99 protein-coding genes (1 of these 99 running past the window's edge) are annotated in these 113,096 nt (G+C 72.5%); 44 read left to right on the plus strand and 55 right to left on the minus strand.

The window, feature by feature from the left end; all coding sequences use genetic code 11:
* Positions 1-2,508, minus strand: a 2,508-nt coding sequence (locus ACIP9H_RS22080) for a phosphodiester glycosidase family protein (RefSeq protein ID WP_401960291.1), incomplete at its 3' end; no start/stop codon positions are given.
* Between the two features lie 215 nt (positions 2,509-2,723).
* Entirely contained in the window at positions 2,724-3,593 is an 870-nt protein-coding gene (locus ACIP9H_RS22085; protein ID WP_401960293.1) for an alpha/beta fold hydrolase, read from the minus strand.
* A 91-nt stretch (positions 3,594-3,684) separates the two neighbouring features.
* Here ACIP9H_RS22085 and ACIP9H_RS22090 point away from each other — a divergent pair, with 91 nt between their 5' ends.
* Positions 3,685-4,521, plus strand: coding sequence for a phospholipid scramblase-related protein (locus ACIP9H_RS22090; protein ID WP_401960296.1), 837 nt, complete (start codon positions 3,685-3,687; stop codon positions 4,519-4,521).
* A 128-nt stretch (positions 4,522-4,649) separates the two neighbouring features.
* Positions 4,650-5,525, plus strand: coding sequence for a sirohydrochlorin chelatase (locus ACIP9H_RS22095; RefSeq protein ID WP_401586495.1), 876 nt, complete (start codon positions 4,650-4,652; stop codon positions 5,523-5,525).
* Positions 5,526-5,676: 151 nt separating this feature from the next.
* On the opposite strand, the gene ACIP9H_RS22100 is transcribed toward ACIP9H_RS22095, so the two are convergent.
* The 3 genes from ACIP9H_RS22100 to ACIP9H_RS22110 form a co-directional block, all read right to left on the minus strand.
* Positions 5,677-6,714 carry a lactonase family protein gene (locus ACIP9H_RS22100; RefSeq protein WP_401590157.1) on the minus strand — a complete coding sequence of 346 codons (1,038 nt, stop codon included), beginning with the start codon at positions 6,712-6,714 and terminating at the stop codon, positions 5,677-5,679.
* A 78-nt stretch (positions 6,715-6,792) separates the two neighbouring features.
* Complete coding sequence (locus ACIP9H_RS22105; protein WP_401590160.1) at positions 6,793-8,022, minus strand: nitric oxide synthase oxygenase; 1,230 nt, start codon at positions 8,020-8,022, stop codon at positions 6,793-6,795.
* Positions 8,023-8,336: 314 nt separating this feature from the next.
* The gene (locus tag ACIP9H_RS22110; protein WP_401590163.1) at positions 8,337-9,848 is read right to left on the minus strand and encodes an FUSC family protein; all 1,512 of its coding nucleotides are present in this window, start codon (positions 9,846-9,848) and stop codon (positions 8,337-8,339) included.
* Positions 9,849-10,215: 367 nt separating this feature from the next.
* On the opposite strand from ACIP9H_RS22110, the gene ACIP9H_RS22115 reads away from it, so the two are divergent.
* From ACIP9H_RS22115 to ACIP9H_RS22150, 8 genes are all read left to right on the plus strand, one after another.
* Complete coding sequence (locus ACIP9H_RS22115; protein ID WP_401590166.1) at positions 10,216-10,746, plus strand: (2Fe-2S)-binding protein; 531 nt, start codon at positions 10,216-10,218, stop codon at positions 10,744-10,746.
* Complete coding sequence (locus ACIP9H_RS22120; protein WP_401590168.1) at positions 10,733-11,722, plus strand: FAD binding domain-containing protein; 990 nt, start codon at positions 10,733-10,735, stop codon at positions 11,720-11,722. Before ACIP9H_RS22115 ends, ACIP9H_RS22120 begins: the two co-directional genes overlap by 14 nt.
* Positions 11,719-13,926 carry a xanthine dehydrogenase family protein molybdopterin-binding subunit gene (locus tag ACIP9H_RS22125; protein WP_401590171.1) on the plus strand — a complete coding sequence of 736 codons (2,208 nt, stop codon included), beginning with the start codon at positions 11,719-11,721 and terminating at the stop codon, positions 13,924-13,926. Before ACIP9H_RS22120 ends, ACIP9H_RS22125 begins: the two co-directional genes overlap by 4 nt.
* An 8-nt stretch (positions 13,927-13,934) precedes the next feature.
* Positions 13,935-14,420, plus strand: coding sequence for an Lrp/AsnC family transcriptional regulator (locus ACIP9H_RS22130; RefSeq protein WP_401590174.1), 486 nt, complete (start codon positions 13,935-13,937; stop codon positions 14,418-14,420).
* 25 nt (positions 14,421-14,445) lie between these two features.
* The gene (locus ACIP9H_RS22135) at positions 14,446-15,117 is read left to right on the plus strand and encodes an HAD family hydrolase (protein WP_401590177.1); all 672 of its coding nucleotides are present in this window, start codon (positions 14,446-14,448) and stop codon (positions 15,115-15,117) included.
* Positions 15,118-15,276: 159 nt separating this feature from the next.
* On the plus strand, positions 15,277-15,501 hold the full coding sequence (locus ACIP9H_RS22140) for a ferredoxin (RefSeq protein ID WP_401590180.1): 225 nt from the start codon (positions 15,277-15,279) through the stop codon (positions 15,499-15,501).
* On the plus strand, positions 15,494-16,921 hold the full coding sequence (locus ACIP9H_RS22145) for an NAD(P)/FAD-dependent oxidoreductase (protein WP_401590183.1): 1,428 nt from the start codon (positions 15,494-15,496) through the stop codon (positions 16,919-16,921). Before ACIP9H_RS22140 ends, ACIP9H_RS22145 begins: the two co-directional genes overlap by 8 nt.
* Positions 16,918-18,147, plus strand: coding sequence for a cytochrome P450 (locus ACIP9H_RS22150; protein WP_401590185.1), 1,230 nt, complete (start codon positions 16,918-16,920; stop codon positions 18,145-18,147). The genes ACIP9H_RS22145 and ACIP9H_RS22150 overlap by 4 nt, the downstream gene beginning before the upstream one ends.
* Before the next feature lie 115 nt (positions 18,148-18,262).
* Here the strand turns inward: ACIP9H_RS22150 and ACIP9H_RS22155 are convergent, their stop codons facing one another.
* The gene (locus ACIP9H_RS22155; RefSeq protein WP_401590187.1) at positions 18,263-21,259 is read right to left on the minus strand and encodes a DEAD/DEAH box helicase; all 2,997 of its coding nucleotides are present in this window, start codon (positions 21,257-21,259) and stop codon (positions 18,263-18,265) included.
* A gap of 158 nt (positions 21,260-21,417) precedes the next feature.
* Here ACIP9H_RS22155 and ACIP9H_RS22160 point away from each other — a divergent pair, with 158 nt between their 5' ends.
* Positions 21,418-24,006 carry a DEAD/DEAH box helicase gene (locus ACIP9H_RS22160; RefSeq protein WP_401590189.1) on the plus strand — a complete coding sequence of 863 codons (2,589 nt, stop codon included), beginning with the start codon at positions 21,418-21,420 and terminating at the stop codon, positions 24,004-24,006.
* 48 nt (positions 24,007-24,054) lie between these two features.
* On the opposite strand, the gene ACIP9H_RS22165 is transcribed toward ACIP9H_RS22160, so the two are convergent.
* Entirely contained in the window at positions 24,055-24,477 is a 423-nt protein-coding gene (locus ACIP9H_RS22165) for a YjbQ family protein (RefSeq protein WP_401590190.1), read from the minus strand.
* A gap of 252 nt (positions 24,478-24,729) precedes the next feature.
* On the opposite strand from ACIP9H_RS22165, the gene ACIP9H_RS22170 reads away from it, so the two are divergent.
* Both ACIP9H_RS22170 and ACIP9H_RS22175 read left to right on the plus strand, forming a co-directional pair.
* On the plus strand, positions 24,730-25,197 hold the full coding sequence (locus ACIP9H_RS22170) for a hypothetical protein (RefSeq protein WP_401590193.1): 468 nt from the start codon (positions 24,730-24,732) through the stop codon (positions 25,195-25,197).
* A gap of 11 nt (positions 25,198-25,208) precedes the next feature.
* On the plus strand, positions 25,209-26,339 hold the full coding sequence (locus tag ACIP9H_RS22175) for an NAD(P)-binding domain-containing protein (RefSeq protein ID WP_401590195.1): 1,131 nt from the start codon (positions 25,209-25,211) through the stop codon (positions 26,337-26,339).
* 11 nt (positions 26,340-26,350) lie between these two features.
* Here ACIP9H_RS22175 and ACIP9H_RS22180 read toward each other — a convergent pair whose 3' ends face one another.
* Positions 26,351-27,373 carry a LacI family DNA-binding transcriptional regulator gene (locus ACIP9H_RS22180; RefSeq protein WP_360900227.1) on the minus strand — a complete coding sequence of 341 codons (1,023 nt, stop codon included), beginning with the start codon at positions 27,371-27,373 and terminating at the stop codon, positions 26,351-26,353.
* A gap of 198 nt (positions 27,374-27,571) precedes the next feature.
* A complete protein-coding gene (locus ACIP9H_RS22185) occupies positions 27,572-27,892 on the minus strand; it encodes an L-rhamnose mutarotase (RefSeq protein WP_401590198.1) in 321 nt (106 codons plus the stop codon).
* 192 nt (positions 27,893-28,084) lie between these two features.
* On the opposite strand from ACIP9H_RS22185, the gene ACIP9H_RS22190 reads away from it, so the two are divergent.
* From ACIP9H_RS22190 to ACIP9H_RS22200, 3 genes are read left to right on the plus strand one after another with little or no spacing between them, the layout of a single operon-like run.
* The gene (locus ACIP9H_RS22190; RefSeq protein WP_401590200.1) at positions 28,085-28,849 is read left to right on the plus strand and encodes a (Fe-S)-binding protein; all 765 of its coding nucleotides are present in this window, start codon (positions 28,085-28,087) and stop codon (positions 28,847-28,849) included.
* The gene (locus ACIP9H_RS22195) at positions 28,846-30,330 is read left to right on the plus strand and encodes a LutB/LldF family L-lactate oxidation iron-sulfur protein (protein WP_401960306.1); all 1,485 of its coding nucleotides are present in this window, start codon (positions 28,846-28,848) and stop codon (positions 30,328-30,330) included. Before ACIP9H_RS22190 ends, ACIP9H_RS22195 begins: the two co-directional genes overlap by 4 nt.
* Positions 30,327-30,974 carry a lactate utilization protein C gene (locus ACIP9H_RS22200; protein ID WP_401960308.1) on the plus strand — a complete coding sequence of 216 codons (648 nt, stop codon included), beginning with the start codon at positions 30,327-30,329 and terminating at the stop codon, positions 30,972-30,974. The genes ACIP9H_RS22195 and ACIP9H_RS22200 overlap by 4 nt, the downstream gene beginning before the upstream one ends.
* A 33-nt stretch (positions 30,975-31,007) precedes the next feature.
* Here ACIP9H_RS22200 and ACIP9H_RS22205 read toward each other — a convergent pair whose 3' ends face one another.
* The 4 genes from ACIP9H_RS22205 to ACIP9H_RS22220 form a co-directional block, all read right to left on the minus strand.
* Positions 31,008-32,660, minus strand: a complete 1,653-nt coding sequence (locus ACIP9H_RS22205) for a bifunctional 3'-5' exonuclease/DNA polymerase (protein ID WP_401960310.1) — start codon at positions 32,658-32,660, stop codon at positions 31,008-31,010.
* A gap of 45 nt (positions 32,661-32,705) precedes the next feature.
* Complete coding sequence (locus ACIP9H_RS22210; protein ID WP_401960311.1) at positions 32,706-33,107, minus strand: hypothetical protein; 402 nt, start codon at positions 33,105-33,107, stop codon at positions 32,706-32,708.
* Between the two features lie 94 nt (positions 33,108-33,201).
* Complete coding sequence (locus tag ACIP9H_RS22215) at positions 33,202-33,822, minus strand: hypothetical protein (protein WP_401960314.1); 621 nt, start codon at positions 33,820-33,822, stop codon at positions 33,202-33,204.
* A 9-nt stretch (positions 33,823-33,831) separates the two neighbouring features.
* Positions 33,832-35,637 carry an ABC transporter ATP-binding protein gene (locus tag ACIP9H_RS22220; RefSeq protein ID WP_401960317.1) on the minus strand — a complete coding sequence of 602 codons (1,806 nt, stop codon included), beginning with the start codon at positions 35,635-35,637 and terminating at the stop codon, positions 33,832-33,834.
* A 166-nt stretch (positions 35,638-35,803) separates the two neighbouring features.
* On the opposite strand from ACIP9H_RS22220, the gene ACIP9H_RS22225 reads away from it, so the two are divergent.
* On the plus strand, positions 35,804-36,259 hold the full coding sequence (locus ACIP9H_RS22225) for a MarR family winged helix-turn-helix transcriptional regulator (RefSeq protein WP_401960319.1): 456 nt from the start codon (positions 35,804-35,806) through the stop codon (positions 36,257-36,259).
* 61 nt (positions 36,260-36,320) lie between these two features.
* Here ACIP9H_RS22225 and ACIP9H_RS22230 read toward each other — a convergent pair whose 3' ends face one another.
* Complete coding sequence (locus ACIP9H_RS22230) at positions 36,321-38,021, minus strand: carbohydrate-binding module family 20 domain-containing protein (protein WP_401960321.1); 1,701 nt, start codon at positions 38,019-38,021, stop codon at positions 36,321-36,323.
* A gap of 391 nt (positions 38,022-38,412) precedes the next feature.
* Between ACIP9H_RS22230 and ACIP9H_RS22235 the strand changes: the two genes are divergently transcribed.
* Positions 38,413-40,245, plus strand: coding sequence for an ABC transporter transmembrane domain-containing protein (locus tag ACIP9H_RS22235; protein WP_401960324.1), 1,833 nt, complete (start codon positions 38,413-38,415; stop codon positions 40,243-40,245).
* On the plus strand, positions 40,242-42,023 hold the full coding sequence (locus ACIP9H_RS22240) for an ABC transporter ATP-binding protein (RefSeq protein ID WP_401960327.1): 1,782 nt from the start codon (positions 40,242-40,244) through the stop codon (positions 42,021-42,023). Before ACIP9H_RS22235 ends, ACIP9H_RS22240 begins: the two co-directional genes overlap by 4 nt.
* A 43-nt stretch (positions 42,024-42,066) precedes the next feature.
* Here the strand turns inward: ACIP9H_RS22240 and ACIP9H_RS22245 are convergent, their stop codons facing one another.
* Complete coding sequence (locus ACIP9H_RS22245; RefSeq protein WP_360900089.1) at positions 42,067-42,861, minus strand: metal-dependent hydrolase; 795 nt, start codon at positions 42,859-42,861, stop codon at positions 42,067-42,069.
* A 132-nt stretch (positions 42,862-42,993) separates the two neighbouring features.
* Between ACIP9H_RS22245 and ACIP9H_RS22250 the strand changes: the two genes are divergently transcribed.
* The 3 genes from ACIP9H_RS22250 (at position 42,994) to ACIP9H_RS22260 (ending at position 47,319) form a co-directional block, all read left to right on the plus strand.
* Positions 42,994-45,507 (plus strand): DEAD/DEAH box helicase, encoded by a 2,514-nt coding sequence (locus tag ACIP9H_RS22250; RefSeq protein WP_401590229.1) that lies wholly within the window; start codon positions 42,994-42,996, stop codon positions 45,505-45,507.
* Positions 45,508-45,607: 100 nt separating this feature from the next.
* Entirely contained in the window at positions 45,608-46,474 is an 867-nt protein-coding gene (locus ACIP9H_RS22255; protein WP_401960330.1) for an acyl-CoA thioesterase, read from the plus strand.
* 326 nt (positions 46,475-46,800) lie between these two features.
* Entirely contained in the window at positions 46,801-47,319 is a 519-nt protein-coding gene (locus ACIP9H_RS22260; RefSeq protein WP_360900081.1) for a DNA starvation/stationary phase protection protein, read from the plus strand.
* Between the two features lie 34 nt (positions 47,320-47,353).
* Here the strand turns inward: ACIP9H_RS22260 and ACIP9H_RS22265 are convergent, their stop codons facing one another.
* The 5 genes from ACIP9H_RS22265 to ACIP9H_RS22285 form a co-directional block, all read right to left on the minus strand.
* Positions 47,354-48,262 (minus strand): DUF6397 family protein, encoded by a 909-nt coding sequence (locus tag ACIP9H_RS22265; RefSeq protein WP_401960333.1) that lies wholly within the window; start codon positions 48,260-48,262, stop codon positions 47,354-47,356.
* Positions 48,263-48,356: 94 nt separating this feature from the next.
* On the minus strand, positions 48,357-48,836 hold the full coding sequence (locus ACIP9H_RS22270; RefSeq protein ID WP_401590237.1) for a macro domain-containing protein: 480 nt from the start codon (positions 48,834-48,836) through the stop codon (positions 48,357-48,359).
* 48 nt (positions 48,837-48,884) lie between these two features.
* Positions 48,885-49,304: a DUF742 domain-containing protein gene (locus ACIP9H_RS22275; RefSeq protein ID WP_401590240.1), complete on the minus strand. Its 420-nt coding sequence runs from the start codon at positions 49,302-49,304 to the stop codon at positions 48,885-48,887.
* Between the two features lie 6 nt (positions 49,305-49,310).
* The gene (locus ACIP9H_RS22280) at positions 49,311-49,721 is read right to left on the minus strand and encodes a roadblock/LC7 domain-containing protein (RefSeq protein ID WP_360900069.1); all 411 of its coding nucleotides are present in this window, start codon (positions 49,719-49,721) and stop codon (positions 49,311-49,313) included.
* A complete protein-coding gene (locus ACIP9H_RS22285; RefSeq protein WP_401590243.1) occupies positions 49,718-51,985 on the minus strand; it encodes a nitrate- and nitrite sensing domain-containing protein in 2,268 nt (755 codons plus the stop codon). The genes ACIP9H_RS22280 and ACIP9H_RS22285 overlap by 4 nt, the downstream gene beginning before the upstream one ends.
* Positions 51,986-52,293: 308 nt before the next feature.
* Between ACIP9H_RS22285 and ACIP9H_RS22290 the strand changes: the two genes are divergently transcribed.
* A complete protein-coding gene (locus tag ACIP9H_RS22290) occupies positions 52,294-52,722 on the plus strand; it encodes a PPOX class F420-dependent oxidoreductase (RefSeq protein WP_401590246.1) in 429 nt (142 codons plus the stop codon).
* A gap of 27 nt (positions 52,723-52,749) precedes the next feature.
* Here ACIP9H_RS22290 and ACIP9H_RS22295 read toward each other — a convergent pair whose 3' ends face one another.
* The 7 genes from ACIP9H_RS22295 to ACIP9H_RS22325 all read right to left on the minus strand — a co-directional run bounded on the left by ACIP9H_RS22295 (position 52,750) and on the right by ACIP9H_RS22325 (position 58,781).
* Entirely contained in the window at positions 52,750-53,418 is a 669-nt protein-coding gene (locus ACIP9H_RS22295) for a hypothetical protein (RefSeq protein WP_401960338.1), read from the minus strand.
* Positions 53,419-53,563: 145 nt separating this feature from the next.
* Complete coding sequence (locus ACIP9H_RS22300) at positions 53,564-54,154, minus strand: GTP-binding protein (RefSeq protein WP_401590252.1); 591 nt, start codon at positions 54,152-54,154, stop codon at positions 53,564-53,566.
* Positions 54,135-54,530, minus strand: a complete 396-nt coding sequence (locus ACIP9H_RS22305) for a DUF742 domain-containing protein (RefSeq protein WP_401960341.1) — start codon at positions 54,528-54,530, stop codon at positions 54,135-54,137. The genes ACIP9H_RS22300 and ACIP9H_RS22305 overlap by 20 nt, the downstream gene beginning before the upstream one ends.
* A 15-nt stretch (positions 54,531-54,545) precedes the next feature.
* Positions 54,546-54,968: a roadblock/LC7 domain-containing protein gene (locus ACIP9H_RS22310; protein ID WP_401960344.1), complete on the minus strand. Its 423-nt coding sequence runs from the start codon at positions 54,966-54,968 to the stop codon at positions 54,546-54,548.
* Positions 54,965-57,424 carry a nitrate- and nitrite sensing domain-containing protein gene (locus ACIP9H_RS22315; protein WP_401960512.1) on the minus strand — a complete coding sequence of 820 codons (2,460 nt, stop codon included), beginning with the start codon at positions 57,422-57,424 and terminating at the stop codon, positions 54,965-54,967. Before ACIP9H_RS22315 ends, ACIP9H_RS22310 begins: the two co-directional genes overlap by 4 nt.
* A 116-nt stretch (positions 57,425-57,540) precedes the next feature.
* Complete coding sequence (locus ACIP9H_RS22320) at positions 57,541-58,311, minus strand: MHYT domain-containing protein (RefSeq protein ID WP_401960346.1); 771 nt, start codon at positions 58,309-58,311, stop codon at positions 57,541-57,543.
* A 134-nt stretch (positions 58,312-58,445) separates the two neighbouring features.
* On the minus strand, positions 58,446-58,781 hold the full coding sequence (locus ACIP9H_RS22325; protein ID WP_401590263.1) for a YnfA family protein: 336 nt from the start codon (positions 58,779-58,781) through the stop codon (positions 58,446-58,448).
* A gap of 60 nt (positions 58,782-58,841) precedes the next feature.
* Between ACIP9H_RS22325 and ACIP9H_RS22330 the strand changes: the two genes are divergently transcribed.
* The 3 genes from ACIP9H_RS22330 to ACIP9H_RS22340 all read left to right on the plus strand — a co-directional run bounded on the left by ACIP9H_RS22330 (position 58,842) and on the right by ACIP9H_RS22340 (position 61,434).
* Positions 58,842-59,441, plus strand: a complete 600-nt coding sequence (locus ACIP9H_RS22330) for a class I SAM-dependent methyltransferase (RefSeq protein ID WP_401590265.1) — start codon at positions 58,842-58,844, stop codon at positions 59,439-59,441.
* Positions 59,442-59,673: 232 nt separating this feature from the next.
* Positions 59,674-60,477: a hypothetical protein gene (locus ACIP9H_RS22335; RefSeq protein ID WP_401590268.1), complete on the plus strand. Its 804-nt coding sequence runs from the start codon at positions 59,674-59,676 to the stop codon at positions 60,475-60,477.
* Between the two features lie 210 nt (positions 60,478-60,687).
* The gene (locus ACIP9H_RS22340) at positions 60,688-61,434 is read left to right on the plus strand and encodes an SDR family oxidoreductase (protein ID WP_360900036.1); all 747 of its coding nucleotides are present in this window, start codon (positions 60,688-60,690) and stop codon (positions 61,432-61,434) included.
* A gap of 63 nt (positions 61,435-61,497) precedes the next feature.
* On the opposite strand, the gene ACIP9H_RS22345 is transcribed toward ACIP9H_RS22340, so the two are convergent.
* Positions 61,498-62,889 (minus strand): FAD-dependent oxidoreductase, encoded by a 1,392-nt coding sequence (locus ACIP9H_RS22345; protein WP_401960350.1) that lies wholly within the window; start codon positions 62,887-62,889, stop codon positions 61,498-61,500.
* A gap of 68 nt (positions 62,890-62,957) precedes the next feature.
* On the opposite strand from ACIP9H_RS22345, the gene ACIP9H_RS22350 reads away from it, so the two are divergent.
* Positions 62,958-64,196: a DUF4032 domain-containing protein gene (locus ACIP9H_RS22350; protein ID WP_401590276.1), complete on the plus strand. Its 1,239-nt coding sequence runs from the start codon at positions 62,958-62,960 to the stop codon at positions 64,194-64,196.
* On the opposite strand, the gene ACIP9H_RS22355 is transcribed toward ACIP9H_RS22350, so the two are convergent.
* Entirely contained in the window at positions 64,193-67,396 is a 3,204-nt protein-coding gene (locus tag ACIP9H_RS22355; RefSeq protein ID WP_401960353.1) for a hypothetical protein, read from the minus strand. The two genes, ACIP9H_RS22350 and ACIP9H_RS22355, sit on opposite strands and share 4 nt — an antisense overlap.
* Before the next feature lie 377 nt (positions 67,397-67,773).
* Between ACIP9H_RS22355 and ACIP9H_RS22360 the strand changes: the two genes are divergently transcribed.
* Together ACIP9H_RS22360 and ACIP9H_RS22365 are read left to right on the plus strand one after the other, a co-directional pair.
* Positions 67,774-68,238, plus strand: coding sequence for an SAM-dependent methyltransferase (locus ACIP9H_RS22360; protein WP_401590283.1), 465 nt, complete (start codon positions 67,774-67,776; stop codon positions 68,236-68,238).
* Between the two features lie 218 nt (positions 68,239-68,456).
* The gene (locus ACIP9H_RS22365; protein WP_401590286.1) at positions 68,457-69,287 is read left to right on the plus strand and encodes a peptidoglycan recognition protein; all 831 of its coding nucleotides are present in this window, start codon (positions 68,457-68,459) and stop codon (positions 69,285-69,287) included.
* A 33-nt stretch (positions 69,288-69,320) separates the two neighbouring features.
* Here the strand turns inward: ACIP9H_RS22365 and ACIP9H_RS22370 are convergent, their stop codons facing one another.
* Both ACIP9H_RS22370 and ACIP9H_RS22375 read right to left on the minus strand, forming a co-directional pair.
* Complete coding sequence (locus ACIP9H_RS22370) at positions 69,321-70,415, minus strand: PP2C family protein-serine/threonine phosphatase (protein WP_401590289.1); 1,095 nt, start codon at positions 70,413-70,415, stop codon at positions 69,321-69,323.
* A 37-nt stretch (positions 70,416-70,452) separates the two neighbouring features.
* Positions 70,453-71,472: an isopenicillin N synthase family dioxygenase gene (locus ACIP9H_RS22375; RefSeq protein WP_401590292.1), complete on the minus strand. Its 1,020-nt coding sequence runs from the start codon at positions 71,470-71,472 to the stop codon at positions 70,453-70,455.
* 355 nt (positions 71,473-71,827) lie between these two features.
* Here ACIP9H_RS22375 and ACIP9H_RS22380 point away from each other — a divergent pair, with 355 nt between their 5' ends.
* Positions 71,828-73,219, plus strand: a complete 1,392-nt coding sequence (locus ACIP9H_RS22380) for a tannase/feruloyl esterase family alpha/beta hydrolase (protein ID WP_401590295.1) — start codon at positions 71,828-71,830, stop codon at positions 73,217-73,219.
* On the opposite strand, the gene ACIP9H_RS22385 is transcribed toward ACIP9H_RS22380, so the two are convergent.
* Positions 73,220-73,774, minus strand: coding sequence for an MOSC domain-containing protein (locus tag ACIP9H_RS22385; protein ID WP_401590298.1), 555 nt, complete (start codon positions 73,772-73,774; stop codon positions 73,220-73,222). It lies immediately after the preceding gene.
* A 90-nt stretch (positions 73,775-73,864) separates the two neighbouring features.
* Between ACIP9H_RS22385 and ACIP9H_RS22390 the strand changes: the two genes are divergently transcribed.
* On the plus strand, positions 73,865-74,365 hold the full coding sequence (locus tag ACIP9H_RS22390) for a VOC family protein (RefSeq protein WP_401590301.1): 501 nt from the start codon (positions 73,865-73,867) through the stop codon (positions 74,363-74,365).
* Between the two features lie 10 nt (positions 74,366-74,375).
* Here ACIP9H_RS22390 and ACIP9H_RS22395 read toward each other — a convergent pair whose 3' ends face one another.
* The 4 genes from ACIP9H_RS22395 to ACIP9H_RS22410 all read right to left on the minus strand — a co-directional run bounded on the left by ACIP9H_RS22395 (position 74,376) and on the right by ACIP9H_RS22410 (position 76,583).
* Positions 74,376-75,542 carry a barstar family protein gene (locus ACIP9H_RS22395; RefSeq protein ID WP_401590304.1) on the minus strand — a complete coding sequence of 389 codons (1,167 nt, stop codon included), beginning with the start codon at positions 75,540-75,542 and terminating at the stop codon, positions 74,376-74,378.
* Between the two features lie 42 nt (positions 75,543-75,584).
* A complete protein-coding gene (locus ACIP9H_RS22400; protein ID WP_360900006.1) occupies positions 75,585-75,779 on the minus strand; it encodes a hypothetical protein in 195 nt (64 codons plus the stop codon).
* Positions 75,780-75,923: 144 nt separating this feature from the next.
* A complete protein-coding gene (locus tag ACIP9H_RS22405; RefSeq protein WP_401590307.1) occupies positions 75,924-76,106 on the minus strand; it encodes a hypothetical protein in 183 nt (60 codons plus the stop codon).
* Positions 76,107-76,199: 93 nt separating this feature from the next.
* On the minus strand, positions 76,200-76,583 hold the full coding sequence (locus tag ACIP9H_RS22410; protein WP_401590309.1) for a hypothetical protein: 384 nt from the start codon (positions 76,581-76,583) through the stop codon (positions 76,200-76,202).
* A gap of 125 nt (positions 76,584-76,708) precedes the next feature.
* Between ACIP9H_RS22410 and ACIP9H_RS22415 the strand changes: the two genes are divergently transcribed.
* Positions 76,709-77,842 (plus strand): CaiB/BaiF CoA transferase family protein, encoded by a 1,134-nt coding sequence (locus ACIP9H_RS22415; RefSeq protein WP_401590312.1) that lies wholly within the window; start codon positions 76,709-76,711, stop codon positions 77,840-77,842.
* Positions 77,843-78,043: 201 nt separating this feature from the next.
* On the opposite strand, the gene ACIP9H_RS22420 is transcribed toward ACIP9H_RS22415, so the two are convergent.
* Together ACIP9H_RS22420 and ACIP9H_RS22425 are read right to left on the minus strand one after the other, a co-directional pair.
* Entirely contained in the window at positions 78,044-79,375 is a 1,332-nt protein-coding gene (locus tag ACIP9H_RS22420) for an MFS transporter (RefSeq protein WP_401960359.1), read from the minus strand.
* A gap of 60 nt (positions 79,376-79,435) precedes the next feature.
* Positions 79,436-81,331, minus strand: a complete 1,896-nt coding sequence (locus ACIP9H_RS22425; RefSeq protein ID WP_401590318.1) for a Xaa-Pro dipeptidyl-peptidase — start codon at positions 81,329-81,331, stop codon at positions 79,436-79,438.
* A gap of 344 nt (positions 81,332-81,675) precedes the next feature.
* Between ACIP9H_RS22425 and ACIP9H_RS22430 the strand changes: the two genes are divergently transcribed.
* On the plus strand, positions 81,676-83,277 hold the full coding sequence (locus ACIP9H_RS22430; RefSeq protein ID WP_401590321.1) for an alpha/beta hydrolase: 1,602 nt from the start codon (positions 81,676-81,678) through the stop codon (positions 83,275-83,277).
* Between the two features lie 66 nt (positions 83,278-83,343).
* Here ACIP9H_RS22430 and ACIP9H_RS22435 read toward each other — a convergent pair whose 3' ends face one another.
* Both ACIP9H_RS22435 and ACIP9H_RS22440 read right to left on the minus strand, forming a co-directional pair.
* Complete coding sequence (locus ACIP9H_RS22435; RefSeq protein ID WP_401590323.1) at positions 83,344-85,743, minus strand: Tex family protein; 2,400 nt, start codon at positions 85,741-85,743, stop codon at positions 83,344-83,346.
* A 37-nt stretch (positions 85,744-85,780) separates the two neighbouring features.
* Complete coding sequence (locus tag ACIP9H_RS22440) at positions 85,781-86,362, minus strand: GNAT family N-acetyltransferase (protein WP_401590325.1); 582 nt, start codon at positions 86,360-86,362, stop codon at positions 85,781-85,783.
* A 67-nt stretch (positions 86,363-86,429) separates the two neighbouring features.
* On the opposite strand from ACIP9H_RS22440, the gene ACIP9H_RS22445 reads away from it, so the two are divergent.
* Positions 86,430-87,293, plus strand: a complete 864-nt coding sequence (locus ACIP9H_RS22445; RefSeq protein ID WP_401590328.1) for a DUF6528 family protein — start codon at positions 86,430-86,432, stop codon at positions 87,291-87,293.
* Positions 87,294-87,439: 146 nt separating this feature from the next.
* The gene (locus ACIP9H_RS22450; RefSeq protein WP_401590331.1) at positions 87,440-88,444 is read left to right on the plus strand and encodes an aldo/keto reductase family protein; all 1,005 of its coding nucleotides are present in this window, start codon (positions 87,440-87,442) and stop codon (positions 88,442-88,444) included.
* Positions 88,445-88,488: 44 nt separating this feature from the next.
* On the opposite strand, the gene ACIP9H_RS22455 is transcribed toward ACIP9H_RS22450, so the two are convergent.
* From ACIP9H_RS22455 to ACIP9H_RS22465, 3 genes are all read right to left on the minus strand, one after another.
* Complete coding sequence (locus ACIP9H_RS22455) at positions 88,489-90,450, minus strand: primary-amine oxidase (RefSeq protein WP_401590333.1); 1,962 nt, start codon at positions 90,448-90,450, stop codon at positions 88,489-88,491.
* Positions 90,451-90,551: 101 nt separating this feature from the next.
* On the minus strand, positions 90,552-92,105 hold the full coding sequence (locus ACIP9H_RS22460; RefSeq protein ID WP_401590335.1) for an APC family permease: 1,554 nt from the start codon (positions 92,103-92,105) through the stop codon (positions 90,552-90,554).
* 53 nt (positions 92,106-92,158) lie between these two features.
* On the minus strand, positions 92,159-93,112 hold the full coding sequence (locus ACIP9H_RS22465; protein ID WP_401590338.1) for a hypothetical protein: 954 nt from the start codon (positions 93,110-93,112) through the stop codon (positions 92,159-92,161).
* Between the two features lie 287 nt (positions 93,113-93,399).
* On the opposite strand from ACIP9H_RS22465, the gene ACIP9H_RS22470 reads away from it, so the two are divergent.
* Both ACIP9H_RS22470 and ACIP9H_RS22475 read left to right on the plus strand, forming a co-directional pair.
* On the plus strand, positions 93,400-94,752 hold the full coding sequence (locus tag ACIP9H_RS22470; protein WP_401590341.1) for a hypothetical protein: 1,353 nt from the start codon (positions 93,400-93,402) through the stop codon (positions 94,750-94,752).
* Between the two features lie 52 nt (positions 94,753-94,804).
* Complete coding sequence (locus ACIP9H_RS22475; protein WP_401590344.1) at positions 94,805-95,218, plus strand: ankyrin repeat domain-containing protein; 414 nt, start codon at positions 94,805-94,807, stop codon at positions 95,216-95,218.
* A 78-nt stretch (positions 95,219-95,296) separates the two neighbouring features.
* On the opposite strand, the gene ACIP9H_RS22480 is transcribed toward ACIP9H_RS22475, so the two are convergent.
* The 3 genes from ACIP9H_RS22480 to ACIP9H_RS22490 are packed head-to-tail and all read right to left on the minus strand — an operon-like array spanning position 95,297 to position 97,881.
* Positions 95,297-96,181, minus strand: coding sequence for a hypothetical protein (locus tag ACIP9H_RS22480; RefSeq protein ID WP_401590347.1), 885 nt, complete (start codon positions 96,179-96,181; stop codon positions 95,297-95,299).
* Positions 96,181-97,464 carry a VWA domain-containing protein gene (locus ACIP9H_RS22485; RefSeq protein WP_401590349.1) on the minus strand — a complete coding sequence of 428 codons (1,284 nt, stop codon included), beginning with the start codon at positions 97,462-97,464 and terminating at the stop codon, positions 96,181-96,183. Before ACIP9H_RS22485 ends, ACIP9H_RS22480 begins: the two co-directional genes overlap by 1 nt.
* A gap of 9 nt (positions 97,465-97,473) precedes the next feature.
* Positions 97,474-97,881, minus strand: coding sequence for an ATP-binding protein (locus ACIP9H_RS22490; protein ID WP_360899958.1), 408 nt, complete (start codon positions 97,879-97,881; stop codon positions 97,474-97,476).
* 134 nt (positions 97,882-98,015) lie between these two features.
* Between ACIP9H_RS22490 and ACIP9H_RS22495 the strand changes: the two genes are divergently transcribed.
* Both ACIP9H_RS22495 and ACIP9H_RS22500 read left to right on the plus strand, forming a co-directional pair.
* Positions 98,016-98,882: a helix-turn-helix domain-containing protein gene (locus tag ACIP9H_RS22495; protein WP_401960367.1), complete on the plus strand. Its 867-nt coding sequence runs from the start codon at positions 98,016-98,018 to the stop codon at positions 98,880-98,882.
* Between the two features lie 86 nt (positions 98,883-98,968).
* Positions 98,969-99,571 (plus strand): TetR/AcrR family transcriptional regulator, encoded by a 603-nt coding sequence (locus ACIP9H_RS22500; RefSeq protein WP_401590354.1) that lies wholly within the window; start codon positions 98,969-98,971, stop codon positions 99,569-99,571.
* Positions 99,572-99,592: 21 nt separating this feature from the next.
* Here the strand turns inward: ACIP9H_RS22500 and ACIP9H_RS22505 are convergent, their stop codons facing one another.
* The 4 genes from ACIP9H_RS22505 to ACIP9H_RS22520 form a co-directional block, all read right to left on the minus strand.
* The gene (locus ACIP9H_RS22505) at positions 99,593-100,600 is read right to left on the minus strand and encodes a hypothetical protein (protein WP_401960370.1); all 1,008 of its coding nucleotides are present in this window, start codon (positions 100,598-100,600) and stop codon (positions 99,593-99,595) included.
* Between the two features lie 211 nt (positions 100,601-100,811).
* A complete protein-coding gene (locus ACIP9H_RS22510; protein WP_401960373.1) occupies positions 100,812-102,338 on the minus strand; it encodes a fatty acyl-CoA synthetase in 1,527 nt (508 codons plus the stop codon).
* A 4-nt stretch (positions 102,339-102,342) separates the two neighbouring features.
* Positions 102,343-103,224, minus strand: coding sequence for an SRPBCC family protein (locus ACIP9H_RS22515; protein WP_401590362.1), 882 nt, complete (start codon positions 103,222-103,224; stop codon positions 102,343-102,345).
* A complete protein-coding gene (locus tag ACIP9H_RS22520) occupies positions 103,221-103,547 on the minus strand; it encodes a metalloregulator ArsR/SmtB family transcription factor (RefSeq protein WP_360899945.1) in 327 nt (108 codons plus the stop codon). The genes ACIP9H_RS22515 and ACIP9H_RS22520 overlap by 4 nt, the downstream gene beginning before the upstream one ends.
* 153 nt (positions 103,548-103,700) lie before the next feature.
* Here ACIP9H_RS22520 and ACIP9H_RS22525 point away from each other — a divergent pair, with 153 nt between their 5' ends.
* Both ACIP9H_RS22525 and ACIP9H_RS22530 read left to right on the plus strand, forming a co-directional pair.
* Positions 103,701-104,114: a PaaI family thioesterase gene (locus ACIP9H_RS22525; RefSeq protein WP_401590365.1), complete on the plus strand. Its 414-nt coding sequence runs from the start codon at positions 103,701-103,703 to the stop codon at positions 104,112-104,114.
* A gap of 161 nt (positions 104,115-104,275) precedes the next feature.
* The gene (locus ACIP9H_RS22530) at positions 104,276-105,532 is read left to right on the plus strand and encodes a phosphodiester glycosidase family protein (RefSeq protein ID WP_401590367.1); all 1,257 of its coding nucleotides are present in this window, start codon (positions 104,276-104,278) and stop codon (positions 105,530-105,532) included.
* 9 nt (positions 105,533-105,541) lie between these two features.
* On the opposite strand, the gene ACIP9H_RS22535 is transcribed toward ACIP9H_RS22530, so the two are convergent.
* The 3 genes from ACIP9H_RS22535 to ACIP9H_RS22545 form a co-directional block, all read right to left on the minus strand.
* Positions 105,542-106,129 carry a hypothetical protein gene (locus ACIP9H_RS22535; protein WP_360899936.1) on the minus strand — a complete coding sequence of 196 codons (588 nt, stop codon included), beginning with the start codon at positions 106,127-106,129 and terminating at the stop codon, positions 105,542-105,544.
* Entirely contained in the window at positions 106,129-107,031 is a 903-nt protein-coding gene (gene htpX / locus ACIP9H_RS22540) for a zinc metalloprotease HtpX (protein WP_401590370.1), read from the minus strand. The genes ACIP9H_RS22535 and htpX overlap by 1 nt, the downstream gene beginning before the upstream one ends.
* A gap of 110 nt (positions 107,032-107,141) precedes the next feature.
* A complete protein-coding gene (locus ACIP9H_RS22545; RefSeq protein ID WP_401590373.1) occupies positions 107,142-108,095 on the minus strand; it encodes a zinc-binding alcohol dehydrogenase family protein in 954 nt (317 codons plus the stop codon).
* Between the two features lie 251 nt (positions 108,096-108,346).
* Between ACIP9H_RS22545 and paaK the strand changes: the two genes are divergently transcribed.
* The 3 genes from paaK (at position 108,347) to ACIP9H_RS22560 (ending at position 111,876) form a co-directional block, all read left to right on the plus strand.
* Positions 108,347-109,648: a phenylacetate--CoA ligase PaaK gene (paaK, locus tag ACIP9H_RS22550; RefSeq protein WP_401960378.1), complete on the plus strand. Its 1,302-nt coding sequence runs from the start codon at positions 108,347-108,349 to the stop codon at positions 109,646-109,648.
* 160 nt (positions 109,649-109,808) lie between these two features.
* A complete protein-coding gene (locus tag ACIP9H_RS22555) occupies positions 109,809-110,750 on the plus strand; it encodes a lysylphosphatidylglycerol synthase domain-containing protein (protein WP_401590378.1) in 942 nt (313 codons plus the stop codon).
* A gap of 22 nt (positions 110,751-110,772) precedes the next feature.
* Positions 110,773-111,876: a hypothetical protein gene (locus tag ACIP9H_RS22560; RefSeq protein ID WP_401590381.1), complete on the plus strand. Its 1,104-nt coding sequence runs from the start codon at positions 110,773-110,775 to the stop codon at positions 111,874-111,876.
* Positions 111,877-111,879: 3 nt separating this feature from the next.
* Here the strand turns inward: ACIP9H_RS22560 and ACIP9H_RS22565 are convergent, their stop codons facing one another.
* On the minus strand, positions 111,880-112,305 hold the full coding sequence (locus ACIP9H_RS22565; protein WP_401590383.1) for a molybdopterin-binding protein: 426 nt from the start codon (positions 112,303-112,305) through the stop codon (positions 111,880-111,882).
* A 138-nt stretch (positions 112,306-112,443) separates the two neighbouring features.
* Positions 112,444-113,096, minus strand: the 3' portion of a protein-coding gene (locus ACIP9H_RS22570) for a citrate synthase (RefSeq protein WP_401590625.1). The gene runs 502 nt beyond the window's last position; the window shows 653 of its 1,155 coding nt (coding positions 503-1,155); the start codon falls outside the window, past its right edge; it ends in the stop codon at positions 112,444-112,446.

The raw sequence follows: 113,096 nt of genomic DNA on the forward strand, positions 1-113,096 counted from the left end.
GTCCGGGGTGCTGTCCGCGGCGGGCTCCTGGCCGACCGGGATCAGGTCGCAGCCGGCGTCGGTGAGGACCTGGTGGGCCAGCTTGAGGTCCTGCGCCAGACCGCGGTCGGTGATGTCGCCGTTGAGGACCAGCAGGTCCGGGTGGGTCGCGCGGATCTTGTGGATCGCGGCGGTGGCCACCTGCGTCAGCGCCGGGCTGTCGGCGGTGAACTGCACATCGGACAGGGTCGCGAACTGCCAGGTGCTGCTGCCCTTGAGGAGCGAACCGTCGTCCGAGACCAGCGGGTCCGGCTTCAGGTCCGGCTGCGCCGGCAGATCCATCGAGGTCGGGACGTCCGCCTCGATCCGGTCCAGGACGAACGAGCCCGCCTTCTGCTGCGCCACGCTGGTGTTGATGCCCTGGAAGCTCGAGATGGAGATCGGGAACTTCGTACCGGCCGGAACATCGAAGTTCGCGTACTGCCAGTTGTCACTCGCGGTCAGACCCGTGCCGTAGACACCGACGCTCTTGCCCGACGAGTCCGTGTACGCGACGTAGGTCAGACCGCTCGGCACGCTGATGCTGGACTTGATCCGCACCCGCAGACGCAGCGGCTGACCCGGCACGGCGACGCGCGTCGTGGTGCTGATGCCCACGTTGCGCATGGCGTTGAAGTCGATCCGCAGACCCTCGGGGGCCTTCGAGAACGTCGTGGCCGCGGTGCTGTTGTTGCGCCAGCGGGCCAGCACGTCGTCGTCGAAGTCGTAGACCGTCTTCGTCTGCACACCGATCGTGATCGGCAGCTGCGCCGTCTGGCCGGCGACCGAGATCTTCAGGATCGTGCTGGCGTTGGCCAGCGGAGTGATCCGCAGCTTGCCGTCCACGGCCTTGATGTCCACGACATCGTGGTCGTAGTCGAGCGAGAGGTCCTGCGGGGCGATCGGGGCCGTGTAGCCCTCCACGTCACGACCCGTCACGGAGACGGACGTCGCGTCGCTGGGAGTGGCGGAGGCGATCGACAGCAGCTGCGAGGAGGGCTCCACGCTCGCCAGCGGGCCGAGGACGGAGACCGTCCCGTGCCCCGTCACACTGCCCGACTTCGCGTCAACGGTGACCGGGCCGTGCGCCTGGGGCGCGGTGAGAGTGGCGCCGTCGACGGACGCCTCACGTGCCGACCACTGCACGGACGACGGGTCGACCGTCACCGGCGTCTGGTGGTTGTCGACGCCGACCGCGGTGAGCGTGCGGTGCAGGCCGGGGAAGACCTTCACCTCACCGTCGGCCGCGGTCTGGCCGGGCGCGGGCTTGACGAGCAGCTGGCGCAGCTTGCCGTCGCCCTTCGTCACGAACACGCCGACACCATTGGGGTCGTTGCGCTCGTGGCCGTCGGACGGGACGTTGCGGACGGTCGCGGAGTCGTCGCCGAGACCGCGGGCGACCATGGTGGACGAGCCGCCGCCGTCGAGGTTGACCGCCGTCTCCACGCCCATCGCGGCGAGGTCGCGCGCTTCCTTGTCGATGCCGACGCCGCCCTTGCCGGTGCCGCCCGGGCCGTCCCAGGTGGCGAGGACGAGGGTCTTGCCGCCGTCCTTGAAACCGAGCGCGGTGCGCGGGGCAATCGAGGTGTCGAGGCCCTTGACGACCTGGCCGCCGGCGACGATGGTGCCGCCGTGGCCGATCGCGAACTGCATGGTCTTTGCGGCGTTGTCGGCGAGCGCGTAGCTGAGGGTCGCCGGGTCGCCGGGCTGGAGCGCGCGGATCGCGGTCGCCGCGGCGCCGCGGCCGACGAGCACGAAGCTGCCGTCCGGGATCGCCCCGGAACCGGCCGGACCGCTCGGGGTGACCGACACGACCGAGCCGTTGGTGACCAGGGCCTCGGCGATCTGGTCGTTCGCCACGCCCGTCAGGCCGTTGTTGCGGCTGTAGGTGCCCCACGCGGGCGTGAACGCGACCATGCCGTCGGCAGGGATGCCGCCGCCGTTCGCGGCGTTGATCGACAGGACCTTGTGGTCCGCGTCCGCGAACTTCGCCGTCGTGTTGACCGTGAGGTCCACGAGCTGGGCGATGCCGTCCTTGCTGACGCCGACGTGCTTGCGGCCGCCGGAGATGTCGGCGGTCTTGACGAGCTGCCCGTTCTGGACCTCGCCGCCGAGCGCCGCGTTGGAGTTGCCGATGTCGAAGAAGTCGCCGTTCACGCCCGCGACGGCACCCGCCTTGTTGACGGCGTCGCTGAGCGGCCCGCCGGACGCGACCGGTCCGGAGCTCAGCAGGTCCGTGCCGACCGAGCTGTTGGACAGGTCGACGGTGAGGAACTGGGCGTCGTACCAGCCCTTCTGGTCGACGGCCTTGACGTGCTGGAGGCCGATGCCCGGGCCGATCTTCTCTGAGGTGTTGACCAGGGGGATGCCGCCGGTGACGGGCGCGGGCCGGCTGCTGTCCGCGTACGCCACGGCAGGTGCGGCCGCCAGCGCGGTCGCCGTGGCGAGCACCACGAGCAGTGGCCTTGCCCGCCGATGGTTCACGACCATCAATTTCATGGAAACCTCGGATCGGAAGGGACACGGAGGCACGCCTCCGCCGCACCCGTTTCGATCATGGGTGCGGATCCGATTAGAGAGATCCTGTGAAGAGCGCACATGACGTCTTCACCATCAAGCAATGAACCCTGGCTGTGGCCTTGTGTGTACGGCCCACGGGTTTCGCACCGTCAGGATCCCGGTCACCCCGCGCCGCTCGGCGCCTCTCAGTCCGCGGAGGGACCGGAGAGAAACGCCTCCAAGGCCTCCAGCCAGGCGCGGGGTTGGTCGATGTGGGCCATGTGGCCCGCTTCCTCGACGACCGAGGCCCGTGCGCCCGGGATCAGTTCGAGCGTGGGCGCCACGAGACCGACGGGGAAGGTCATGTCCTGCCGCCCGTGCAGCAGGAGGAGCGGAATGCCGGAGTCCGCGAGGCGCCGGGGCGCGTCCGGAAGGCGGGGGCCGGGCAGCGTGCCGGCCTGCCAGGGCCGCATCCACTCCCCGGAGAACCGGACGCCCGCGAGGACGTCGAGGTAGCCGGGCAGGGCGTCCGGGCGCCAGACGTTCGCCGGCGCGGCGGCCAGAGCCGCTGCCCGGGTGAGTTCAGGACCCGACAGCGACGGGTCGGACCACACCTCTGCCTCGGCCGCCATGCGCTCGGTGCGTTCGCGCCAGCCGTCGAACGCGTCCTCGGGCACGGGCAGGACGCTGCTGGACGCGACCACCAGGCGTCGGACGCGTTCCGGCGCGGCCAGTGCGAGCCGCTGGGCGATCAGCCCTCCGTACGAGAAGCCGAGGACGTCCGCCCGCTCGATCCCCAGCGCGTCCAGAAGACGCACGAGGTCGGTGGTGGCCACCGCGGGGGTGTACGCGCCGTCCGCCAGTCCGCGGGTGGAACGCCCGCAGCCGCGCAGGTCCGGCAGGACGATCCGGCGGTGACCGGCGAGCCGGGCGAGGGGTTCCCGCAGGTAGCTGTGGTCCCAGTCGGGGCCTCCGTGGACCACCAGCAACGGCCGCTCGGCGCAGCGGGCGCTCTGCGCCACGAACAGTTCCACGACCGGGTCGTCCGACACCGGCACCAGCGATTCGGCGAACATCCGCCCAGTGTGCCCGCGCCGCCCGGCCGCGAGCGGCCCGGTGCGGCGCACCGGCAACGGCGGTGTCGGTGGCAGCCGTTACCCTGCCCGGGTGACGACGCAATCGAACACCCCGGCGGGCTGGTACGCGGACCCGCACGGCACTCAGAATCTGCTGCGCTACTGGGACGGGTCCCAGTGGACGGAGCACACCCACGCGGGCCAGCAGCCCCCGGCCCCCACCAAGGAGAACCCCTGGGAGCTGGGCGTGGACGGCGGCCACGACCCCTCGCGCATCCAGCGGCAGGTGCAGCAGCAGGCGGGCCTCGCCCCCGGGGCGCAGGGCGGCGGCACGCTGTTCAGCGAGCCGGTCCTCGTGGTCAACCAGAAGGCCAAGCTCATCGAGCTGAACAACGAGTACAGCGTGTTCGACCAGAACGGCGCCCAACTGGGCTCGGTGATCCAGGTCGGCCAGAGCACCGCCCGCAAGGTGCTGCGCTTCGTCTCCAGCGTCGACCAGTTCCTGTCGGTCCGCCTGGAGGTCCGCGATGCGCACGGGCAGCCGCAGCTGCTGCTCACCCGTCCCGCGAAGTTCATCAAGTCGAAGGTCGTCGTACAGCGCCCGGACGGCACGACGCTCGGTGAGATCGTCCAGCAGAACGCGATCGGCAAGATCAACTTCGCGTTCGAGGTGAACGGCCAGAAGATCGGCGCCATCAAGGCGGAGAACTGGCGGGCCTGGAACTTCGCGATCGTCGACCACGCCGGCACCGAGGTGGCCCGTATCACCAAGACGTGGGAGGGCCTGGCGAAGACGATGTTCACCACGGCCGACAACTACGTGCTGCAGATCCACCGTCCGCTGGCGGATCCGCTGCTCAGCATGGTCGTCGCCTCGGCGCTCACCGTCGACACGGCCCTGAAGCAGGACTCGCGCGGACTGGGCTGACCGGCCCCCGCGACACGGTGCCGGGCCCTGCCGGACCCGGCACCGTATCCGGACAGAACCGGACAGGTAACCCCTGGGAAGGACCCGCCCGAACAACAGCGCGCGCAAAGGCACTAGCATGCCTCGCCATGAGCACTGCCGAAGGCCCCGCACCCGGCCTGCCCGTTCGAATGCCGCGCCCCCGCCAGCCCGGGCGCCACCGGCGACCGGAAACGCTGACCACGCCCGAGGGCGCGCCCGCGCTGGTCCTTGCCGTGCCCGGTACGCCTTCCCCCGCGATACGCAGCCTGGCGGAGGAGATCGTCAGCATCGCGCGTATCGAGCTGGCCGGTCTCGACCCCCGCGTCGGCTATGTCGACGGTGACGGCGACGAGTACCCCTCGCTGGAGTCCGTGCTGACCCAGGCGGCCGCCGAGCGCGGCGAGGAGTCCCCCGCGGCGATCGTGGTGCCGCTGCTGGCCGGGCCCGAGGCGTCGGTCATGCGCCGGTTGCGGCAGGCCGTGATGGACAGCCGCTCCGCGGCCGAGGTCACCGATGTGCTGGGTCCGCACCCGCTGCTCGCCGAGGCGCTGCACGTGCGGCTGTCGGAGGCCGGTCTGGCGCGTGCCGACCGCGCCCGGCTGTTCACGGTCGCCACGGCGGCCGACGGCATCATCCTGGCCACCGTGGGCGGCGAGGAGGCGGTCCAGGCGGCCGGCGTGACCGGTCTGCTGCTGGCCGCGCGGCTCGCCGTGCCGGTGCTGCCCGCCGCGCTGGACATCGAGGGCTCCATCGCCGAGGCCGCCGACCAGCTGCGTTCCTCCGGTTCGCTGACGCTGGCCCTGGCCCCGTACGTGGTCGGCCCGGAGGTCGCCCCCGAGGTGCTGCACGACGCGGGCAAGGAGGCCGGCTGCTCGGCCGCCGACGCCCTCGGCCCCTACCCGGCGATCGGCAAGCTCGTGGTGGCCAAGTACACGACGGCCCTGGGCATCCCCCAGTCGCCGGAGGGTGCGCCCATGCCCTGACGGGCCGCCCGCCCGTACGACGACGGCGTGGTGGGGGGGGCCCCCCCCCCCCCCCCCCCCCCCCCCCCCCCCCGGGGGGGGGGGGCCCCCCCCCCCCCCCCCGGGGGCCCCCCCCACCACGCCGTTGTTCGTGGTGCGGTGGGCCCGGACGTCAGCCGAACACGACGCAGGAGGCGGCCGGAACGGTCAGCGAGCCGGCGAGCTCGGGCGTGCCGGTCGCGGGGTCCACGTCGAACCAGCTGACGTCGCCGGAGCGCTCGTTGGCGGCGTACAGCCTGGTGCCCGACGGGTCGAGGGTCAGGTGGCGGGGCCAGTCGCCGCCGCAGTCCACGGTCTCCAGCAGTTCGAGCGTGTCGCCGTCGGCGTCGACGGAGAGCACGGCGATGCTGTTGTGGCCCCGGTTGGCGACCCAGGCGAACCGCCCGTCGGGCGAGACGACCAGCTCGGACGGGTAGTTGGGGCCCGTGGCGCCCTCGGGCAGCACGGACACCTCGGCGACCGGCTTCAGCCGTCCCACTTCGGCGTCCCAGTGGCAGACGGTGACGACCGAGGCCAGCTCGTTCATGATGTACGCGCGGTCGCCGCGCGGGTGGAACGTCAGGTGGCGCGGGCCGCTGCCGGACCGCAGGCCCATCTCCCGCTCGATCTCCAGCTCGCCGGTGGCGGCGTCGAGTTCGCACACACGCACCGAGTCGGTGCCGAGGTCCACGGTGAGCACCCAGCGGCCCGCCGGGTCCGGCAGCACCATGTGGGCGTGCGGGCCGGTCTGCCGGTCCGGGTCGGGGCCGTCGCCCTCGTGCTCCATCACGTGCCGGGTGGCGCCCGGCTTCCCCTCGCCGTCGACGGGCAGCACGCTGATGGTGCCGGTGCCGTAGTTGGCGGTCAGCAGGTGTCCCTGGTGCAGGCACAGGTGGGTCGGGGAGCCGCCTCCCACCGGCACGACCGCGCCGAGGAGTTCGGGGCGCGCGGGGTCGCTCAGCGAGAACGCGGCGGCGCCGCCGTTCTCCTGCTGCTCCGACACCGCGTAGAGGCGCGTGCGGTCCTCCGAGAGGACGAGGAAGGACGGGTCGTCCACCGCGGCGTCGGCGTGCAGCGCCGTCAGCGCCCCCGAGTCGGGGTCGACGGCCGCGGTGGTCAGCCCTTTGCCGCCCGCCGAGGTGAACGACCCGATGTAAACGTGCCCGGCCACTGCCGTACCTCTTCCACTGGTTGTACGTACGGCGGCTGAGAGTAACGCAGTGGCCGGAATCCGCTCCCGCTGCCCCCGTCACACCATCGTTTCGCCGCGGGCGAGGGCGAGCGCCTGCGGATGGTGCACGTACGCCGGGGTCCGCTCCCCGGTCTCGTAGTAGCGGTGGAACACCCCGGTCGCGGAGCCCGACATGGGCGGCACGATCCACGACCAGTCGGCGGGCACGGTACGGCCCCTGCGCTCCTCGCGGTCGATGTGGGCGAGGAAGCGGCGGGACTCGGTGTGGTGGTCGGTGACGGTGGCGCCCACCTGGTCGAAGGAGTGCAGCACGGCCCGGTTGAGCTCGACCAGGGCGCGGTCGCGCCAGAGCGTCCGGTCCTTGGCCGTGTCCAGGCCGAGTGCCTCGGCGACGCGCGGGAGGAGGTCGTAGCGGTCGGTGTCGGCGAAGTTGCGGGCGCCGATCTCGGTGCCCATGTACCACCCGTTGAAGGGGGCGGCGGGGTAGCAGACCCCGCCGATCTCCAGGCACATGCAGGAGATCGCCGGGACGGCGTGCCAGCGCAGGCCCCACTCCGCGAGCCAGTCGAACTCCGGGTGCACGATCGGGACCTCGAGCACGGCCTCGTCGGGCAACCGGAAGCAGCGCGGCTGCCCGCCGCCCGCCCCCTGGACGATGAGCGGCAGTACGTCGAAGGGCGTACCGGCACCGCCCGACCAGCCGAGGCGCACGGCCGCCTCGGTGATACCGGTGTTGACCGGGTCGCCGACCACGGTGCCGTCCGGCGCGCGGTGGCCCGCGTAGCGGATCAGCTGCTCGTTCCATATCCGCGGGCCCTGCCGCTCCGGGGTGTCCGGGGCGAAGACGGTGATGACCGGGCGGATCCGGCCCTCGTTGGTGGCGGCCCGCAGATGGGCCACGGACTCCAGCGCGACGCCCTCGGCGGTGGTGATGTGCCGGCGGTCGCGCACCTGAAGGGAGTTCCAGTACAGCCGGCCGATGCAGCGGGTGTTGTTCCGCCAGGCGACGCGGGCTCCAAAGACGAGTTCCTCGCGCGTGTGCCGGTACGTGCCCGTCGCCTCGATCTCGGCGAGGACCGCGGCCAGTCGGCGCCCCGGGTCGCCCGCGGCGGGGAACTCCGTGTGGAACTGCCGCACGAAGTCCGCCGCCAGGGCCCGTATGCCGGGTTCCCGGTCCGCGTCGCCGGCCTGGTCGCGGCCGTCCGCCGGCCGCTCCCCCGCCGCCGGCTCCTCCTGCGGCGCGGGGTGCCCGGCCGGGCACCTCGTCACCGGTTCCGGATCCTCCATCCGTATGTGCTGGACGTCGGCGGGGGCGCGGCCTGCCCCCGCCGACGTCCGCTGATTCGTTCCTCCTGCACGGCGCAGAAACCTCAGCACGCCACGTACCCCCAAGACGGTTCCGCGCGGGCCGTGTCCCGTGACGGCCCGCGTGTCGGACGCGAGATGGAACCGGTCTACTGCGCGGAAGGAACGATCCATCCGGTCTTCCAGGGGTGAATACGACCCAAAACCGCGCCGGGTGTCTATGCGCCGTGCCGCCGGTGATTGCTTTGCGTCACGCTTCGACAGCAGTGCGTGTCGATGCGGCTGCGGCTGACGGGTCAGACCGGGACGGTGGTGCGCGGCCCGGTGCCCAGCGGGACGGCCAGACCGGTCAGGGCGGCTTCGAGGCCGTGGAGATGGGCGAGGGCGCGCTCGGCGTGCGGGTGGCCGCCGCGGGCGCCGGAGACGGCCGGGGGCGGGGGCTCGGGCGCCGGCGGTGCCAGGAGCCGCCGCAGGGCGGTCTCCACGCGCCGGCAGGCGGCGGTGAGGCGTTCGTCGTGGCAGGCCCGCGGGTCGGCGGCGGCCTCGGCGAGACCGGCGGCCTGGCGGGCGCACTCGTCCAGGAGGGCGAGGACGGCCCGGGCGCGCGCCTTGCGGGCCCGCAGGGGGCTCAGGGGGTGCACCAGCGGTGCCACGGACAGCCGCACCCGCACGAGCAGCGCGTCCAGTTCGGCAACGTGACGGGCGAGATCCCCGGAGGCCGACCCGCCCGCCAGGTGCCGTGCGGCCTCGCCGGTGACGTCGCGCACGGCGTGCAGCGCGCGCCGGATCCACGCGTCCGTGGCCGCGTGCGTCGTCACGGGCAGCACCGCCAGGACCGCCACGGCCGCGGCCAGCGCGCCGACGGCGGTCTCCCCCAGCCGGAGCGCGAGCAGCCCCGGACGGAGGATGCCGAACAGTCCGTAGAGCAGCCCCGCCATGACGGTGACGAAGAACATCATCCAGCTGTACGAGACCGGGGCGCTCCAGAAGATCCCGAAGACGCACACGGCGACCAGCGCGGCGGTCGGCGCGGGCGCCCCGTGCAGGGGCAGCGCGACCGCCAGGCCTCCTGCGATGCCCGCGACGGTGCCGAGCACCCGGCGGAAGCCGCGGACCAGCGTCTCGCCGCGCGACGCCGTGTTCACGAAGATCCACCAGGCGGTGCCGACCGCCCAGTACCAGCGGTCCTGCGACAGCGCCTGACCGGCCGCCACGGCGATCGCCGCGGCGAGCAGCGCCTGGAAGGCCTGCCGGGTTGTCGCACGGCGCAGCCCGCGCTCCTGCGGCAGGACGGGCACCGGGGCGGGGGCGGTGCCGCGCTCGTAGCACCACACGCCGAAGCGGACGGCGGCGGCGCAGCCCAGTCCGAGCCCCACGGCCGCGCAGAGCTGCGGCAGCAGCCCGGGACCGGCGCGCAGGAACTGGGCGGCGAAGAACATCATGAAGGCGAAGACGCCCAGGGCGTGGCCGCGCGGCCCCCAGCGGCGCGCGTAGACGCCGGCGAAGACCACGGCCAGGAAGGCCGCGTCCCGGGCGCCGGGGGCGGCGTGCAGGCAGACGGCCAGTGCCAGCACCGGGAAGCCGACGACCGGCAGGAGCGCGGTCGTCACGGCCTGGCGGGCCGGTCCCGGGTCCGCCACGACGAACAGCGCGAGCAGCGCCGCGAGGCCGCCCGCGACGACGGCGGGCAGCGGCAGCCCCACCGCGGCGACCGAGGCGACGCCGGCGCCGATGCCGAGGACGGCGCGGGTGGCGGCGCGCAGCCGGGCCCGCCCCGGGTCCGGTGCGTGGAAGATGTGCCTGACCACGGATGCCGTCCCGCCCCCTGCTCTGTCCGTGCTGTGCCGTGCCGTGCATGGCGAAGGCGCTGCGGGGACCAGGACACCGGCCTCCCGCAACGCCATCGTCCGCTCCAGACAAGCATCACCCGGGCCCCTGGCTCAACCGGCGCCCGATGTCCTGGGCCATTGGCACAGCCGCCCGGGACGCCCGTCGTCCCGGCGCCGGACCAGTGGCCCATGCCGGACCACCCATACGGCGTATATTGGTGCCAAAGGCGGGCATACCGACACCTAACGGTTGGTTCCCGCCTTTCACGGCTCCTGACGAACCAACGCACCGGATCCGCCCCGGAAGGGGCTCCAGTCGTATCCGGCCCGTCCGGAGGAGGACGCGATGAGGGACGTGGCGAGCGAGCGGGACGTGGACGACCGTCCCGCGATCATCGAGCGGGTCGTGACGCTCGACGTGAACGGCCGGTCGTACACCCTGCGCCTGGACACCCGGGTGACGCTGCTGGACGCCCTGCGGGACCGGTTGGGGCTGGTCGGCACGAAGAAGGGCTGCGACCAGGGCGCCTGCGGTGCGTGCACGGTGCACCTGGACGGCCACAGGGTGCTGGCCTGCCTGACCCTGGCCGCCCAGGCGGAGGGCCGGGCCGTCACCACCGTCGAGGGCCTGTCCGGCAGCGAGGGGGCGCATCCGGTGCAGCGGGCTTTCATGGAGCACGACGGCTTCCAGTGCGGCTTCTGCACCCCCGGGCAGATCATGTCCGCCGTGGCGCTGACGGCGGAGGGCCGGGCCGGCTCCGACGAGGAGATCCGGGAGTTCATGAGCGGCAACCTGTGCCGCTGCGGCGCCTATCCGAACATCGTCGCCGCGATACGCGAGGCGGCGTCCGAGGGAGGTCGCGATGCGCATCTTTGAGTACGTGCGGGCCACGGCCACCCAGGAAGCGGTGCGGATGCTGGCGGACGACCCGGAGGCGTCCTGCCTGGCGGGCGGCACGACACAGCTCGACCTGATGAAGGACGGGGTGCTGGAGCCGCCGCGGCTGATCGACATCACGCGGCTCCCGCTGCACGGCATCGAGCGCCGCGGCGAGACCCTGCACGTGGGGGCGCTGGCCACCATGGAGGAGCTGGCCGCCGACGCCACGGTGGCCGAACGACTGCCCGTGGTGCGCGAGGCGCTGCTGCTCGGCGCGTCGGTCCAGTTGCGGAACATGGCCACCATCGGCGGCAACCTGCTGCAGCGCACACGCTGCCGCTACTTCCGCGATCCCGGTGTCTTCGAGTGCAACAAGCGCTCTCCGGGCTCGGGTTGCGCGGCAGTCCTGGGCGCGGCACGCATGCACGCCGTGCTCGGGGTGAGCGAGCGGTGCGTGGCGCTGCACGCCTCGGACCTCGCCGTCGCCCTGGTGGCGCTCGACGCCGTCGTGCACATCCAGGGGCCGTCGGGCCGCCGCAGTGTGCCGCTGACGGAGTTCTACTTCACCGCCGACGAGAGCCCCGAGCGCGAGAACGTGCTGGAGCACGCCGAACTGATCACCGAGGTCGAGATCCCGCTGCCGCCGCCGGCCGCCTTGTCGGGCTACCTCAAGGTGCGCGACCGGATGTCGTACGAGTTCGCCCTCACCTCTGCCGCGGTGCTGCTCGTCCTCGACGGCGGAACGATCCGCCAGGCCCGCGTCGGGCTCGGCGGAGTGGGGTCGAAGCCCTGGCGGGCCTACGAGGCCGAGCACGTGCTGACCGGCGCGCCCGCCACGACGGCCGCGTTCATGGACGCGGCCCAGGCGACGATGGGCGACGCGTGGACCCTCCCGGGCACGGCGTTCAAGGTGCCGCTCGCCCGGCGCACCCTTGTGCGCGAACTGCAGACAGTGTCAGGAGTGTCGGCATGAGCACCGTCGAAAGCAGGCCCCTGGTCGGTACGGGCATCAACCGGGTCGACGGTCCGCGCAAGGTCACCGGCACCGCTCCCTACCCGATGGACTTCAGCGTCCCGGGGCAGGTCTACGGCGCCCTGGTGCAGAGCACGATCGCCGCGGGGCGGATCGTCCGCATGCACACCGAGGCGGCCGAGACCGCCCCCGGCGTGATCAGCGTGCTCACGCACGAGAACGCCCCCGAGGTCGGGACGGGACCGGTGACGGCGCTCGGCCCCTCCCCGGCCGCGCCGCTGCGCAACGACCGGATCATCCACCAGGGCCAGCACATCGCCTTCGTGGTGGCCGAGACCCCGGAGCAGGCCACCGCGGCGGCGCGCCTGGTCCGCGCCGACTACGAGACGGCCGAGCCGCTGCTCGACCTCCAGGACCCGCGTGCCGAGCACGTGACCGACCCCTGGGGGATGGACACCTCGCGCGGCGACGCCGCCGCGGCCCTGGAGAGCGCCGAGGTGACCGTGCGCGCCACGTACACCACCCCGGACAACACCAACAACCCGCTCGGGCTGTTCGCCACGCTGGCCGCGTGGGAGGGCGACACGCTCACCGTGCACGACACCAGCCAGTGGCCCTCCATGGTGCGCACCACGCTCGCCATGGTCTTCGGCATTCCCGAGAGCTCGGTACGGGTCCTGGTGCCCTACGTCGGCGGCGGCTTCGGCGCCGGGCTGCGCGCGTGGCCGCACGTCGTCCTCACCGCGATGGCCGCCCGGGTGCTCAAGCGCCCGGTCAAACTGGTCCTGACGCGGCCGCAGATGTTCACCTCCGTCGGGCACCGCCCCCACGGCGTGCAGTGGCTCAGCCTCGGCGCCACGCGGGACGGCGTGCTGACCGCCCTCGACCACCGCAGCCTTACCTCCTTGAGCATGGAGGACAACGACTTTGAGCCCTTCACCCACGGAACCGCCTTCGCCTACCGGTGCCCCAATGTGATCACCCAGGACCGGCAGGCCAGGATGAACGTCTCCGTGCCGACGTCCATGCGCGCCCCTGCCGAGGCGCAGGGCAACTTCGCCCTGGAATGCGCCCTCGACGAACTGGCGTACACCTTGGGCATGGACCCGGTGGAACTGCGGGTGCGCAACCACACCGACGTCGACCCGCGCAACGGGCTGCCCTGGACCGGCAAGGCGATCCTGGAGTGCTACGAGGAAGGCGCGCGCCGCTTCGGCTGGTCCGAGCGGAATCCCGAGCCGCGCTCCATGCGCGAGGGGAACTGGCTCATCGGCTACGGCATGGCCAGCGCGATGTTCCCGTACTTCGCGACGCCGTGCATGGCCGAGGCGACCGTCCACCGCGACGGCAGCGCCTTTGTGCGCAGCGCGGCAACGGACATCGGCACCGGCACGTACACCGTGATGGCCCAGCTGTCCGCCGAGGAACTGGGACTGCCCCTGGAGAAGGTCCGGTTCGACCTCGGCGACTCCGACATGCCCGACTCGATGATGGCGGGCGGGTCCGGGCTGACCGGCGCGCTCGGCAACGCGGTGCACGACGCCTGCCGGCGGCTGCTGCGCTCGTTCGCGGAACTCGCGCGCGAGGACGACGAGTCGCCCCTGAAGGGCGTGAACCCCGACGACGTGGAGTGCGGAGACGGCCGGGTCTTCCCCGCCGGCCGGCCGGACCGCGGGGAGTCCTACGTCGACATCCTCGCCCGTCACGGCCTGCCCCAGCTCACGGCGACCGGGGGCAGTACCCCGCCCGTCGCCGAGGAACTCGGCATGTCCCCGGCCGGCGCCTACGGCGCGAAGTTCGTGGAGGTCCGGGTCGACGCCGACCTCGGCCTCGTCCGGGTCGCACGGGTGGTGTCCGCGATCGACGGCGGCCGCATCCTGAACGCGAAGACGGCCAGGAGCCAGATCATCGGCGGCACGGTCGGCGGTATCGGCATGGCGCTGTTCGAGGACACCGTCACCGACCCGCGCACCGGGCGCATCGCCAACGGCACCTTCGCGGACTACCTGGTGGCCGTGAACGCCGACATCCCTGACCTGGACGTGGTCTTCGTGGGCGAGCCGGACCGCGGCACCCCGACCGGCACCAAGGGTGTGGGCGAGGTCGGCCTGGTCGGCATCGCGGCCGCGATCGCCAACGCCGTGCACCATGCCACCGGAAAGCGCCTCAACCGACTCCCGATCACGCTCGACGCCCTGCTCTGAGCCGGCCCGTGCCCGCCGACGAGCTGGACGCCCGCATCCTGGTGCTGCTGCTGGAACGGCCGCGGACCAGTGTGCGCGAGTGCGCGCGGATCCTGGGGATCGCGCGCGGGACGCTGCAGGCCCGGCTGGACCGGATGGAACGGGACGGGGTGATCACGGACTACCGGCCGCACCTGTCGCCCGAGGCCCTGGGCTACCGCATGCTCGCTTTCGTGCACCTGGAGGTGACCCAGGGGCATCTGGACGACACGGGGAAGGCGCTGGCCGCCGTGCCCGAGATCATCGAGGCCTTTTCCATCACCGGGGGCGGCGACCTGCTGACGCGTGTCGTGGCACGCGACGCCGCGCACCTGGAGGACGTCATCCAGCGGCTGATCCAGTTGCCGGGCGTCGTGCGGACCCGCACCGAAGTGGCGCTGCGGGAGCGGGTGCCGCAGCGCATGCTCCCCCTGGTGGAGGAGGTCGGCAGGGCGGCGGCCACTCGTACGCCCTGATCGCGGGCTTGGCATGCTGGAGGGCATGACTCTCCCCGCGGTGATCTTCGACCTGGACGGCACGCTGGTCGACAGCGAGCCCAACTACTTCGAGGCCGGCCGCCGGCTGCTGGCCGGCCACGGCGTCGACGACTTCACCTGGGAGCAGCACGCGCGCTTCATCGGCATCGGCACCCGCGAGACGCTGGAGACCCTGCGCGCCGAGTACGGGCTCAGCGCCTCCGTCCAGGAACTGCTGGACGCGAAGAACCGGCTCTATCTGCGGCTGGCGCGCGAGGCGACCCATGTCTTCCCCGGGATGCGCGCGTTCGTCGACCTCCTGCACTCCGAGGGGCACCCGATGGCGGTCGCCTCGGGGTCCTCGCGGGAGGCGATCGCCGCGGTCCTGGCCGGCACCGGGCTGGGTGCGGTGCTGACCACCGTCGTGTCGGCGGAGGAGGTCCCGCGCGGCAAGCCGGAGCCCGACGTCTTCCTGGAGGCGGCGGCGCGCCTCGGGGTCGACCCGGCCGACTGCGTCGTCGTCGAGGACGCCCCGCCGGGCGCGGAGGCGGCGCACCGCGCGGGCATGCGGTGCGTCGCGGTCCCGTACCTGCCGTCCCAGGCGGACGACCCCGCCTTCGCGACGGCGGGGCTGCTGGTCCGCGGCGGACAGCACTCCTTCGACGCGCGCGCCGTGCACGCCTGGCTGACCTCCTGAGCGCACGGCCGGGGAGGGTTCCCCGGGCTCGGAGCTGAGGGGGACTTCGGCGGCACCGCTCGAATGGCGCGCGTGGCCCCCCGGCCTTATTGGTGGTGTGGGGACCGCGCTCGTCGCCGTCCCCGCCCGCCACGGCCCGCAGCAGGAGGAGGCGGAACGGTGAAGATTGTCGTCGACCTCAACCGGTGCCAGGGGTACGCGCAGTGTGCGTTCCTCGCGCCCGGCGTGTTCGAGCTCCACGGCGAGGAGGCGCTGCTCTACGACGCCGGCGCCTCGGACGAGGAGTACGACCGGGTGTCCCGCGCCGCGTCCGCCTGCCCCGTTCAGGCGATCCTCGTCGAAGGTCCGGCCGGAGTGGCCGCGGGGGTGGGCTCCGATGACTGACCAGCGCACGGAAAGGCGGGCGGACCAGCGGGGGGACTGGCTCACGGCGCCCGAGCGCATCGTGATCGTCGGCGCCTCGCTCGCCGGGCTGCGGGCCGCCGAGGTGCTGCGCGACGAGGGCTTCACCGGGTCGCTGACCATCATCGGCGAGGAGACCGAACGGCCCTACGACCGTCCGCCGATGTCCAAGGCCGTGCTGCTCGGCCGCATGCCCCCCGAGCACGCCGCGCTGCCCGCCCGGCGCGAGGTGGACGCCCACTGGCGCCTCGGGGTGCCGGCCACCGGCCTGGACCTGGCCGCACGGCGGGTGCTGCTGCGCGACGGCAGCCATGTGGAGTACGACCGCGTACTGATCGCGACGGGCGTCCGCGCCAGGCCCTGGCCGGACGCCGCGCAGGCCTCCCTGGAGGGGGTGTTCACGCTGCGCACCATGGAGGACGCCCGGCAGCTCGTGGCCCGCCTGGACGCCGGGCCGCGCCGGGTACTGGTGATCGGCGCCGGATTCACCGGCTCGGAGATCGCCTCGGTGTGCCGGGAACGCGGCCTCCAGGTGACGGTCGCGGAACGCGGCCCCGCGCCCCTGGTCGGCGCGCTCGGCGGGGTGATCGCCGCCGTCGCCGCCGACCTGCAGCGCGAGCACGGCGTCGACCTGCGGTGCGGGATCACCGTCACCGAGCTGGTGGGCGACGAGGACGGCCGGCTGCGCTCGGCGCGCCTGTCGGACGGCTCCACCCTCGACTGCGACGTGGCGGTCGTGGCGCTGGGCGCGGTCCGCAACACCGAGTGGCTGCACGACTCGGGCCTCGGCGCCGGGCCGCGGGGGCTGGCGAGCGACGCGGGCTGCCGGGCGTTCGACATCAACGGGGTCGTGACCGACGACGTGTTCGTGGCCGGCGATGTGGCGCGCACCCCCCACCCGCTCTACGAGTACCAGCTGCTGGCCCTGGAGCACTGGGGCAACGCGGTGGCGCAGGCCGAGGTGGCGGCGCACAACATGGTCAGCTGCGGGCCCAGGCGCCGCCCGCACCTGGCCGTCCCCGCGTTCTGGTCCAGCCAGTTCGGGGTGAACATCAAGTCGGTCGGGGTGCCGTCGTTCTCCGACGAGGTCGCGATCGTCCAGGGGTCGATGGAAAAACGTTCCTTCGTGGCCGTCTACGGCTACCGGGGCCGCCTCACCGCCGCGGTCTCCTTCAACCAGAGCCGCTGGCTGGACTATTACTGCACGCTGATCGAGGCCGCCGCGCCCTTCCCGCCCGACCCCGGCACCTTCGACCGGCCGGAGGACGTCGTGGTGCAGGCCGCCGACGTGCCCGACCCGTCCCAGCTCTCGCACGGCCCCACGGTCGCGGTCACGGGGCACCTGCCCGACGAGCGCCGCGTGGTCCGCGTCCCCCCGACCGTCCAGGAGGCCCGCGCATGACCAACGAGACGATGCTGAAGCGGATCAACGACTTCGCCCACCGCGGCGACCCGTACCCGCTCTACGCCGAGCTGCGCCGCACCCCCGTGGTACGCCAGGACGACGGCGCGTACCTGGTCAGCACGTACCGCGAGATCAAGGCGCTGCTGCACGACCCGCGCATCAGTTCCGACCTGAGCCACCGTCTGCCCGGCGACCCGCAGGCCGCGCAGGCCGAGGGGCAGCCCCCGTCCTTCATCCGGATGGACCCGCCGGACCACGACCGGGTGCGCCGGCAGGCCATGCGCCCCTTCGGGCCGCCGCACACCCCTGACCGCATCGCGGGTCTGCACGACGAGATCGCGCGGGTGACCGACGGACTGATCAACTCCCTTGAAGGGCACGGCCGCATCGACGTCGTCGAGGACTTCGCCTACCCGCTGCCGGTCAGCGTCATCTGCCGCCTGCTGGGCGTCCCGCGCGAGGACGAGCACCGGTTCCGCGCCTGGGCGGACCGCATCGTGTCCTCCACCGGTGTGCGCACCCGCGGCAGCACCTTCAGCGAGGACGACGAACAGGCCCGCAAAGAGGCGATCACGGAGATGGGCGTCTACATGGCGGGGCTGCTGGAGGAACGCCGCGACAGCCCCACCGAGGACCTGATGTCCGGCCTGGTCCACGACGACGGCCCGGACGGGCGGATGGCGCCGATGGAGCTGATCGGCAGCATGGTGCTGCTGTTCATCGCGGGACACGAGACCACCGTCAACCTCATCACCAATGGGATGCTCACGCTGCTGCGCTACCCGGAGGCGATGGAACGGCTTCGGCAGGAGCCGGAGTTGATGCCCTCGGCGGTGGAGGAGCTGCTGCGCTTCGAGCCGCCCGTGCACATGCTGCCGCAGCGCACACCGCTCACCGACATCGAGATCGCCGGCGTCACGGTGCCCAAGGGCTCGCCGCTGATCCTCGTCCTCGCCGCGGGCAACCGGGACCCGGGCCGCTTCGCCGACCCCGACCACTTCGACCCGGCCCGCACCGACAACCAGCACTTCGGCTTCGGCAGCGGCATCCACAGCTGCTTCGGCGCGCCACTGGCCCGTCTGGAGACACAGATCGCGCTCACCGCGATGATCCGCCGCCTGGACAACCCGCGCCTCGCCGAGGACCCGCCGCCGTACCGGCCCAGCCCGGTGCTGCGCGGGCCGCGCCACCTGCGGATCGAGTGCGACGGAGTGCGTGCCTGAGCGCGGCGGTGAAACATGCCCGGCCACAGGTAGAGCGCGGGAGCGGATCCTCGACCTATTGACGATCAGCCCGGCCGAGGCCGCGCTTCGCGCACCTCCCACACCAAGGCGGCGGTCACCCGCACGAGCGTAGATCGGAAGCGCTGAGTACAAGCGCCGCAGTCAGGATCTGTGGTGGCTTCGTGGACATCAGCTGCTGCTTGTCGAGCAGAGCGAGACGTTTCTTGAGCCTTACGTGGAGCTCGTCAGCCTTTCGACGCAGGCTCTCGGCGGACTCCTTGGGCCTCTCGCCCTTCCGCTCCTTCTCAGAAGCCGCTGCGGCATCGACGAGCAGCCGCTCGCTCTCCGAAAGCAAACGCTTGGTCACCAGTTCCCGAGTCTTGATCAACTCAGCCAGGCGACGAGGCTGGACCTCGGCGAGGTATGCGGGCAACTGGTTGGCAATGATCCAACTCGTTGCCTTGTCTTCTGCGTCCGCGAGCCAGGGCATTCTGCCTGCGATGTCCGTCGCCGCGCCCTTGGGCGCCTCAACGCAGTCGAGATAGGGCGCGGGACCAGCAGGGTGCACTGTGCCGTGGCTGTCGACATAGGCATAGGCGAACCGTCGGGCCACCGACTCACCGGTGCCGTCCGCAACCTCTTCGACGACCCCGACAAGGAGATGCGGTTCTTCGAGGGCAGCCGAGACAAGGACGGTGCCTTGGTTGAGGGCACCCCCAAAGTTCCGCATGGTTTCGTTCATGACAGCGTCGTGCAGGGGGTGGCCGGGGGCGAGCAGGTCGGCCCGGGCGCGGCCGTCAGTCTGGACGTGGCCCAGGTCGAAGGTGACACGGTCGTACTTCGTGGCAATCGGCCCGTTACCGGCTGAGCGAATGTGCTGGGGTACGTTGACGATCTCGTAGCGGCCTTGTTCACGTCTGACGATCCGGCCGCCGAGCCGGGTGAATGCGTCCTTGAAGGTCGATTCGATGTGATGCGGCTCAAGACGTCGAGCGCGGGCTTCGTCCATCTCAGTGAGCAAGGCGCACAGATCGGCATCCGAGATGTGCTCGGAAGCGAGTGCCCGCTCGCCGAGAAGCTCTCTGAGGCCGTCTCCGACGGTACTGTCGATGACTTCGCGCATCCTGTTCTTTACATCTGGCCGCTCACCGTACTGGATGGCGTTGAGAAGCAACTCCCGCAGCGGGGTTTCGGCGAACGCCTCTCCCAGTACGTCAAAAACCTTGCCGCCGTACGTCTCGCGCATTTGGTCGAGCTTCTCCAGCAGACGCGCAAAGACCTCACCCTCGCGAGTATTGACAGCTACAAGGTTCCACAGGCGGCAGACCTCCTCCTGGCCGATGCGATGGATGCGGCCGAAGCGCTGCTCGATACGGTTGGGGTTCCAGGGCAGGTCATAGTTGACCATCAGGTGCGCGACGTGCAGGTTGAGTCCCTCGCCGGCTGCGTCCGTGGCCACCAAAATCTGCACGTCACGGTTCTTGGTGAACTCCTCCGTGATGTTCCGCCGCTCGGCCCGGCGTACACCGCCGTGAATGGCTCGGACGGCATCGGGATTTCCCAGGAGCGAGCCGATCTTTCCTCGCAGATATTGGAGGGTGTCACGGTGCTCCGTGAAGATGATGAACTTCCTGGGCCAGCCATGGGGATCTGTCGACAGCGCGTGGTCCCGGAGGAGAGCGGACAGCTCGGTCCACTTTCGGTCTGTACCTGATTCCCGGACTTTCTGCGCCGTCTTCACCAGCGCCCTCAGTTCAACGAGCTCGACGTTGAGCTCATCAACCGTCTGCGCCGCCGTCGCGGCATCGAGCAGTTCCTCCTCGATCTCCTCGATCTCCTCGGCATTGAGGTCGCCATTGTCCAGGCCGGCGAAATCAACGGTGGCCGTGTGCTCACGAACGGTTCCGTTGAGTATCTCGCGCTTTTTTCGCTCCAGGCGTTCGGTACGCCGCACGAGGCTCTTGTAGATCGCCTCGGGGCTCGAAGCCAGGCGTCGCTGCAGGACGGTCAGTGCGAAACCCACGGTATTTTTGCGCTTGCCGCCGATGCGATCGGCGCGGTTCATGCCCTCCCGGACGTAGTGGGTCACATCCTCGTAAAGATCGTACTCGAGTGCCGTCAGTTGGTAGGGGACAGTCTGCGCGATGCGCTCGGGGAAGAGATTCTTGCCCTCGAACGTCAGCAGGTCTTCCTTGATCATGCGTCGCATGACGCCACTGACGTCGGCATTCCTCTTCTGCTTGCCCTCGAACCGGTCACGGTCCAGCAAGGTAAGGAAGAGTTGGAAGTCCTCCTCCTTGCCGGAGTGCGGGGTCGCAGTCATCAGGAGCAGGTGGCGTGTGATCTCCCCGAGCATCTCGCCGAGCTGAAACCGTTTAGTCTTCTCCACCTTGCCACCGAAGTAATGACCGCCCATGCGGTGCGCCTCGTCAACGACGATCAGGTCCCACTCCGACTCCTGAAGCTGCGCCTTCAGATGCTCGTTACGAGAGAGCTGGTCCATGCGCGCGATCAGAAGTGGATAGGACTCAAATACGTTGACATTGATCTGGGCGTCGATGAGCTGGTTCGTGAGCAGGTCGAAACGGAGGCCGAACTTGAAGAAGAGCTCGTCCTGCCACTGATCGACCAGGCTTCCCGGAGCCACGATCAGACATTGCTTGACGTCGTCACGCAGCAGGAGCTCCTTGATGTAGAGCCCGGCCATGACTGTTTTGCCGGCGCCCGGATCATCCGCGAGCAGGAAGCGCAGCGGCGTACGGGGCACAAGCTCGTCGTACACGGCGCGGATCTGATGCGGGAGGGGCTGAACATCGCTGGTCGCCACGGCAAGCATCGAGTCGAACAGCCCTGCCAGTGAGATCCGCTGGGCCTCGGCGACCAGCTTGAAGTCACGTGCGTTCGCGTCGAACGCCCGGCTGCCGTTGCGGGCTGCGCTCAGCTTATCCTCGTCCTTCCGGAAGACAACCCGCTGGTCAAGGCCACCTGCGGCTGTCTTGAAGGTCAACTCCAGGGCGTTCGCACCGTGCCACTGCGCGGCGATGATCGTGACGACCTCCGCCGGCACGAGTCCGTCCACCCGCAGGCCAGGCTTGAGCTCCTCGAGCAACACGTACAGAACCTCCTGGGCGTCAGCCTGCGAACCGCCCCCGGACGTTCCGGCGGTTCCGCGGTCCCGTCGACTTCGCCAACCGGGATCGATAATCTTCGCAGAGGCCAGACGAGTCGGCGGGGGCAATGGAGCGAGAAGAACGTAAGCACCTTCGTCGTGTGGCGGAGGAAGTCAGCGGGTGGCGCAGGCTCGCGGTGGGGATCACCGAAGAGCGTGAGCGCGTCGAAGCGGCGGCGGAAGATGCCACCAGGCAGCTTCTCGACCGTGTGACGCCTCTCAACGCCCCGGCCACCACCGCGTGGCGCGCCCTGCAGGTCTCGCCGTCCGATGTCGATCTGGTGACCTCCATGGTCCGGCGTCGTGCTCTTCCGACGCTCACGGCCAACGCCCAGCAGGGCATCGCGCAATTGACCCAAGAGGTCGACGAGGCGCTGACTGCCGTCCGCGCACTCTTCGGTGCCCGCCGGATATGGTCGGGCAGGAGCCGCAAAGACGACGCAGCACAAGCCGCAACGTACCTGACCTTCCTTCACGGGTGGGCCGCGAGTGCCCAACTCGTCGCGGAATTGGAAAGCCTGACAGCGTGGGACAAGAAGACTGTCCCCGCACCCGCGATCTCGGCAATCCTCGATGACACTGTCGGCCTCGCCCAACGCCTCGGCGGGCGGGCGGAACTCCTCCAACGGCATGAACTTGACGTCGCCAAAACAGCACTCAGTGCGATCGATCAGGCCTTGCAGCGCGAGGACCAATTCCGAACGGCAGTCAATTCCGCGGGCAATGCAGTCCGACAGGACGAGGCGCGCAAATTGGTCGCCAACATGCCCGTTGAGCGACTCAAAGAGGCAACGAGCGGCCAACTGCGCATCACAGCATTGACCGATGCCGGAATCAGCAACGTGCAGCAAGTCCTCGACCAGAAATCACGGATTCGATCTCTCCCTGGAGTCGGCGAGACGACGGGCAACCGGATGGTCGGCGCCGCGAGGACCATCTGGCAGACCACGCTGGACGAAATGCCGGTCCGGATCGACATCAAGAATCGATCCCACACCACCACGAAACTCCTCACAGCGATGCGTGCTTGGGACGCAGCGCGCTCGATCCGCAGCGCGACAGCCGATCTCGCCGCGGCCGACATGGTTCGACCGCTCCTCCAGGGCCTCGGTTCCAGGACATCCCATGTGGTCCTCATCCCTCGACAGCGCTCCGTTGCCGAGTTGCGCACCGCACTGGCGGCCGTCGCCCGTCGCGGATCGATGCTCAACGGCGGGAACGACGCGGCGGGCGGTGACCCATGGGAGGATTTCATCGCCCGCCCTGCCGACTACTACGCGATGCTCGCGGAGCTCGGATTCCTGGCCGACGACGCCGAGAAGAGTCACGGCGACCTGCCGGCCGAAATCGTCGAGGCGGTCAGAGGACTCACACTCGACACCAGCCATCTGAAGGCCTCACTGCGCGGGTACCAGTCATTCGGTGCCCGATTCGCGATCGTGCAACGGAAGGTCATCATCGGCGACGAGATGGGACTGGGGAAGACGGTCGAATCGCTCGCCGTACTCGCCCACTTGCGAGCCAAGGGATCTTCTCATTTCCTCGTTGTGTGCCCCGCCGCAGTCGTGACCAACTGGGTGCGTGAAGTCCAAGCCAAGTCCGGTCTCCATGCGTACCGCATGCACGGGCCGGCTCGCGAGGACGCTCTGAAATCCTGGATCCGCAACGGTGGAGTCGCGGTCACCACCTACGACATCCTCGGTTGGCTGGAAGGCAGGATCCCCCACCGCGCCGAGCCTGCGTGCCTGGTGTTCGATGAGGCGCACTACATCAAGAACCCGGAGGCCCAGCGAACTCGGCGCTCAACGGCCTTGATCAACCGTTCTGAGCGAACGATCCTTTTGACCGGAACCCCACTGGAAAACCGAATCGAGGAATTCCGAAATCTCGTCGGTTACCTACGCCCGGACTTGACGATCAGTGCTTCGGAGCTCGCTCCTCGTCAGTTTCGAAAGCAGGTGGCACCCGCTTACTTGCGGCGCAACCAGGAAGACGTCCTCACCGAACTTCCGGAGCGCTTCGAGGTCGACGAGTGGATGCCGATGTCCAACGCCGACAAACAGCTGTACAGAGCGGCTGTCATCGAAGGAAATTTCATGGCCATGCGCCAGGCCGCACTACGCGCAGGAGCCAAGTCCGAGAAGATGCAGCGCCTCATCGACATAGTTCAGGAGGCCGAGGACAACGAGCGCAAGGTGCTGGTCTTCTCATACTTCCGTGACGTCCTCGATGAAGTGGCGTCGGTGCTTCCGGGAAAGGTATTCGGGCCCCTCACCGGCTCTGTGCCCGCCGCGAAGCGACAAGCCATGGTTGACGAGTTCTCCCAAGCCCACCATGGCGCTGTCTTGGTCGCGCAGATCGTGGCAGGCGGCGTCGGCCTGAACATCCAGTCGGCATCGGTCGTAGTGATCTGCGAGCCGCAGCTCAAACCGACGACCGAATGGCAAGCCATCGGTCGTTCCCACAGGATGGGGCAGTTGGAGACAGTACAGGTACATCGTCTGCTGTCCGAAGACAGTGTCGACCAGCGCATCATTGAGATGCTGGCACGTAAGAACCAACTCTTCGCGGATTTTGCCCGCGTCTCCGAAACCGCCGACAGCGCACCGGAAGCGTTCGACATCACGGACGCCGAACTGGCACGGGAAATCGTGGCGGCCGAGCGTGAGCGCCTGCTCACGGACGGCTGAACGGCACGTCCGCTGAGCCGACGACAGAAAACGCCTGGAGCACGTCGTTCAGCCCAGGAAGCTCAACCGTACCTGGCGGTAGGGGTTGTCCTTGTTCGTGTCGACCAGCACCACGGACTGCCAGGTGCCGAGTTCCAGCGAGCCGCCGACCACCGGGAGCGTCGCGTGCGGCGGGACCAGGGCGGGCAGCACATGGTCGCGGCCGTGGCCGGGGCTGCCGTGGCGGTGCCGCCAGCGGTCGTCGGCCGGCAGGAGGTCGTGGAGCACGGCGAGCAGGTCGTCGTCGCTGCCGGAACCGGTCTCGATGACGGCGACACCGGCGGTGGCGTGCGGGACGAAGACGTTGAGCAGGCCGTCCCGGCCGCGCGCCACCTCGCGCAGGAAGTGGGCGCAGGCGGCGGTCAGATCGTGGACGGTCTCGGTGCCGCCGGTGGTCACATCGACGAGACGGGTGGTGAAAGCGTCGGCCATGCGTCCATGGTGGCGCAGGCGGCCCGGACACGCGTTCCGGGGGCCGGGCGCACCGGGGCCGTCCCGTCCCGGGGCGTTCACGGCAAGGGGTATTCCGGCCTGAACTCGCCGCGCACGGGGCGCTGGTGGAGCCGCACGCGAGGGTGGCCCGGTACGGCTCCCCGCCAGGCGGTCGTAACCTATTGGTCTGGACCACTTCCCCGAACCGGGATAGTGTCCCGTTGCCCGTCCGCGCGCCGAAGGGGAAACCACGTGTACGCATCGCGCCGCGTCGCCGCCCTCGTCGACGCCTGCCTGCTGCCCGTCCCGCGCACCCGGCGGCCACCGGAGTGGCTCCGCCGCGGACTCGAGCTCGCGGGCGCCGTCACCATCGCCGTCCCCGCGGCGCTCAGCGGCGGACCCGTCGTGACGGAACTCCTCCGGGACGAGACCGGGCAGGGCGCCGTCGTGATCAGCGAGCCGCTGGACACCGCCGAGGTCGTCGAGGGCTGGGGCGTGCCGGGCGCCGCCGTACTGGCCTGGCTCTCCGGAGTGGACCTGCTCCAGCTCGGCCCCGGCTGCGACGCGGGCGTCCAGGAGGCCATCCGCACCGCCGCGGCACGCGCCGTGGCCGACGGCGACCTGCCCCTGTCCCGGCTGGAGGAGGCGGCGGCACGGGTCGCGCGGCTGCGGCGCGAGGCGGCGCCGGAGGCACCGGGAAGCTTCCCGGCATCGCCGTAGTTGGTGGAAACGTGAACCACACGGACGCCACGGGCGTCAGGCACGTCGAAGCAGCCGTCATCGGAGCCGGTCAGGCCGGACTGTCGGGGGCGTACTTCCTGCGCCGCTCCGGCATGCTCCCGGACGAGGACTTCGTCGTCCTGGACCACTCCCCCGGGCCCGGCGGCGCCTGGCAGTTCCGCTGGCCCACCCTCACCTACGGCAGGGCGCACGGCGTGCACTCCCTGCCCGGGATGGAGCTCGAGGGCGCCGATCCCGCGCGGCCCTCCTCCGAGGTCGTCGCGGAGTACTTCGACCGCTACGAGCGCACCTTCGACCTCCGCGTTCACCGCCCGGTCGACGTCTCGACGGTGCGGGACGCGGGCGACGGCCGGCTCCTGGTCGAGACCGACGCGGGCACCTGGTCCACCCGCGCCCTGATCAACGCCACCGGCACCTGGGACCGGCCCTTCGTCCCCCGCTACCCGGGCCAGGAGACCTTCCGCGGGCGCCAGCTGCACACCGCGAACTACCGCGGCCGCGAGGAGTTCGCCGGCCGGCATGTGATCGTGGTCGGCGGCGGGACCTCCGCGGTGCAGCTGCTGATGGAACTGCGCGAGCCGGGCGGCGCGGCCGGCACGACCTGGGTGACCCGACGACCGCCGGTCTTCCGCTCGGGTCCCTTCGGCGAGGACCAGGGCCGGGAGGCCGTCGCGCTCGTCGAGGAGCGCGTCAAGCAGGGCCTGCCGCCGCAGAGCGTCGTCAGCGTGACCGGGCTGCCCATGACGGAGGCGATGCAACGCGCCCAGGAGCGCGGCATCCTCGTCCGGCAGCCCATGTTCGACCGCGTCACCCCGGACGGCGTCACCTGGGCCGACGGACACCATGTGCGGGCGGACGCAATCCTGTGGGCCACCGGCTTCCGGGCGGCGCTGGACCACCTCGCCCCGCTGCACCTGCGAGAGCCGGGCGGCGGCATCCGCCTCCAGGGGCTCACCCAGGCGGCCCTCGACCCGCGGGTGCACCTCATCGGCTACGGCCCCTCCGCGAGCACCATCGGCGCCAACCGTGCGGGCCGCAGCGCCGTCCGCGAGATCCGAGCCTATCTGCGCGCCGGCGCCGCCGAGGCGGCCGAAACGACTGAGGTGGCTGTCGCGGGCTGACCCCTCCCGGGTCAGCGCCCCGCGCGCCCCTTGCCCAGCGTGGAGCCACGCACGACCAGCTCCGGCTGGAAGACGATGCGCCGGTGCTCGTGCTCCTCCGCGAGGTCGCCGGTCTCCTCTATCAGCAGGTCGGCGGCCGCCCGGCCCATCCGGTACGCGGGCTGCCGCACGGAGGTCAGCGGCACCGCGGCCGCGGCGGCGAACTCGATGTCGTCGTACCCGACGAGCGCGATCTCCTCGGGCACCGCGATCCCCGCCGCGTACAGCGACTGGAGGACCCCGAGCGCCAGCAGGTCGTTCGCGCAGAAGACCGCCGTGGGCCGCTTGGCCATGCCCAGCAGCCGCGCGCCCGCGTCCCGCCCCGAGGCGACGTCGAGCCGGTCGGCCTCGATGTGGGCGAGCGCGTCCGCCGGCAGCCCCGCCGCGCCGAGCGCCGCCAGCGCGCCCGTGCGCCGGTCCTGGCACTGGGCCAGGTGCATCGGGCCGCTCACGTAGACGATGCGCTCGTGGCCGCGCTCGATGAGGTGGTCGACGGCCAGCCGGCCGCCCTCGATGTCGTCGACGGACACCGAGCACGCCTCCGCGCTCGGCACGACGCGGTCCACGAACACGAAGGGGATGCCGTGCCGCCGGAACGACTCGATGTTCCGGCCGCTGGTGTCCGCGGGCGTCACGAGCACCCCGCGGACCCGCTGCTCCGCGAACAGCCCCAGGTACTCGGACTCCTCCGCCGGGCTCTCCGCGCTGTTGCAGAGCATCACCCCGAGCCCGGTCTCGCGCGCGGCGCGCTCCGCGCCGGAGGCGACGTCCACGAAGAAGGGGTTGGCCATGTCCAGGACGAGCAGGGCGATGATGCGGCTGTGCCCGGCGCGCAGCTGACGGGCGGACTCACTGCGGACGTAGCCGAGTTGCTCGATGACCGACAGCACCCGCGCGCGCGTGTCCTCGGAGACCATGCCGGGCCGGTTGATGACGTTCGACACCGTGCCGACCGAGACGCCCGCCTGCCGGGCGACATCCTTGATCCCCACCATGCGTGTCACGGGTTCCGCCCCACCGCCTTCCGCGACCCGCCGCAGGCCGCGGGTTCATGCTACGCACTGGTGACGACATCGGCGCCCGCCGTCGTCATACACCTGTCGTCCGGGTTACGCGCCGTCTTCTCCTCCGTGTCCAGAAGCCGCCCCAAGGTGGCGGCGGCGCACCGTGCCGGAGCGCACCCCTGCGCCCTGTCACGCCAGGTGGAAGACCTCCGTCAGGGGGCGCATCGCCTCGTCGGGCCGGGCACCGTCCAGCGCCTCGAAGAACTCCCCCATCTCCGCCTGCCAGCGCGCGTTGACGTCGGTCTCCGCCATGGCCGCCTGCGCGGCCCCGAAGTCCTCCGTCTCGAGGTAGCCCACGAGCAGCCCGTCCTCCCGGAGGAAAAGGGAGTAGTTGTGCCAACCGGTGGCGGACAACGCCTCGAGCATCTCGGGCCAGACGGAGGCGTGCCGCTCCTTGTACTCGTCCAGCCGGTCCGCGCGGACCTTCAAGAGAAAACAGACGCGCTCCATGCTCGGTCCCGGCCTTCCCGAATCTGATATGAAAGGTTTCAATGAGATGCCGGGGACGTTAGGACACTCCGGCATGGCACGTCAATGCGCTGCGCCGGCATGCGCAGACATCCGATCTCTGCTTCACAGCGATCGACAGCTGCGGCAGTATGAGGGGCCTGCGGGCGGCCGCATGCACCGGGAGGAGGCCAGATGCGCGTAGCGCTCTTCGTGACCTGTGTGAACGACACGCTGTACCCGGAGACGGGCAAGGCGGTCGTCACACTGCTGGAGCGGCTGGGGGTGACCGTGGACTTCCCCGCCGCACAGACCTGCTGCGGCCAGCCGCAGTTCAACACCGGCTACCGGCACGAGACGGAACCGCTGATGAGGCGCTACGCGAGCGCCTTCGAGGGGTACGACCACATCGTCACCCCCTCAGGTTCCTGCGCCGCCATGGTGCGGGACAACTACCCGCGCATGGGCGACCGGGCGCGCGCCGAGGGACGCGGCGGCGAACTCGCCGCGCTGGCCGAGTCGGTCGTGCCGCGCACGTACGAACTGACCGAATTCCTCACCGACGTTCTCAAGGTGACCGATGTGGGGGCATACTTCCCGCACAAGGTCACCTATCATCCGACCTGTCACGGCCTGCGCATGCTCGGCCTGGGCCGCCGCCCCCTGGAGCTGCTGAGCCACGTGAAGGGCCTGGAGCTGGCAGAGCTGCCGGGCGCCGAGGAGTGCTGCGGCTTCGGCGGCACCTTCGCGGTGAAGAACGCCGCCGTCTCCTCCGCCATGGGCGCCGACAAGGCCCGCCACATCACCGGCACCGGCGCGTCGGCCGTGTGCACGGTCGACAACTCGTGCCTGATGCACATAGGCGGCACACTGGCGCGGCTCGGCTCCACAGTGCGTCCGGTCCACCTCGCCGAGATCCTGGCCTCCACCGAGGACCGTCCCTACGGAGGCATCCGATGAGCGGCACCTATCTGGGCATGCCCGCCTTCCCGGTGGCCGCCGGGGAGGCCGTGCAGAACGAGACCCTGCGCGGCAATCTGCGGCACGCCACGCACACGATCCGCGACAAGCGCGCCAAGGCGGTGGCCGAACTCTCCGACTGGCAGCAGCTGCGCACGGCGGGCAAGCGCATCAAGGACGACGTCCTGCGCCACCTCGACCACTACCTGGAGCGCCTGGAGCAGGCGGTCACCGCCGCCGGGGGCATCGTGCACTGGGCCGCCGACGCAGACGAGGCCAACCGGATCGTGACGGAACTGGTCAAGGCGACCGGCGAGACCGAGGTCGTCAAGGTCAAGTCCATGGCCACGCAGGAGATCGGGCTCAACGAGGCCCTCGCCGAAGCGGGGATCGCCGCCTACGAGACGGACCTGGCCGAACTCATCGTGCAGCTCGGCGACGACCGGCCCAGCCACATCCTGGTGCCGGCCATCCACCGCAACCGCAGCGAGATCCGCGACATCTTCAACGACGCGATGGCGCGCTGGGGCCGCCCGGCGCCCGAGGACCTGACCGACACCCCGGCCGAACTGGCCGAGGCGGCGCGGCTGCACCTCAGGGAGAAGTTCCTGCGCGCCAAGGTCGGCATCTCGGGTGCCAACTTCATGATCGCCGAGACCGGGACGCTGGTCGTGGTGGAGTCCGAGGGCAACGGCCGGATGTGCCTGACGCTGCCCGAGACGCTGATCTCGGTGGTCGGCATCGAAAAGGTGCTGCCGGCCTGGCAGGACCTCGAAGTCTTCCTCCAGTTGCTGCCGCGCTCCTCGACGGCCGAGCGCATGAACCCGTACACCAGCACCTGGACGGGCACGACCGACGAGGACGGTCCCCGCGTCTTCCACCTGGTGCTGGTCGACAACGGCCGTAGCGACACCCTGGCCGACGAGGTCGGCCGCCAGGCGCTGCGCTGCATCCGCTGCTCGGCCTGCCTCAACGTCTGCCCGGTGTACGAACGGGCCGGCGGCCATGCCTACGGTTCGGCCTATCCCGGCCCGATCGGGGCCATCCTCACCCCGCAACTGCGCGGCACGGACACCGCGCTGGACGCCTCGCTCCCGTACGCCTCGTCCCTGTGCGGGGCCTGCTACGAGGTCTGCCCGGTCGCGATCGACATTCCCGAGGTGCTGGTCCATCTGCGCGAGCGGGTCGTCCAGGGCGGCGAGGTGACGCGCGGCGGCAACAAGGTCGTCCTGAAGCCCGCCAAGGGGCACGCCGCCGAGCGCGCCGCCATGCGCGCCGCGCGCTGGGCGCTGGACCGTCCCAGGGCGCTCCGCGCCGGGCAGCGGCTGGCGTCCCGCACACGGAGCCTGCACCCGCGCAGGCTGCCCGGGGCGGGCCGTGCCTGGACGGACACACGTGACATCCCGGCCGTGCCGGCGGAGTCCTTCCGCGACTGGTGGCGGCGCACCCGGGGCACCGAGGGCTCGGAGGGCCGCAAGTGAGCACCCGCGAACAGATCCTGGGCCGCATCCGCCGCGCCCTGGCCGACGTCCCGCGCGACGAGGCGCCGGGCGGGGGGCCGGACGGGCCCGGCTACCTGCGCGTGCACGGCGAACGGGACCCCGGTCAGAGCGCGGATCTGCTCGCCGAGAACCTCGCCGACTACCGCGCCGTCGTGCACCGTACGACCGCCGCCGAGTTGCCCCTGCGGCTCGCGGCCCTGCTGGCCGCCCGCGGGGCACGCAGCGTGGTGGTCCCCGCCGGGCTGCCCGGCGGCTGGCTCGCCGAGGCGAAGGACGTCGAACAAGTCGCGGACACGGCGGAGTTGACCGCCTACGCGCTCGATGCCGTGGACAGTGTCGTCACGGGCTGCGCCGTGGCGATCGCCGAGACGGGCACCATCGTGCTGGACGCCGGGCCGGACCAGGGGCGGCGCAGGATCACGCTGGTGCCGGACCACCATGTGGTGGTGGTGCGGGTGCCGGAGCAGGTCGTCGACTCGGTGCCGCAGGCGCTGGAGCGGCTGGACCCGGCGCGTCCGCTGACGTGGATATCCGGGCCCTCGGCGACGAGCGACATCGAGCTGGACCGGGTGGAGGGCGTGCACGGCCCGCGCACCCTGGAGGTCGTGCTCGTCACGCAGTGACCGTCCCGCGATCCTGTGGTCCTGCGCGGGGGCTCACTTCGCCTCCGCGTAGGACCGCACGATGTGCGTCTCCAGCGGGAAGGAGACCGACGTCCGGCCGAACAGCAGACGGCGGGCCTCGTCCGCGGCCTCCGCGACCGCCTTCCCCGCCTCGGGGGCGAGGTCCTCGGGGGTGTGCACGATGACCTCGTCGTGCAGGAAGAACACCAGTCGGGGGCCGTCGAGCGCGGCCAGGCGCCGGCGCAGCGAGGCCAGCACCGCGAGCGCCCATTCCGCGGCGGTGGCCTGGATGACGAAGTTGCGTGTGAAGCGGCCCCAGGCCCGTGCCTGCGCGTCGCTGAGGTCCTGGCGGTCGGCGGCGGGCGGCGGTGACGTACGGCCGAGGTGGGAGCGGACCACGCCGCCGCCCTCGCCGGTTCGTGCGGCGGACTCCACCAGCCCCATGGCGTCGGGGAAGCGGCGCCGCAGCACCTCCAGCAGGGGTCCCACCTCGCCGGTGGTCTGCCCGTACATGGCGCCCAGGAGGCCGAGTTTGGCCCGGGCGCGGTCGCCGCCGAAGGCCGTACGGGCCAGGGCCGCGTAGAGGTCGCCCTCGGCCGCGGCGGCCGCAAGTCCGGGATCACCGGAGAGGGCGGCGAGCACCCGCGGCTCCAGCTGGCCCGCGTCGGCCACGACCAGGCGGTGCCCGGGGTCGGCGACCACGGCCGCCCGCAGCTGTCGCGGGATCTGCAGCGCACCGCCCCCGCGGGTGGCCCAGCGGCCGGAGACAACACCGCCGACAACGTACTCGGGGCGGAACCGCCCGGCGGGCGCCCAGTGTTCACGCCACGCCCAGCCGTGGGCGCTGTGGATGCGGGAGAGCTCCTTGTAGCGCAGCAGAAGGCCGGCGGCGGGGTGCTCCACCTTCCGCAGGACATGGGAGCGGGTCGAGGTGATGTGCACGCCCACCCGCTCGAACGCGGGCAGCAGCTGGGCGGGAGAGTCAGGGTTGACCGGGCGGCCCAGCGCCTCCTGGACGGCGGTGGACAGTTCGCTGAGCACCTTGGGCCGGGTACTCCCGGGCGGGCGCGGGCCGAGCAGCCCGATCAGCACCTCGTCGTGGGCGGCGGCACTCCAGGGCAGGCCGTCATGGGACATCTCCGCCGCGGCGAGCGCACCGGCGGACTCGGCGGCGCACAGCAGGCGCATCCGGTCGGGGTGTTCCGACAGGGCGATCCGGCGCTGCTGTTCGGTGTGGACGGCGATCACGGCGTCCAGGGGATCGGTGCCGGGCGGCAGGTGATGGCGGTCGGCGGCGAAGAGCACCGGCTGGTCGTCGGCCCCGCCCTCGGGCGCGTCCGCGGGCACCGGCAGCCCGCGCAGGCGTGCCCAGGCGGCGCCCAGGGAGCGGGGCAGGCCGAAGCGCTCCTCCGAACCGAGCAGCAGGGCCTCGACGAGCTTGAGGTCGTGGCACCGCGCGGGGCGGACCGGCAGCCGTTCCAGCAGAGGCGGGTAGATCTCGTCCGTGGCGGCCCACACCCAGCGGGGCGCCTGGTGCCGCTCGCGGTCGGCGACGGCCGCGGCGAGATCGGGGACGCTCTCCGGGGGGCCTGCCGGGGTGCCGTCCTCGCGCAGCGCCCGGAGCCGCCCGCCGGTCCCCAGGGGATCGGCGACGACGGCGACGGACAGACTCCTCGGCGAGGTCACACACCGAGCGTAGGACGGGGCACCGACAATGCCCCGGGACGGCCGTCAGCCGTCGGTGTCGCGGCTCACCTTCAGCGCCCACAGCACTAGCGGCAGCTGCAGCGGCAGCCGCGCGTAGGCGGCCTTGCGCAGCGGCGCGGGGCGGTCGCGCCAGTCGCGGGCCATCTTCACGTTCGCCGGGAACACCCCGGCGAAGAAGGCGGCCGCCAGCAGCGCCCCGGCACGGCGGGTGCGCGGCAGGGCGATACCGGCGGCGAGGACGAGTTCCACCGCGCCGCTGGCATAGGTCCAGGTGCGGGCGTCGCCGGGCAGGACCTTCGGGACGATCGCGTCGAAGGGCCCGGGCACCACGAAGTGCGCGGTGCCCGAGGTGGCGAGCAGCCGGGCCAGCAGCGCGGCGGAACGGTCGGATCGGCCGGAGCGAACGGAGCGGCCTGGCTCTGCCATCGGGGACCTCCTGCAAATGTCGGCGCCACGGCTCACGTTAGCGGCGGCCCCCGGTACCGCGCGGCGGATCACCGGTCCCGGCGTGTGCGCTTGCTCACCCGTCCCAAGAAGCCGCGGCGGGCAGGCCCGGTGAACGGCGGGAGCTCCCCGAAGCCGGGTTCGGCGCCCAGGGTCCCGGCAAGCCGCGCGAGCGCCGTCCGCACCCGGGCGAGCGGGTGGCCGGGGAAGCGCGCGTCGTACTCCTCGGCGTCGGCGCGGTGGAAGGACAGCCCCCGCGCAGCCCGGGCGCGTAGGGATGCTCCAGGAAGTACTGCTCGGGCCCGAGTTCGGCGAGCACCATGGCCTCGCGCATCCCTGTGACGCCGTCTTCAAAGGCCTGCACCTTGGCCACCGCGCTGCAGCCCGCCCGCGGCAGGGTGTAACTGCCCAGGAACGCCTGGCCTCTCGGCCGGTCCGGCAGCGGCACTTTGAGCACCTGACGCAGCGCCGGCAGTCCGGCGACCCGGACGACGTCGGCCTGGATGAGGCCGCCGCCCGCGTCGGCCGTGACGCGGGCGAGTGCCTGCCGCAGCCGGTCCGGCTCCTCCAGGGGCGCCGGTATGTCCGGCGGCAGGTCGAAGAAGTGCAGGCTGATCACATCGCCGTGGTCATCGGTCCAGGCGTGCTCGGCGACCTGCCGGTAGCCCGGCAGGTCGGCACCGTGGAGTGGTCCCATGGGCAACGATCATCCCGTAGGGGCGAGTTCGGTGTCACGGCGCACCAGGCCCGCGTACCGGCCGTCGAGGGCGAGCAGTTGGTCGTGCGTGCCGCGTTCGGTGATCCGCCCGTGGTCCAGCACGACGATCTGGTCGGCGTCGCGGACCGTGGACAGGCGGTGCGCGATGGTGATGGTGGTCCGGCCCGCGGAGAGGGCGTCGATGGCCTCCTGGACGGCGTGCTCGGTGCGGGTGTCCAGGGCGCTGGTGGCCTCGTCGAGGATGAGGACCGGTGGATCGCGCAGAATGGTGCGGGCTATGGCCAGGCGCTGCTTCTCGCCGCCGGAGAAGCGGTAGCCGCGTTCGCCGACGACGGTGTCGTACCCGTCGGGCAGGCCCGCGATGTGGTCGTGGATCTGAGCGGCGCGCGCCGCGGCGGCGATCTCCTCGTCGGTGGCGTCCGGCTTGGCGAAGCGCAGGTTCTCCGCGACGGAGGCGTGGAAGAGGTACGTCTCCTGCGAGACGACGCCCACGGACGCGGCGAGGGTGTCGAAGGCGAGGTCCCGCACATCGGTGCCGTCGAGCGTGACGCGACCCTCGGTGACGTCGTACAGGCGGGGCACGAGATAGCTCAGCGTGCTCTTGCCGGAGCCGGTGGCGCCGACGATCGCGAGACTCGTGCCGGTCGGCACCTCCAGGTCGATGCCGTCCAGGGTCCGCTCGGGCGAGGCGGGGTCGTAGGAGAAGCCGACGCCTTCGAAGCGCACGTCGCCGCGGGCGCGTTCGAGCCGTACGGGATCGGGCCGCTCGGTGATGTCGACCGGCAGGTCGAGGTATTCGAAGATGCGCTGGAACAGTGCCAGCGAGGTCTGCACCTGCACACCGGTCGCCAGCAGGCTCACCGTGGGCCGGAACAGCCCCTGTTGCAGCGAGACGAAGGCGACCAGGGTGCCGATGGACACCAGGGTGCCCGAGCCCTGGACGACGACACCGGCCGCCCAGTAGATCAGGGCGGGCATGGCGGCCATCACGATGCCGATGGTGGACATCCGCCACCGCCCGGCCATGTTGGAGCGCACTTCGAGGTCGACCAGACGCTCGGACTCGTCGGCGAAGGAGCGGGTCAGGGACGCGGAGCGCCCCATGGTGCGGCCGAGCAGGATGCCGCTGACCGACAGGGACTCGGTCACGATGGCGGACATGGCGGCCATCTGCCGCTGCCGCTGGGTGGTGATCTTCTTCCGTTCCGTGCCCACGCGGCGGCTGATCCACACGAAGACCGGGAGCAGCACCAGGGAGACGAGCGTGAGGCGCCAGTCCAGGGCGAGCATGGCGACGACGCCGGCGACGACGCTGGTGGCGTTGGAGACGAGCGAGGTCGCGGTGGACGTGACGGTGGCCTGCATGCCGCCGATGTCGTTGGCGATGCGGGACTGCACCTCGCCGGTGCGGGTCCGGGTGAAGAAGGCGAGCGACATGCGCTGCAGCCGCTCGTAGACGGCGGTGCGCAGGTCGTGCATGACGCGCTGGCCGACCGTGGTGGATATGAGCGTCTGGAGGACGCCGAAGACGCTGTTGAGGACGGCGGTGGCGATCATGCCGAGGGCCAGCAGGCTCAGCAGCCCGGTGCGGCCCTGCGGGATCGCGGTGTCGAGGATCGCGCGCAACAGGAAGGGCGAGGCGACCGAGACCAGGGATGCGGCGCCGACCAGGAGCCCGACGAGGGCGAGGCGGCTGCGGTAGGGACTGAACAGGCCCAGGACACGTCGTACGTCGGTGTGCCGGGCGGGGTTCTTGGGCGGTGGGGTCCACTGCGGGGAGTCACCGGGATGCAAAGGGCCTCCGAGGGCGGGGAAGGAACTGCGGCAGGACAGGCACGTTCAGCCGGACAGCGGTACAGCGGTACAGCGGTACAGCGGTACAGCGGTACAGCAGGACGATGCGAGTGTAGTTCATTGTTACCTATACTCACAATGAACCGCATCCTGATAATCTTGGCCCATGGAATCGCGTATCTCCGCCGCGGACGCCGACGGGTCGAGCAGCCTCGCCGAACAACTGCTGCGGCTGACCCGCCGGCTGCACCGCGTCCAGCGACGTCACCTGGAGCCGCTCGGCATCACACCGGCCCAGTCGCGCATGCTGCGCAGCGTCGCCCACAGCGAGGAGCCGCCCCGGATGGCCGACCTCGCCCAGCACCTGGAGGTCGTGCCGCGCGCGGTGACCACGCTCACCGACGCCCTGGAGGAGCGGGGCTTCGTGCGCCGCGTGCCGGACCCGGCCAACCGCCGAGTGGTGCGCATCGAGATGACGGCGGAGGGCCAGGGCGCGCTGCGGCGGCTGCGGCAGGCCCGGCGGGATGCCGCGGAGGAGATGCTGGCACCACTGGACGCGGCCCAGCGCGATGCCCTGACGGCGCTGCTCGCCGTCCTGGACACCGCGCCGGGCCACTGCTGAGCCGTTCGGTCCCGCCGGGCCTTGTCGCGCCGCGCTCGGCGCAGGGCCCCAGGACGCGGGGTCAGGCGCGCCAGGTGTCGCCGAGCGTCACCTTGCCACTGGCGGGCACGGTCGCCGTGCGGTTGGCGCCGGACTCCCACGTGACGTTCCCGTTCGCGTCCTTCTTGATGTACTTGTACTCGAAGGACGTGCCCGCCCCCATGGCGACGTCCAGCTTCCACACCGGGTAGGCCGACGAGGACAGCAGCAGCGCCCCTGCGGTGTTCCAGTTGCCGAGCGCGGCGTTGCCGCCCACCACGTAGACGTTCTGGCCCCACACAGTGGTGGCGTTCACCGAGAAGGACGCGCCGCTCGCCGGGGCCGAGCCACCACCGCCGCAGGGAGCGCCTGCGTACAGCGCGACCGCGTCGTTGGCGCCGACGGTGGCGGTGAAGGTGCCGTTCGACGCGACGGTGTAGGTGGCGCCGCTGTGCTGGACGTCGCAGTAAGTGCCGGCGGGCAGCGAGGTGGTGAAGGTCTGGCTGATCGGGCCGCTCTCGTGGTTGATCGCCACGAAGCCCTTGCTGCCGCGACCGAAAGCGATGGCGTTGTTGCCGTTGGACCACCAGTTGGTCACGGCCGTCCCGGCGACGGCGTTGTGGAAGCCGACCATGCCCGCGATCTGGGGCCAGGCGTGCTGGCACTTCCAGCCGTCGCTGTAGCAGGCGTTGACGGTGCCGCCGTTGGGCGGGCCGGAGTCGTTGTCGGAGAACTCGTAGCCCGAGTACACATTGGGCGAGCCGTAGGGCCACGCGAGCATGTAGACGTTGGCCAGCGTGTAGGTCGCCCCGGCCTTGTAGTTGAGGGTCGAGCCGTTGCGCTCGGTGTCCCAGTTGTCCACAAAGGTGCGTGCCTGCCCGCTCGGCAGGTACCCGGCGCCCCAGGAGGCGCCCCAGTTGCTCAGGTAGGCCAGCTTCTCGTTGCTGAAGATCCGCTTGAGGTCGTAGGCGCCCTGGAAGGCGTCGACGTCGCCGGTCCCGGTGTACTCGCCGGGCTGGACCGCCTCGCCGGAACCGTAGATGACCTCCTGCGCCCAGAAGACCGAGGGCTTGCTGAGCTTCGCCTTGACGGCGGCGAGATCGCCGGAGGCGATGTGTTTGGCCGCGTCGATCCGGAATCCGTCGACACCGAGGGAGATCAGGCTGTTCAGGTAGGCGGCGATGGTGGAACGGACGTAGTCGCTTCCGGTGTTCAGGTCCGCGAGACCGACGAGTTCGCAGTTCTGCACATTGTCGCGGTTGGTGTAGTCCACGATGCTGGACCGGCAGGAGTGGAAGTCCTGGTCCTGGTAGTAACCGGGGTAGTTGTACTTCGTGTACGACGTCCCGCCGGTGCCCGTTCCCGAACCCGCGCTCATGTGGTTGACGACCGCGTCCGCGATCACCTTGACGCCCGCCGCGTGGCAGGTGTCGACCATGTTCTTGAAGGCCGTGCTGTCCCCGAGCCGGCCGGCGATGCGATAGCTGACGGGCTGGTACGAGGTCCACCACTGCGAGCCCTGGATGTGCTCCTGGGGCGGGGATACCTCCACGTAGCCGTAGCCCGCGGGGCCGAGGGTGCTGGTGCACTCCTTGGCGACGGAGGCGAATTTCCATTCGAAGAGCGTCGCGGTGACGTCCTTGCTCCCGGGGGGTGCGGCCTGGGCCGGCTCCTGCGACACGACGGCGAGGCCTGCCGTGGCGAGCAGCGCCGCCAGTCCCGCGCGCACGAAACGCGATCTCATGGTGCGGCTCCTTCGTTTTCGGGCACAAAGGTGCCCCGAAGACAGCCACGCGCCAGGCCATCGAGTGGGGGGCGGAGTTCCCGCCCGTGGGAACTCCGGACAGGAGACTGGCCCCGCGGGGGGACACCGTCAATACGTCGCGTGGAAAAACTTTCAACATCTTGCAGAAACAACCCGCGTGACGGTTCCGGAAGAACAACTCAGAGGGCGTGAGAGCACTCTGAGTCGCCGTCAGCCACCTGTGTCACCCGCCTCCGCCGCGGCCCTCAGTCGTGCGGGATCACGAACGTGGCGCCTTCCCCGCACCGAGGAAAAAACCGGTTGAATTCACCCCGTCGGCGAGCGACCCTGGCACGTCCTCACTCACCCCCATCTCCGATGCCGGGACGCCATGTCGCTACGTTCTCTCCCCCATGCCGATCCGGGTGTCCCCGACACCCGGTCCGGCTTCCGACTTCTGCTCTGGCTCGAGAAACGCCAGATCCGAGCCCAGGCGACGGCCACGTTCTGGGGCACGCTCAACATGGCGGCGTTCGCGGGCGTGCCCGCGGCGGTCGGCCTGGCCGTCCAGGCGGCCGTGGACCGCTCGGGCGGCAGGCTCGCGCTCGCGGGCGGCCTCATCCTCGCTCTGGGTGTGGTCTCGGCGGTGGGCGACGTCATGCTGCACCGCACCGCCGTCACCAACTGGATCACCGCCGCCGCCCGGGTCCAGCAGCTACTGGCCCGCAAGACAGCCGAACTGGGCTCGGTGCTCACCCGGCGGGTCGCGGCCGGTGAGGTCGTCGCCGTCAGTACCGGTGACGTCGAGAAGATCGGCTGGTTCGTGGAGGCGCTGGCCCGCTTCGCGTCCAGCCTTCTGGCGACCGTCGGCGTGACGGTCGCCCTCGTCGTCTACCGCCCCGAACTCGGTCTGATCGTGGCGGCCTGCGTCCCCGTCCTGGCGCTCGCGGTGCTCCCGCTCCTGCCGCACGCGACCCGGCGGGCGGACGAGCAGCGCACCAAGGCCGGCAAGGCCACCGCACTCGCCTCGGACACGGTGGCCGGACTGCGGGTGCTGCGCGGCATCGGCGGCGAGGAGCAGTTCCTCACCCGCTACCGGCGCGCGTCCCAGGAGGTCCGGCAGGCCGCGGTGCGCAGCGCCCGGATGTGGTCCCTGATCAGCGCGCTCCAGGTGGCACTGCCCGGACTGCTGCTGCTTGCGGTGACCTGGTACGGAGCGCGCCTCGCGCTGGACGGCCGGATCTCGGTCGGCGAACTGGTCACCGTCTACGGCGCCGTGGTCTTCCTGCTCTTCCCGCTGCGGGGCTTCGAGGAGATCGCGATGGCGTACTCCTTCTCCAAGCCCTCCGCCAAGCGCGCGGCGCGGGTCCTGTCGCTGCGGCGGGACACGGTGGGGCGGCCGGACACGGGCGCCTCCGCCGCCTCGCCGTCGAAGGCACTGAATGTCTCGAATGTTTCGAATGCGCCGGGAGACCTGTACGACCCCGCCACAGGCCTGCTGGCGCCCGCCGGAAAGCTGACCGCCGTCGTGTGCGGCGATCCGGACGCGGCGGGCGCGCTGGCCGACCGGCTCGGCGGCCACAGCCCGGAACGCACCGAGGAGGACCCCTCGGTGCTGCTGGGCGACACGGCGCTCGACGGGCTCCCGCTGGCCGCCGCACGGGCCCTGGTGCTCGTGCAGGACAAGGACCCCGTGCTGCTGTCGGGGACGCTGGCCGAGTTGCTGGACGTGCCGCGGTCGGGCGCCGTCGCGCCCGCGGACGCCTTGGCCGCGGCCCAGTGCGACGACGTGCTGGAGGCGCTGGCCCAAGCCTCCGTGGACGCGTCGGGCGACCCGATGCGCACCCGGATCACCGAGCGGGGACGGTCGCTCTCCGGAGGGCAGCGGCAGCGCCTGGCGCTGGCCCGCTCGCTGATGGTCGACCCGGAGGTGCTGGTGCTCGACGAACCGACCAGCGCCGTCGACACGCACACCGAGGCCAGGATCGCGCGCGGCCTACGAGCGCTGCGCGCCGAGCGGACCACGGTGGTCCTCACCTCCAGCCCGCTGCTGCTGGACCTGGCGGACCGGGTCGTCTTCGTCGAGGAGGGCTCGGTACGGGGCGCGGGGACGCACCGCGAACTGCTCCTCACCGAGCCCGGCTACCGCGCCGTGGTCACCCGGGAGACCGAAACCGAACTCCACCCCTTCGAGTCACTACGGAAAGCCGAGGAACCCGCATGATCGGCGTGCCACCGCCGGACTACGACCCGGCCGCGCCGCAGCAGGCCAGCACCCTGCCGGTGGGGTCGCCCACCACGGTGCGCGGTTACGTCAAGGAACTCGTCGGCCGCCACCGGCGCGCCTTCGCCGCCGTCATCGCGCTGAACGCGGTGGGTGTCCTCGCCTCGATGGTCGGCCCCTACCTGCTGGGACACCTGGTCGAGCGCCTGTCGGCGGGCGACAGGGACCTGCACCTCGGGCGCACGATGGCGTTCTTCGCCGCCGCCCTCGCCGTGCAGACGTACTTCGTGCGCGAGGTACGGCTGCGCGGGGCCGTCCTGGGCGAACGGATGCTCGCCGACCTCCGCGAGGACTTCCTCGTACGGTCGGTCGCGCTGCCGCCGGGCGTCCTCGAACGAGCGGGCACCGGCGACCTGCTGTCCCGGATCACCACGGACATCGACCGGCTGGCCAACGCGATGCGCGAGGCGGTGCCCCAGCTGGCGATCGCCGTGGTCTGGGGCGGGCTGCTCCTCGGCGCCCTGACCGTCACCTCGCCCCCGCTGGCACTCGCCGTGCTCGTGGCGCTGCCGGTCCTCCTGCTGGGCTGCCGCTGGTACTTCCGCCGGGCGCCGCACGGCTACCGCTCCGAAGCGGCCGGCTACGCGGCCGTCTCGGCCGTCCTCGCCGAGTCGGTGGACGCCGGGCGCACCATCGAGGCCCACCGGCTGGAGGAACGGCGCGAGGAGCTCTCCCGCCTGCGCATCCGGCAATGGGTGGCCTGGGAGCGCTACACGATGTGGCTGCGCAGCGTGCTCTTTCCGGTGATCAACGCGACGTACACCCTGATCCTGGCGGCGGTGCTGCTCATCGGCGGCACGCTGGTCCTGCACGGCTGGGTCTCGGTCGGCGAACTCACCACCGGCGCGCTGTACGCGCAGATGCTGGTCGACCCGATCAATCTCATCCTGCGCTGGTACGACGAACTGCAGGTGGCCCAGGTCTCCCTGGCGCGTCTGGTGGGCGTACGGGAGATCGAGCCGGGCGCCGGCGACACCGAGGTGACGCCGGACGGGCGTGACGTCCACGCCGACGAGGTGCGCTTCGGCTACCGCGCCGGCAGCGACGTGCTCCACGGCGTCACGCTGCGGGTGCGCCCCGGCACCCGGGTCGCTCTCGTCGGGCCCTCCGGCGCCGGGAAGTCGACCCTGGGTCGGCTGCTGGCGGGGATCTACGCACCCCGTACGGGTGAGATCACCCTCGGCGGCGCCCAGTTGGCACGGATGCCCGCGGAGCGGGTCCGCGAGCACGTGGCCCTGGTCAACCAGGAGCACCACGTCTTCGTCGGGACGCTGCGCGACAATCTGCTGCTCGCCCGCGCCGGGGCGGACGACACCGAGCTGTGGGCGGCGCTGACGGCGGTCGACGCCGAGGGCTGGGCGCGGGCGCTGGAGTCGGGCCTGGACACCGAGGTGGGTTCGGGTGGGGCCGCGCTCACCCCGGCCCAGGCGCAGCAGGTGGCGCTCGCCCGCCTGGTCCTGGCCGACCCGCACACCCTGGTGCTGGACGAGGCCACGTCGCTGCTCGACCCGCGGGCGGCACGGCACCTGGAGCGGTCGCTGGCCCGTGTCCTGGACGGCCGGACGGTGGTGGCCATCGCGCACCGGCTGCACACCGCGCACGACGCGGACCTGATCGCGGTCGTCGAGGGCGGCCGGATCAGCGAGCTGGGCAGCCACCACCAGCTCGTGGACGCGGACGGCGCCTACGCGGCGCTGTGGCGGTCCTGGCACGGATAAGCCGGCCGCCACGGCGCCGCGCGCCGAGCCGCGGTGGGGGTGCTCAGGCGCCGAAGACCAGCGCCCCCACCGCACCCACGCCGCCGATCACGAAGAAGATCGGGGTCAGCACCTTGATCTCGACCTTGCTGCCCGCACGGAACCGCATGGGCTTGGGGGTGCCCAGCGGGTACCAGCGCCGGCGCCCGATGGGGATGGGCCACAGCACCGGGCAGCCCGAGACGGTCAGCGCGTCGCCGAGGCAGTGCACGATGGAGCCGAGCACGATCGGGATGCCGATCCACAGGTACTGCTGACCGGGCTCGGTCAGCAGCCAGCCCTTGCCGCTCTGCGTGCTGTCCAGGGTGTCGGCGAGCACCCAGGCGCTGGTGGCACCGAGCAGCCAGACCAGGATGTCGCTGGACATCCGGGCCTGCCGCCACAACAGCCCTTCGACCGCCAGCACGGCGTGCACGAAGAGGATGAAGACCACGGCCCACCGGCCGCCGACCCATGCCAGGCCGGAGGCGGCGGCGCCCATCATGACCGCCCAGAGCCACGTGTGGGTCAGAGTGCGGTGCCCGCCCTGGCGTATCGGGTCACCGGGCTTGCGGGTCTTTCGGTAGGCGGCGAAGGACAGCTTGTCGATGACCTCGCACAGCCATCGGGAAATCGGGCCGAATGCCCGGGAAATCGTGGCCGCCTTGTGATCCAGATCAGGAGCGAGAGCCGCACCGGCACAGATCAGCGCACCGACCACGAGGGTCGGCCAGGGCATCGGATGATTGAGCCCCGCGGCGACCGCACCCACTGCCAGCCAAGCTGCCGCTCCGGAGACAGAATGTGCCGGTCCCATCATGGCGTGTCCCGCCCCTTTCGACCCGCCCTGAAGCGGAGTTGACGTCCAATCGACGGCACACCATACCGTCGGCCGATCTTCGTTCGTACCGCCGGTTCATCCCCCGGACCCCGCGGCAGGCAAGATGGGGGTGTGACCCTTATCGATCAGCTCCCTGCCGAGGCCGACCCCGACGCCCTTTTCGAAGCTTTCGCCACCTGGGCGGAGGGCCGGGGCATCTCGCTCTATCCCGCCCAGGAGGAGGCGCTGATCGAGGTGGTCTCGGGGGCGAACGTCATCCTGTCGACGCCCACCGGCTCGGGAAAAAGCCTGGTCGCGGCTGGCGCGCACTTCGCCGCCCTGGCGCGTGACGAGGTCACCTTCTACACCGCGCCGATCAAGGCGCTGGTCTCGGAGAAGTTCTTCGACCTGTGCAAGCTCTTCGGCACCGAGAACGTCGGCATGCTCACCGGTGACGCCTCCGTCAACCCGGACGCGCCCGTCATCTGCTGCACGGCGGAGGTGCTCGCGTCGATAGCGCTGCGCGACGGCAAGGACGCGGACATCGGCCAGGTCGTCATGGACGAGTTCCACTTCTATGCCGAGGCGGACCGCGGCTGGGCGTGGCAGATCCCGCTGCTGGAGCTGCCCCAGGCACAGTTCCTGCTGATGTCGGCGACCCTCGGCGACGTCAGCCGCTTCGAGAAGGACCTGACCCGCCGTACCGGTCGGCCCACATCGGTCGTGCGCTCGGCGACCCGTCCGGTACCCCTGTCGTACGAGTACAGGCTGACACCGCTCACCGAGACCCTGACGGAGCTGCTGGAGACCCGGCAGGCTCCGGTGTACATCGTGCACTTCACGCAGGCGGCCGCCGTGGAGCGGGCGCAGGCGCTCATGAGCATCAACATGTGCACCCGGGCCGAGAAGGACGCCATCGCCGAGCTCATCGGGAACTTCCGCTTCACCACCAAGTTCGGGCGCAATCTCTCCCGTTACGTCCGGCACGGAATCGGCGTGCACCACGCGGGCATGCTGCCCAAGTACCGGCGCCTGGTGGAGAAGCTCGCCCAGGCGGGCCTGCTGAAGGTCATCTGCGGCACCGACACCCTCGGTGTCGGGGTGAACGTGCCGATCCGCACGGTGCTGTTCACCGCGCTCACCAAGTACGACGGCAGCCGCGTGCGGGTGCTGCGCTCCCGGGAGTTCCACCAGATCGCCGGGCGGGCCGGCCGCGCCGGCTTCGACACCGCCGGGCTGGTCGTAGCCCAGGCCCCCGAGCACGTCATCGAGAACGAGAAGTCGCTGGCCAAGGCCGGGGACGACCCGAAGAAGCGCCGCAAGGTCGTCCGCAAGAAGGCGCCCGAGGGCTTTGTCGGCTGGTCCGATACCACCTTCGAGAAGCTGATCGCCTCCGACCCCGAGCCCCTGACCTCCCGCTTCCGGGTGACCCACGCGATGCTGCTGTCGGTGATCGCCCGCCCCGGCAATGCCTTCGAGGCCATGCGCAGGCTGCTGGAGGACAACCACGAGGACCGCAGGTCGCAGCTGCGCCACATCCGGCGGGCCATCGCGATCTACCGCTCGCTGCTCGCGGGCGGAGTGGTGGAGCGCCTGGACGAGCCGGACGAGGAAGGCCGCATCGTCCGGCTCACCGTGGACCTCCAGCAGCACTTCGCGCTCAACCAGCCGCTGTCCACGTTCGCGCTCGCCGCCTTCGAGCTGCTGGAGCCCGAATCGCCCTCCTACGCGCTCGACATGGTGTCGGTCGTCGAGTCGACCCTCGACGACCCGCGCCAGATCCTGGCCGCCCAGGAGAACAAGGCGCGCGGCGCTGCGGTGGCCGCGATGAAGGCCGACGGGATCGAGTACGAGGAGCGGATGGAGCGGCTGCAGGAGATCTCCTACGACAAGCCGCTGGAGGAGGTGCTCTCCCACGCCTACGGCGTCTACCGCAAGAGCCACCCCTGGGTCGGCGACCACCCGCTCTCGCCGAAGTCCGTGGTGCGCGACATGTACGAACGCGCCATGACCTTCAGCGAGTTCGTGTCGCACTACGAGCTGGCCAGGACCGAGGGCATCGTGCTGCGCTACCTGGCGAGCGCCTACAAGGCGCTGGAGCACACCGTCCCCGACGACTTGAAGTCCGAGGACCTCCAGGACCTCATCGCCTGGCTGGGCGAACTGGTCCGCCAGGTCGACTCCAGCCTGCTCGACGAGTGGGAGCAGCTGGCGAACCCCGCGGAGATGACCGCCGAGGAGGCGCAGGAGCGCGCCGACCAGGTCAAGCCGGTCACGGCCAACGCCCGGGCCTTCCGGGTGCTGGTGCGCAACGCGATGTTCCGCCGGGTGGAGCTGGCCGCCCTGGAGCACTACTCCGAGCTGGCCGAACTCGACGCCGAGTCCGGCTGGGACGCGGACGCGTGGGCGGACGCCATGGACGCCTACTGGGACGAGTACGAGGACCTGGGGACCGGGCCGGATGCCCGCGGCCCCAAGCTGCTGCAGATCGAGGAGCGCCCCGAGGACGCCCTGTGGAAGGTGCGGCAGACCTTCGCGGACCCGGCCGGCGACCACGACTGGGGCATCTCGGCCGACATCGACCTGACCGCTTCCGACGAGGAGGGACGCGCGGTGGTCAAGGTGACGGCGGTGGGCACTCTGTGACCGCCGCACCCGCGATACGCACGGCTGCGGACGCCCGCGCCCTCGCCGCCGAGGCACGGCAGGCAACCGAAGCGGAGCAGGAACGGAAGGGGCACGCCTGATGACCAACCCCGCCGAGCGGCTGGTGGACCTGCTGAACCTCGAGAAGATCGAGGAGAACATCTTCCGGGGGCAGAGCCCCGACGAGCGGATCCAGCGGGTCTTCGGCGGGCAGGTCGCGGGCCAGGCGCTGGTCGCCGCCGGCCGCACCACGGACGGGACCCGGCCGGTGCACTCCCTGCACGCGTACTTCCTGCGGCCGGGCCGTCCGGGCGTGCCCATCGTGTACGAGGTGGAACGCGTACGCGACGGGAAGTCGTTCACCACACGCCGTGTGGTCGCGGTGCAGCAGGGCAGGACGATCTTCACGTTGACTGCCTCCTTCCATCTGCCGGAACCCGGCTTCGAGCACCAGCTGCCGATGCGGGAGGTCCCGGGCCCGGAGACCCTGCCGAGCCTCGCGGACGAGATCCGCGAGCATCTGGGCGGCCTGCCGGAGCAGTTGGAGCGCATGGCGCGCCGGCAGCCGTTCGACATCCGCTATGTGGAGCGGCTGCGCTGGACCCCGGAGGAGGTCGCGGGCGCGGAGCCGCGCAGCGCGGTCTGGATGCGCGCCGTGGGCCCCCTCGGCGACGACCCGCTCGTGCACACCTGCGCGCTCACGTACGCCAGCGACATGATGCTGCTGGACGCCGTTCGGGTGCCGATCGAGCCGCTGTGGGGGCCGCGCGGCTTCGACATGGCCTCGCTGGACCACGCGATGTGGTTCCACCGGCCGTTCCGCACCGACGAGTGGTTCCTCTACGACCAGGAGTCCCCGGTCGCCACCGGCGCCCGCGGGCTGGCCCGTGGACGCATCTACGACCGCGAGGGCAGGCTGCTCGTCTCGGTGGTCCAGGAGGGGCTGTTCCGGAAGCACGAGGACTGACAGCCGTCCCGCTGCCCCGTGCAGCGGCCCGCGGCGATACGCCACTCCCTCGAATGGCGTATCCCCGTGTGCCGTGCACATGATGGTCGTGTGAGGGCGATGTCGAGCTGCGCCTCCTCCCAGGGGTGCCTGTCACCAGGACGGCCTGCGGGGCCTGTCCAACGGCGGCGAGGACGACGGACCGTCCATCGCTGAGGCGCACGAGGCCGCCGGCGCTTGAGCGGACGAGCAGTCGGGCGACCGCTCACGGCGCATCGATCGCGAGACCCCGCGTCCCCTCGGTTCTCGATGTCCGGGAAAGACCTTTCTACCCAAGGAGCAGAGACATGACGTCGCACACTGTCCCCTCGACTGCGCGTCTCTCCGAGCACGAGGCGGCCGTGGGGTTCACGGCTTCCCGGCAGCTGTCCGAGGCCCTTCAGGCGATTCTCGTCGAGCTGGTCGAACTGCACCTCCAGGGCAAGCAGGCCCACTGGAACCTGGTCGGCCACAACTTCCGTGACCTGCACAAGCAGCTGGACCACATCGTCGACGACGCCCGCGAGGCCAGCGACACGATCGCCGAGCGCATGAGGAGCCTCCACGCCGTCCCGGACGGGCGCTCCGACACGGTCACGGCCACCACGACCCTGCCCAAGTTCCCCGAGGGGGAGCAGAGCGTCGCGGACGTGGTGGACCTCATCACAACGCGCCTGCACGCGGCAACGGCGACCATGCGGCGTCTGCACGACGGTGTGGACGCGGAGGACCCGTCCACCGCGGACATCCTCCACTCCGTCATCGACACCCTCGAAGAGCACGCCTGGATGGTGAGCGCCGAGAACCGCCAGGTGGGTCGCGTGTGACGCCACGGGTCCCCGCCGCCTGAAGCCCCTCACCTCACCCCGCCCCGAGGCCCAGGAGCCGCCGCCAGCGGCCCCCCGCGGTCCGTCGGGGCGGTCGAGGCGACCGGGCGGCACTCGAAGAAGCTGCAGCCCCTTTCGGCGGCGCGAGATCGGCGGGTCCTGGTTGCCGTTCGTCCCCCGACCCGGGCGCCGGCCGGACGGCGCGCGCCCGCAGCAGCGCGTCCGCCAGCGAGACCTGGGCGAAGGCGACTTCGTCGGGGTGGTCCGCCACGATGTGGGCGTCGATCACCTCGCGCACGGCGTACGAACCGGTGTTCCCGGGCGGCAGTCCCGGTCGAAGGCGACGCAAATAGGCCCGCTCGTGCGGATCCGGCACGGCCTCCGCCGCAGCTTCCGGTCCCAGCAGCGCGGCCCAGGCGGCCGCCTCGCCCCAGGCGTCGGCGGCATCCCGCACCATCTCCTCCACACGCCGGGCCCGCCAGCCGCGGGGACGGTGGTCCTCCCCCTCGTCCAGCGCGTCACGCAATGCGGCCGGAAGGCGGCCCGTGAGCAAGGCCGGGTGGTCGACGGCCAGTTGCCGCACCTCGACGGCCAGATAGAGCCAGACGACCGTCCGGTACCGGTTCACGTACCACCGCACGGGGCGGATGAGACCTCCCTTGGCAAATCTGGTGAACCGGTCGCGGGTGATGCCGATGAGCTCACCGCCCTCGACGCTCCCCACCAGCCTCAGCCGCTCCCTGAGGGTGTCCGGGAAGCCCTCCTCGGCCCGCAGCCGTTCCACGTCCTTGCGCACCACGCGCCGCCGCCCTCCGGCCGCGGGTGTCGTGCGGATCTCTCCCGTCCGCAGCGCGACATCGAACTCGTCCGCCTCCAGACCCAGTTCCTCACGCGCCCGCAGCACACCGAGCGCTTCCGCGCCGACCAGCTCCTGCACACCCATGTCGATCCCCCGTCGTTCCGTGACCGTCCATCACTGACAGTCACGAATGTAGAACACGGGACCGACACCTCGCCCGGGCCTGTGGATAACTCCGTCACCCGCCGTAGTCGTAGACGGTCACGGCTGTCCCCCGGCGCACCAGCCGCTCCTCGATCATCGGCTCCACGCGCTGCCAACTCCCGCCCGCCAGACCGCAACCGATGCGCGGCATGTGAACGGATGCCCCGAGGGCGGCGGCCCGGTCCGCCACGGCGGCCAGCCCCGCGTCGATCGCCTCGTACCGGACCGGCACGCCCTTGCTGCCCCGTCGGATCCCGTGCTGACCGATCATGTTGGCCACGCAGAGCGCCGGCCCGACCTCGACGAACTGGACCGCACCCAGCCCGAAGTCGTTCGTCGCGCGTTCGCGGTGCCAGCGCCGGTAGGCCGCCTCGGGCTCCGGCCAGCGCGCGGACACCGCGAGCACGAAGCCCTTGCCCCACCCGCCGAGGTCGTTGCACACGTGCGCGATCAGCTTCACGCCCCCGCCCAGCGGGGCGGTGGCGTCGCCCCGGACATACGTGATCCCGGTCATGGCATCACCGTACGTCCGGGCACCGACATCATGCCGCGGACGACCGCCTCACAAGGCCCGCAGCCCGTTGATGACGTCCTGCAGCACCCCGACGTCCGGCAGTTCGGCCGGGGGCACGGGGCGGATCGCCCTCAGGTGGCCCTCGCGCAGCAGGTCACCGAGGAGCACGCGGACCACGCCCAGGGCGAGGTCGGCCTCCGACGCGAGGTCGGCGACCGACAACGGCCCGTCGCGGCACAGGTCGAGCAGGGTGAGGTGCTCGTCGTCGAGGCCGTCCTCGGAGACGGCGGCAGCGGTGGTGGGGGAGGTGCGGGCGGTGTTGGCAGCGATCATGACGGCTATCAGGTCGACATCGCCGTCCGAGTCCGGCCGGGTGCGGCCACCGGTGATGGTGTAGGCGCGCACCATCGGACCGGCCTCGTCGTCATACCAGAGCGCGCCCTCGTCCTCCGGCGGGCTCGGCGTCATGCTGCATCACTCCCCGGGGGCCGCCGCGTCGTGCCGGCGCGGTGCGACACCGAGGTGCTCACCGACCCGGTGAACCATGAGGGTCATCTCGTAGGCGATCTGGCCGACGTCCGCCTGGACCCCGCTCAGCACCGAAAGGCAGCTGCCCTCGCCGGCGGCCGTGACGAAGAGGAAGCCGTCGTCGAACTCGACCATCGTCTGCCGTACGCCGCCTGCCTCGAAGTGCCGCCCGGCTCCCTTGGCGAGACTGTGGAACCCGGACGAGACAGCGGCCAGGTGCTCCGCCGTCGCGCGGTCCAGACTGGTGCTCGCGCCGGTCACCAGACCGTCGCCGGACAGCACGAGCGCGTGCCGGACGTGCGGCACCCGTTCCGTCAGGTCGTCCATCAGCCAGGTGAGTCCGTTGCTCACGGTCATCCCCCGTTGCCCCCGTTCTCCGCAGTCCCGTGCGGTGTCGCAGCGTCCCGTCCGCGGGCGAGGCCGCGCGTGAACGCCGTCATCGTGGAACGAGCCTCTTCCGGAGATCGTTCCCTTTCCTGTCCGCCGGCCGGCGGCTCGGCCGGGCTGTCGTGCACGGCGTCCTCCCTGAGCTGCGCTACGAGACTGGCCTGCCGCACCCGCTTGGGCAAGCCCGCCCCGGTGCGCCCGTCCTCCTTGGGCCGCGAGGGTCCGCGGCGGGTGCGAGGTGTGCGCGGGGCCTTGTCGGCGCGGTCGCCACTGGGCGGCTCCGCCACGGACCGGGGCCGCAGCACGTGCTCCCCGGTCTCGGCGTCGTCCGACGATCCGTCGACCAGCACGGCCTGAGGGATCATCACCACGGCCACCGTGCCGTCGTACCGGCCGCGGCGCAGTGCGACCCGTACACCTTGGCGGGCCGCGAGCCGCCCGACGGTGAACAGCCCGAGGCGGTCGGTCTCCGGCAGGTCGGTGCCGGCGGCGGCCTCGCCCATCTCGCTGTTCGCCTCGGCGAGTCGTTCGGCGCTCATGCCGAGTCCGCGGTCCTCGATCTCCAGGACGTAGCCGCCGCCGACCACCTCGCCGCGCACTTCGACCCTGCTCTCGGGCGGGGAGAACGCGGTGGCGTTGTCGATGAGTTCGGCGAGCAGGTGGAGCACGTCGGCGACCGCGGAGCCGACGAGCGCCACCCTGGGCATGCGCCGTACGACCACGCGCTGGTAGTCCTCCACCTCGCCGACCGCCGCCCTGACCACCTCCGCGAGCCGGACCGGGCGTCGCCAGGCGCGGCCCGGGGCGTTGCCGGAGAGGATCAGCAGGCCTTCGGCGTGCCGCCGCATGCGGACGGCGATGTGGTCGACGCGGAACAGGTCGTCGAGCTCCGCAGGGTCCTGCGAGCGGCGTTCCATCCCGTCGAGGAGGGTGAGCTGGCGGTGCAGCAGCACCTGGCTGCGGCGGGCGAGCGTGGTGAAGACCGCCGACACCCCGCGGCGCATCCGCTCCTGGTCGACGGCCGCCCGCACCGCGGCGCGCTGCGCGGTGTTGAAGGCCCTTCCCACCTGCCCGATCTCGTCGGCGCCCAGGTGCAGTTCGGGGGCGGCGCGGGCCACGGCGTCGTCGTCGAGCTCCTCACCGGACCGCAGCCGGTGCAGCACCTCGGGAAGCCGGCTCCCCGACAGCTCCAGCGCCTCGTTGCGCAGCAGTGTGAGCCGCCGGGCGATGCTGCGGCCGATCAGGAGGGAGACCACGACGGTCAGGACGACCGCGAGCAGGCCGGCGAGGCTGACCGCACCGGTCCTGAGAAGGACGCTCATGCCGTCCTCGCGCGCCTGGTCGCCGATTTCGCGGGCGGCCTCCAGGTTGATGGTGCTGAGCTGCGCGAGGGCACGGTCGGCATTGAGCCGCCAGTCGTGCGAGACGACGCTGCCGACGTCCGCCGCTCCGGCGGAGCGCACGGCGGACTCCATGGAGTCCAGTGACCAGGCGACGCTGCCGCCGCCGAACTGGTCGAGGCGTTCCTTGGCCGACTTGCTCAGTTCCGGGTCGACGATCGAGTGCAGCAGCTTCCGGCCGTCCACGGTGCTGACGAACTCGCGGTACTGGCTCACGGACATGGGCTGTCCCGCCAGCACGGCGCTGATCATCGCGTCCTCGCGGGACAGCAGCTCCCGGGCGCGTACGAGCTCGATGACCAGACCGCCCTGGTGGGCCACCTCACCGCTCTGCAGGGAGGCGAGTGCGCCGCGCAGGCGGAAGGTGGGGTCGATCACAGACGAGTAGCGGTGCAGCGCCATGGACCAGCCGAAGTCGGGCCGACGCAACTCGGCGCGCAGCGGCCGCAGATCCTCGGCAGCGGTGAGGATCTCGGTCAGCCGCTGCTTCTGCACCAGGTCGAGCGGTGCACCGCGGGCCTGGTCGCGCGCGTGGTCGCGCAGGACCGCCAGCAGATGGTCGGTGTCCTTCTCGCTCCGGGCGAGTTCGGTGCCGCCCTGTGCGCCCTCGGAGGCGACATAGGTGACGGCGAGGCGTCGTTCCACCTGCAGCGCGCGGGCCAGATCGTCGGCCGGGGTGCCGTAGTAGCGGTAGGTCTCGGCGATCCCGATGAGGGCGAAGGCTCCGCGTACCGAGGTGTAGGTGCTGTACGTCCACAGACCCGCCAGCGACAGGAGCGGCACCAGGATCAGTGCCACGAGTTGCGTGCGGATGGTGCGGGGGCGCAGGCGCATGCGTCAGGTCCTCGGTCGACCATGGGTTCGATACGGAAGGGCACAGTCTGGCCGAAGAAGGCCCCCTGACAAGCGGCGACTGTGACAAGTCACAGCCCGGGGCGGCCGCCGGCCGTCGAATCCCGTCGAATCGGCCGGATGCGCGTTCACACCACGCCAACGATCCGGCGACGTCGCGGAAACGCCCGCGTCGCACACTCGACGGTCGGAACGCACACGCACAGGAAAACGGGTGGTGCGCCGCGCATCGCACCCGTCCAGCGGCCCCCGGACACCCCTTCGGCGCCCTCTCGGGGCAGGATGGGGGTATGGGACACAGGATGACCGAGGAAGAGTGGCGGGCCTTTGTGTCCGCCGGGACGCGGACGGGCAAGCTGGCGACGGTCCGCACGGACGGGCGGCCGCACCTCGCCCCCATCTGGTTCTTGCTGGACGGGGACGATCTGGTCTTCAACACCGGCGCGGGAACCGCCAAGGGGCGGAACATCGCACGCGACGGCCGGGTCGCCCTGTGTGTGGACGACGACCGGCCGCCGTTCTCGTTCGTGGTCATGGAGGGTCGTGCCGAGGTGAGCGATGATCCCGGCCCGCTGCTGGAGTGGGCCACCAGGATCGCGGCCCGCTACATGGGGGAAGAGCGGGCGGTGGAGTACGGGAAGCGCAATGGTGTGCCCGGCGAGCTGCTGGTGCGCGTGCGGATCGACAAGGTGCTCGCCGAGGCCGACGTGGCCGGATGACGCCAGGGGCCGGCCGGCCACGCCGGCTCAGCTGACCGGCTTGCCGCCGTTGGCCTTCTTGCCGTTCGCGGCGACCGCCCACCAAGTGCCGCCGACGCCGTGACCGTTGGTGTCGCCGGCCTTGGTGTCGCCGGTGTACCAGTAGACCGGCCAGCAGTTGTACGACAGCTGCTTGGTGCCGTCCGACCGCGTGTAGGTGCTGACGAGCTTGGGGTTGAGGCCCGCGGCCTCGGCCTCCGCCTTGGAGACGGGCTTGGCCGGCGGCCACTTCTTCAGGCAGTCGCCCGTGCAGTTCGACACCATCGGCCAGTCGGTGTCCTTGTCGAACCGGTAGAGCGTGCGTCCCTTGGAGTCGACCAGGATGTCGCCGAGTTTGGCGTCGTTGACGACCGACAGGATCGGCCACTTCTTGTCCGAGACATCTTCCGCGGTGTCCCCGGAGCCGTTGCTGTCGTCGCCGTAGCCGTAACCGTCGTCGGAACTCGCGGAAGGACTCGCCACCGACGGGTCGTCGTAACCGTAGGCGCCGGAGGAGTCGGCACCGGGCTGGGCCGACTGGGCCGCGTTCTGCTGCTGGGCCGCGGGGGCCACGTTGCTCGCCTGGTCGTAACCGGACGACGCCCCGCTGCCGCAGGCGGTGACGAGGAGGAGGGCAGCGGCCGTTCCGGCGACTGCGGCACCGATCCGCTTGTGCATCTGAACTCCTAGCGCGATAGAGGCTCGGGGGCCGTACGCCCCGCCTGTCCACCTGTACGCACCCGGCTCGGAAGCCCCTCAATGCACGCTGTTATTCATTTTCGGCCGCGCCGTTCTGCTAGGGTGCCCGCCTGCCGACGGACCGTCAGCTCACGGAGTCCAGCAGACGGGCGGCATGCATCCTCCCCGCGTGCTCCACCAGAGCGATCAGCACGTCCCTGCTCGACGCCCGCTCCCGCGCGTCGCACGTCAGCACAGGGGTGCCGTCGTCCAGGTCGAGCGCCCTGGCGATGTCCTTGGGACCGTGGTCGCGCGCTCCGGGGAAACGGTTGACGGCCACCGCGAAGGGGATGCGCCGGTGCTCGAAGAAGTCCACCGCGGGGAAGCAGTCCTCCAGGCGGCGTGTGTCCGCCAGCACCACGGCGCCGAGCGCACCTTGTGCCAGCTCGTCCCAGAGGAACCAGAAGCGGTCCTGCCCGGGTGTGCCGAACAGGTACAGCGACAGGTCCGCCCTGATGCTGATGCGGCCGAAGTCCATCGCCACGGTGGTGGTTGTCTTGCGCTCCACCCCATCTGTGTCGTCGACCCCCCGCCCGGCCTCGGTGAGCTGCTCCTCGGTGCGCAGCGGCCGGATCTCGCTCACCGCCCCCACCAGCGTGGTCTTGCCCACCCCGAAGCCGCCGGCGATGAGGATCTTCAGCGCCATGGGCGGTGTGTCAGAGTGCCCGGAGTCCATTGATCACCTCTCGCAGAATGCTCACGTCAGGGAGTTGCGCCGGCGGCACAGGGCCGCGGACCCGTACACAGCCGAGCGCCAGCAGGTCGCCGAGCAGGACGCGCACGACGCCCACCGGCAGGTCGGACTCGGCCGCGAGCTCCGCGACGGACTGGGCGGTGCGCCGGCACAGCCCCAGCAGGGCGGCGTGCTCATGGGTGAGCGACGGGTCGTCGGCCGCACCGGGCTCGGCGATCACCTGGGCGATCAGGTCCAGTCCGGCACCGGCCGTCCCGGGGCGGGTCCGGCCGCCCGTCAGGGCGTACGGCCGCACCATGGGCCCGGCTTCGTCGTCGTACCAGTGGTCGCCCGTACGGCGCGGGTGCCCGCCGTTCATCACCCCTCGGCCCGGTCAGCCGGCGACGGGGCCGGCGGCCCCGAGGCGCGGCGGTGTTTGCAGATGTTCGCCGACGCGCTTGACGAGCCTGGCCATCTCGTAGGCGATCAGGCCGACATCGGCGCCCGCCGTGGTGAACACGGCGAGGCACGAGCCCTCGCCCGCGGCGGCCACGAACAGGAAGCCGTGGTCGAGTTCGACCATGGTCTGCCGGACCGCACCCGCGTCGAAGTGCCGGCCGGCGCCCTTGGCGAGGCTGTGGAATCCCGAGGCGACGGCCGCCAAGTGCTCGGCGTCCTCGCGGCTGAGTCCGCGCGAGGCGCCCACCGCCAGTCCGTCGCCGGACAACACCACGGCGTGGCGGACCTGGGCGACCCGCTCGGTGAGGTCGTCCAGGAGCCAGTCCAGCTCACCGGACCGGTTCGATGCGTCGATCATCCGTGCTCTCCTTCGCGGGATGCCCTGCCGGGGGTACGGCCGGTGTCGGTGTCGCCGTTCTCCGGGGCCGTACGCGGGCCGCCGTGGCCGCGGGCACCGTTGTGGCCGTGCTCGGACGGCGGAGCGGCCCGCAGCGGACGGCGGGCGGCACTGTCCGTGTCGCCGTCGCCTTCGCGCGGCAGAGCGCCCCCGCCGCGGATCCAGCCGCTGCGGTAGGCCGCCAGGGTCGCGCGTGCCTGCTCGGGGGAGCGCTCCGGCACCTCCCGCTCCGGCCCGGTGGCCGACACGCCGTCGACGGCGGGCCGTTCGAGCAGTTGCGGGGCGAGGCTCGCCCGCCGTACCCGGCGCGGGAGCGGGCCGTCCGCCGCGGTCGCCTCTTCGCGTTCGGCGGAGGCCGGTACGGGGGCGACGGACACAGGGGTCGGAGCCGGGGCGGGTCCGGTCGAGGGCATCGGCGTGGCGGCCGGTTCGCGTTCCGGTACCGGGCCGGGTGCAGCGGTCCGCGCTCCTTCACCGGGCCGGCGCGGGGACGCCGCCACCGCGTGCACGGGCTCCTCGGCCAGGGTGCCGCTCCCGTGGACCGTGGGCGCCACGCTCCTGGTCACGGGCGCCTTGGCGGCGTCGGGCTCCTGAGCGCCGGTCTGCAGCAGGGCGCTGGGGAGCAGGACGACAGCGGTCGTGCCCCCGTAGGGCGAGGGGCGCAGCGCGACCTTGACGTCGTGCCGGGCGGCGAGCCTGCTCACGACGAACAGGCCGAGCCGGTCGCTGTCGAACAGGTCGAGCGCCTGGGACTGGCCGATACGGCGGTTGGCCTCCGCCATGGCTCCCGCGCCCATGCCGAGCCCGCGGTCCTCCACTTCGAGGACGAAGCCGTTGCCGACCTGCTCGCCGTAGACGCGCACCTTGGTGTGCGGCGGCGAGAACTGGGTCGCGTTCTCGACCAGTTCGGCCACCAAGTGCGTGAGGTCGGCGACCGCGGCGCCGACCACGGCCGTCCTGGGCAACCGCCGGACCTCGACGCGCGCGTAGTCCTCGACCTCGGCGACCGCGGCGCGCACCACATTGGCGAGCGGTACGGGCTTGCGCCAGGCGCGACCTGGTGCCGCCCCGGAGAGGATGATCAGGCCCTCCGCGTGGCGCCGCATCCTGGTGCTGAGGTGGTCGAGCCGGAACAGGTCCTCCAGCTCCTCGGGGTCCTCGGTGCGCCGCTCCATGGAGTCGAGCAGGGCGAGCTGACGGTGCACCAGCACCTGACTGCGGCGGGCGAGGTTGACGAAAACCCCGGAGACGCCGCTCAGGAGTTCCGCGCGCTCCGCGGCGGCCCGCAGGGCGGAGCGCTGCACGGTGGCCAGTGCCTCGGCGACCTGTCCGATCTCGTCGCTTCCGTGGCGCCCGAGCGGGGCCTCGGCCTCCAGGTCGAGCGACTCCCCCGCGCGCAGGCGCCGCATGGCGCGCGGCAGTCTGCGCCGGGCGAGGTCGAAGGCGGTGTTGCGCAGTTCGACGAGTTCGACCACCAGACCGCGCCCGATGCGCACGGAGATGAGCAGCGAGGCGACGACGGCGATCAGTCCGAGGAGCACGGCCGTGCCGGATCGGCTGAGGAGGCTGTGAAGAACGGGCTGCTGGGCGGGGGCCGTGCCCACCGCGATCGCCGCCAGGCCACTCGACACGCGGCTGGCGGCCGGTTCCCAGGCGGCGGCGGGAGCCGCGTCGGCCGCGGCCTTGCCGGGGCCCGCTGCCAGGACTGCGTCCTCCACCACCGCAAGGTCCGCGTACTCCTCGGACCCGCTGAGCCGCTCCCAGGCACGGCGGTTGTCGCCGGTCAGCCCTGGCACGGCGGCGGCAAGGAGGAGCCGGCGGGCGCGGATGGCCCCGCTGACGTCGCCGTAGCGCGCGGTGGGCAGGTCGTGCTCCAGGGCGGCGGTGGACAGCAGGGCGTCCTCGCATGCCAGTTGCTCGGCCGCGCGTCCGATGTCCAGGGCGACGCGGGACTGGGGCGATTCGGCGATCGCGTCGGCAATGGCGAAGGCGTCCGTGATCGCGTCCGTGTAGGCCTGGTAGACCCGGCCCCACTCGGCGGGTGCCCCGCTGTCGCCGGGGCGCAGTGCGTCGAGGCCGTCCACGGCGCCGACAAAGGCGCGCACGCGGTCGGCGACTTCACTGGGCAGTCCGGTTCCGTCGGCCACGGTGTGGTCCTTGCCGAGGCGGAGTTCGGCGACGGCGCGGCCGGTCGCCGCGGCCCGGCGCCGAAGCTCGGCGGCGGCGGCCGTGGACGTCGGCTCCGCCATGGAGTGCCCCGCGGCGCGGCGTTCGGCCTCCAGCGCGGTGATGGTGGTGACGACCGGTTCGCGGATCGTTTCTGCAATGCGCTGCGCCCGGATCTGACCGGATATGTCCTGCGCGGTGGTGACGGCGGCGAAGGCCCACAGCGCCATCAGGGAGACGACGGGCACCATCAGCAGGCAGACGATCTTCGCGCGGACGGTTCTGGGCCGAAGGCCCGGCAGGGACGTCCGCGGCGGCCGCTCGTCGGCGGGAAGACCGGCGTGCGCCCGGCGGCCGCGCTGCGGCGTCACGCGGCACCCTCCCCGAGCCGCGCGGCGGCCGCCGAGGCCCCGCGTTCCCTCGCCGTCGGGGACAGCGCGACGAAGGCCGAGGTGAGGAAGAGGTACGAACCGAGACCGACGATGAGCGGGAAGAGGAAGGCGGTCGCACCGGCCCCGCCCAGCTCGGCGGCCGAGGGCCGCACGTCCACCCGTACGGCGAGCATCCCCGTGTAGTGCATGCTGCTCACCGCGGCGCCCATGAGGAGCGACGCCCCCGCGACGACCACGGGCCGGTGCACGGTGAGCACCGCCCACAGGGCGACGGTCGCGGCGGCCACCGCGACGGACACGGACAGGGCCACCTCCCAGGGGTCGTAGGAGACCTCGCCGTGCAGGCGCATCGCCGCCATCCCGAGATAGTGCATGCTCGCGACGCCCAGGCCGGTGGTGAGCCCGCCGGCCGCCAGCGCCAGGAAGCGCCCCTTGCCGTAGCCGACGGCGAAGACGCCGAGACCGACGACGACGAGGGCGACCAGCAGGCTCAGCACCGTGAGCGGCACGTTGTAGCGGATCTCGGTACCGCTGACGCGGAAACCGAGCATCGCGACGAAGTGCATCGTCCAGATGCCGGTGGCGAGCGCGCTCGTGGCCGTGAGCAGCCAGTTGCGGCGGGAGCGGCCGGTGGCGGCGAGGGCGCGGCCGGTGCAGCGCAGTCCGAGGGCCGTCCCGACGCACGCCATGGCGTACGAGAGCAGCGGCGTCAGCCAGCCGAAGGCGGCGTGGTCCATGTGTCCCATGGCCACCGGACGCTAGTGCGGGCGCGGCACCCGGCTTCGGCCATGACGGAACCCTGCGTTAATTGACAGGGTGCTTTCCCCGTGCGCTGCCGAACGATCGCGCAGAGCCCGAACCTGCACAGGCCAGCGGTGTTTCAGGAGCCACGGGGCGCATACATGATGACCCCGACGCCCACGAGGCACACCAGTGCCCCGATGACGTCGAATCGGTCGGGCCGGTAACCGTCCGCAACCACTCCCCAGGCGAGCGAGCCCACGATGAACACGCCGCCATAGGCGGCCAGAATGCGGCCGAATTGGGCGTCCGGCTGCAGGGAGGCCACACATCCGTACAGGCCCAGCGCGACCACACCGGTGCCGATCCAGGCCCAGCCGCGGTGTTCGCGCAGGCCCTGCCACACCAGCCAGGCGCCGCCGATCTCAAGGAGCGCGGCAAGCACGAAGAGGGCGATCGAACGGAGCGTGAGCATGCGACCATGATGCCCCGCGCCCCCGCTGCGCCGACCGCGGCCCCACCAGAGGTGTCCGACATGCATTCCGACCCCGCTCATGTGCGTGAGTTCTTCGCTGCCCGGGCCGCCGACTGGGACACCCGGTTCCCCAACGACGGTCCCGCCTACAGGGCGGCCGTGGCCGAACTCGGCCTGCGTCCCGGACAGACCGTGCTCGACGCCGGCTGCGGCACCGGTCGCGCGCTGCCGTTCCTCCGGCACGCGGTGGGCCCGTCGGGGGCGGTCGTGGGCGCCGACCTGACCCCCGAGATGCTGACCGCAGCGGTCCGGGCGGGTCGTGGGGCGGACGGCGCCCTGGTGCTGGCCGACTGCGCACGCCTGCCGCTGCGCGACGACGTCGTGGACGCCGTCTTCGCGGCCGGGCTCATCGGCCACCTGCCGGACCCCGCTGCGTGCCTGCGCGAACTGGCCCGGGTGACCCGGCCCGGCGGGTTGCTGGCCCTCTTCCACCCCATCGGGCGGGCCGCACTCGCCGCCCGGCAGGGCCGCCGGCTCACCCCCGACGACCTGCGCGCCGAGCCCAACCTGCGGCCCCTGCTCGACGGGGCGGGCTGGACGATGACCGGCTACGCGGACACCGGCGACCGGTTCCTGGCGACGGCCGCGATGAAGGCATAGGCCTTGCCGACCGCGATGCCGTTCACCGCTCCCGCACGGCCGCGAAGCGGAGGCACCCGTACCGCATCCGCGCAGGCAGCCGCCTTGCGGGGTGCGGAAGTTGGCCGCCGCGGCGGTTCCCGGGAGCGCTTCCGGGCTGGTGAAGGGTTTTCCACAGGCGTGGCTCCGCTCTCGACGCGGGTCTCACCGGCTGGTTAGGGTGCGCGCACCACGGAGTACCACTCGGAAGGGGATGCCCGTGTCCGCGACGGACGACGACGCGCTGTTCGTGCTCACGGCGGCGATGCTGACGCCCGCGCAGTTCCCGAGCGTCCTCGCCGACGACTACCCGGCGGCCTGCGCCGAGCTCGGCCTCGAAGCGGTCACCGGCGGCTACGGCCTGATCTTCGGGCAGGACGGTGCCGGCGCCCGGTGGACCGTGGCGGTCAACGACACCGCCCTTGTGGCGTGCGCCCTGGCCGCCTGGGACTGCGGGCTGGAGTACGACCTGTCCCCCGACGAGCACTCGGTGATCGCCGCCCTGCCCGGCTGGCCGCTGCCGGTGGCCGTCGCCGCCCCGGGGGTCGCCGCACCCCACGACCCCGACGAGAAGGACGCGGGACACCCGCTCTCGCCACCGGACAGCGAGCAGTGGGGGCCGGCCCAGCGGCGCATGGGCGCCGACGAGATCGCCCTCCAGTGGCGCACCTGGCGTGAACAGCTGGGCGAACCGGCCGGGTCCGGCGAGGACGGGGAAGCAGAGCCGGACACGCACACGGGGAGCGGCCTCCACCCGGGCGTGCGCCGCGCGTTGACCGCCGCCCAGGAGTACGTCAACACCCCTCCGCCGCCCGGCCGCATACGGTCGACGGCGGCCGGGGAGGGTGTCCGCACGCTGCGCGTGGACGGGACGGACTGGAGCCTGGTGGCCCGCACCGACGACGTCGCCTTCGTGCTGCTCGACGAGGAGCCGGGCGAAGTACTCCCGGTCGGCCGCGGCCCCGAACTGCCGGGACTGCTGGAAGCCCTGGACAAGCTGGCCGCCCGGCCCAGCTGAGCCGGCCCGCCAGGGCCCCCGTGCGGGCCCGTCGCCCCCGGACGGCGCACCGTCGGCGAACAAGCGCCGCCGTGCATCTGCCATCAGGATGAGTAGACACTGGATGGGGTTTCGGCGGCGCACGCAGTGGTGCTCCCCACCGGTTCGCCGCTGTGCTCGACCCCACGGGGCCGTCGTCGGACTCACAACAGGACGAGAGGTAGGCAGATCATGAGCGAGGCAGAGCAAGGCGCGGGGCGCGTGGTTGTTGTTACCGGCGGTACGCGCGGCATGGGCCGGGAGACGGCGGGCTATCTCGCCCGGCTCGGCTACCAGGTCGTGGTGAACTACTCGGGGAACGAGGCCCAGGCGAACGACACCGTCAAGGAGATTGCCGCCAGTGGCGGGGCGGTCGTGGCAAAACGCGCGGACGTGGCGGACGAGGTCGCGGTCGCGGCCATGTTCGACGAGGTGGAGACCGAGTTCGGCGGGGTCGACGTCCTGGTCCACGCGGCTGGGATCATGCCCGTCGGCCCGATGGTCGACTTCGACCTCGACCAGCTCGACCGGCTGCTGCGCGTCAACGTCCGCGGCACCTACGTGGTGAACCAGCAGGCCGCGAAGCGGCTCCGCTCCGGCGGCGCCATCATCAACTTCTCCAGTTCCATCACCAAGTTCAGCCGGCCCGGCTACACCGCGTACGCGGCGACCAAGGGCGCGATCCAGGCCATGGCCCTGATCCTCGCCCGCGAACTGCGGGGGCGGGACATCACCGTCAACGTCGTGGCCCCCGGCCCCATCGCCACGCCCCTGTTCTTCGAAGGGAAGAGCCAGGAGGTGATCGACCGCATCTCCGCCGAGCCGCCGCTCGGGCGACTCGGCGAGCCGGACGACGTCTCAGGGACGGTCGCCTTTCTCGCGGGCCCCGGCCGCTGGATCAACGGCCAGACCCTCTTCATCAACGGCGGAGCCATCTGACGGCCGGCGCCGCCAGTTGTCGCAGGACAGCGCACCAGCAGCACCCTGGCCGGCACTCCCGGCTCAGCCCGCCTGGGGGTCCTCGCGCAGGTCCTGGTGCACCTTTTCGGCGACCTTGCGGGCCGCCACCAGCACCGGGTCCCACACCGGCGAGAACGGCGGGGCGTAGCCGAGGTCGAGGGCGGTCACCTGCTCGGCCGTCATGCCCGCCGTCAGGGCCACCGCGCCGATGTCGACCCGCTTGGCAGCGCCCTCGCGTCCGACGATCTGCAGCCCGAGCAGCCGCCCGGTGCCGCGTTCGGCGATCGCCTTGACCGTCATGGGCGCCGAGCCCGGGTAGTAGCGGGCCCGGCTGGTGGACTCCACCACGGCGGTCACGTACTGCAGGCCGGCCGCGTCGGCCTGCGAGGCCTTGAGGCCCGTGCGGGCGATCTCCAGGTCGCAGACCTTGCTGACCGCCGTGCCGACGACCCCGGGGAAGGTGGCGTAGCCGCCGCCGATGTTCGTGCCGACGACCCGGCCCTGCTTGTTCGCGTGGGTGCCGAGGGGGATGTGCTGCATCCCGCCGGACACCAGGTTGAGGACCTCCACGCAGTCGCCCGCCGCCCAGATGCCGTCGGCGCCCCGCACCCGCATGGCGCGGTCGGTGAGCAGCCCGCCGTGCTCGCCGAGCGGGAGTCCGGCCTCCCGCGCCAGTCCGGTGTTGGGAGCCACGCCGAGGCCGAGCACGACGACGTCGGCCGGGTACTCGCCCGCATCGGTGGCCACCGCGCGGACCCGGCCGTCGGCGCCGGTCAGCACCTCGCGCACGGCGGAACCGGTGACGACGGTGACCCCGAGCCCCTCCATGGCCTTGCGCACCAGGTGTCCCATGTCCGGGTCGAGGGTGGACATGGGCTCGTCGGCCCGTTCGATCAGCGTGACGCGCAGCCCGTGCCGCAGCATGGCCTCGGCCATCTCGACGCCGATGTACCCGCCGCCGACCACGACCGCGTTCCGCGCCGGGGTGCCGTCGAGCGCATTGAGGATCTCCTCCCCGTCGTCGAGGATCTGCACCCCGTGGACCCCGGCGGCGTCGATCCCCGGGATGCCGGGGCGCTTGGGGACGGCCCCGGTGGCGATCACGAGCTGGTCGAACCCGGTCCAGTCCTCGGCACCGGAGGAGTCGCGGGTGCGCACCCGGCGCGCGTCCGGGTCGATTCCGACCACCTCGGTGCCGAGCCGCACGTCGATGTGGCGGGCCCGGTGCTCCTCGGGCGAGCGGGCGATCAGCTCGTCGGGGCCCTCGGCGTCCCCGGCGATCCAGTAGGGGATGCCGCAGGCCGAGTAGGACGTACGGCGGCCGCGTTCGAAGGCGATGATCTCCAGATCCTCCGGGCCCCTGCGTCGGCGTGCCTGGGACGCGGCCGACATGCCCGCCGCGTCGCCCCCGATGACCACCAGCCGTTCCGTCATGGACGCAGCGTATGCGCCCGCCCCCCGGTATCGTGCGCGGCCACCCCCGTGCCGCACACTTGTGCGTCATGGACCTCCAGATCACCGCGACCTCCCCGGAGCATCCGGCCGCCCTCCTCGACCTGCCGTGGAACGTGCCGCTGGAGGAGTGGCCCGAGGAGTACCTGGTGGCCCTGCCCCGCGGTATCTCCCGGCACGTGGTGCGCTTCGCGCTCGCCGGGGACGAGGTGGTGGCGGTCAAGGAGGTCGGCGAGTGGGCCGCCGTCCGCGAGTACGGGCTGCTGCGGGACCTGGACCGGATCGGCATCCCCGCGGTCGACCCGCTGGCCGTGGTCACCGGCCGCAAGGACGACCGCGGTACGCCGCTCGAGCCCGTGCTGATCACCCGGCACCTGGGCGGCTCTCAGCCCTACCGCTCGATGTTCGAGACGACGATGCGGCCGGGCACCGTCAACCGCCTTCTCGACGCGCTTGCCGTCCTCCTGGTCCGGCTGCACCTTGCGGGCTTCGCCTGGGGTGACTGCTCGCTGTCCAACACCCTGTTCCGGCGCGACGCGGGTGCGTACGCGGCCTACCTGGTGGACGCCGAGACCGGCCAGATCCAGGCCAACCTCTCCCGCGGCCAGCGCGAGTACGACATCGAGGTGGCTCGGGTCAACATCGCGGGCGAGCTGATGGACCTGGAGGCGGGCGGTTCCCTGCACCCCTCCGTGGACCCGATCACCTTCGGCCAGGCCATCGCCGATCGCTACGACGAGCTGTGGCACGAGCTCACCCGCGAGTCGGTCTACCCGGTGGCCAAGCGGCACTACATCGACCGGCGCATCCGGCGGCTCAACGAACTCGGCTTCGACGTGGCCGAGATGCAGATCCAGAAGTCGCCGGACGGCGACCAGGTCACGTTCCTGCCCAAGGTCGTCGACGCCGGCCACCACCAGCGCCAGCTGCTCCGGCTCACCGGCCTCGACGCAGAGGAGAACCAGGCCCGCAGCCTCCTCAACGACCTGGAGACCTGGATGGCCACCCAGGACGACTACGCCCCCGGCGACCCCCTCGGTGCCCGTCCCGAGGTGCTGGCCCACCGCTGGGTCCGCGACGTCTTCCGCCCGACCGTCCGCGCCGTCCCGCGCGAGCTGCGCCGCGGCATGGACACGGCGCAGGTCTACCACGAGCTGCTGGAGCACCGCTGGTTCATGTCGGAGCAGGCGCAGCACGATGTCGGGCTGGACGCCACGGTCGAGGACTACGTGCACAATGTGCTGCTCCAGGCACCGCAGGCACCGGCGGTGCCCCTGACTGAGGACTAGCCCGCAGCGCCCGGGGCGAGCGGGCGTCTCAGGTCGGCGGTCAGGGCGGCCTCCGCCACGTCGGGGTCGGGGTGCGCCGTGAGGGAGTCCAGTTCGGCCGCCCAGGGGTCCGTCCATCCCGTGGCATCCCCGCCCGCGCGGACGAGGAGCACCGCGAGCAGGCCGGCCGGCGTGCCGGGGCGCCTGCTCAAGGCGCGGGCCAGATCAAGGAGACCCGGGGACGTCCGGCCGTCGCGGGCACCGACGACCACGGAACGCTGGTCGTCCAAGGGCAGGACGTACGGGTGCCCCTCGAGAAGCCGAAGGCAGTACTCCCACCGCTCCTCGCCGGTGTCGCCCTCGCGCAGCGCCGCGAATGCGGCGCCGAAGGCCGCGCGGGCGGCGGCGCGTCCCAGCCCCGCACGTTCCAGGGCTTTCGCGTAAGCGTCCAGCGCCGGGGCGGCGTACCGGTAGTGGCTCGTGGACAGACGGTCGAGCAGGCGCAGCCCCTCCCGGCCCGACCCCAGGGCGCGGAGCGCGCCGTCCAGCGCGGTGGTCGCCGCCTCGGAGCGCGAAGCCGCACTGGCGAGCGCGTACCCGGCGGTGTACCGCTCGCCGTGCGGGCGTGCGGGGTCGGACAGTGCGGCGGCCAGCGCTCCGGCCACCACCTCGTCCGCGCCGTGGTCGCGGGCGACCGCGCCCAGCGCACCGCAGGCGGCCGCCACGACGTCCGCGTCGCCTCCCTCGCGCACCAGGGCGGCCAGGAAGTGCGTGTGGGCCTTCGCAGCGGCCGGGGCCGCGTCCCGGCGGCTGTCGATGACGGCCTTGCGGACCGCCGGCTGCCCCATCCGGGCCCGCAGGCAGGCGGCGATGCCGGGCCGGTCCAGGGCGGCGGTCAGCGGCACGGCCAGAACGGCGAGCACGTCGTGGTGCTGGCCCGGCACGTCCCACGCGGCCAGCAGGGCGAGGAACGCCTGCTCGCCGGAGCGTTCGCCCAGGGCCCGCGCAGCCTCCTTCCGCGAGCCGACCGGTGCCCTCGGGTCGGCTGCGATGGCACCGAGCCGTTCGATCGCCTCCGTGTCGGGAATCGCGTCGAGGAGACGGCGCAGCGCGGCCATCGCTGCCCGGCCGCGCACGCCACCCGTGCCGGCGTGCTCCAGCAGCGGACCGAGCGCGGCGGGGTCGGCCATCCGGCCGAGCGAGGCCAGGGCGGCAGCCACAACGGGCTGCGGGACCTCTCCCCCGGTGAGCCGCCGCAGGGCCGATGCGTCGCGCAAATGGGCAGCGGCCTTGGTGCGTTGCCTCAGCGGCAGGTCTTCGTCGGCGGCGATGCCCGCCAAGTGCCGGGCGATCAGCGCCCGCTGCACCGGCAGCCAGCGCCCCTCGGCGGTCCCGGGCAGCCCCGGCAGCCACGGCTGCGGGACCGCGGCGGGCAGACGCTCCAGCAGGTCGGTACGGCGCCGCGTCACCGTCTCCTCAAGGCGCGGCACCGCGGCGAACCGCCTGCCGGACGCCAGGAGTTCCGCCGCACGGGCCTCCCGTGTCGCGGGGTCGGCGAGCCAGGCCCCGGCGGCGTGTGCGGCGGCGTCGGGATCGTCACTCCCCAGGGCGGTACGGACGAGCAGGTCGTCACAGCCCGGCAGGGCGGCGGCGTGGCGCTCCAGGAGTGCGGCCATGCCGAGGGCGTTCCGCGCGCTTCCGCCCCCGGTGCCCGCCGCCCAGATCGCGCGGGCCGCCGACCGGTCGACGTCCAGCGGCCTCGCGCGACCCGGGAACCGGGCGTCGGTGACGACCTGGGCGAGCAACGGCACGACAGCCGCGGCGCGTTCGTGGTCACCGCGCGTGGCGGCCGCCACGGTCACCCGGCGCAGGAGCCGTTCGGCGGCTTGGAGGGTGCAGGCGGTCGAGTCGTAGGACTGGACGGTGGTCAGGGCCGCGTCCCGCAACGCCGTGTACGGGACGGCCGCGAGCAGCCGGGCCGGTGCGAGCGCCGCCTGCTCCAATGCCGCCTGACGTACGGTGCACTGGTCGTGCCAGGCGCGTTCACACGTGACGAAGATGCGGGCGTACTCCGCGAGGTCGCCGTGCCGGGCCGCGGCGGCGAGGAGTCCCGGCCAGGCGGAGCGTCTCCGATGGACGGTGAAGTCGTCGGCCAGGCCGCGGAAGAGGGGTTCGGCCTCCGCAAGCGGAAGGAGCACGCCGAAGCGCAGCCGGACGTCGCGCTCGGGCCCCGGGACGACGGACAGGTCCTGGAGGAACTCGGCGCGGGCCGCGGGCTCCAACGCGGCGACCGCGCTGACCGGCGCCTTGTGCCGGTTTCCGCCTGGCACGCGTTCGCGCACCAGGCGGACGCGCTCGACGGGCGGAAGAAGCGCCAGGAGGGGATCCTCGGTGACGGGTTCGGTCAGTTCCCGGTGCTCGTCGTCCTGGGGGCGGCACACCGCTGTCAGGGCCGCGAGTTCCTCGGGGGCCAGTTCGCGCAGCGCACGACGGACGCTCCTGGGCAACGGTCCGTCGGCCAGCGGCAGTTCTGTGACGCCCGCGCGGCCGACGGCGGCAAGCAGGTCGCGCGGGCGGCGCAGGACGGCGACCACGGCCTCGCCGGACAGGAGGCGCGGCGCCTTCTCGGCGAGGCTCAGCGCGGCTCCGGGGTCCCGCCGGGCCACGCTCTCCGCCAGGTCCGCGTAACGGCGGACGAACCGGTACCACCCGCCGGTGCCCTCGGCCCGCTCGCCGGCCTGGACGAGGTGTTCCGCGACCGCCCGCGGTGCCGTACGGACCAGCGATGCCAGCACGCCGAAGGGAGCGCCGAGCCGGGGCAGCCATTCCTCGACCGTGCCGGCAGGGCAGGCCGGCAGCAGTTGTGCCGCCTCGGCCTCCCCGTACCGCTCGTGGACCTCCGGCAGCAGCCGTGCCGCGAGTTCACGGCGCCGGGACAGCCGCAGGATGCGGTAGGCGTCGCGTCGTACGCCACGAGTGCCGCTCAGCGCGAGCCGCGCCAGGGCGGCGTCGGGAACGGGCAGGCGGATGGCGGCCGCCAGGGCGCGGCGGCGCAACCGGGGGTCGTCGAGCGCGACGGCCACGGCGTCGATGTCGCGGCGGACGACGGCGAGGAAGAGCGCGAGGTGCCGCTCGTCCGGGCTCCCCTTTGCGAGCGCCGCGTGGGCGGCTCGATAGCCGTCCTCATCGAGGGAACGGCCGTGCTCGGCGACGGCCCGCATCCGGGCCGGGAAGGGAAGGTGATCGAAGTGCTCGAAGTGCGTGTACAGAGTGCGGACTTCTCTTCGGGAGTGTTCCTGGACCCCGGCGGTGGCCGGGGGCGTGGGCGCCTGGGGCGGCGCGGTAGTGATCGTCCGCCACCGGTGTCCTGCGCCGCAAGTGCATTGCGCGACAGGGCACCGGAGCAGTCCTGTGTCGTACAGGTGAAACCGACCTCGGCCAGGCGCAGTTCGGTCGCGGCCGGCCGCGCACCGGTCCGGCGCAGTCAGTGGCGTGCACGGGGGTAGCGTCGAGCAGGCGGAGGTGCGGCACCGGCGACGTCGAATGCCCACCAAATGATACCCAACGTCTCACATAGTGGACGAGAAGGAGAGTGGGCATGTCCGTGATCGAGGCGCGTCCCGTCGGCCGGGTGGCCGGAGGCCGCACCGCAGTCGAGGACGACGACTGGGGCGCGGTGGAGGCGGTGATCCGGCTGGACGCCGCCCGGTTCGGACCCGAGGCGCTGTTGGGACTCGACGCCTTCTCGCACCTGGAGGTGGTCTACCGCTTCGACCGTGTGCCGGAGGAGCGGGAGCAGACCGCGGCACGCCATCCGCGCGGCAACAGCGCCTGGCCGCTCGTGGGCATCTTCGCGCAGCGCGGCAAGGAACGGCCCAACCGGCTGGGCGTCTCACGATGCGAGCTGCTGCGCGTCGAGGGGCTGGACGTCCACGTGCGGGGCCTCGACGCGGTGGACGGCACTCCGGTGCTCGACATCAAGCCGTGGATGACCGGTTTCGGCCCGCGGGGCGAGGTCGTGGAACCGGGATGGGCCGGGGAGTTGATGCGCCGCTATTACTGACGGCCCGGGACGGCCGAGACGCCGCCGGGTCCACGGGCGGCGCATCCGGGTGAGGCGGTGGCGGTGCGCGGCGTGTCCTCTCCTGCCCGTTAAGGCATATGAGCTGATGTTCCTTTATGCAGTCAAGGCATGCGGCCGCGGGCTCGCACCACGGAACCCGCGGCTCGCGCCAGGGGTCGGACGGGCCGCACCGCCACCCCAAGGGGGCGCACCGGGCCGTGCGGCGGTCACGCCGCACGCTGACCGTCCTGGTCGTCGGCACCGGAGCGGTGGGCTTCGTCGCCCTGACGGCGTGGGGCGTGCACAGTGCCGTCGTCCACTCCCCCTCCCCCGTCCTGTACGCCCGCCCGGCACCGACCCCGCAGGAACAGCCGTTCCCCAACCTCGCCGACCGCGTCACCATGCACCGGGTCCCGGCCTACCCGGCCGCGGAGCCGCGGATCGTCACCCGCGCCTCGTGGGGGGCGGACGAATCGCTGCGCCATGAGGCACCCCACTACGGTCACGTGGTGGAGGCGGTCTTCCTGCACCACACGGACAGCGGCAACGGCTACGCCTGCAAGGACGTGCCGCGCATCATCCGCAACATCTACACCGGCCATGTGCGCGGCAAGCACTGGGACGACGTGGCCTACAACTTCTTCGTCGACAAGTGCGGCACGATCTACGAGGGACGGGCCGGCGGCCTGGCCAAGCCGGTGACCGGCGCGCACGCGGTCGGCTTCAACCAGGACACCATCGGCGTCGCCGCGGTCGGCACCTTCGACGCCCCCGGCAGCGTGACGCACGCGCTGGAGGAGGGAATCGCCCGGCTCGCGGCCTGGAAACTCGGGATCTCCGGCATCGACCCCCGCTCCAAGGTCACCCTGGTGTCCAGCAACGACCAGAGCCGCTTCCACAAGGGGCAGCACGCGGTCTTCCACGTGATCGCGGGCCACCGGGACGCCTTCATGACCGACTGCCCCGGCAACGCCCTGTACGCCGCCCTGCCCGCCATCCGCGCCGAGGCCGCCCGGCTGCAGGGGCGGCCGCAGGCGCGCAAGGGCTGACGGGCGAGAACGGGGGCCGGAGCCGCCCCGTCGTCACTTCTCCGGCCGGAGCCGTGCGGACGTCAGCGCCAGCAGCGCGACGTCGTCACCGACCGCGCCCGCGTACCGGCTCAGGTCCTCCCAGACCGCGTCGACCACCTCGCGCGGCGAGGGGTTCGCGGCCCGGGCCAGCAGCACGGCCAGCCGGCCGGCGAGCGGATAGAAGACCCCGGACGCGTTCCTGGCCTCCGTCACGCCGTCGGTGTAGGCCAGGATCATGTCGCCCCGCAGCAACTCCACTTCCGCGATCACCGGCAGCGGCAGGCCCGGCAGTCCGGTGCCCAGCGGCGGCGCGGGGTCGGCCGCCAGCTCCAGCACCGCGCCGTCGCGCAGCAGCAGGGCCGGCGGGTGCCCGTGACAGGCCACCCGCACCACCGAGCCGCCCTGGGGGAACTCCAGCAGCAGCGCCGTCGCGAACAGCTCGCCATTGGCGTCCGCGTCCAGCAGCAGGCGCCGCTCCAGGCGTCCGGCGACGCTTCTCAGATCCGGCTGGTCGAGCGCCGCCTCACGGAAGGCGCCGAGAAGGGACGCGACGGTCGACACCGCGGCGAGACCGTGGCCCTGCACATCGGCGATCAGCGCCCGCACGCCGTGGGGTCCGTCCCGTACGTCGAACAGGTCGCCGCCCACCAGGGTGCCGCGCTGCGCCGCGCGATACAGCGCACCGCACCGGACCGCGCCGACCCGGGGCGGCACGGGCGCCAGTACCGCGTGCTGGGCGGCCTCGGCCACCGAACCGGCCTCCACCAGACGGCCCCGGGACCGCTGGCCCACCGCCGCGATCACCACGCTGAGAACACCGATCAGCACAACGGCGCCCACTTCCTCGCCGGCGAGACTGCCCGAGCCGACAACGGGGAGCATCATCACGACGACCACGGCGACCGCGATGACCGCCGTGCCCAGCACCCCGTAGGTGAGGGCGGCCAGCGGTGAGACCGCCGCATAGTACGCGCCCAGTTCGACGTCACCAGGTGTGACGCCCTGCGCGACGATCAGGGCGGCCAGGAGGGCGACCGGCAGCAGGCGCAGCCACCCGGGCAGCGGGGAGATCTGCAGTGTGCCGTCCTCGGCGGGAACCGTCCCCATAGAGGCACGGTAACCGCGGTCGGCCGGTGCCGCCGGGTCAGCGGGCGGCCGCCCTCGTGGCCGCGACGAGTTCCGGGTGATGACGCCGGGCGACCTCGGGATGGGCGCGCAGCCACCCCTTGAGCTCATTGCGTCCGTACTCGGCGAACAAGGGGTTGGCGGGGTCCTTGGTGGCGCCCGGGGCGTGGTGGGCGTGCGCGAAGGGCAGCGGGGCGATCCGTGCGTCGAGCCGCGGGTTGTAGAAGAAGGGGACGGAGAAGCGCGCGCGTGCGCCGGGCGGGCTGACGACGCGGTGGTTGGTGGCCTTGAGCCAGCCGTCGGTGGCGACCTCCAGGAGCTCGCCGAGATTGACCACAAAGGCGCCGGGCAGCGGCGGGACGTCGTGGAAGCGGCCGTCAGCGCGCTCCACCTGGAGGCCGCCGACCTCGTCCTGGAGCAGCAGGGTCAGGAAACCGTAGTCCTTGTGCGCGCCGACGCCCTGGCCGTCTCCTGTGGGGGCGGTGCCGGGGTAGCGGACCAGCTTCAGGTGCAGATGCGGTTCGTCGGCGAAGGCGCCGTCGTAGAAGTCCTCGGGGGCGCCGATGGAGGCCAGCAGTTCGTGCAGCAGGCGGTGCGCGACACCGCTGAGCCGGTCGATCCAGCGCAGCGAGCGCTCGCGCAGCTCGGGGAGGCCGGCGGGCCACTGGTTGGGGCCTTCGAGCCACCAGTACGGGGGTTCGCCCGCGGCGGGGACGTGCCGGGGCCGCTCGGCGCCGATGTCGAGCTGGTCGCGCCAGTCCTGGCTGCCGCCGGTGCGCTCGTCGCCGATGCGTGTGTAGCCGCGGAAGTGCGGGGAGTTGAGGTTGCCGAGGGCGAGGCGTTCCGCCTCGGGGAGCGCGAAGAACGCGCGGATCACGCGCATCAGGCCGGCGGTCTCCTCGGCGGTGACGCCGTGGCCGGTCAGCTGGAAGAAGCCGACGTCGTGGGCGGCGGCGTGCAGGTCTCGGTGGAGCCGGGCGCGGGCCTCGGGGCCGCGGTCGGCGGCCGACAGGTCGATCACGGGGAGCTGGAGCGTCATGTGTCTTTCCGCAGGGTGTGTCCCGGCAGCGGCGGCGACGGCCGGACGCTCCGCGCGGGGCCCTGTTGGGGCGGCGGCGCGGGCCGGGTGAAGGGAGGGGGGGAAGAAGGCGAGGTGCCGGGGGTCAGCCGCTGCGGCGACAGGACATGCTCGTGACGCGGACGAAGTCCACGTGTCGGCGGCGCACGAGCAGAAGCATGGGCCAAGGGTACTGCCGGGGACGGCGACACTCCGTGACCCATGTCACCCCGGCCCATGAACCGGGGTCCGCGAACGTGGGGCGGCGCCATGGTCCGAGCGCGCGGCGGCGGACACGATGTGGCGGCAACCGACCCCGACGTGCCCTGGAGGCACCATGCGCCCCTGGAGAGGCCTCACCAGAGGTGTCCCGAAGAGCGTCCCCCTGCTCGCCGCCGCGGCCCTTGTGCTGGGTGCCGCCGCGGTGCCCGCGGAGGCGCGGACCGCGACCGCGGGCCACTGCGCCCGGCTGGACCGGGTGGTGGTGCCCGGCGCCGCCCTCGCGCAGCGCGCGTGCCTGCCGGACCTGACAACCACGGGCCTGGCCGGCACCCCGTACACCGACACGGCCGACCAGGCGGGGCTGTCCGCCGCGGGCACGGTGCGCCCCTCCGGTGTGCCCGGCGTCCAGGTCGACGGCTACTTCCCGGACAGCTCCGGCTTCAACACCACGCACGGCTGGAACCACGACGCGCAGTTCGTGCTGCGCATGCCGGACCGCTGGAACGGCGGCCTGATCGTCACCGGCGCCCCGGGCACCCGCAAGCAGTACTCGCTGGACGTGCTCATCTCCGACTGGGCGGTCGCGCAGGGCTATGCCTTCGCCGCGACCGACAAGGGCAACAACGGCCCGGACTTCTGGACCGACGGCAGCCGCCCCGGGGACGCGATCGCCGAGTGGAACCGGCGGACGACCCAGCTCACCGTCGCCGCGAAGGCCGCCGTCGCCGGCCGCTACGGCCACGCGCCACGTCGCACCTACATGACGGGGATCTCCAACGGCGGCTACCTCACCCGCTGGCAGCTGGAGAACCACCCGGCGCTCTACGACGGCGGGGTGGACTGGGAGGGCACCCTCTGGACGGCGGACGGACCCAATCTGCTGACCTCGCTCCCCGTCACGGTGGCCCGCGCCCAGGGCCGGGCGACCGACGCGGACCTCATCGCGGCCGGGTTCGCGCCGGGCTCGGAATTCCTGTGGCCGTACCACCAGCAGGCGTACTGGGGAATCACGCAGAAGACCTACCGGGCACTGTTCGACCCCGCCTACGACCCGGCCTGCCCCGGAACGAGCGCCGGCACGACCGTCCCCGAGATCCTGGCGCCCTGCGCCTCGGACGCGGACTACGACTACGCCGCCCGGCCCGCCTCGGTGCACCGCGCCGTCGCCCGGGTCGCGCTCACCGGCCGGATCGGCAAACCGATGATCACCCTGCACGGCACCCTGGACTCGCTCCTGCCGATCGCGGCCGACTCCGACGTCTACGACCGCATGGTCGACGGCGCGGGCCGCGGCCGGCTGCACCGCTACTACCGCGTGGCGGGCGGCAACCACGTGGACGGCCTGTACGACACCTACCCGGACCGGCTGCGCCCGGTCCTGCCCTGCTACCGGGAGGCGCTGGGCGCGCTGACGGCCTGGGTGGAGCACGGGCGTACGCCGCCCGGCGACCGCACGGTCCCGCGTCCGGCGGACGGCGACGTGGTCAACTCCTGCACGCTCGGCTGATCAGACCCGTTCCAGCCGGCGGTGCGGCTCCTGGGGCAGTTCGACACCGACACCGTCCCCGGGCCGCACCTCGCCGCCGGTCAGCACGACGCCCATGATGCCGCCCTTGCGGACGACCGCGCCGTGCTCGTCGCGGCCGACGACCTGCTTGAGCAGCCCGCTGCGGAACGCGTCGATCTGCAGGCACGGATTGCGCAGCCCGGTCACCTCGACGACCGCCTCGGCCCCCAGCCGCAGCCGGGTGCCGACGGGCAGGCCCAGCAGGTCCACGCCGCGGGTGGTGACGTTCTCGCCGAGTTCGCCCGGGGCGACCTCGTATCCCGCCGCGAGCAGTTCGTCGAGCAGTTCGCCGTGGATCAGGTGGACCTGACGCAGGTTCGGCTGCGTCGGGTCCTGCGCCACCCGCGATCGGTGCTGCACCGTCACTCCGAGATGCGCGTCCCCCTCGACGCCGAGGCCGGCGAGCAGACGGATGCACGGGTGCGCCGGTTTGCTGAAGTGGTGGCCCTCGTCGCGGCTGACGGAGACGACGGTGCCGGTCGCGGCAACAGTCATGGAACGCGCTCCCCTCGTCCAGGCTGCACGATCGTCAGCCTAGCCGAATCAATTGTTGAGACTTCAAGAAGTTTTCCCTACGCTGGGGCCATGCCTGTACGCCGCCTCAATCACGCCGTGCTCTACATCCGCGACGTCGCCCGGTCCGTCGCGTTCTACCGCGAGGTGTTCGGCTTCACGGTCGACGTGGAGATCCCCGGACGCGCCGCCTTCCTGAGCGCCAAGGACACCCTCAACGACCACGACCTGGGGCTGTTCGCCATCGGCCCGGACGCGCCGGGCCCCGAGCAGGGCCGGGTCGGCCTCTACCACCTCGCCTGGGAAGTGGGCACGCTCGGCGAACTCGCCGACACCGCCCGCGCGCTCACCGAACGGGGCGCGCTCGTCGGCACCAGCGACCACGTGGTGTCCAAGTCCCTGTACGCGAAGGACCCCGACGGCAACGAGTTCGAGGTCATGTGGCGCGTCCCCCGCGAGGACTGGCCGACCACCCAGGAGGTCATCGGCCCCCGTCCCCTCGACCTCCAGGCCGCCCTCGACCGCTGGGGCCCCGACCTCGCCACGGGCGCCGCGGCCGGCTCGGTGACCTGACGCCGGGGCGTCAGTCGAGGACGACGGTCACCCCGCGCTTGTGCAGGAGCCGCACGATCTCCTCGAAGTAGCCGAGCCCTGCGCCGGACACGACGTCCGCCAGCGCCTCCCGGGCGCCGGCGGCGTCGTGCCAGACCAGCGTGAACGGTGGCTTCACACCGAAACCGCCGATCAGGCAGTCGTCGAAGGCGTCTCCTCCCCAGCCGTAGTACCGGCCCGGTCCGACGATCGCCTCCGCCATCGCGCAGTGCAGCCCGGGAACGTCGGTCGCATACCGTCCGTCCATGTGATGGACCCCGCCCGAGCGGTCCGGCCCGCGCCGGCCGACGTAGCCGCCGAGGGTGAGCCGCAGCCAGGCGTCCCTGCCCTCGCTGCCGTGGCGGGCCCACGGGTTGGGGGTTGCCGGCATGCCGCGGTACCAGGTCTCCCACACCGGGCGCGCGAGCAGCGGAGGACGGTCGGTGCCCCCGTCGGCCAGCGTGATGTCGACGAGGGCGCCGCCCAGGACCGACGGCCGTGTGCCGGCGACGTCCAGTGGCAGCGGATGGCGGTGCATCCTGCGGCCGGTGCGGTCCAGCGCCCAGAGCTCGACCCACGTCCACCGGCACTTCTCCGGCCGGCGCAGCACGGCGAGCAGCGGCTCGGCGGGCTCGCACCCGAGGAGTTGCATCGGCACGCTCGGGGGACCGTCGCGCTCGTCGAACAGGCCGTCCACACCGAGGCAGGTCCCGAGGGAGCCCTTCGCGTACAGCTCGAAACGCGGGGACTTCGGCACCTCGCGGCTTTCCGCGGGGTCCTGCTCGACCGAGGCCCCGACAACGACGTCCACCGACGAAGGCCCGGTGCTGCAGGGCAGCCGGGCGATGACCACGGCGTCGCGTAGGGTCAGCCACTGGACCGGTCGCCGGTCGTCCCAGACCTCGATCAGCAGGTCCCCGAACGTCCGCCCGCCGTGGCCGTCGTCGGCCAGTTCCTCGATCGCGTCACGCAGCAGGCCCTCGGGACGGCACCCCCGCAGCGTCAGGATCTCCCGGGGCGGCGCCACCCGGTCGGCGAAGAATCCGTCGGCACCGGCACACCGCGCCCACAGGCGATCGACGCCGTCCTCGTCCTCCTTGACCAGCAGATACGCGACCGGGAAGTCCCTGCCCCACCCGGTGTGGTCCTCGGCCCGCATGCCGTCCCTTCGCCGGGCGTACGCCCGACCGTGCTGCGTGGTCTAGCGGCCGATCTGCTTGCGGCCCGCGCGGCGCAGGCGGCGGCGCTGGGAGGGGTCGAGGGTGAGGTAGGCCGCCGTGGGGACGCCGAGGACGATCAGCAGGGCGATCCAGTTGGGGAGGAACGCCGCAAGGACCCAGAACGCCACGAGGCCGACCGCGAGGCCGCCGATGACGTACTTCGCGCGATTGGACATCTTCCCTGCCTCCGTCCGCGGCACGCGCCGCGCTCACATGGGTAAACGCGGCACGCGCCGTGGCGGTTCCCGGCCGGCGCCCGGCCGGGCGGTGCTGCGGACCCGGCTATCGGGTGCGGCAGGCGAACGGGGTCCGGGACGGGATCAGTCGTCCTTCACGGCGGAGTCCTCACGGGGCTGCTGCGCTCCCGCGTCGGCCGTCCGGGGGCCTTCCGGCGCGTCCCCGGGGGCCGGGGCCGCGGCGGAGGCGGCGGCCCGCCGTTCGAGGGCGCGGGTGGCCTCGGCGCGCACGAGCGCGCTCAGGGCGGCGTAGATGTCCACGGGCATGGTGCTTCTCCTGCGGTGTTCGTCCTGGTGCGGGGCATGACGGCGGGCCGCACGGCGCAGTGCCTCGGCGATGCGGTGGGCGGCCGGGCGCTGTCAGCAGCGCAGGACGGCGTGCAGGTGGCCGGGGGGCCCGGCGGGGGACGTGTGCCGGGCCGGGCCGGACACGGCGGCGGCCACGGGGTCAGCGGCGGCCGTGTCGTGGGCGGCGTCCGAGGCGTGGTTCTGGGCAGCGGCGCCGCGGTGCTGGGGGCCGGCGTGCGGGGCGGCGCGCCGGGCGACGTGCGCCGGGTGGTGGTGCGTCTCCGCGCCCGCGCCCTCGGTGACGGCGGCCACCGCCGCCGTCCGCTCGGGCAGCGGTTCGGCAACCGGTCCCCACAGGACGCACAGTGCGTGCAACAGGCATGCCAGGGCCACGAACAGCACCGGCCGGCCCGCAGGCCGGAACAGGCCCGGAGGTCGCCCTGCGTTGTGCGGCATGCGCTGCTCCTCCGGATGGGTACTCCTCCCTCCTTACCGGGCCGGGCGCGCAACCCCGCTGCTCACTAGGCTGATCGACGCACGCGTTCACCCTGCCGACCCAACGCCCGCGGAAGGAACCGCGCATGCAGCCTCTGGAGGGCATCACGGTGGTGGCCCTGGAGCAGGCCGTCGCCGCGCCGTACGCGACCCGGCACCTGGCCGACCTGGGGGCCCGCGTCATCAAGGTGGAGCGGCCCGGCGGCGACTTCGCGCGCCACTACGACCGCACGGTCCGGGGCCTGTCGGCGTACTTCGTGTGGTGCAACCGGGGCAAGGAGAGCGTCGTGCTCGACCTCAAGCGGCCCGGGGACCGCGCGCTGCTGGACCGGATCGTCGCCCGCGCGGACGTCTTCGTGCAGAACCTCGCGCCGGGCGCGGCCGGGCGCCTCGGGCTCTCCGCGGAGGCGCTGCGCGCCCGTGACCCCCGGCTCATCACGTGCGACATCTCCGGCTACGGGCCGGACGGGCCCTACCGCGACAAGAAGGCGTACGACCTGCTGGTCCAGTGCGAGGCGGGGCTGGTGTCGATCACCGGCGGCCCGGAGGCCCCCGCGCGGCCGGGCATCTCCGTCGCCGACATCGCCGGTGGCATGTACGCCTACGCGGGGATCCTGTCCGCCCTGTACGAGCGGGTGCGGACCGGCGCGGGCACGGCCCTGGAGGTGTCCCTGCTCGACGCGCTCGCCGAGTGGATGGGCCACCCGTTCTACGCGCAGGCCTACGGCGGCGAGCCGGTCGCGCGCAGCGGCGCCCGGCATCCGTCGATCTCGCCGTACGGGCCCTACCGCTGCGGCGACGGCGCGGTGGTCTTCCTCAGTGTCCAGAACGACCGGGAGTGGGTGGCGCTGTGCGAACAGGTCCTGCGCCGCCCGGAGCTGACCCGCGACCCGCGCTTCGCCGACAACCCGCTGCGCAGCGCGCACGACGGGGAGCTCACCGGGGAGCTGGAGAAGTGCCTGGCCGGGCACACGGCGGACGGCGCCATGGCGCTGCTGGACCGTGCCGGGATCGCCAATGCCCGGCTGCGCACGGTCCCGGAGTTCGCCGGCCATCCGCAGCTCGCGGCACGCGCGCGCTGGCGGGAGTTCGGCTCCCCCGTGGGACCGCTGCGCGGGCTGCTGCCGCCGGTGGGCGTCGCGGGCAGGGAGGCCCCGATGCGGGAGGTGCCGGCCCTCGGCGCTCATACGGAGGCCGTACGCGGGGAGTTCTCCGGTTGACGGATCCCGCCGCCATCCGGGTGCCGTGCCGGTCCCGCCGCCGGATAGCACGGGGCCACCCGGTAGCCTCGGGACCGGCACGCTGCCGACCACGCTCGCAGTGGTGCACCGCCCCCGTGGTCCTGACCCGGACGGGGCGGGCGGCCGGGTCGCCGCCGGGGTCCGCCACAGCGGGACCGGGGCACTCGGCAACTCCGGGTCTCACGCCCCCCGGTAGCGGGTGAACACCGGGAACGCGGCCGCGAGGCCCAGCATCGCCACGACGACCAGCACACCGCCCGCGGTGACCGCCGTCCGCGTCCCGAGCGCCGAGCCGGCCGTGCCGTGCAGCAGGTCCGCGACGCGCGGCCCGCCCGCGACGACGACGGTGAAGACGCCCTGCATGCGGCCGCGCATGTCGTCGGTGGCCACCGACTGCAGGATCGCGCTGCGGAAGACCATCGACACCATGTCGGCGAAGCCGGCGAGCGCCAGGAACGCCGTCGCCCACCACAGGCTGCTGCTGAGTCCGAGGCCCGCGATCGCCACGCCCCAGCCGGCGACGGCGAAGACGACCATCAGGCCGTGCCGTTTGGCCCGCGAGAAGGTGCCCGAGAACAGACCGCCGGCGACCGCGCCGATGGGGATCGCCGCGAAGAGCAGGCCGAGGGACAGCCCTTCTCCCCAGGGCGCGTACGTGGTGGCGGCGAGCTGCGGGAACAGGGCGCGCGGCATGCCGAAGACCATCGCGATGATGTCGGCGACGAACGACAGGAGCAGGATGCGCTGGGCGGTGATGTAGCGGAAGCCGGCCCCGACCTCGCGCCATCCGCCGCGCCGGGCGACCGCGGCGCCGCTCTGGTCCATCGGGGGCAGGGCGGGCAGCCGGAAGACCGCCCAGACGGTCGCGGTGAGCGCGACGGCGTCGAGGAGGTAGAGGGTGGACAGTCCGAGGACGGGGATGAGGGCGCCGGCGAGGAGCGGGCCCACGACGAGACCGGTCTGCATGACGGTCGAGCCGAGCGCGACCGCGGCGGGAAGTTCCTGCGGGGGCACGAGCCGCGCGACGGCGGCGCTGCGCGCGGGGGCGTTCATGCCGGCGCAGGCCTGCTGTGCGGCGAGCAGCAGCATGAGCAGCCATACCGAGCCGGCGCCGAGGAAGGCCTGCACCCAGAACAGCAGTGAGGTGACGGCGACGCCGATGTTGGTCACGAGCATCAGCTTGCGGCGGTCCATGCTGTCGGCCACGGCGCCGCCCCACAGGGCGAAGACGACGAGCGGGACGAGTCCGGCGATGCTGGAGTAGCCGACCCACGCGGACGAGCCCGTGATGTCGTAGATCTGCTTGGGCACGGCGACCGCGGTGAGCTGACTGCCCACGGCGGTCACGGTGGTCGAGGTCCACAGGCGGCGGTAGGCGGGGTGCCGCAGGGGGCGGGTGTCCATCAGCCAGCGCCGCACACCGGTGCGGCGCTCGGGTTCGCAGGGCTCGTCGTCGGCGGCGCGCGCCGCGTCCTCTATCGGGGTGCCGGCGGTGTTCTTGGTGCTGTCCACGGGGCCTTTTGCTTCCTTGTACAACTATCGCTGACCCGCCGACCCTACCCGCCCCGGTCACTACCGGGAATGCGCTGCCCCCGGCAGGGTTCCGGCGAGCGGCAGGAGGGCGGACGAGCGGGCGAGATCGATCGTCACCGCCGGGGTGCTGCCGGGCGGCTCCAGGAGGCCGGCGTCGGTGCCGGCGACGATCAGCGCGAGCCGGTGCCCGGGCGGGACGACGTGGTCGGTGGCGGCGAGGGTGATGGTGGCGGTGTAGGCGCGTCCCGGGACGAGGGGGCGGCCGTGCCGGGCGGAGGCCGCGTGCCCAAGGTCGGCCCAGCCGCGGCTGACGACGGTATGGGTGACGTCCGCGGCGTCCGCCGCGGTGTCGAAGAAGCAGGCGCTGTCACCGGGGGCGCTCGCGCCCCAGCAGGAGCGGGTGGTGAGGTCGGTGATGCCCTCCTTGGGGCCGAGGAAGTCCCTGATACGGGCGGGGCCGAGGTCCACCACGACCGCCGACAGGTGCGCGCTCGTGGTGGAGGCCGACGCGGTCACGGTGACGGTGCCGCTGCCGGACAGGCGCAGCGGGGCGGTGAGGGTGCCGGTACTGAAGACCGTCTTGTCGGGGCCCGCGGTGTCCGCGGCGGCGGCCCAGTCCTCCTCGCCGCGGCCCGGCGCGTCGGTGAAGACCTCGGTGCTGCCCGGCGCGGCCGGTGTGCGGCCGAGGACCCCGAGCCCGGGCGTGGCTCCGGGGCGCAGGCTCAGCCGGGTCCGCGCGGTACCGGCCGGCGGCCAGGCACGGTCGGTCGTCCAGTGGCCGGGGGCGCGTTCGATGTCGGCGGCGGGCTCGTGGTCGATGCCGTTGCGGACGCCCAGCAGGTAGTGGTCGAACCAGCGGTGCAGCGTCGCGACCCAGGCGTCGCGGCGGTAGTCGAACGGGTCGACGTGGCCGGTCTGCGACAGCCACACCTTGCGCTCCACCCCGTGGGCCGCCAGGGCCTGCCACCACTGACCGAAGTGCTTGGTGCGGACGTTGAGGTCCTGCATGCCGTGGACGGCCAGGACGCTGGCGCGGACCTTGCCGGCGTGCCGGGTGTAGTCGCGTTCGCTCCAGAAGCCGGTCCAGTCGCCGGTGCGGGGCGCGCCGTCCACGATCCGCTGCTGCACGGTGGCGCAGCGGGCGCGGGCGCCGGGGCTCTCGACGTAGTCCGACAGCCAGTCGGGGCCGGAGTCGTACAGGGCGGCGCCCTGCTGGAAGTAGTAGTCGTACCAGGAGCTGATGGCGCTGATCGGGACGATGGTCCGCAGCCCCTTCACCCCGGTCGCGGCGACGCCGTTGGCGATGGTGCCGTCCCAGCTCTTGCCGATCATGCCGACGTCGCCGGTCGACCAGCGCGCGGCGGCGGTGCCGGTGCCGGTGCGCGAGGTGTACGCGGTGGCGCGGCCGCCGAGCCAGTCGACGACGGCCTTGGCGGAGCCGATGTCCGAGGGGCCGCCGACGTCCACGCAGCCGTCGGAGCGGTTCGTCCCGGCGAGGTCGACCAGGACGACCGCGTAGCCGCGCGGCACGAAGTAGTTGTCGTAGAACAACGGCGCCTGGACCATGCGCCCTTGGGCGTCGTAGGTCTTGGTCTGGCTCTCGTTGCCGCGCCCGCAGCAGGAGTAGTACGGGCTCGCGTCCATGATCACCGGTACTTTGCGGCCCGCGGCGGCGGCCTCCCGGGGCCGCACGATGTCCGCGGCGACCCGGTCGGTGCGGCCGTCGCCGTCGCTGTCGCGTCCCGTGTCGACCCACACCGCCTCGCGGATGGCGTCGGCGTAGGAGTAGTCGGGCCGGCTGAGGCCGTCCCGCACAGTGCCGCCGGAGGCGGCGTGCGCGGTCGTCACGGGGAGGAGGACGGCGGCGAGGGCGGCGACGACCGTCGCGACGACGGACAGCGCGCGGGGGCGGAGGATGCGCGGCAGCGAGGGCACCCGCGGACGCTAACGTTTGGCCGTAGCATGCCAACAGCAGGTTCCCGGCCAACTCTCGCCCGCGCCATGGATCTTGGCAGGCGCCCGCCACGCCGGGCGCGGCCGGCAAACCCCTGCGGGACAGCCGTGGCACCCGGTCCGGTTCACACCTTCGGCGTAGCCGAACTGTCCGGCGAACACACCACGTGATGAGCTGGTCACGCAGCCGGGTCGACGGGTGGACCGCGAAGCCATCCCTCGCAGCGGACCCGGACCACGGCTCGACGGGTGGCACACGCCCCGGGGACCGCAGCCGAATCCCGATTGGCCCCGGGGACCGCCGGGGCGCGAAAGGAACGCCGGCAATGACCGCTGCCCGCACCACCGGCCCCCTGTCCGGCCCCGGCGCCGGCCTTCCTTCCGGCACCGCCTCCCGCCGCACGCCGCGGCGCCTGCTCGCGGCGCTGGGCGCCTGCACTGTGCTGCTGACCGCTTGTGCCGCCCCTGCCCGCACCTCCTCCGCACCGCGCCCCGCGCCGACCGGCAGCGCCCTGGTGACGGACGACACGGCCGCCGTGGCACCGCGGTTGCGTCCCTACTACGGGCAGAGGCTGGCGTGGCGGTCCTGCGACCAGGCCGACGGGTTCCAGTGCACCACCATGCGCGTGCCCTTGGACTACGCCCATCCCGAGGCCGGCGACATCCTGGTGTCGGCGACCCGCAAGAGGTCCACCGGCGGCGGGCGGCTCGGCTCCCTCCAGCTCAATCCCGGCGGCCCCGGCGCGTCCGCGATGGACTACCTGTGGAAGGCCGCCAAGGTCTACTCCTCCTCGGTGCGCGGCGCCTACGACCTCGTCGCGATGGACCCCAGAGGAGTCGGCCACAGCACGCTGGTCGACTGCGGCAGGGGCCGGCCGGTCTCCTTCATGCAGTCCCCCGTGCCGCCCACGCCCGACCGGGCGGAGATCAACGCGTGGGACACCATGTTCCAAAAGACCGCCGGGGACTGCGAGCGGCACGCCGGCGGGCTGCTCCCGTACGTCGGGACACCCGACGCCGCGCGGGACATGGACATGTTGCGCTCGCTCCTCGGCGACCGCCGGCTGCACTATGCGGGCTTCTCCTACGGCACCTACCTGGGCGCGACCTATGCCGAGTTGTTCCCCTCACGGGTCGGCCGCGTGGTGCTGGACGGCGCCCTCGACCCCGCCCTCGACGCGTTCGGCACCACGCTGCACCAGGCGCGCGGCTACCAGGTCGCCTGGGAGGCCTTCGCCGCCGACTGCGCGAGCCGCCCCGACTGCCCGGTCGGCCGCAGCCTGCCGGGGGCCGCCCGCGCGCTGGACACCCTGCGGGCCGCCCTCGACCGCGCGCCGCTCCGGCAGGGCAAGGACGACGAGGTCACCGGGGACGACCTGACCTCGGCGGTCGTGGACGGCCTCCGCTTTCCCGCGTGGGGACGGCTCCGGGACGCCCTGCGCGGGTTGCGGACGGGCGACACCCACGACCTCCAGGAAATCATCGCCGCGGGCCAGGAGACGACCAGGGAGGGCGACCAGGCGCAGACCGCGGTCAGTTGCCTGAGCTCCACGATCGGGCCGCGGCTCAGTGCCGTCAGGGCGACGGCCGAGCTGCCCCGGTTCCTCAGCGCCTCACCCCAGTTCGGCCGGGCCTTCGCCGACACCCTGGTGATGTGCACGCACTGGCCGGTCCCTTCGAGCCAGCCCGCACGCGCCATCCGCGCACGGGGCGCCGCGCCGATCCTGGTGATCGGCACGACCCGAGACCCCGCCACCCCGTACCCGCAGGCCGTGGCACTGGCGGGGCAGTTGGAGTCCGGGCGGCTGCTCACGCGCGTCGGCGACGGCCACACCGGCTACCACCGGGGGAACGCCTGCGTCGACAGGGCCGTCGACCGCTTCCTGCTGCGGGGCACCTTGCCGCCCGCGGGCGCGGTCTGCCGCTGAGCCGTCGCCGGACGCCCGCGCGCCGGGAGGACGGGACGGGTCCCGTCCTCCCCGTCGTCCTGGGCGTCAGCCGCGGCGGCCGTTCCCGCCGCCGCCCAGGCCCTTGTCCAGGCCGGCGCGGCGCAGGGCGTCCGCCATGGCCCCGGAGGGCGCGGGACGGTCGCCGCCGCCGCGCGACTGACGGGGCGCACCGCCGCGCCGCTCGGGACGCGGACCCCGTTCACCGCGTCCACCGCCGACGTTGCCCTTGGCGCTGCCGGCTCCGGCACCGCCGCCCGCCGCCGCGGCCGCCTCGTCGTCGAGCCGGAGCGTCAGCGAGATGCGCTTGCGCGGGATGTCGACGTCGAGCACCTTGACGCGGACGATGTCGCCCGGCTTCACGACGTCGCGCGGGTCGCTGACGAAGGTCTTCGACATCGCGGAGACGTGGACGAGACCGTCCTGGTGGACGCCGACGTCCACAAAGGCACCGAAAGCGGCGACATTGGTGACGACGCCCTCCAGGAGCATGCCGGGCTCAAGGTGCTTGAGTTCCTCCACGCCCTCCTTGAACTCGGCGGTCTTGAAGGCCGGACGGGGGTCGCGGCCCGGCTTCTCCAGCTCGGCAAGGATGTCGGTGATCGTCGGCAGACCGAAGGTGTCGTCCACGAACGTGTCGGCTTTGAGCCCGCGCAGGACGGCGCTGTTGCCGATGAGCGCCTCGATGCCGGTGCCGGCAGCGGTGCTCATCCGGCGGACCACCGGGTACGACTCGGGGTGCACACTGGAGGCGTCGAGCGGGTCGTCGCCGCCCGGGATGCGCAGGAAGCCCGCGCACTGCTCGTACGCCTTGGGGCCGAGCCGGGCGACTTCCTTGAGCGCCGTGCGCTTGCGGAAGGGGCCGTTGGTGTCGCGGTGCGCGACGATGTTGGCGGCCAGGCCCTCGGTGATGCCGGACACGCGGCGCAGCAGCGGCACCGAGGCGGTGTTGACGTCGACGCCGACACCGTTCACGCAGTCCTCGACGACGGCGTCGAGCGAACGCGACAGCTTCAGCTCGGACAAGTCGTGCTGGTACTGGCCGACGCCGATCGACTTGGGGTCGATCTTCACGAGCTCCGCCAGCGGGTCCTGGAGGCGGCGGGCGATGGAGACCGCGCCGCGCAGCGAGACGTCCATGTCCGGCAGTTCGGCGGAGGCGTAGGCCGAGGCGGAGTAGACCGAGGCACCGGCCTCCGAGACGACGGCCTTGGTCAGCTTCAGCTCCGGGTGCCGCTTGATCAGGTCGCCGGCGAGCTTGTCGGTCTCGCGGGACGCGGTGCCGTTGCCGATCGCGACGAGGTCGACCTTGTGCGCCGCCGCCAGCTTGGCAAGCGTGGCGATGGAGGCGTCCCACTGGTTGCGGGGCACGTGCGGGAAGATCGTGTCGGTGGCGACGACCTTGCCGGTGGCGTCGACGACCGCGACCTTCACGCCGGTGCGGAAGCCGGGGTCCAGGCCCATCGTGGCGCGCGTGCCGGCCGGGGCGGCGAGCAGCAGGTCGCGCAGGTTGGCGGCGAAGACCCGGACCGCCTCGTCCTCGGCGTCCTGGCGCAGTTGCACGCGCAGGTCGAGGCCGAGGCGGACGAGGAAGCGCGTGCGCCAGGCCCAGCGCACCGTGTCGGCCAGCCACTTGTCGGCGGGGCGGCCGCGGTCGGTGACACCGAAGTGGTGGGCGATCTTGCGCTCGAAGCTGGACGGTCCGTCCTCGACCGGCTCCTCGGGCTCCAGGGTGAGGTCGAGGACCTCCTCCTTCTCGCCGCGGAACATGGCGAGCACACGGTGCGAGGGAAGCTTCCCGAACGGCTCGGCGAAGTCGAAGTAGTCGGCGAACTTCGCGCCGGCCTCCTCCTTGCCCTCGCGCACATGGGAGACCAGCCGGCCGCGCTCCCACATGCGGGTGCGCAGCTCGCCGACGAGGTCGGCGTCCTCGGAGAACCGCTCGGTCAGGATCGCGCGGGCGCCCTCCAGGGCGGCCGCCGTGTCCGCCACACCCTTGTCGGCGTCGACGAAGCCGGCCGCCTCCTGCTGCGGGTCGAGCCCGGGGTTCTCCAGCAGCCGGTCGGCGAGCGGTTCGAGACCGGCCTCGCGGGCGATCTGCGCCTTGGTGCGGCGCTTGGGCTTGAAGGGCAGGTAGATGTCCTCCAGGCGCGCCTTGGAGTCGGCGGCGAGGATCTGCGCCTTGAGGGCGTCGTCGAGCTTGCCCTGGGACTCGATGGACTCCAGGATCGCGGCCCGCCGCTCGTCGAGCTCCCGCAGGTAGCGCAGCCGCTCCTCGAGCGTGCGCAGCTGGGCGTCGTCGAGGGCGCCCGTCGCCTCCTTGCGGTACCGGGCCACGAACGGCACGGTCGCGCCGCCGTCGAGGAGATCGACGGCCGCCTGGACCTGCCCTTCCCGTACGCCGAGCTCCTCGGCGATCCTGCGCTCGACCGAGACCGTTGTCGTCACGATGTGCGACCTGCTTTCTGGCTGGACTACCGCTGCATTATTGCGGAGCCCGGCCCCCGTGCCGCGAGCCTGGGGGCGAAGCCGCGCCGGAGTCCTGGGCCAGCGGCTTCTCGAACCAGTGGCCGGCGTAGCGGTCACCGTTGTAGTCGTCGATCTCGCGGTACCCGAGCCGGGCGTACAGCGCCCTGGCCTCCACCAGGTCGGGACGGGTGTCGAGCCGGACGACGCGGGCGCCCAGGTGCTCCGCGGCCGCTCGTTCCACCGCCGCGACCAGCAGCGCGGCACCTCCGGTGCGGCGGGCGGCGGGAACGACCCAGACCCGGCGCAGTTCGGCGACGCCGGGGGCCAGCAGCCGCACGCCCGCGCAGCCGGAAGGGGTCCCGCCGTACCGCCCGACGAAGAACGCGCCGGTGGGGCCGGCGAGGTCGTCGCTGGTGTCCTCGGCGAGGAGGTCGTCGATCTCCTTCCGGGTCATCGGCCTGCCGTAGTAGCGGCTGACGATGTCGTCGTAGTAGCGCCACAGCAGGTCCCTCGACACCGGGTCGTCAACGGAGAGCGGCGATATCTCCCATACGGGCGAAGCGTGGATGTTCTGTCGCGGTACGGTCACAGGGCCCATCGTGGCAGTGCGCCGCGTGACTATCCTCCGGTTATTCGTTGGCGTCTCAACGACACGGGGGCAGGACATGACGCGGTACGCCGCGCGCACAGGCCATCCCATCGCCACCACGGAGCAGACCGGGAACGACGTCCTCGTCTTCCACCCCGGCGCCGCCGACTGGTCGCAGGACGCCTCGGTCGCCTGGCGCTGGAGGGCTCCGGGCGGGACGGGCACCAGCTGGCAGCACCTGTCGGACGTACGCCTGCGCAGAACCCAGGCGTACGGGCGGGTCGTGCTGGTCACCGCACTCGGCGGGCGTGCCGCGATGGTCCGCGAGGACACCGGGGCGATCGTCTGGCAGACCATCACGCCGGCCGACACCCCGCGCGCCATCGAGCGCATCCCGGGCGGGGTGATCGCGGTGGCCTCCGCGGCGCCCGGGCGGCTGCGGCTGTACACGGACACCGAGCAGTCCGGCCCCTTCCTCACGCTCCCGCTGCCCCGGGCGCACGGCGTGCTCTACGACCCGGAGCGCGCGGCGTTGTGGGCGATCGGCGAGGAGCGGCTGGTGCGCTACGCGCTGTCCGGCAGGGGCCCGGCGACCATGCTGACCGAGCACAGCGTGATCCACTTCGAGGGGCAGGGCGTGGATCTGCAACCGGTGTACGGGGAGCCGGGCGCGCTCTGGTTCACCGACACCAACGGCGCCTACCGGCTCGACGCCGAGTCCCGCAAGTACCGGCAGGTGGACGGCGCCTGCGACGTCCGCGCCTACCTCAGCCAGCCCTCCGGCACCCGGATCCGCGCCCGCGGCCGGGTTTCCGGGCCGCGCGACGCGGGCGGCCCGACGGTCGAGTTCCTGGAGGCCGACGGCAGCACGGCGTACTCCCGCACCCGCCCCGGCGCGGAGTTCGCGGCGGTGCGGCTGTGGACCCCGGACTTCCGCTGAGGCGGGTGCGGCGCCGGCGCACCGCGGTCGCGGCACGAACTCCGGGACCGCTCACGGGCGGCAGGGGCAGGCATGTAATGATCGGAGAGCATTATCAGCACTGACACTTTCCGCATCCCGTACCCGCCAACGGAGGCTTCGCTCCCATGGAATACCGCCATCTCGGCCGCAGCGGTCTGCTCATCAGCGAGATCGCCTACGGGAACTGGCTCACCCACGGTTCCCAGGTGGAGGCCGACGCCGCCACCGCGTGTGTGCAGGCCGCCCTGGACGCCGGCATCACCACCTTCGACACCGCCGACGTCTACGCGGGGACGCGGGCCGAGTCGGTGCTCGGCGAGGCGCTGAAGGGCGAGCGCCGCGAGGGCATCGAGATCCTCACCAAGGTCTACTGGCCCACCGGCAGCGGCCGCAACGACCGCGGCCTGTCGCGCAAGCACATCATGGAGTCGATCGCCGGCTCGCTGCGCCGCCTGCAGACCGACTACGTCGACCTGTACCAGGCCCACCGCTACGACGTGGAGACGCCGCTGGAGGAGACGATGGAGGCGTTCGCCGACGTCGTCCACTCCGGCAAGGCCCTGTACATCGGCGTCTCCGAGTGGCCGGCGGAGCAGATCCGCCGCGCCCACGCGCTGGCGCGCGAGCTGCGCATCTCCCTGGTCTCCAACCAGCCGCAGTACAACGCCCTGTGGCGGGTCATCGAGGGCGAGGTCGTTCCCACCTGCGCCGAACTGGGCATCGGGCAGGTCGTCTTCTCGCCGATCGCGCAGGGTGTGCTGACCGGCAAGTACGCGCCCGGCCAGCAGCCGCCGGAGGGCTCGCGGGCCACCGACGACAAGGGCGGCGCCAACATGATCGCGCGGTGGATGCGCGACGAGGTGCTGGAGGCCGTCCAGCGGCTCCAGCCGCTGGCCGCCGAGGCCGGGCTCTCCCTGGCCCAGTTGGCGGTCGCCTGGGTGCTCCAGAACTCCAATGTCTCCGCCGCCATCGTCGGCGCCTCCCGCCCGGAGCAGGTCGCGGAGAACGTCAAGGCGTCGGGTGTCGTCCTGGAGAAGGAGCTGATGGCGCGGATCGAGGAGATCCTCGAGCCGGTCGCCGTCACCGACCCCAAGCGGGTCCACGACAACGTCCCGGTCCGCCGCCCCTGACCGGCAGGCCCCGCGGTCCGCACGGACCGCGGGGCCGAACCCGCCTACTCGGCGTGGCAGTGCGCCCCTTCGCCGCCCGGCGTCTCCTTGGGGAGGTCGAGCGAGGGGTTGCGGTCGAAGAAGCCGGTGGGCTTGAGCGTGAAGCCGCTGTGGTCGACCGGCATGACGGGCCACTCCTCCAGCCGGGGCAGGTGGGTGGGGCCGAAGGTGTGCCAGACGGTCAGCTCGGTGTTCTCCAGCGACTCGCCGGGCTCGGTCCACCGGGGCAGCCCGGCGCCGCCCGCGTTCTGGTTGGGGTAGTCGCCCGCGGGGAAGCGCCGTTCGGGACGGTGGCGGGTCACCCACACGTGCTTGGTGCCGTAGGCCGCACGCCGGGCGACGGCGGAGTCCGGCTGGGCCAGCAGCACCGGGCCGGGCTGCGGGACGAGGGTGTACGCGACCGGCTTGCCCATGCGGTTGAGCGAGCCGGGGTTGGTGATCCGCCAGCGCCGGCCGGCGAGCGGGTCGGCGAGGCGGCCGCCCTCGGCACTGTCCGCGAGCGCGGTCACCCGGGTGGTGAAGACATTGCCGTTGGGGTTGTCCGGGCCGTGCGGGACGGGGACGACGTCCACCTCCTCGACGGTGTTGGCGTGCCCGTCGACCGCCGCGTCCAGCCGGACGCAGAACATGTGCTGGTGGAACGGGGCCAGCAGGCCCGGGGCGAGCTCCGTGCCGACGGCGTCGGCGGTGCCCGGCACGACGGCGGAGGTCTGCACGATGCCGGTGGACTTGGCCTCGAAGCCGATCGTGCCGTCCTGGTAGAAGTACCAGTAGAAGCCGTAGTCGTAGTTGCCCACGGTGGCGATGTAGGAGACGACCAGGCGGCGGGAGCGGCGGCTGTCGGCGGCCATGCCGTTGAAGATGTCGGTGTGCTTCCACAGCAGGCCGTAGTCCTCCTCGTGGATGCAGATCGCGTTCGGCAGCGTCTCCGGGTTGCCCAGGTCGTCGCAGAGCACGGCGTCGAGGTAGGCGATCTCGCCGAGGCAGTCGCAGCCCAGTGTCAGGGCGTTGGCGTTGCGGCCGAGCTGGTACTCGCCCGCGTCGAGGAAGGCGACCCAATTGCGGTCGTCGCCGGGCTCGGCGTAGGCGACGGCCATTTCGGCGAGCGAGGCGCGGTGCAGCACGGGGCGGACGCGGTCGCCGTCCTCGTAGCCGATCTGGTGCAGGACCAGGCCCTCGCGGCTGTTGAAGTCGATGCGGAAGCGCCACTTCTGCCAGGTCATCAGCCGGCCGGTGAGGGTGAAGGACGGCCCCTCGGGCTGGGTGATCTCCAGGGGGCGCAGGTCCGTGCGGGCGGGGCCGTTGAACTCGGCCTCGTAGCGGCCGCATTCGGACGGGACGGGGACGGCGCCGGTGTCGATGAGGCGGACGACCTTGCGCTCGATCACGTCCACGTCGGCGACGAGCCCGGCCACCGGGTGCGCCCAGGGGCTGTCGGTGGCGTCGCAGCGCAGCCAGGTCAGCGAGCGCATGAGGCGGGCGCCGGGCCGGTCCTCGAAGCGGAGCGGGCCGGCGCCGAGCGGGGCGGCGATGGCCAGGTCCAGGTCGGTGACGCCGCGCTCGGCCATGGCCTTGCGCCAGCCCGGGTCGGCCTTGACGACCTGCTCGACGATCTCGTACTCCTCGAAGGTGACGGGCGGCTGGCCCTCCTGCGCGGTGTCGAGCGCGCGGTGGGCGACGACGGCGCCCGCGGTGACGTCCACCAGGACCTCGGCGGCGGCGCCGGTCGCGGAGTCCAGCAGCGTGACGCGCAGACGGCGGACGACGGGGTCGCCGTCGCGGTGGGCGTCCGCGGTGTGCCGGTCGGGCTCGTTGAGCAGCACCAGGGGGAAGCGGGTCGCGTCGCCGACCAGGCCCTCCTCGGTGAGGATGCGGCGGGCGGCGGCGATCTCGTCCGCGGTCAGCGGATCGAGGGGGTGCGGCGCGGCGGGAGAGGTGCCGGCGTCGGTGTGGCAGCAGGAGGACATGGGACAACTCTCCGGTGTACGTGGGTCGTTGCGCTACGGGACGGTGCGGACATGCATCCGGCCCGCCGCTCCCCTGCCGGGGTGCGGCGGGCCGGGCGGCGTCAGGAGGCGGCGGGCTCCGTCTGTCCCGGGCCGGCCGCGCTCTCGCGGGCCTGCTCGATGCGGAACGCCTCGTTGCCCAGGCCGATACGGGCGTGCAGCTCGGGACGCGTGCTGCGCAGGACCAGTCCGTAGACGAGGCCGCCGACGACGGTGACCCCGATGATCCCGGGCAGGATCCAGGAGACCGCGGAGCCGGCGCCGGCGACCAGGACGTCGAAGTCCTTGACGGCGTACACCGCGATGACGACCAGTGCCACGCCCGCCAGCGCGGAGGCGGCGATCCTCGGCGCCTGGGTGCGCAGCGCGTCGCGCCGGACGAAGTAGCCGATGACGGCGAAGGCCGTGGTGGCCAGCAGCACGATGATGCCCAGCGCGCCGACGTTGCCGCCCCAGGTGAAGAGCTTGAGCACGGGCGCGGTCGGGTCGTGGTCGGCGGCGGCGCTGCCGTCGGCGACGGCGAAGCCGACAACGGCGACGACGGAGATGACGGTCTGCAGCAGCGAACCGTGGGCGGGCGCACCGCTCTTGGGGTTCGTGCGGCCGAAGGCCGCGGGCAGCAGGCCCTCGCGGCCCATGGCGAAGGCGTAGCGGGCGACGACGTTGTGGAAGCTGAGCAGGCAGGCGAACATGCCGGTCACGTACAGGACGTGGAGGACGTCGGTGAAGGTCGCGCCGATGATCGACTCACTGAGCCCGAACAGCAGCCCAGGGCCCTGCTTCTGCGACTGGCCGACGATCTGCGACGGGCCGGCGGCCACGCTCAGCGCCCAGGAGCTGATGGCGAAGAAGACCGCGACGAAGCTGACGGCGAGGAAGGTCACGCGGGCGACGAGCACCTGCGGCCGGCTGGTCTCCTCCGCGTACACCGGGGGCTGCTCGAAGCCGACGAACGCGGCGATGCACAGGCACAGCGCGGTGCCGAGTCCCGCGCCGCTGAGGGTGCCCGGGTCGAACGCGTGCAGCGACAGCCCTTCCTTGGCGGAGGGATGGCCGATGGCGGCGATGTCGAAAACGACGACGAGCGTGATCTCGATGAGCAGGAGGACGCCCAGGACCTTGGCGTTGAGGTCGATCTTCAGCCAGCCGAGCGCGCCGACGACGAGGACCCCGAGGAGCGCCGGGATCCACCAGGCGATCGTGGTGTCGAGGTAGGTCTCGAACAGTCCGGAGATCTCGAAGCCGAAGAGGCCGTAGACGCCGAACTGGAGCGCGCTGTAGGACACGAGCGCCACGATCGACGCACCGGCGCCGGCGGTGCCGCCGAGGCCGCGCGCGATGTACGCGTAGAAGGCGCCCGCGTTGTGCACGTGGCGGCTCATCTCGGCGTATCCGACGGTGAAGAGGACAAGCACCACACCGAGGATCACGAACAGCAGCGGCTGCCCGACGATGCCCATGACGCCGTACGCGGTGGGCATGACGCCCGCGACGACCATCAGCGGGGCATTGGCGGCGACCACGGACAGCAGCAGGCCGGGCAGGCCGAGCCGGTCGGCCCGCAGGGCTCTCTCCTCGCCCTTGAACGTGCTGATCCCGGTATTGCCCCTCAACATGGCGGGTCCTTTCCTTGTGGATGACGGGATGTGCTGTGCGTCGATGGGGGTCCCTACGGGGATCCGGGGCCGAGCACGGCCTCGCGCGCGGCGCGGAAGGCCTTCTTGGGGTCGCGGTCGGGGTACGCCCACGGGATGCGGGTGGCGTAACCGCCGATGCGGTTGAACAGGGCCGCCGCCTCGGCGTTGCGGCCCTGCAGGTACTGGGCGTGCACAAGGAAGTTGAGGTCGAGGTAGAGCCGTGGATGGTCGCGGTCGTCCCACTCCAGCCACCAGTCGAAGGCCCGCTTGAGGGCCTGCCGGGCGCGCCAGCCGCGCCAGTGCTCGGAGGCCGCCAGGTCCTCGGGCTCGGCGCCCGCGGCCGCCTGCACGCGGTAGAGCTCGGCGTGGGCGACGACCGGCAGCACGGCCAGCGGGGATCCTTCGGGCGCGTCGCCCGCGGCCCACTCGGCGAACTCGTACACCTCGTGGAAGTGGCTGCCGTCGTCCGGGGACAGGGGGCGCTCGGCCAGGCAGGCGGCCATCAGCTGGTGGCCGTGGTGGTGGTCCCGGTGACGGCCGCGCACCTGGTCGAAGGCGCGCATGCGGTCGTCGTCGGTGCCGGTGTGGCGGGCCAGGATCAGCAGGCACAGCCAGGGCGTCGGATCGGCGGGGGCCAGCGCGGCGGCGGCCAGGCAGGCCTCGCGGGCGCTCTCGGGGCTCTCCTTGCCGGCGACGGCGCGGAAGACCAGGGCGCAGCCGAGCAGGGCGGCCGCGTCGGGGCTGTCCGGTTCGGCGAGCTGCCACTCGCGGGCCCATGTGCCGCTCGCGCGGCCCTCGCCGAGCACGACCACACGGTGTCCGCGCCGGTCCCAGGCGTCCCCGGTCTCGGCGAGCAGGGTGCGGGCCGCGGACCAGCGGCCCTGGGCGAAGGCGGCGCGGGCAGCCGCCAGCGGTTCGTCGTCCAGGGCGGGGTCGAACCGCAGTTCGTCGCGGGAGCGGAATCCGAACGGGGGTGGAGGAGTCATCCTCGGGGTGCCTCCACGGCGCGCACGTCATGTTCCGGCCCGGGTCGGGACTTCCCCTTCGGCGTCCGGTGATCAGCTGATCACGCACAGCCAACCGGTACAGACAGGTCCGCTTCAAGAGCGGTCCCGTTGTCTCGATGTAGTCCCACGCGCCCCCGGCCGAACGCCTGTCACCACAGCCAACGGGGCATCAGGGCACGGAACGGACAGGTTCGGCGGGAACGGCTGCGCAAGGTGGCGTACGCCTGATATTCGAACGTACGAAGCGGGAACGAAGGAGTCATTCGGTGGCGGACGAGACCGCGCCCGCGCCGTCGCATCCCCTGGCGTACGTCAGGCGGAGCCATGGCTGGAGCTACCAGGACCTCGCCCGGGTCGTCGCGGAGAACGCGCGCGCCCTCGGCGTGCCCATGGCGGCGCGACGGGAGAAGGTCTGGCGCTGGGAGCACTGGGGCGTTGTGCCCGAACGGGACAGCCAGCGCGCCCTCGCCCGCGCGCTCGGCGTGCCCCTGCGGGACGTGGACGCGCGGCCGTGGCCCGGCTGGCTGCCGGCGCCGGCGGGTCTGCCGGACGGACTGGGCTGGGACCGAGCGGGCGCCCTCGGCGCGCTGGAGGTGCTGCTCGACAGCGGGGGGCGCGACCCGCGGGGCTACCCGGTCGTGGAGGGGCCGGAGTTCCGCGTCGCGATCGCGGAGTGGTCCCGTGCGGCGCCCGCGGGTGATCCCGACGCGTCCGGACCGGCCGCGAACGGAGACGACTTCGACGTGGAGACCACGGCCTGGCTGGAGTGGGGACTGCACGGGCTGCGCCGGCTCGACGACCGGCTCGGCGGCGGAGCGGTACGGCACCGCGTCGAGGCCGACCTGCGCATCGCCCTGGAACTGATCCGGCGGGGGCCGTTCGCGGCCGCCGACGACGTCCGGCTGCTGCGGACGGCCGCCGCACTGACCCGGCTGGGCGGCCGCGCCGCCGTCGACACGGGCCGGCACGGCGCCGCCCAGCGGTACTTCCTCACCGGGCTGCGGCTCGCGCACGCGTCGGGCGACAGCACCCAGGCGGCCCGCCTGTGGGGCGAACTGAGCCTTCAGGCGGTGCTCAACGGGCGCCACGACGACGCGCTCGCGGGCGTGACGGCCGCCGAGAACGCGCCCGCCGCCCTTCCGCCCGCCGTCCGCGCGACGCTCGCCATGTGCCGCGCCCGCGCCCACGCGGGCCTGGGCGAGGAACCGGCCGCCCGCCGCGCCCTGGAGGAGGCCGCAAGCCTGCTCGACCCGGCCCGGGACGACGCCGAGGCCCGACTCCTCGCCCACAGCGGCCTCGCGCTGCTCGACCTCGGCCACCCCGGCGAGGCCGCCCGCACCCTGGACAAGGCCCTGCCGCTCCTGCCCCCGTCCCACCGCCGCGACCTGGCCCTCCACACCGCCCACGCCGCCCTCGCCCGAGTCCTGTCCGGCGACCCCGACGGCGCCCGCGCCCTCGCCGCCCGCGCCGCCCGCCTGGCCCGCGCGTGCCTCTCCCCCCGCGCCACGGAGACCGCCGAACGCGCCGTGGAGGCGGTGTCCGTCCTGGGCCGGGAAGTCCCCGCCGACGACGTCCTGTTGACCGCGGAGGACGGCGCGGACCGGGACCCGGCGCCTTGAGGCGGACGGGGGATGACTTCCCGGCACGAACGGACGCTCGTACGCTGCGTCCGTGAACCGCAGACGCCGCAAGAAGCTGAGCCGCGCCTTGGTCACGGCCGCGATGCTGGGTGACGCCGGGACGGCCGCCCGGCTCCTGCGGCGCGGAGCCTCGCCCGAACTCCCCGACGCGGACGGCACGACGCCCCTGTACGCGGCGGCGGTCCAGGGCGCGGCGGACGTAACGGCGCTGCTGCTGACGGCCGGAGCCCGGCCCGACACCGAGAGCGGCCACGGCGACGAGGGCACACCGTTGTGCGCCGCCGCCTGCTGGGGCCACACCGAGACGGTACGGCTGCTCCTGGCCCACGGCGCCGACCCCGTCCTGCGCGAGGACCACGGCACGGGACGCGCGCCGCTCGACTGGGCCGGGCGCGGCGGGCATCCGCTGACGGCGCTGCTGCTGACGGCCGCGGCCGCGCGCTGAGCACGCACGACACGCCGGTCCCGGGCCCCTTCACGGGCCCGTGACCGGCGCGTCGTCGGCGTCGGCGGTCGGCGTGGGTTACGCGACCGGGCGGCGTCCCCGCCCACGGGTCATGCTGTACCCGGCCACACCCGCGAGGGCGCCGACCGCACCGCCCACGGCGGTCCAGACCCAGCGGTCGGACCACCAGCCGCCGCCCCAGCCGCCGTCGGGCTCGGTGAGCCCGGCCGCGACGGGCGAGGCGCTGGGGTCCGCCTCCTCCTGGCTCTCCTCGGTCGCGGCCGGTGAGGGCTGCGCGTTGGGGTCGAGCGTCGCGCCCGCCTTGGCCACCGGGGTGAGCGGGGCGGCCAGTTCGCCGTCCACGGCCTGAGAGCCGCCCGCGTCCTTGGTGGCGGTGCCGAGCTGGACCTGCACCGGCAGGCCGAGGTCCTGATCGGCGAGGCGGACCACGGTCAGCCGGATGTAGTAGGCACCCGGCAGCGGGTCGTTGGCCCAGGCCTCCGACCACGCGCGGACGGTGCGCAGCCGGCAACTGAGCTCCACCGTGGCGGCGTCCGCGGCCGCGGTGACGGTCGGCTTGCCCGCGGTGCAGGCCTGGTGGCGGCGGATGCCGTCGTAGACGTCCAGCTGCCAGGTCTGTCCGCCGTGCCGCGAGGCGGACTCGGGGAGCTGCACGGTCGCGGAGACCGTGAGGATCTGGCCGGCCTTGGCGGGGGTGACCCAGTACAGGTAGTCGCCCGTCGAGGCGCTGACCGGGGTGGAGGTCACGCCCTGACCGATGTGCCCCGCGGTGCGGAAGCCCGTTCCCGGCTGGGCGGTGGTCTCCGTCGTCCCCGACGACTCCGATCCGGTCGGGCTGGGCGTGGCGTCGTCGGCGACGGCCGTTCCCGCGCCGGTCGCGAGCAGTGCCCCGCCGAGCAGGAGTCCGGCGGCGGCCGTACGGATCGTACGTATGCTGCGCATCAGTTGGTCCTCCAGACGGCGAGGCGCCAGCGCGAGATCCAGCCCCACAGGATGCCGGCGACCAGGCCGGTGACGGCGAGCACGGCCAGCAGCCACCAGCCGCGGCCGAGGCCGTAGGAGGCGACGTCGGAGGGCTGGTCGGGCGAGGACACGAGGTCGATGCTCAGCTCGACGGGCAGGCCCGGGGCGCGCTTGACGGCGTCCGGTGCGGAGAAGGAGTTGCTGATCTCCAGGCAGACGGTGCGCGCCGTGGCGGCGTCCGCGTCGTCGCGCTCGGGCCACGCGTAGCGCAGGCCCGCGGAGATGACGTCGGTGCGGTCGCTGCCCGCGTCGGTGCCGCGGACGAGTTCGCGGCCGCCGGGGGTGACGGCGCGCACCAGCACACCGTAGTCGCGGTTGACGGCGCGGTCGGCGCCGACGCTGACGGACGTGCGAAGCTCCTGGCCGTCGGTGACGCTCACCCGGTACCAGCGGTGCTCCGCGAACTCCTCGCGGTCGGTGTAGATGCCGGCGCCGAGCAGCGGGGCGTCGGTACAGGTGCCGGCGCCCTCGGTGGCCGTCGGGGTGACGACGACGTTGTTGTCCGCGGCGCGGTCGACGAGCTGTTTGATGCGGTCGGTGAGCTGGTCCGCGTGGTCCACGGCGGTGTAGGTGCCGCCGGTGGCCTCGGCGATGCAGCTGAGCTGTTCACGGATCTTGGTCGTGGGGACCAGGCCGAGCGTGTCGACCACCAGGTGGGTTCCCTCGGCGGCGAGTTCGCGCGCCACCTCGCAGGGGTCGAGGGGCTGGCAGGTGTCCTCGCCGTCGGTGATGAGGACGATCCGGCGGGTGGCGTCGCCGCCCGCGAGGTCCTTGCCCGCGGCCTGCAGGGCGGGGCCGATCGGCGTCCAGCCGGTGGGGGCGAGGGTGGCGACCGCGGTCTTGGCCTCCGTGCGGTCGACCGAGCCCACCGGGTAGAGGGCCGCGGTGTCCCTGCAGCCGACCTTCTTGTCCTTGCCGGGGTAGTTGGCGCCGAGGGTGCGGATGCCGAGCTGCACTTCCTCCGGGACCGCGTCGATGACCTCGTTGAAGGCCTGCTTGGCGGCCGACATGCGGGATCTGCCGTCGATGTCGGTGGCGCGCATGGAACCGCTCACGTCGAGGACGAGTTCGACCTTGGGGGCCTCGCGCGGCGTCTCCGGCCCGTCGTCCGCGGCGGCCGGTGCCGCGGCCGGGAAGAGCGCGGTGGCCAGCATGGCCGCGAGAGCGCACACTCCCGCCGCCAGCCGTTTGCGTATGATCATTGGCGGATCCTATGGAAGATCCGTCGCGGCCCCCAACTCGGCCCAGACCACGCGGCCCGTGCCGTCCGGGCCGGTCACCACGCCCCAGGCCCGGGACACCGCTCCGACCAGCAGCAGGCCGCGTCCGCACTCCTCGCCGACGTCAGCGACCTTTACCTGAGGGGCCGTCAGTCCTATGCCCTGGTCGGCCACCTCCACGCGCACGACGCCGCGTTCGACACGGACGGCGCAGGCCACCTTCTCGCCGCCGGAATGACGGACAGCGTTGGTGAAGAGTTCGGAGACCACCAGGACCGCGTCGTCGCAGATCCCCTCGGCGACCCCCCAGTCGCGCAGCCGCGCCCTGACGCGGCGTCGCGCCTCGGCGACCGCGGCGCCTTGCGCGGCCAAGAGGAACGCGTCATGGGAGGATGCCACTCCGCTACTATGCGCGCCTGCCTGAATGCATGGCAAGGTGCAACCTGCAATGTGCAAAGCGGCGCCGACACGCTTTGCAACGTACTGACACCGTGCCAAACTGCCCGTGGATCAGTGGGGTTGGAGGATTACTCGTGAGCGAAGCGCGATCGTCGAGTGCACCCACTGTGCTGCGCGTCGTACTCGGCAAGCGCCTCCAGGACCTCCGCGAGAAAGCTGGCGTCTCCTACGAGGACGCCGCCAGCGCCCTCGACGTCACCCACGCCACGATCCGCCGCATCGAGAAGGCGGAAGTCGGTCTGCGCATCCCGTACGTCGAGAAGCTGCTGCAGACGTACGGCGTGACCGACCCGGCGGAGATCGCCAACTTCCTCGACCTTGCGCGGGAAGCCAACCGCCCCGGATGGTGGCACCGCTTCCGCGACGTGCTGCCCGAGTGGTTCAGCGCCTTCGTCAGCCTGGAGGGCGAGGCCGAGCTCATCCGCGCCTACGAACCGCACTATGTGCCCGGACTCCTGCAGACCCCTCAGTACGCCGAGGCGGTCCTCAGGGCCGGGCGCCCGCACGCCTCCCAGGAGGAGATCGAGCGCGGGGTGGCACTGCGCATGGAGCGGCAGGCGCTGCTCTCCCGCGAGCAGCCGCCACTGCTGTGGGTCGTGATCGACGAGACCGTGCTGCGCCGCCCCATCGGCGGCCCCCAGGTGATGCGCGACCAGGTCGACCGGCTGATCGAGGCCTGCGCCATGCCCCAGGTCCGGCTCCAGGTGATGCCGTTCGCCTCGGGCCCGCACCCGGCGATGTACGGGCCCTTCCACATCTTCCGCTTCCCGCTCCCGGAGCTGCCGGACATCGCGTACGTGGAGAGCCTGATCGGCGCCGTCTACCTCGACGACCGCGAGGACGTCTCCCAGTTCCGCGAGGCACTGGACCGCATGAGCGCCCAGGCCCTCCCGGCCGAGCCCACCCGTGACTTCCTCCGGGACGCCCGCGACCGGTTCTGACCCCCCTGCCGCCGCACGCGACTCGTCCGCCCCGCTCCAGAGGACACGGTCTAAGCTACTGTCGGTAGCTTGAGGGGACGGAGACCATGGTGACCAGGCGTCGGATGTCGCACGACGAACGACGCCTCCAGTTGCTCGACACGGCGGCGGCGATGGCCGGCACGGAGGGGGCGGGCGCTCTGACGCTCGCCCGAGTGGCCGAGCGGGCCGGCGTCACGAAGCCCGTCGTCTACGAGCACTTCGAGACACGCACCGGCCTGCTCACGGCGCTCTACCACCGTATGGACGACCTCCAGGTCCAGTCCGCCCGCGCGGCACTCGACGCACGAGCGGACAGTCTGGAGGAAGCGGTCGCGGTCCTCGCCGAGGCGTACGTCGACTGCGCGCTCAATGCGGGCAGGGAGTTCGGCACCGTCACGGCCGCCCTCGGCTCCATCGCGGGGACCGAGACCCTGCTCCGCACGGCGCGCGAGCGCTACGCGGCCATCGTCCTCGACGCCTTCGAGCGCTTCGGGCCCGCCGGGGAGGACGACAGCCGTCCGGTCATGCTGGGCGTGGTCGGCGCCTGCGAAGTCCTCGCCCGCGAGGTCGCCGACGGGCGCCTGGACCGCGCATCGGCGATCCGGGCGATCAGCCGCATCATGCTGGGCACGTCGGCCGGCCCTCCGCCGCGACCGCGCTCCGCCTGACCGGCTCCGACAGGAACCCGCTCAGGAGCCCGTGTGCGGCGCGGCGAGCGGGCCGGTCATCACGGTGACGCCGAACTGCCGCAGGCGGTCGACGGCCCGGCCCGCGTCGATCAGGCCCTCCGCCGTGACAAGCCCCGCGGGCGGCGGCGTCCCGCCGTCCAGTCCCAGCACGCGCTCGACGCCGATCACCGCGCCGGCCGCGGTGAGATGGGCCTGCCCCCGCGGGTCGCTCACGACCGTCCGCCGGGCCAGTGGCAGACCCTGCCGGTCCAGCCCCCACAGGTCGGCATAGATCTCGTGCGAGGCCGGCAGACCGGCCAGGGTCCCCAGCGAGTCACCGGTGCCGATGTCGAAACGCACGTGAGCGGCGCCGGTGGCGGCCGCGACCGCGGGAACGTCCAGCACACCCATCGGCTGCGCCGCGAACGGCGGCGGATCTCCCCTGTCGACCGTACGGACGCCCTCGCCCTCGGCGAGATGCCGCCACCGGCCGTCGCTGCGGACCAGGGCCCTCGCGAAGAACGTTCCGCTGTCGTCGGCCGACATCTGCCCGGCGGAGTCCGCCGGGTCGAACAGGCCGGCGAGCTCCACCCGTTCGACGCGCTGGAACTCGCGCGCCGTCGTCAGCGCCGCGAAGGTCGCGGCACCGGCCTGCCAGTGGCCCATGACGACGGCGGCGCGCTGCGCGAGATCAGCCGCAATGATCGCGGTCGGGCCGAGCTTGTCCACCTTGCGGACGATGCCGATGTGCGCGGAGCCCGCCCGCAGCGAGGCCCGCAGCAGAGCGTCGTCCGGGTCCTGCACCGCGGCCACCACCAGGTCGACCGGCCCCAGGGCGGCGAGTCCGGCCTCCGCGTCGACCGTGTCGATGTGCGCGAGGCGTGCGCCGTACTCCTCGGCCAGCGCCGCACCCGCCTCGGGCCGGCGGCCGCCGATCACCACGTCCAGGTCGCCCCATGCGGTCCGAAGCAGCCGCACGACCCATTGGCCGACGACTCCGTAGCCGCCCACCACGAGTACCCGCTTCACGCGTCGGCTCCGGAGCCGAGGAACACAGAGATCATCAGTCCACTCCCAGAAGACGTACAACCTACCTTTCGTAACCTACCACTAGTAAGTTACACCCTTCGTCTCCGGGCAGGTCGGTTGCAGGTGACGTGGCCGTGCGCCCGGCCGTGTGGTGGCCGGGTGAGGACGCGGCGGTGCGCCGCGGGATCGAGGTCCGTGAGGAGGCGGCGTCCTACGCCTCCGCGGCCGGTTCGGACGCGTAACGGTCGCGCAGCTCCCGCTTGAGGATCTTGCCGCTGGCGTTGCGCGGCAGCCCGTCCACGAGCACCACGCGCTTGGGGGTCTTGAAGCCGGCGAGCCGTTCCCGGGCGAAGGCGATCAGCTCCTGCTCGGTGACGACCACCTGCTCGCGCACGACGACAAAGGCGGTGATCGCCTCGATCCACCGCTCGTCCGGGAGCCCGACGACCGCCACCTCGGCCACCGCCGGGTGGCCGTACAGCGCGTCCTCCACCTGCCGTGACGCCACCACCACTCCACCGGAGTTGATGACGTCCTTCACCCGGTCCACGACGGTGAAGAAGCCCTCCGCGTCACGCACCACCAGGTCACCGGAGTGGAACCAGCCGTCCCGGAAGGCCTCCGCGGTCTCCTCGGGCTTGTCCCAGTAGCCCTCGCACAACTGCGGGGAACGGTAGACGACCTCGCCGGGGGTCCCGTCGGGAACCTCCTTGCCCGACTCGTCCACGACCTTCGCCTCCACGAACAGCACCGGCCGGCCGCAGGAGTCCATGCGGCCCTCGTGCTCGTCCGGTCCGAGCACGGTGGCCAGCGGCCCGATCTCGCTCTGCCCGAAGCAGTTGTAGACGGCCAGTCCGGGCAGCCGTCCGCGCAGCCGCTCCAGCACGGGGACGGGCATGATCGACGCTCCGTAGTACGCCTTGCGCAGCGCGCCCAGGTCGCGGGTGGCGAAATGCGGGTGGTTGGCGAGCGCGATCCACACCGTGGGCGGCGCAAAGAGGCTGTCCACCCGGCCGGCCTCCACCTCGCCGAAGACCGTGACAGGGTCGGGGGCCGCGACAATGGTGTTCTCCGCGCCGACCGCCAGGTAGGGCAGCAGGAAGACGTGCATCTGCGCCGAGTGGTACAGCGGCAGCGAGTGCAGCGGCCGGTCGGTCTCCTTCAGGTCCAGCGCGACCATGGCGCTGACGTATTCGTACACAAGGGCGCGATGCGTCATCATCGCGCCCTTGGGGAGGGCCGTGGTGCCCGAGGTGTAGAGCAACTGGACGAGGTCCTCACCGCGGGGCGGCGTCAGGTCGTCCGCGGGTTCCGCGGCCGCCAGCCGGGCGAGCAGGCTCTCCTCGGTGTCGCGCAGCGCCAAGGTGCGCACGCCCGCCGGCAGCCGCCCGGCGAGCGCCGGGTCGGCGAGGACGAGGGCGCTGCCGGACTGCTCGACGAGATAGCGCAGTTCCTCGCCCTCAAGGTGGTGGTTGACGGGGACGTGCACCAGCCCGGCCCGCGCGCAGCCGAGGAAGGCGACGAGGTAGGCGTCCGAGTTGTGGCCGTAGGCGGCGACGCGGTCACCCGGCCGCAGTCCCTCGGAGAGGAGCACGGCCGCGGCCGCGGAGACCGCGTCGTCCAGTTCGCGGTACGTCCAGGCGCGGTCGGCGAAGCGCACCGCCGTCCGCTCGGGCACGCGGCGCGCGCTGCGCCGCAGGACTCCGTCGACCGTGTTGCCGTGCGTCGTCGCCACCATGGCGTCAGCGTGGCATTCGCGCGAGGCTCCTGGCGAGATCCTCGACATGGTCGTGCCAGGCGTCGAGGGCAGCCGGGCGCCGGCCGGCGGCCTCGGCCGAGCCGGTGTGGGTGAGGATCAGCCGTGCCCCGTGGCCGGTGCCCTCGGTCAGCTCCCAGCGCACTGTGCCGCCGTGCCGGCCGTCCTGGTCCCAGGCGTACGCCAGCAGGACGGGAGGCCGCACCTCGGCCACCGGGCCCGCGCGGAACTCCCCGGTCGCGAAGCCGCTCGGCACGGTGCCGCCGGCCTCGGGGGCGGCGGCCTCGCCGAGCAGGGTCCGCCAGACCGTCGCGGCGGGCTGGGTGAGTTGCCGTTCGAAGCGCACCCGCCAGCCCTCCCCGTCGCCGGAGGCGGTTCCCCTGTCCAGGCCGAACTCGCCGACGAAGTGCTCGTGCGCGGCGTTGATGTCGCCGGGCGGGGGCGCGGGGCGGCCGTCCAGCGCGGGGTCGATGCCCGCGATGCAGGTGTTCCAGCCGGAGGCGAAGCTCGCCGCGCCCGGGCGGTCGGCGAAGGTGTGGGTGAGGGTGAGCACGGACCCGGTGGCCGCGGGTTCCACCTCCCAGCGCAGCAGGTCGCCGCCCCAGGTGTAGGCGAGCACGCGGGGCGGGTCGACCTCGGTGACCTCGCCGTCGAGAGCGGGCATCTCGCCGTGCCGGAAGACGAAACGCACCTTGCCGCCGGGCCGCAGCTCAAGCTCGACGTCGGAGGGGAACCAGTGCGCGAGATGCCCGGGTTCGGTCAGGGCCCGCCAGACCTTCTCCGGCGGGTGGGCGAGCCTGCGCACCAGGCGCAGGGCGGTGCGGCCGTCCGGAGCGGTGGTCAGGGTCTCGGTGGGCTCACCGGTCATCGGGGTTCCTCCGTCTCGTCCGGCATGGCGTCCAAGTGCCGCTCCAGTGCGTCGAGTCCGTCCCCCCACAACCTGCGGTAGGGGGTGAGCCAGGCGTCGACCTCGCGCAGCGGCTCGGGACGCAGTTCGTACCACCGGCGCTGGGCCTCGGCGCGCACCCGCACCAGGCCGGCCTCGCGCAGCACCCTCAGGTGCTTGGAGGTGCCGGGCTGGCTCAGCCCCAGCCGCTCGGTGAGTTCGCCGACCAGCCGTGGGCGCTCCAGCAGCAGGTCCAGGATCCGCCGCCGGGTGGGTTCCGCGAGCACGTCAAAGGGAATGGACACGTCTCGAACATACACCTACAGCTATATACGCGCAACGGCATGTAGGGCTCACGGGCAAACCTCCCGTCGGATGCACAGGGGAGGGCGCGCAGCGCGCGAGGACGACCGCACGCGCTCTGGTGGTGACGTGATGTGAACGGAAGAATGTCGCGCGTGACGATCACCACCGCCGAGGCGGACAAGGTACTGGCCGACAACTTCGCTCCCTGGGTACGGGATCTGGGCCTGACGGTCGAGGAGACCGGTGAACGCCACGCGATCCTGCGGCTGCCGTGGTCCGACCGGCTGGCCCGCGAGGGCGGCGCCCTGTCCGGCCAGGCCCTGATGGCGGCCGCCGACACCGCGACCGTGATCGCCGTGTCCGCCGCGCGAGGCGGTTTCGGCCCCATGACGACCGTTCAGCAGTCCACGACCTTTCAGCGCGCCGTCACGGGCACGGACGTCCTCGTCACCGCCCGCGTCACCAAGCTGGGCCGGCGCCTGGGCTTCATCGACGTCGAGATGACGCCGGAGGGCGCGGAGGAGCCCGCGGCCCACGCGACCACCGTGTACGCCTTCCCCGGCTGACCCGCCGACGGTCCGGACGCGGGGCGGTTCTTCACCCGTCCTCGCCGTGCGGAGCCGCGATTTCGCCCGCGCGCGGCGTGGTGCACGGGCACCGTGCCCTGCACGGGAAACGATTGACCTCCCATCAGACATCAGATGAACGGCGTTCAGCTGGGGTGACGATGAGCCGACGTTGGGGCCGGGCACGCCCGGCGATCACCGTGGTCCTGGCGCTGGGCACGCTCCTGGCGGGCACGGGCGGCGCGGTCGCGAAGACCGGCAAGGGCGTGCGCTACGCGGCACGCACGGCGCTCGCGCCGGGCGTGGACTACCGGAGGTTCGACTACGCGGGCTCCCACGGCACGGCCCACGGCCACCTGCTGACGGTGGACCTGCGCCGCCGGGACCTCTCCGTCGACCTGCTCTACCCGGGTACCGTCACGGGCCGCGGCACGGTGTCCCGGCTGGCCAACACGGCGCATGCCGTGGGCGGGATCAACGCGGACTTCTTCCACATGAGCGAGACCCAGCACCGAGGCGTCCCGGCGACGGGCGCCCCCGTCGGCCCGGCGATCGCGCACGGCCGGCAGCTCAAGGCGGCAGTGCCGTCGAGTCAGCGCTTCGGCCCCTCGCTGCCCCCCGGCACCTCCACCGAGAACGTCCTCGGCATCGGCTCCGACCGCAGGGCACGCCTCGACCGGCTCCGTCTCACGGGCACGGTGCGCTCCGGCCGGAGCACCGTCGCGCTGCGCGGCTTCAACCAGTACGCGCTGCCGCAGAACGGCGTGGGCGCGTACACCGCCGACTGGGGCTCCGCCTCCCGGCGCCGCGCGGTCTGCGGCAGCGACCTCCGCCGCGCCGATCCGTGCGGAAGACCCACGTACGAAGTGACCGTTCGCAACGGCCGGGTCGTCAAGACGAGCGGCTCCGCGGGCCGCGGCCGCATTCCCCCGGGGACGGTCGTCCTGCTCGGCCGCGAGGGCGGCGCGCGCTTCCTGCGCACGCTCGCGCCCGGCCGTCCGGTGGTCGTGCAGAGTCGGCTGCTGCCCGTCTCCCAGCGCGGCGACCTGCGCTTCGCCGTCGGTGGCTACCCGATCCTGCGCGACCGCACCCCGCTGGCGGGCCTGGAGAACGGCACCGCGGCGACCCGCACCGCCGCGGGCTTCGGCGACGGCGGGCAGACCCTGTACCTGATGGCCCTGGACGGCAACGCCGAGAGCGGCGCGGGGCTGACGGTACGTGAACTGGCCGGCCTGATGTACGCGCTGGGCTGCGACTCCGCCGTCAACCTCGACGGCGGCGGCTCGTCCACCCTGGTCACCCGCGCCCCCGGCGCCCCCCGCGTCACCGTCCGCAACCACCCCACCGGCGGCGTGGAACGCGCGGTCGCCAACGGCATCGGCGTGTTCAGGACCCACGGCGGCGGAGAAGGCAAGTGAAGCGGAGCCTCAGTCCCCCATGCCGGGGGCGCCCCACAGGGGGAACCAGCGGGTGAGGTCCTCCTCGACGCGGAGGTCGTTCTTCAGGAGGCCGGCCACCTGCAACTCCAGCGCGTTGTCGCGCTTCTGCTCGCCGGGCCGGACGGCCAGCGGATAGAACGTGCCGCGCTTGTAGAGGTAGACCAGCGCGAGCGAGCGGCCGGAGTCGTCGCGGAAGCCGGCCAGGGAGCAGAGCAGTTGCGGCCCGAAGCCATGGCTTTCCAGGGCTGAGTTGACGGCGTGCAGATCGCCCACCAGGGTCGGCATGTCGTCCGCGGGATGGCGTGCCACGAGCCAGGTGTAGCCGTACGCGTCCCGGGTGGATTCCACGGGGACGCCGCCCTGTCCGGTGTCGAGGTCCAGCAGTGCGCGGACGTCCTGCTGGACCTCCGCGAAGGCGCCGCCCTCGACGGCGGCGAAGCACACCGAGCCGACCCCGGTGGGCCGGAACCCGGCGCCGGCCTCCAGGGTCACGGCGGCCGAGGGCAGCCCGAAGAGCTGGTCCAGGTCGGGCTTGACGGGCTTGCTGCGGCCGAGGAGCGCGTCGAACAGCCCCATCAGCGCCGCCCGAGTTCGGCGGAGATCCGGCCCAGCTGCGCGAGGCGCTGTTCCAGGGTGGGGTGCGTGGACAGCAGCTGCGCCAGGCTCTGCCCGCCCGCGAACGCGGGGGCGAAGTAGAAGGCGTTGAACGGCTCGGCCTTGCGCAGGTCCTCCGTCGGGATCCGCGCCATCTGGCCGGTGACCTTGGTGAGCGCGGACGCGAGCGAGGAGGGGCGCCCGGTGAGCATCGCGGCGGAGCGGTCGGCGGACAGCTCGCGGTAGCGCGACAGCATCCTGGTGAGGAGGAAGCTGACCGCGTACACAATGGCGCTGACCAGCGGTATCAGGATGACGACGATGGTGGTGCCGGGGTCGCGGCTGTTGCGGCCGAGACCGCCCCACAGCCCGATGCGGGTGATCATGCCGGCGAGTACCCCCAGGAACGAGGCGATGGTCATCACCGCGACGTCGCGGTGGGCCACGTGGGAGAGCTCGTGGGCGATGACGCCCTCCAGCTCGTCGGGCTCCAGGCGGCGCAGCAGGCCGGTGGTGGCGCACACCAGGGCGGCCTTCTCGTTGCGTCCGGTGGCGAAGGCGTTGGGCACGTCGCTCTGGGCGATCGCGACCCGCGGTTTGGGCATGTCGGCCAGGGCGCAGATGCGGTCCACGACGCCGTGCAGCTCGGGTGCCTGCTCGGGGGTCACCTCACGGGCGCCCATGCTGAAGGCGGCGATCCGGTCGCTGAACCAGAACTGGGCGATGAACAGGCCGCCTGCGACGATCAGGATCAGCGGCCAGGCGCCGCGCAGCAGGGCCAGGAGCGCGCCGACGAAGACCACGTAGAGCAGCCCGATCATGAACATGGTGACCACCATGCGTGTGGTCAGCCCCTTGTCGGGGGCGAAACGGGTCCTGTCCATGGCCCCTCCCGTGTTCTCGGGCCGCCGGCCGCGGCGTCGTGCTCCGCTTCGATTGTGCCTCCGCAGAGGCACGAACGGCGGGGTCGCGACGGCGCGGCCGGAGTACGGGATCAGCGTGCCGCGTCGAGCGTCAGCTTGCCGTAAGTACGCCGGGCCCGCAGGTCCTCGTGTGCCCGGGCGGCCTCGGAGAGCGGGTAGACGCCGCCTTCTTGCGGCCGCAGCCGGCCCTCGGCGGTCATCGCCATCAGCTCCGCCATGGGCTCGCGGTACATGCCGGGGCGGCCGACGCAGTGCATCAGCCAGAAGCCGACGACCGCGCGCGACCGGCCCATGAGCTGGGCGGCCTGCACGGGCGTGGGCGGGACCCGGGAGGCGAGGCCGTAGGTGACCATGCGGCCGAAGGGCGCCAGCGCGGCGAGGGAGGCGTCGAAGACGGGGCCGCCGGTCATCTCCAGGACGATGTCGACCTTCTTGCCGCCGTTGGCCTCGGTCAGTCGCTCCTTGAGGCCCTCGGGGCTGCCGTCCAGGGCGACGTCGGCGCCGAGTTCGAGGGCCAGGTCGCGCTTCTCCTTGGACGAGGCGGTGGCGATGACCCGGCCCGCGCCGAACTCCTTGGCGAGCTGGACGGCGAGCGAGCCGGTGCCGCCCGCGGCCGCGTGCACGACGACGGACTCGCCCTCGGCGATCCGGGCGGAGGTGCGCAGCAGGTGCCAGGCGGTGAGCCCCTGGACGACCAGGGCGAGCGCCTGCGTGTCGGTGACGCCGTCGGGGATGTCGTGGGCGAGGTACTCCTCGACGACGGCCTTCTCGGCGTAGCCGCCGTTGTCGGTGAGGGCGACCACGCGGCGGCCGTCGGGGGTGCGGCCGGCGACCTCGCCTCCGGGGACCAGCGGGAGGACGGCCTTGGAGAGGTAGGAGTTCTCGACCATGTGGGTGTCGGCGTAGTTGACGCCCGCCGAGCCGACCTCGACCAGGAGCTGTCCGGGTCCGGGCACGGGGTCGGGCAGCTCCACCTGCCGCAGCACCTCCGGCCCGCCGAACTCGGTGATCTGGATCGCGCGCACCGCGACTCCCTCCGCTTGCGTACGTACGTCGTGTCGTCCGGGGTCACGATATCCCGTAACACCGACCAGTCGGTATGTCCGACGGCGGGGCCGCGGGGACACGCCGCGCGGCCGTGCCGGAGCCGCGCCGCCGCAGGCTGTCCGCGCGGTTGTCCACAGGCGGCCGGCAGGTGTCTTGACGCGCAGGTCGGATGATGGATTACTGGTCCCGCCAGAGGCTACCGAACGATCGGTTGGGAAGGGTGGGGGCCATGGACACCGTGGGCGAGGGGTTCCGCGACGCGGCTGAACGGATGACCCGGCAGGAGCTGGAGGCCGTGCAGCTGCGGCGTCTGCAGGGCACCCTGCGGCACGCGTACGACAACGTGGCGTTCTACCGGTCGTCGTTCGACAAGGCCGGCGTCCGCCCCGAGGACTGCCGGACCCTGGCGGACCTGGACCGCTTCCCCTTCACCACGAAGGCCGACCTGCGCGACCAGTACCCGTACGGCATGTTCGCGGTCCCGGAGTCGCGCATCCGCCGCATCCACGCGTCCAGCGGCACCACCGGCCTGCCGACCGTCGTCGGGTACACCGAGCGGGACCTGGAGACCTGGTCCGACGTGGTGGCCCGGTCCCTGCGGGCCGCCGGCGCCCGGCCGGCCGACAAGGTCCACATCGCCTACGGGTACGGCCTGTTCACCGGCGGCCTCGGGGCGCACTACGGGGCGGAGCGGCTCGGGTGCACCGTCGTCCCGGCCTCCGGCGGCATGACCGCGCGGCAGGTGCGGCTCATCCAGGACCTGCGCCCCGAGATCATCATGGTGACGCCGTCCTACATGCTCACCCTGCTCGACGAGTTCGAGCGCCAGGGCGTCGACCCGCGCTCCACCTCGCTGCGCGTCGGCGTCTTCGGCGCCGAGCCGTGGACGGAGGCGATGCGCGAGGAGATCGAGGAGCGCGCCGGGATCGACGCCGTGGACATCTACGGCCTGTCGGAGGTGATCGGCCCCGGCGTGGCGCAGGAGTGCGTGGAGACCAAGGACGGCCTGCACATCTGGGAGGACCACTTCCTCCCGGAGATCGTGGACCCGGTCACCGACGAGGCCATGCCCGCCGGCGGCAGCGGCGAACTGGTCTTCACCTCGCTCACCAAGGAGGCCATGCCGATCATCCGCTACCGCACCCGCGACCTCACCCGGCTGCTGCCGGGTACGGCCCGGCCCGCCTTCCGGCGGATGGAGAGGATCACCGGGCGCTGCGACGACATGATCATCCTGCGCGGTGTCAACCTCTTCCCCACCCAGGTCGAGGAGATCGTGCTGCGCACGAAAGGAGTCGCGCCGCACTTCCAGTTGCGTCTGACGCGCACCGGACGGCTCGACGAACTCACCGTGCGCGCCGAGGCCCGCCCCGATGCCGGCGCGCAGGCGCGCGCGGCGGCGGCCGAGGCCATCGGGCGCGGCGTGAAGGAGGCCGTCGGCGTCACGGTGGCCGTGGAGATCACCGATCCCGAGACCTTGGAGCGGTCCGTCGGGAAGATACGCCGCGTCGTGGACGAGCGCCCGAGGTAGCTCGCGGCACGACGCGGGTGGGTCATCGCCGCCCATGTCATCGGCACGGCCGCTGAGCAGTACGGGTCCCGGCCACGTATGGTCGGGCACAGGTACGGCCGGGGCAGGGCGAGGGGGGCGCCTCACGGCGACGCGGGCGACCGCGCCAACCGGAAGGGCGATGACCATGCTGCGGCGCGTCCCACTGCGTCAGATCCTCGCCGTGGCACCGCTGCTGCTGGTCGCCGCCGTCGTGCTGCACCAGTGGCCGACCGTCGACGCCGGCACCGACCGGCTGGGCTCCGCGGACGGCGAGTGGCTGCTCGCCGCCGGTGCGGCGACCCTGCTGGCCTGGGTCTGCTCGGCCGCCGCGCAGCAGGGCGCCGTGCTCGAACAGCTCCCGGCGGGACGGCTGCTGGCCACGCAGTTCGCGGCCTCGGCGGTCAACCACATTCTGCCGGCCGGTGTCGGCGGCAACGCGGTCAACCTGCGGTTCCTGCTGCGCTGCGGTCTGTCCCCCAGCCGCTGCGCGGCGGCGCTCGCGGTACGGGCGATGGCGGCCTGCGTGGTGCGGGTGGCGTTGCTCGCGGTGTTGCTGGCGGTCTTCCCGCATGCGCTCGACCTGCACCGGGTGGCCCCGCCCCAGGCGCACCGCGGGCTGGCCCTGGCGGCCGGGGCCGCACTGTTCGCCGCGCTCGTGGTCCTGCTGTCGGTCCGCCCGATCCGGCGCCCGGTCACCTCCTTCCTCGGCACGGTCGTGTCCGACGTACGCGCCGTGCACGGCAGTTCCTCGCGCGCGGCGGCACTGTGGACCGGCTCCTTGGCCTTCCCCGTAATGCACGCGGCGGTGCTCGTCGCGGTCGTCCGGGCCCTGCACGCGCCGGTACCGGCCGGGCACGTCGCCCTGGCGTACCTGGCGGGGAGCGCGGCCGCCGCGCTGCTGCCGACGCCGGGCGGACTCGGCTCGCTGGACGTCGCGCTGGCCCTGGCACTGGTCACGGCCGGGGCGACCGGAGTGGCGGCGACCTCCGCGGTGCTCGCGTACCGGATCGTCACCGTATGGTTGCCGTTGCTCCCCGGTGTTCTGGTGCTCGCGGCCCTGGTCCGCCGCCGGGTGCTGTGATCCGTTCCCGGAAGGAAGACCAGTGCGTGTCCTGTACGGCCTGCTCGGTGCGCTGATCGTCGGGGGGACGTTCTCCTCCGTCCTGCGCACGCTGGTCATCCCCCGGCCGACAAGATCCGGCTTCACCCGGAGCGTGCACGCCATGGTGCACTTCCCCTTCCAGTTCGTCGCCGACCGCTGCCGCACGCCGGAGAACAAGGACCGCGTGCTCGCCCCGGTGGCGGCGGTGTCCATCCTGTTCAACCTGATCAGCTGGCTGGTCGCGTTCTGGCTCGGGTACGCGTTGCTGCAGGCGGCGGTGAGCGACCTCGGCGCCCTGGACGCGCTGCGGGAGGCCGGCTCCTCGCTGTTCACGCTCGGCTTCGCCAGCAGCCGCCATGTCGACCTGACCGTCATCGACTTCTGCGCCGCCGCGACCGGTCCGATCACCATCGGTCTGCAGATCGGTTACCTGCCGACGCTGTACGCCGCGTACTCCCGCCGCGAGGCCGAGGTGACCCTGCTGCAGGCCCGGGCGGGCAGCCCGCCGTGGGGGCCGGAGATCCTGGCGCGCTACGCCCAGATCGGTGTGACCGACAGCCTGGCCGACATGTTCCGCAACTGGGAGCGGTGGGCGGCCGAGGTGAGCGAGAGCCACACCAGTTACATAGTGCTGAGCCGCTTCCGCTCGCCGCAGTCCAACCGCAACTGGCTGGTCGCCCTCCTCGCGGTGATGGACGCCGCCGCCATGCAGCTCGCCCTGAACCCCGGCCGCCCGCAGGCCGAGGCACGGCTGGCCCTGCGGGCGGGTTTCGTGTGCCTGCGCGACATCGCCGACATCTGGCGGATCCCGTACGAACAGGACCCCTCCCCGGATGCGACGATCCGGCTCACGTACGAGGACTTCGCGGCGGCCGTCGCGCACGCCGCCGCGAACGGCTATCCGCTGGAGCGCACCCCGGAGGAGGCCTGGCCGCACTTCCGCGGCTGGCGGGTGAACTACGAGGACCTCGCCTACCGCTTCGCGCATCTCCTCGACGCGGTCCCGGCGCCCTGGTCCGGTCCGCGCCGCACTCTGGAGGAGACGGTGATGCCGATCACTCCGGTCGACCGCAGGCCGGCCGGCCCTCCGGGTGCCGTGAAGTAGTCGCTACGTGGACAGGGCGACGTCGGTCGACTTCACCAGAGCGACGACCTCGGAGCCCTCGGCGAGCCGGAGTTCGTCGAGGGCCTCGCGGGTGATCACGGCGGTGAGTTCGCGGCCCCCGGCGAACGCCAGCCGCACCGTCGCCATCGCCTGACCCTCCGTCACCGCGGTCACGGTGCCGGGGACGCGGTTGCGGATCGTCAGGCCGCCGGGGAGCGGTGGTGTGGCGAGGGAGATCTCGGTGGCCTTGATCAGGACGGTCACCCCGCCGCCGGGGATGATGCCGAGTTCACGGACGGCCTCGGCGGTCACGGCTGCGGTGAAGGCCGGGCCGCCGCCGTCGAGGTGGACGGTGACCACGGCCATGACCTCGCCGGTGACCACCGACTCGGCCTTCCCGGCGATCTGGTTGCGGATGCTCAGAGCCATGTGCCGCACCGTAAGCCCGCCCGGCGCCCGCCGCGGGGAACGACCCGCGCGCACGCCCCGGGCGGCGGTGTGCCGGGGGCGCACGCCCCGGGCGGCGGTGTGCCGGGGGCGCGCGCCCGGTCCGGAGTCGCCGTCGCGCTACACCGCGGGAACGGGTTGCGGCGGCACGGGGCCGACGTAGCGCGCGGCCGGACGGATGATCTTGCTGTCCTCCGCCTGTTCCAGGATGTTCGCCGACCAGCCGACGACGCGGGCGCAGGCGAAGGTGGGGGTGAACATCTCCCGCGGCAGCCCGCACAGTTCCATGACGACGCCCGCGTAGAACTCGACATTGGTGTGCAGCTCGCGGCCCGGCTTGAGCTCGGCGAGGATCGCCTCCACGCGGGCCTCGACCTGGAGCGCGAAGTCGACCAGCGGGCCGCCGAAGTCGCGGGCGATCTCCTTGAGCATGCGGGAGCGGGGGTCCTCCGTGCGGTAGACGGGGTGGCCGAAGCCCATGATGCGGTCGCCGGCCAGGACGCGTTCGCGGATCCAGGGGTCGATGCGGTCGGGAATGCCGATCGCGTCGAGCGTGTCCAGGGCACGGCTCGGCGCGCCGCCGTGCAGCGGGCCGGACAGCGCGCCCACGGCACCGACGAGGCACGCGGCGAGGTCGGCCCCGGTGGAGGCGATGACGCGGCCGGTGAAGGTGGACGCGTTGAACCCGTGGTCGACGGTGGAGATCAGGTACCGCTCGATCGCCCGTGCGCGGACCGGGTCGGGCTCCTCCCCGGTGAGCATGTGGAGGTAGT

Source organism: Streptomyces sp. NPDC088732 (assembly GCF_044751205.1).
Taxonomy (GTDB): Bacteria; Actinomycetota; Actinomycetes; order Streptomycetales; family Streptomycetaceae; genus Actinacidiphila.

Bases quoted from the DNA above. Each gene is read 5' to 3' on its own strand.
- ACIP9H_RS22215 (WP_401960314.1), bottom strand. From the start codon at position 33,822: ATGGGACCACTCCACGGTGCCGACCTGCCGGGCTACCGGCAGGTCGCC.
- ACIP9H_RS22180 (WP_360900227.1), bottom strand. From the start codon at position 27,373: ATGGTGGGGATCAAGGATGTCGCCCGGCAGGCGGGCGTCTCGGTCGGC.
- ACIP9H_RS22230 (WP_401960321.1), bottom strand. From the start codon at position 38,021: ATGAGATCGCGTTTCGTGCGCGCGGGACTGGCGGCGCTGCTCGCCACG.
- ACIP9H_RS22485 (WP_401590349.1), bottom strand. From the start codon at position 97,464: ATGATCATACGCAAACGGCTGGCGGCGGGAGTGTGCGCTCTCGCGGCC.
- ACIP9H_RS22395 (WP_401590304.1), bottom strand. From the start codon at position 75,542: ATGCGGGCCGAGGACCACACCGGGTGGGGCAGGGACTTCCCGGTCGCG.
- ACIP9H_RS22415 (WP_401590312.1), top strand. From the start codon at position 76,709: ATGCAGCCTCTGGAGGGCATCACGGTGGTGGCCCTGGAGCAGGCCGTC.
- ACIP9H_RS22095 (WP_401586495.1), top strand. From the start codon at position 4,650: ATGAGCACTGCCGAAGGCCCCGCACCCGGCCTGCCCGTTCGAATGCCG.
- ACIP9H_RS22225 (WP_401960319.1), top strand. From the start codon at position 35,804: ATGGAATCGCGTATCTCCGCCGCGGACGCCGACGGGTCGAGCAGCCTC.
- ACIP9H_RS22380 (WP_401590295.1), top strand. From the start codon at position 71,828: ATGCGCCCCTGGAGAGGCCTCACCAGAGGTGTCCCGAAGAGCGTCCCC.
- ACIP9H_RS22190 (WP_401590200.1), top strand. From the start codon at position 28,085: ATGCGCGTAGCGCTCTTCGTGACCTGTGTGAACGACACGCTGTACCCG.
- ACIP9H_RS22195 (WP_401960306.1), top strand. From the start codon at position 28,846: ATGAGCGGCACCTATCTGGGCATGCCCGCCTTCCCGGTGGCCGCCGGG.
- ACIP9H_RS22440 (WP_401590325.1), bottom strand. From the start codon at position 86,362: ATGGGCCCTGTGACCGTACCGCGACAGAACATCCACGCTTCGCCCGTA.
- ACIP9H_RS22500 (WP_401590354.1), top strand. From the start codon at position 98,969: ATGGTGACCAGGCGTCGGATGTCGCACGACGAACGACGCCTCCAGTTG.
- ACIP9H_RS22280 (WP_360900069.1), bottom strand. From the start codon at position 49,721: ATGACCGTGAGCAACGGACTCACCTGGCTGATGGACGACCTGACGGAA.
- ACIP9H_RS22290 (WP_401590246.1), top strand. From the start codon at position 52,294: ATGGGACACAGGATGACCGAGGAAGAGTGGCGGGCCTTTGTGTCCGCC.
- ACIP9H_RS22385 (WP_401590298.1), bottom strand. From the start codon at position 73,774: ATGACTGTTGCCGCGACCGGCACCGTCGTCTCCGTCAGCCGCGACGAG.
- ACIP9H_RS22135 (WP_401590177.1), top strand. From the start codon at position 14,446: ATGACTCTCCCCGCGGTGATCTTCGACCTGGACGGCACGCTGGTCGAC.
- ACIP9H_RS22255 (WP_401960330.1), top strand. From the start codon at position 45,608: ATGACCAACCCCGCCGAGCGGCTGGTGGACCTGCTGAACCTCGAGAAG.
- ACIP9H_RS22275 (WP_401590240.1), bottom strand. From the start codon at position 49,304: ATGACGCCGAGCCCGCCGGAGGACGAGGGCGCGCTCTGGTATGACGAC.
- htpX (WP_401590370.1), bottom strand. From the start codon at position 107,031: ATGGACAGGACCCGTTTCGCCCCCGACAAGGGGCTGACCACACGCATG.
- ACIP9H_RS22515 (WP_401590362.1), bottom strand. From the start codon at position 103,224: ATGACCGGTGAGCCCACCGAGACCCTGACCACCGCTCCGGACGGCCGC.
- ACIP9H_RS22185 (WP_401590198.1), bottom strand. From the start codon at position 27,892: ATGGAGCGCGTCTGTTTTCTCTTGAAGGTCCGCGCGGACCGGCTGGAC.
- ACIP9H_RS22455 (WP_401590333.1), bottom strand. From the start codon at position 90,450: ATGTCCTCCTGCTGCCACACCGACGCCGGCACCTCTCCCGCCGCGCCG.
- ACIP9H_RS22405 (WP_401590307.1), bottom strand. From the start codon at position 76,106: ATGCCCGTGGACATCTACGCCGCCCTGAGCGCGCTCGTGCGCGCCGAG.
- ACIP9H_RS22355 (WP_401960353.1), bottom strand. From the start codon at position 67,396: ATGCGGGCCGTCGCCGAGCACGGCCGTTCCCTCGATGAGGACGGCTAT.
- ACIP9H_RS22145 (WP_401590183.1), top strand. From the start codon at position 15,494: ATGACTGACCAGCGCACGGAAAGGCGGGCGGACCAGCGGGGGGACTGG.
- ACIP9H_RS22350 (WP_401590276.1), top strand. From the start codon at position 62,958: ATGGACCTCCAGATCACCGCGACCTCCCCGGAGCATCCGGCCGCCCTC.
- ACIP9H_RS22120 (WP_401590168.1), top strand. From the start codon at position 10,733: ATGCGCATCTTTGAGTACGTGCGGGCCACGGCCACCCAGGAAGCGGTG.
- ACIP9H_RS22245 (WP_360900089.1), bottom strand. From the start codon at position 42,861: ATGATGGGACCGGCACATTCTGTCTCCGGAGCGGCAGCTTGGCTGGCA.
- ACIP9H_RS22345 (WP_401960350.1), bottom strand. From the start codon at position 62,889: ATGACGGAACGGCTGGTGGTCATCGGGGGCGACGCGGCGGGCATGTCG.
- ACIP9H_RS22370 (WP_401590289.1), bottom strand. From the start codon at position 70,415: ATGGGGACGGTTCCCGCCGAGGACGGCACACTGCAGATCTCCCCGCTG.
- ACIP9H_RS22115 (WP_401590166.1), top strand. From the start codon at position 10,216: ATGAGGGACGTGGCGAGCGAGCGGGACGTGGACGACCGTCCCGCGATC.
- ACIP9H_RS22315 (WP_401960512.1), bottom strand. From the start codon at position 57,424: ATGGTGCCCGTCGTCTCCCTGATGGCGCTGTGGGCCTTCGCCGCCGTC.
- ACIP9H_RS22105 (WP_401590160.1), bottom strand. From the start codon at position 8,022: ATGGAGGATCCGGAACCGGTGACGAGGTGCCCGGCCGGGCACCCCGCG.
- ACIP9H_RS22390 (WP_401590301.1), top strand. From the start codon at position 73,865: ATGCCTGTACGCCGCCTCAATCACGCCGTGCTCTACATCCGCGACGTC.
- ACIP9H_RS22320 (WP_401960346.1), bottom strand. From the start codon at position 58,311: ATGGGACACATGGACCACGCCGCCTTCGGCTGGCTGACGCCGCTGCTC.
- ACIP9H_RS22210 (WP_401960311.1), bottom strand. From the start codon at position 33,107: ATGGCAGAGCCAGGCCGCTCCGTTCGCTCCGGCCGATCCGACCGTTCC.
- ACIP9H_RS22460 (WP_401590335.1), bottom strand. From the start codon at position 92,105: ATGTTGAGGGGCAATACCGGGATCAGCACGTTCAAGGGCGAGGAGAGA.
- ACIP9H_RS22125 (WP_401590171.1), top strand. From the start codon at position 11,719: ATGAGCACCGTCGAAAGCAGGCCCCTGGTCGGTACGGGCATCAACCGG.
- ACIP9H_RS22360 (WP_401590283.1), top strand. From the start codon at position 67,774: ATGTCCGTGATCGAGGCGCGTCCCGTCGGCCGGGTGGCCGGAGGCCGC.
- ACIP9H_RS22305 (WP_401960341.1), bottom strand. From the start codon at position 54,530: ATGAACGGCGGGCACCCGCGCCGTACGGGCGACCACTGGTACGACGAC.
- ACIP9H_RS22295 (WP_401960338.1), bottom strand. From the start codon at position 53,418: ATGCACAAGCGGATCGGTGCCGCAGTCGCCGGAACGGCCGCTGCCCTC.
- ACIP9H_RS22445 (WP_401590328.1), top strand. From the start codon at position 86,430: ATGACGCGGTACGCCGCGCGCACAGGCCATCCCATCGCCACCACGGAG.
- ACIP9H_RS22430 (WP_401590321.1), top strand. From the start codon at position 81,676: ATGACCGCTGCCCGCACCACCGGCCCCCTGTCCGGCCCCGGCGCCGGC.
- ACIP9H_RS22555 (WP_401590378.1), top strand. From the start codon at position 109,809: ATGACCATGCTGCGGCGCGTCCCACTGCGTCAGATCCTCGCCGTGGCA.
- ACIP9H_RS22450 (WP_401590331.1), top strand. From the start codon at position 87,440: ATGGAATACCGCCATCTCGGCCGCAGCGGTCTGCTCATCAGCGAGATC.
- ACIP9H_RS22330 (WP_401590265.1), top strand. From the start codon at position 58,842: ATGCATTCCGACCCCGCTCATGTGCGTGAGTTCTTCGCTGCCCGGGCC.
- ACIP9H_RS22480 (WP_401590347.1), bottom strand. From the start codon at position 96,181: ATGCGCAGCATACGTACGATCCGTACGGCCGCCGCCGGACTCCTGCTC.
- ACIP9H_RS22410 (WP_401590309.1), bottom strand. From the start codon at position 76,583: ATGCCGCACAACGCAGGGCGACCTCCGGGCCTGTTCCGGCCTGCGGGC.
- ACIP9H_RS22310 (WP_401960344.1), bottom strand. From the start codon at position 54,968: ATGATCGACGCATCGAACCGGTCCGGTGAGCTGGACTGGCTCCTGGAC.
- ACIP9H_RS22265 (WP_401960333.1), bottom strand. From the start codon at position 48,262: ATGGGTGTGCAGGAGCTGGTCGGCGCGGAAGCGCTCGGTGTGCTGCGG.
- ACIP9H_RS22270 (WP_401590237.1), bottom strand. From the start codon at position 48,836: ATGACCGGGATCACGTATGTCCGGGGCGACGCCACCGCCCCGCTGGGC.
- ACIP9H_RS22565 (WP_401590383.1), bottom strand. From the start codon at position 112,305: ATGGCTCTGAGCATCCGCAACCAGATCGCCGGGAAGGCCGAGTCGGTG.
- ACIP9H_RS22400 (WP_360900006.1), bottom strand. From the start codon at position 75,779: ATGTCCAATCGCGCGAAGTACGTCATCGGCGGCCTCGCGGTCGGCCTC.
- ACIP9H_RS22535 (WP_360899936.1), bottom strand. From the start codon at position 106,129: ATGGGGCTGTTCGACGCGCTCCTCGGCCGCAGCAAGCCCGTCAAGCCC.
- ACIP9H_RS22260 (WP_360900081.1), top strand. From the start codon at position 46,801: ATGACGTCGCACACTGTCCCCTCGACTGCGCGTCTCTCCGAGCACGAG.
- ACIP9H_RS22300 (WP_401590252.1), bottom strand. From the start codon at position 54,154: ATGGACTCCGGGCACTCTGACACACCGCCCATGGCGCTGAAGATCCTC.
- ACIP9H_RS22285 (WP_401590243.1), bottom strand. From the start codon at position 51,985: ATGCGCCTGCGCCCCCGCACCATCCGCACGCAACTCGTGGCACTGATC.
- ACIP9H_RS22325 (WP_401590263.1), bottom strand. From the start codon at position 58,781: ATGCTCACGCTCCGTTCGATCGCCCTCTTCGTGCTTGCCGCGCTCCTT.
- ACIP9H_RS22150 (WP_401590185.1), top strand. From the start codon at position 16,918: ATGACCAACGAGACGATGCTGAAGCGGATCAACGACTTCGCCCACCGC.
- ACIP9H_RS22340 (WP_360900036.1), top strand. From the start codon at position 60,688: ATGAGCGAGGCAGAGCAAGGCGCGGGGCGCGTGGTTGTTGTTACCGGC.
- paaK (WP_401960378.1), top strand. From the start codon at position 108,347: ATGGACACCGTGGGCGAGGGGTTCCGCGACGCGGCTGAACGGATGACC.
- ACIP9H_RS22085 (WP_401960293.1), bottom strand. From the start codon at position 3,593: ATGTTCGCCGAATCGCTGGTGCCGGTGTCGGACGACCCGGTCGTGGAA.
- ACIP9H_RS22530 (WP_401590367.1), top strand. From the start codon at position 104,276: ATGAGCCGACGTTGGGGCCGGGCACGCCCGGCGATCACCGTGGTCCTG.
- ACIP9H_RS22235 (WP_401960324.1), top strand. From the start codon at position 38,413: ATGTCGCTACGTTCTCTCCCCCATGCCGATCCGGGTGTCCCCGACACC.
- ACIP9H_RS22165 (WP_401590190.1), bottom strand. From the start codon at position 24,477: ATGGCCGACGCTTTCACCACCCGTCTCGTCGATGTGACCACCGGCGGC.
- ACIP9H_RS22240 (WP_401960327.1), top strand. From the start codon at position 40,242: ATGATCGGCGTGCCACCGCCGGACTACGACCCGGCCGCGCCGCAGCAG.
- ACIP9H_RS22510 (WP_401960373.1), bottom strand. From the start codon at position 102,338: ATGGTGGCGACGACGCACGGCAACACGGTCGACGGAGTCCTGCGGCGC.
- ACIP9H_RS22465 (WP_401590338.1), bottom strand. From the start codon at position 93,112: ATGACTCCTCCACCCCCGTTCGGATTCCGCTCCCGCGACGAACTGCGG.
- ACIP9H_RS22335 (WP_401590268.1), top strand. From the start codon at position 59,674: ATGCCCGTGTCCGCGACGGACGACGACGCGCTGTTCGTGCTCACGGCG.
- ACIP9H_RS22375 (WP_401590292.1), bottom strand. From the start codon at position 71,472: ATGACGCTCCAGCTCCCCGTGATCGACCTGTCGGCCGCCGACCGCGGC.